Consider the following 115,343-nt stretch of genomic DNA (forward strand, 5'->3'; position numbering starts at 1 on the left):
TTGATGAACCGGTTGGAGAACCATGAAGCCGCTAATGGGCCAGTTTCAGCCTCTCCATCACCAATAACAACAGCGGAGATCAAATCTGGATTATCCAGAATAGCACCTACACCGTGGGATAGAGAATAACCTAATTCGCCACCTTCGTGGATCGATCCAGGTGTTTCAGGGGCAGCATGGGAAGCAACTCCACCTGGGAAAGAGAATTGTTTGAACAATTTCTTCAGACCTGGGATATCTTGTGTAATTTCCGGATAAATTTCAGTATAGCTACCATCGAGATAGGAGTTTGAAACCATGACCTGACCGCCATGACCAGGACCCTCGATATAGAACATATTCAAATCATATTTAGTAATGACCCGATTCAAATGGGCATAAATAAAGTTCTGGCCGGGAATAGTTCCCCAGTGTCCAATTGGCTTAATCTTTACGTCTGCTTCTTTCAGCGGTTCTCTTAACAACGGATTATCTTTCAAATACAGTTGACCTACAGAGATGTAGTTAGTTGCGCGCCAGTATGCATCAAGCTTCTCTAAATAAGTTTTTGATGAGTAATCAACATCCATGGATAATACCATTTCTTCCACTCCCCAAAATTTTTTCTGTGTCTACATTGCCGTAATTTCTTCCACAAGTACATCATACCGCCGCCAAAAATTAATTCAACCTTTTCAACAAATGATACGGTCCAATTTTGTGAAAATATGAACATAGTATGAAAAACGGTGTCAATTGTCTGTAAAAATACGTCAATATTAATATATATGTAAAAATATGGGCTGAAGTTTGCGGGAGATATTTGCTGCTTTTCCTTCATCTATTTTACGCAAAATAAAAAAAATAAGACCGAGAAAAATTCCCCAGTCTTACTTTTAATGAACGGACACAAAGGTATTAAATTTTAAGTATTTATAGTGGAAACGCATATGGGAGAATTCAAAGGGTGTGCCATTATCTAAAAAGAAAATCCCTTCCATAATGCTTACTGGCTCATTCGCCTGCAAATGCAGCAGCTCTTGATCCGTAGCCTCAGAGGGTTCTGCGGATATCGATAAAAAGGATTTGGTTACCGCCAGGTTCCGTGAATCCTCCAAATAATTAAAGATAGATCCTTCAATAATAGTCTGATTTAAGTTCTGCACGATTTTGATTGGGATATAACCCGTTTCAATCATAAAGGGTTCATCATCAAAAAGACGCAAGCGAACGATTTTGTATACAAAATCATGTGGTCCTAAAAACAGATCCCGTTGCAGTTCTTCCGTTGGTGGAATGACCTCGAATTTCAGAACTTTAATCTTTGGCTTCTTCCCATTCATTTGAAAATTGTCGGTGACACCTAAATTAGAGCCTTCGTAGTTAAAAATAGATTCATTTTTTATGTATAAAGGATTTATAAATGTCCCTGAGCCACGCTTTTTAAAAATAATGCCGGCATTTGCCATTTTAGTCAGAGCACTTTTAATAGAACTACGACTCACTTGATAAGTTTCACTAAGCGTTCGTTCATCCGGTAATTTCATATCGGGAAACTGCCCAGCAAAAATTTTCATTTTTAAGTCATCAATAATTTGTTTGTAGACAAACTGTGTCATGAAGTACTCCTTTTCAGGTCGATACAAGTTTTATTTCAATCTTTACTATAACATAATAACCAGACGTTTATAATCTATCCGGCCACCTTATTTACGACGGCGATTTGTCATGCGATTGTACATCACTAAACCGGCAATGACCATGCCCAGCGTCCCCATACTACTAGCTGCTTCAGCCTGCATACCAAACAAAATGCACAGGTTAGTGACCAAGCTTTTTGTAAGTACAGCAACAATAATTAACATCAACGGGCGCCAAATGTTGTATCTTCTCATCCAGGCAACACTCCTAATCCAATTTTCTCAAACTATTGATCGATTTCATCTATTATATCACAAGATAGTAACCGCATTCATTTCCTATAACCGTAAAGGAATCGAAACACACCTGCATTTTTTACTTCCCTCTATCTTTTTCTGTATTCTAGCATAGCGAACATGACGTCTATGCGTCATATTCGGTTTCAATTCCTCCGCTCCTCCTATCCGTCAATTACGCCTTTATTCGACTTTTGGTCTGGACTTATCCTTTTTCACGGATTATAATAACGAATGCACACCAAAAGACGAACATTAAGGCGGAAATTATGAGAAAATATATGCAAATATTCCTAGGCACTTCATTTTCTAGCCTATCCCCAAAAGAAATTCAAATTTTAAAGGACCATCTCTTCTGTATCAACACGGATGGGATGATAGAAATGATTGTTGCACCGAAGCACCCCGACTATCAACCCTTGCTTGATGCTTATCAAGGTCAGGACAATTTTCATGTATTAGCTGAAGGCCAGTATTTTTTGCCCGGCTTTATCGACCTGCATGTTCACGCGCCACAATGGGCTCAATCTGGAACTGCATTAGATATTCCACTCTATGATTGGCTAAATACTTATACCTTCCCACTGGAGTCTAAATTCTCGGACCTGGCTTTTGCAAAAAAAGTCTACGATGACGTGGTTGGCACTTTGCTCGCAAACGGAACAACTACAGCACTTTATTTTGCAACGGTGCATAAAGAGGCCAGTTTATTATTGGCTAAAATATGTGCGGAAAAAGGGCAACGTGGACTCGTTGGAAAAGTGGTTATGGACGATCCGCAGGGAAATCCTGAGAATTACCGCGACTCCGACACCCACACCGCACTAGTGGATACGGAAGAATTTATACTAGCTGTACAAGAACTCGCTAAATCTACTAAACAAGGCGTATATCCGGTAGTGACACCAAGGTTCATTCCAAGCTGCACTAATGAGGCTTTACAAGGCTTGGGAGAACTAGCCGCTAAATATGATACGTATGTTCAATCGCACTGTAGTGAAAGTGATTGGGCGCACGGTTATGTGCAAGAACGGTTCCAGAAGAACGATGCTTTTGCCTTGCATGATTTTGGTCTGCTCAGTGATAAATCTGTAATGGCACATTGTAATTTTTTAGATGAAGATGATGTGAATTTGTTTGCAGAGACAGGAACAGCTATTGCTCATTGTCCGATATCCAACGCGTATTTTGCCAATAGTGTTATTCCGATCGCTGACTTCCATGCCAAAGGCGTGGAGATTGGTTTAGGCTCTGATATTTCCGGAGGTTTTTCACCTAGTCTCTTCGATAACATTAGACAAGCCGTAATGTCTTCAAGAATGCTGGAGGATGGTGTGAATCCTTCCCTGTCTGCACCAAATCGCGGAGTACCCGGATCACGGATTACGATCCATGAATCCTTTTATCTTGCTACCGCTGGCGGCGGGGAAAGCTTAAGCTTACCTATCGGCCGGTTACTAGAAGGTTATACCTGGGATGTTCAAATTATTGATACGAAATTACCGTCGGCGAAATTGCCCATCTTTGATGAGAATGAGGATTTGCAAGATATTTTTCAAAAGATAATGTATCTGGCCCGGCCTGAAAATATCCGTGAAGTCTGGGTACAGGGTGAAAAAGTTCATTCGCGTTAAAGATTAATTAAACTAAAAAACTTAAGGTGGGCATCGGAGTGAAAACACAAGCAAACGTACAAGAGCAAGCACATTTGGAATCACAGCTATTAACTGTCCTACCCGATGAAAAAGTTTCATTTAGTAAATCCGTCATTCTCGGTTTTCAACATGTATTGGCTATGGATGCCTATGTAGTGCCATTCCTTATTGCGATGTTAATCGGCTTACAACCCAATCAGTCCAGCGCGTTAATCCAATCCACCTTTATTGCCGCAGGACTTGCAACGATTGTGCAAACCTATTTCTGTATGAAGCTGCCTATCGCTCAAGGTCCTTCTTATGTTCCGCTTGGTGCGATCGTCAGTATTTATGCGGCTAGTGGTGGCGGGGAGCTCGGTTGGAGCTCCGTGTTGGGTGCCAGCTTAATCGGGGCCATCCTGGTTATTATTTTGGGCTATGCTGGAATTTTTAATAAAATCGTCAAAAACTTTATCCCACCTATCGTAGGAGGCACAATCATTTTCATTGTAGGTCTATCTTTATTGCCTGTTGCGATCAGAGATAATATCTACGGAGCCTCCGGCGCTTCAATTAATCAAAACGTATTATTAGCCCTTATTTCAGGCGCTACACTGCTTATTTTTGTGATTCTCGGTACTTTGTTCCGTAATAAAGGATCTATCTTCCGAATTCTTTCCGTAATGATGGCGTTAGTAGTCGGATGTATTTCCGCTAATATTATGGGCGTTTTAGATTTCTCAGCGATAAGCAACGCTAAATGGTTTAGCATGCCGCGGATCGCTTTTGTTGATTTCGGCTTTTCCTTCAACTTTTCAGCTATTATCACCATGGTTATTATTTATATCGTGCTGCTGGCTGAAACAACAGGCACCTGGTTTGCGGTCAGCAATGTAATCAATAAACCTTTGACAGACAAAAATATTAACCGCGGCGTAATTGGAGAAGGAATTGGCTGTCTTATTGCCTCTGTGCTCGGTTCGACTCCTGTTACAGGTTATTCAACTAATGCAGGGATCATCTCCATTACAGGTGTTGCCAGCCGCCGGGTCTTTCTCGCTGTAGGAGGATGGTTTGTCCTCTTTGGTTGTTCTGGTAAACTCGCCGCTTTGATCTCTTCCATTCCATCCGCTGTAATCGGCGGCGTCTTCGCCATCATCTGCGGCATCATCGCAATTAATGGTGTGCAAGTAATGAAGAATGTAACTATCGGCGAAAAAGAAATGTACATTATTGCCTTACCTATGATCATCACCTTGGCGTTGGTACTCATTCCTGGTGACTACTTGAACTCTTTACCTACATTCGTGCAGTATTTATTAGGCTCACCTATCCTAGCTGCTTCATTGGCAGCGATCTTATTGAATAAATTATTACCTAGTGGAAAATAGAAAATAAAAAGGAGCAGCCCCTAAAGGAATCGATAGATCTCCTTTAGGGGCTGTCTTTTTTAAAGATCATCCCATATTGGCCCCTGTCCACTGCCTATTTCGATCCTTAAAGGCGTTTGACTAGACCAGGCTAAAGTCCCTGAATATATTGTTATTATTTATCCTATTCAAGGGCTTTTATTAAATGGTGGGGGTGATCATTCTGGCTATCCGTTACAGCATCATAATTCCAACCTATAACCGACTTCAGCAGCTGCTACTTACACTCACTTCATTCGAGACACAGACCTATCCGAAGGATCGATTCGAGGTGATCGTCGCAGATGACGGTTCTACAGATGGTACCAAGGAAATGGTCGAAAGCTTTCAAACTTCTTATCCGCTTATTTATGTCGCTCAGCAGGAACAACGCGGCCGTTCTGCCGTGAGAAATCTGGGGCTGAGTCAGGCAAAAGGGAAATACGTCATCTTCTGCGATGCTGATTTTCTAGTATTCCCTGACTTCATTAGGATCGTAAACCAGTATCACCGTAAATATCCTAAGTCCATAATTTCAGGTATTCCACACTCATGGGATGACGCTTATACCCACTACTACCCAGACTTTTCTCCTGAAGAAAAAGAGCATTGCCGCAATACACTTTCGGCTTCTAACTTATGGAATCCCGACTTCGAATCAGCGACTGAAATCATCCCATTAATCACACCCAATGATATCCTTCAGCAGACGGAGACGTTATCAAAAGTCACCTTTCCCTCAAGAGTTCCTCCAAATACTAAAAAGCAATTTGCCAGCACAGATGTAGCCCCTTGGATGTTACTCGTCACACGTTGTGTGTCCATAAGACGCAGCCAATTAACTCGTGCTGGAGGTTTTAATGAACAGTTTATCCTCTATGGACTTGAAGATTGGGATCTTGGGTATCGACTGCATCGATTAAAAATCCCTTTTCACAGCATCAAAGAAGTTGTCGGCGTTCACCAAGAACATCCAACCCACTTCAGAGGAAATCTCATAAATATTGAGAATCTAAAAATCATGTTCAAAAGCTACGGGTTCAATGACTCTTCCCTAAATCTGTTCGCCCTTGTTCCTCCAAACGAAGACTTAGAGAAGTACAAACATACTATACGGGTCTTGCGCAGAGGATACCGAACGAAGTTAACACGTTCATCAGCAATATTAATGAGAAGGACGTTACGGATTGCCGCCAAACAGCTCTATGAACCCAAGGATACCGCCGTATACCAAGAGTCGTTAAGACGGATAAGTGTAAAAGTAAAGAGGAGAAAAAGCCGGGTTGCCCGTGTTTTGCGAGAGATTTTGGTGAAGGCTGAAAAGCTGGGAGAATGATATCTAAAAATACATTAAGCCGGGCATCAAATGATGTCCGGTTTTTACTTATTTTCTCAATTTATTAGGTAGCGGAATATGCCTAATCGACTCAATGGGGTGATAGAGCAGCATCCACGGACCAGAAAAACGCATAACCCCTTTAATTCTTTGGCGATAATCCGGTTTGTAACAATGAACAGGACATTTGGCACAAGCTGTTTTCTCTTCACCAAACTTACAATAGGCTAACCTCTTCAGCGCATACTCGTTTAATTCCTGACATTCCTCACAAAAGCCTTTATGATGATGTTTTTTCTTACAATATATACGAATCATTTTGGTAACAAGCTCTTGTTCTTTTAGAATTTTAGGACCCTCATTTAACTGCCGGTTTACCTTTGTTATCATATATGAACCCCCTTGTAACTTGTACAATAAGATCTCATGTAATTATAAAGGGTAAACCAACTGTGAAACCAGCCTTAACGCTAAACCTCCTTAATTCCCTCACATACCGGGGTTGAAAGCGATTATTTTATAAATCAAATTTATTTAAAAAACCTTGTAACGTTTATAGCTTTTTACGGATATATAACTTGAGGAGGTGAATGGATGCAGGACAACGAGCAATTATACAGGGAATATTCAACCCAAGTATATAAATTCGTATTTAGCTTTTGTCATAATCACTTGCTGGCAGAAGAAATCACCCAAGAAACTTTTTATAGAGCTATAAAATCGATAGATAAATACGATGGGACCTGCAAAGTATACGTTTGGCTTTGTCAAATTGCTAAACATGTGTGGTATCAGGAGCTGGACAAGCAGCGCAAGCGGAAGTCTGAGGAATTAGAAGACGCTCCTTTGGCTAACGCAAATTCAACAGAATCCCAGTTCATTTTTGCTCAGGACAAAATGGATTTATTTAAACAACTTCATTTACTTGATCCAAACACCAAAGAAGTATTATATCTGCGTTTGACCGGAGAATTCAGTTTTCGGGAAATTGGCGAAATTCTTGGCAGAGATGAGACCTGGGCAAGAGTTACCTTTTACCGTGGAAAACAAAAATTAATGAAAGGAAGATCTTCATGAAATGCGAGATCATTCAGGATTTATTACCTTCCTATATTGAAAAGCTAACCTCTGTACATAGTAACGAAGAAATCGAAAAACACCTGCAATCCTGTGAAAGCTGCCTTCAATCCTATAATGAAATGACCGCCACAGCAAATCTAAGTGTGCCTATTATTGATAAAGAGGAAGTTAACAAACTCAATTATTTTAAAAAAGTGAAAAAAAAGAATATAAAAACTCTCATTTTTTCCGTCTTATCGGTACTCATACTGGCTACAGCCCTTATTGGACTTTTTGTTATCGGTTTCCCTGTATCCTCTAAAGATGTAGTCATAGATTATCAGAAGACAAAGGATCGTTTGGAAGTTCATCTAACTTTGGAAAATGGCAAGGACCTCGTGTTCTCAGGAAAAACCAAATTTATCCGCGATGAGAATAATAATGTAATCGGTTCTGAAACTAGGTATACGCCTAGAGGTTTACTTCATAATCCCTTTGATGATGTAGGCAAAAAAGTTATGTTGGGGACGGAGATTCATACCGATCTAGATTTTCCAAACAAGTTTATTCTTGAATTCAAAGATAAAACTATGACGTTTGTTAATGGTGTTTTAGTGGAGTAGACATTGCCGCTAAAATAAATAAAGACACCTTTTTAGGTGTCTTTCGCTTTGCACCCTACTAAAAAAGTTAGCATTTTTGTTCGTTTTTTCGCTAAAATATAGGGTTATCGATTTACTAAAAGTATCTTATAATAAAATTACACATGGATATTTCACCTCTTTGTGAACGCGCGTTTATAGATCGGCCCATTAACCACTTAATAGGAGGAATGGTCATGCAATATGGTTATTTTGATGGAAAAAACAAGGAATACCTCATTACCAAGCCGAATACGCCTGCCCCTTGGGCGAATTACCTCGGCTCGCCGGAATACGGTGCGATCATCTCAGGTAACGCAGGCGGCTATAGCTTTGTAAAGTCTGGCGCAAATGGGCGGCATATCCGCTACCACTTCAACTCTAAGGACGAGCCCGGACGCTATATTTACGTGAGAGATTTGGAGAACGGGGATTATTGGTCCGGCTCTTGGCAGCCAGTGGGTAAAGATCTGGAGCAATATAAGTCGGTATGCCATCATGGAACCGGATACACGAACATCGTCTCGGACTACGATAACATCCATACAGAATCATTATATTATGTACCACTGAACGAAACCTATGAGGTGTGGCGCATGAAGGTGCGCAATGATGACTCCAAAGCACGCAAGCTGGCTCTCTTCGGATTTGTTGAATTAACCAACAATAACAACTATGAGCAGGATACCGTCAACCTTCAGTACACTCTGTTTATTTCACGGACCTACTATAAAAATAATATGATCCTTCAAGTCATCAATGAAAACACCCCCGAAGAACAAACCTGGAGATTCTTCGGGGCTGCAGGTGCAGAAGTTACCGCTTATGACGGTGACCGGGATACGTTCCTAGGCGATTACCGCAGTTATGGCAATCCGGCCTCTGTTGAGAACGGCCAATGCTCCAATTCATTAAACTACAATACTAACTCCTGCGGGGCCCTGCAGATTAACGTAGATTTGCAGCCGGGAGAAGAGAAAGAAATCGTATTTCTACTGGGACAGTATGATGAGAAAGGCGCTTCCGAAATTCTCAGCCATTATAAGGACTTGTCCGTGGTAGATAAAGAACTCGAAGAGTTAAAAGCATTCTGGCACAGCAAACTTAACCGCTTCCAAGTCCAGACACCAAGCGATAACCTGAACAACATGATCAACACTTGGAATGCATATCAATGCTTTATCACTTTCATCTGGTCACGTGCAGCCTCCTTCCAATACTCCGGTCTTCGTAATGGACTGGGCTATCGGGATACGGTGCAGGATATTCAAGGCATCATTCATCTGGATCATGAGATGGCCCTTGAACGTCTTAGACTGATGATATCCGCCCAGGTTTCCAACGGCGGTGGACTTCCGTTGGTGAAATTTGACCACAATCCTGGGCATGAGGGCACACCGGATGATCCGGAATATGTACGGGAAACTGGTCATCCCCATTATCGGGCCGATGACGCTTTATGGCTGTTCCCAACCGTCATTAAATACTTGAATGAAAGTGGCAACTGGGATTTTACAGATGAAATAATCCCTTATTCGGATAAAGGTGAGGGCACTGTGTACGAGCATTTGCGCCAGGCGCTTCAGTTCAGTCTGGATCGTATGGGCGCACACGGCATGCCGGTTGGGCTTCATGCCGACTGGAACGATTGTCTACGGCTTGGAGCGAAGGGCGAGTCGTTGTTCGTCGCATTCCAGCTGTATATGGCATTCAAGGTGTTCATGGAAATTGCACAAAATAAGAACAAGCCTGAAGACATTCAATGGGCGCAGGGCCTGCTTGATGAGCTGGACGATAACATTCAAAAGCACACTTGGGAGAACGATCAATTCGTCCGCGGATTTACAGAAGACAACTATACCATCGGCTCCTGGGAGAATGATGAGGCCAAAATCTGGCTTAATCCGCAAAGCTGGGCCGTATTAAGCGGCGCAGCCCGCCCGGATCAGGCGAAGCTCGCCATGGACAAAGTGTATGAGAATCTGCGGACCGATTACGGCACTATGTTATTCTACCCTCCGTTCCGTGAATACGGTTTGCCAGTAGCGTTGATGGCTCTTTTCAACGCCTCAACTAAGGAAAACGGCGGCATCTTCAGCCAGCCGCAGGGATGGCTCATTCTGGCGGAAACCATGATCGGCAACGGTGGGCGCGCGTTCGAATACTTCCTGAATTGCAGTCCGGCCAGCATGAACGATAAGGCTGAAATCCGTAAACTCGAGCCTTATGTACATGGCCAGTTTGTCGAGTCCAAGGACAGCCCATATCAAGGCCGGGCGCATGTCCACTGGCTGACCGGCACCGCTTCAACCGTGATGGTCTCCTTGGTGGAAGGCATTATGGGGGTTCAACCGCAATTTGATGGCCTTCGCCTCAACCCGTGTGTTCCTTCCGACTGGACAGACTTTTCCATGGTCCGGGAATTCCGTGGGAAGAAGCTGAACATCCAGGTGGAGAACAAGAAGGGTGTACAAAAAGGGGTTACCCATATCGTTATTAACGGTGAAGAAATTCAAGGCAACCTGATCCCGGTGGCCAAAATGGCGCCAGAAAACAACGTGCTCGTTATTATGGGTTAAGGCGTATTTATGAGGAATAGATAGGAGGACGGACCCGATAAGGTGCGTCCTCCTGTTTTTACAATTAGAACGAGGCTATTTCAGAATTTTATTTAACTCCTCAGCTTGTTTCCTGCTATTAATTCTGGCATAGAAATAGAAAGCTATAGTGTGCAGTATAACCGATAACAACAACATTCCAGGCAACCAGGGGCTTATGAAGTTGAACATTTCTTTTGAGAATAACCACACCATTCCCATTCCGCCAAATATACTGAAGGTCGAAGAAATCAGAATATTCCAAAACGGTCTTAACGTGAAATAATTCCACAACACATTGTACATCACTCCGAATATCCCCGCGGAAATAATAGCGATACCTGCAATACGCCATAGATATAACATATCAATAGATTGATCCTTGAAAAACACAGTTAACAGTAGCGTTATCCATAAAGAAGTTAAAGTAAACACCTGAAAAAATGAATTTTTTAATTGATTAACCATGATAGTTCCTCCTGAAATTTTTAATATAATAGCGGCTGACAAAATAACAAGAACCATTCGTCAAAATCACTCTTATTCTTGCATTATCCGTTGCTGAGAACTCTTTTATGTAGCTGGTGTTGATTATGGTCTGATTATTAATTTTTATAAACTGAGGTGAATTCAGAACTTCCTCAACAAATTTCAATCGTGTATTAAGAAGAAACATTTCTCCCGTAACTACACGTACACTGCACATACGGCCTTCCGGCTCTATGACCGCGATTGAGCTGGATACAATCGAGACATTGCGATCATTTTTGGCGTTGATGACCATGATCCGTTTCTCCGATGTTTGAATGGCTACTTCGATATTTTCCCAATGTTCCTTTTCAGCCGGGTGGGCTGTTACTTTCGTAGTACCCCGGTCCATTTCTATGTCCTCTTCAAAAATGATTTCCAAGTTGTGCTTCCTCCTCTCAGGTTTCATATTATTATCAAAAAAGGCCTATGACCACTATCTTACGTTTTCTTGCATTAATTGGTCTGTTTGTTGCAAGATAACTATTTCCGCTTCCTCCACGAACGAAAAAAAGACTGCCGGAACCTTCCCGACAGCCTGAACTCATTCTCATAATTGGCAAACCAAGTTTCTTCGCCTGTAACAATCCTCTACAACCTCGGGTCGATCTCTTTCTCTTTCGTTACCTCGAATAACAAGTTTGCTGCAATTTGCTTGTAGTCCTCGTTGTCAGACGAGATCTCATCCAGCTTCACTTCTAGCATTTGTCTGCCCAGCCGGTGTTCGATTAAGGACGTACGAAGCTTAGGAGCGATATTCTTCTGCTTCATCAGCTTGGCATACTTATGTGGAAACTTGTAGTCGTACCCGTAGATGATCGACAGGTAGCCCGGATTGCGGACCTTCATGTATGGGACTACCCCCTGCTGTTCTTGCTCCGGTTTGATTACAATTCCCTCCATATGTTTCTCTACCGTTATCTTTGCGAAATACTCCTCTGCTCTGATGTAAGCATCAGGCTCTTTCAAGTCCAGAACCAGAAATTCATCCTCGTTTAAGAACCTGTATAATTCGGAGGTTTTGCCGTCAGGTACCCGTTCAGCGCCATTCTCCAGCACTTCCTTCAGGATTGCAAAAGGTTTGTATGTTAATTCCGCATCACCCGCATACAGCTCCAGTTGCTGCTTGTATACTCGGTAGGCTTCGTCACGCTGGTCAAGATCTACATACGATTCTCTTATGTCACGGACATGCTTAAAAGTCTGGTAAACATGAGACCCATAGTTATTGTTAAGCGTCTCTTTCGACATATGGTGCTGGTCTTGTTCAAACCCGCTTACTTCAAAATCCTGTATCAGTTTACCCAGTGACTCCTCAAATCCATATTGTCTTAAGAAATCCAGCTCTGTCTCCAGCGCTTTGCCAATTGGCCGGAACTGACGCTCAATTAACCCATCCCCAAGCGCTTTCCAAGGCAGCAACTCGCCATCCAGTAAAAGCACACGGATCCCCTGCTCAGCCATATAGGTTCCGAATTTATGAAGCAGCTGTTCGTAGATAGGCGTCAGATCGACCGCCTGAACCTTATAGCCGTTCCGGCTAATTGCATAACACTGCTCTAAGTTCCGATAAAGGTACAAACTACAGCGTGATCCCATATATTTAGGCTGCAGAACGACTTCTGAAATACGACGTTCGGCAAAATAATCCAACCCTTTTCGCAGAGACTCAAGCTCACCGGCAGCCACATCCTTATCCGCAGGTGACATCGTCCCGGAGATGAAGTTGACCCGGTTCTGCGAGGAATACTGCAGTCTGCGCACAGACTCGTAATCAAGCTCCAGCAAGGATACGGTTTGCTTTTCCCGGAACAGGATAGGTAGCTCTTCGTGCACCGTAGTCACATGCGATTTTTGACTTTTATAGAAAGGTTTAAACGACATGCGAACAGAAGTTAGTTCATTACCCTGCGCACTCCCTGTGTCAAGGTGGAGTTTGTTTTTGATCCGAAAAGTCTGCTTGGCTGCAATATGTCCGAAGAGATGAAAGGGGTGATTACTCACAGCCTCTTGCTTTAGGAAATCAAGCTGTTCCTCAAAGGAAACCTCACGATCCAGCCGAAAGTTACGCTGATGGCGTAGTGAATTCGTATCCAGCTTACCAATGTACTTATTACGGCAAGGAGCATGGGTAACATAAAAAGAAGGACCTTGCATACCGATATAGCGGTAAAAGGGCTGGGATTGCTCCACTAAATCCGAAAATTTACTAAAAAGCGCGGTATCCTCCTTAAGCACTTGGGTGGAATCAAAGTACGTTCTTAGCAGTTCCGGATCGGTTCCTTGAATCTCCCCCTTTACGTACTTGTATACAAAGTTCTCGTGATTGCCCATAACAAATAGGAAATGCTCGCGGTTATCAAATAAGAACTCAATCGTCTCCCGCGTCTTTTTACCCTTATCAATCCAGTCACCAGCAAGAATGACTCGTGTGTTACTGAGCTTATCTGTTGCACTTAACTTACCTTCGTGCTCCCGGTAGCCGTAATTACGTAATAGTCCCTGAAGCTCTTCGACGCACTCATGAACATCCCCAACCACAATATACTCTTGTGCTTGTAGAAGTACCGTAGATGCGTAAGTATCCCAATCCTGTATAATCACCCGGTAGTCCGGATTAGGTATCCCTTCACCCTCGAGAATAAAATCTTTAGCACGCACTTTATGAATCTTGTTGTAACCTTCCCGTGACAGAACAGGCAAGACTTCTTTTCTGAGCCGGTTTAAATGATTGGAGATCAGCTTCTTCGAGCGCTCTGAGGCGTAGTAATCCTCCCGTTTGCGGTAATCAAACAGAATAACCTCCAGATTGTAATTATTTTGCCCGGCGATCTCACGGACTTTACTACGATAATCTTCGGATAGCCCAATGGTATCCATCACCACAAACTCCGCATTAATCGGAAAAGAAGTGACTAACTTCAATCTCTCAAACAATAATTGAAAGGTATGCGAACTCGCCTCCAGCATAACCTGATCATACTTATCATAGTCATAGCCCAATATCTCCTGACGGATACTATCCGAGGATAAGTACTGCACATTCGTACGTAACCCTTTAGAAGCATCCTCTAGTTTTAACTGCGGGATCAGAACTTCTTTAGCAAAGGTCGATTTCCCACATTCCGTTGCTCCTACAAGCAGAAATATGGTATGTACACGTGTTTGAATTTCCACTGTCTATTCCTCCTTTCTTCGCACAATAGCGCATTGCGTCGTACGGATCTCGCCAACCCGGTCACCAACCATCAAATATTCGACCTCGACTGCTAAACCTTGAATCGTATCCAAAACCCATTGCCCGAACGCTTGCTGTCCCATTTCCCACTTGTGATCCTCATGCCGGAATCCTTCCAGCTCATAATAACGATTGAAATCAGCATTCGGTGTGGTCACAATAAGCTGTTGAAAATTCACATTACCGATTATTTGCTGAATAAGCTCTGCTGCCTCACCCTCACTCATGTGCTCTACAACTTCTGTTAGAATCACATCAACCTGCTCCCCGTTGTACGACTCCAGAAAATGGTCCAGTGAGCCAAAGGTTGCAATGTTATCAATGTCCTTAGCTTTCGCTTTCCGATTCACAACCTCCAGCAGCTCCTCAGCTATATCTACCGCATAATAGGTACTCTCTATTTTCCCGGCAAACGGAATTGCATAGAAACCTTCTCCGCAACCGATGTCCAGAATCGGCTTATTGAATGGAAGCACACTCGAAATAAAAGTACGCCGCTGCATCGCAGTACCGCCATACTCCAGCCCAATAGAATACTGGTCCGTTTGTTCGATGGAGGCTTTATATCGCTTGAACCGTTCCTTTGAGGTAAGGAAATTCCTTGCAAATAGACTTCTTATATAAAAGGGTGCATCAATGACGTTAAGGCTGCGGATATATTTATCCAAAATAGCATCCGAAATATCTATGTACTCATCCCCAAATATGGATAAGAACAAGGACAGCACACCAACAACATGCAAGAGGTGATACAAGCTTTTATGTGTGGTAATCGTCAGTGAATAGCTCTTATGTGCCTGATGCTGCAAGGAGAAGGTATATCCCTTTAAATGCTTTTGGAAAAATTCAATATAGTGTATCCGCTCAACCTGAACCATATTAATGAAAAAAGAATGCTCATATCCTTCCGCATCCCGTTCATCCTGGGCTTTGAAGGGTGTAGAGAAAAACTCATTGACCGCATTAAGCGGAAATAGAGGTGTATTAAACCGGGAGACATTTAAATACTCAAAGCTCTCGCTTCCGTTCTGCTTGTAGGATATATCGTTATCTGCATCCTTAAAATAAACGTTATAAGTTGCCTCATCAGAATACCATCCATAAGCCACTCCCTGACGAACCGGACGAAGCTGCATACCTGTCACTGGATTTTTTTTAATTAAAAAAGTGAATTTTGGATTCGTAGATTTCAGTTGTACAATAGCCACTACCTCTTCCTCCTATCAATCTTTCTATAGAGCCCGTCCCCATACTTCCTGTAAAGCTTCTCGAAATAGAGCATCCAGCTGATGATCTCTGTTGTTCTCCTTAGCATTCAAGGACGCCGCCACCTTATCCAACACTTGGAACTGTTCTTCTAAATAATCGTTAATCACGGTTAGCTGCGGTCCGTAGTCTAGTTCTTCACCGGATTTTTTTCGTGCCAGCAATTGCTGAATCACCTGCCACAGCTCTTCATCCTTCGGAATAAGCCGCTCTACCAGTACATCGAACTCCATCGGCGGCATCTCTCCATATCGGTGAGTCCACTCACAAGCTAGAACGGGACGAAGCACATAAAAGTACTTTTTGATCTTGACCTGTTCGCCTTGCAGATAATCACGGTAGTTCCCTCTTGCCATGTTTAAATAATGGTACATACAAGACTTCGGCGAAAATGTGTACGGGGAGATGCTTCTAAGCTTCTCTGCTATACTGTACTTTTCGGCATATTGAATGGGTGATTGCAGCCACTCCAGCAGCGGTGGATTTGACTTCCGGAATAAATTCAGTGCTTTACGCAAATCCCAGCCATTGATATCAAGCATATTGTTAATAGGACGCTCGATCACATCCCGCTTATCAAAAATAGATAGATACCATTCCGGTTTATGCAGATAAATAAATCTCACATCATAATCACTGTCCTGCGATGGGAATCCCCAGGCCCGGCTGCCTGATTCGCAGGCATACAATATTGTAACTTGCTCCTCATATTCAATCTGTTCCAGCTGCTCACAGATAAGCTTGTTTATAGGATCCATCTTCATCCCTCCAGATCGGTTACTTCCCTATTCTCTACCATTGATACTATTCGAACGCCTCTTCAGAATTGCTTCGGCTTCATGGATCTATCTTCGCTCATCTTCCCTGTAACGAACAGGGCGGAAGTATGGCGGCGGCCAAAAATACTTCCATTTTATTCAACTCTGGTGCTTAATATAATAAGTACTACTATTTCTAATGGATTCGCTACAGGCTGGAGGGATACAAATGGCCCGGGAAAGTTTTGACAAGGAGATTCAATTTCTTCGCATGCTCTCTTTAGCGGGGGGAGCTTACAGCAGACAACAATTCGCCGATCGTCTCGGCATTTCTGTACATACCTATGACAAAACGCTGCGCAACCTGAAGGGCATGGTAACCGTCTTACAACAAGACCTGCCTACAGAACAAGGAACGGAACTCTCTGAGTGGCTCCGCTATAACTATTATGAATCTGCCGACCCGCTGCTCCTGTTCTTGTTCCGGGCGAAGTCGCTTAAGGAAACGGAGAGCATCCGGCTTACTCTACTATTAACTGCGCTTCAGACTCAGGAGCTAACGGCTAAAGATCTACAGGATGTCTGCAGTGAGCAAATGCCAACCGATTGTCCAATGCCCGATGAGAAGACCATCCGTGGAGATCTGAAATATCTTGAGGAAGTTGGCGTTATTCTTCGTGTAAATGAGGGCCGTCCTTATCGATACAAGGCTGCTAACGATCTGATTGATCAATTATCAGGCGATCAGCTTTTGGATCTTTACGACTATGTTGATGTCATCGCCAACACGCAGACTCCGTCGGTGCAAGGTTACCTGCTGCGCGACACCTTAAAAAAGGTCCTGCGGAAGCGGGGTTATAACCCCGAAGCTACGGTAACCCATAGATACAAATATAATTATCATTCACGTATTCTTGACGAGGCACACCTATACACAATTTTTGCAGCGATTCAGCAGCGAAAAAAAATTAAGTTTCTATATCTATCCCCTAAAAAGGGCAAAAACTACGCCTCTCAGAATACCAATCCTCTCTTTGAGCGGGAAACAAGGGGCGTCACAGAAACCGTTCTTCCGCTCCGCGTCATCTATGACCATCAATATGGGCGCTGGTATTTAATCGGACATAATTCACGTATGGGCATCATGAAATTCCGAATGGAGGGCCTTACTCAAATTGAGGAGGGCGACACTGTGGAAGAATCAGAGTTTGCTCAGAAACTCAGCAATCTGGAAGAGCAGATGACAAACAGCTGGGTTATAGATACCACCCGTGCAATTAAAGTGGCTGCGAGATTTTATAACCCCAATCGCTCTGGTGTTAATTTTATTCGGGAGCGGGTTGAAGCGCAGGGACAGTGGGGAGTAATTACGGAAGAGTCCGATTCTACATTCCTTTATGAGATCACAGTGAATGGTATTTATGAAATTAAGCCGTGGTTACGAAGCTTTGGTTCGAGCTGCGAGGTATTAGAACCCCCTTGGCTGCGTAAGCAATTTATCGCGGAGTGGAAGGAGATTCACAGCTATTATGAATCCATTTGAGAAAATATTTAACTTCCAAATCATTTCACGCCTCGACGAAGTGGGTTCATTAGCGCTGACCTCCCAGGAACGTTCCTGGCTGAAAACCATGTTAATGCACCCGGCCTCAGAAGCAGCTTTTACACTGGAAACCTTAAGTAAATTGAACTCCATATTGGAGGCAGAAGCGTCCACAGAAGTGCAGGGAATTATTATGGAGAAAGCTAAAAGCAAAGAGCGGCAGGTCTATCACCCAATGCTTCGTACACTCCGCCGTATAATCATGCAGAATCAAGCGATCCTTATTACTTTCCATATTAAGCATGGAGGCCAACGAACTGACCAAACCGGGTTCCCTCATAAGCTGGAATACAACATGTATAAGCGGGAGTGGTATTTGCAATGGTACAGCACCCGGCAACGTTCTCTTATGTCCACTAAACTAAAAAACATTGTTTCTGTTGAAGTAGCTCCCTTCCCTGCCAAACGGATTGATGACTTAAAAGCAAGAATAACGCGATTATTAGAGGATCAGAAAGAATGTGCATGTATTCAAGTCATTCCCACCTTTAATGCTGAGCTGTCCCGAATTCTGTACGCCTTTTCCTGTTTTGATAAATCCGTGTCCTTTGATGAAAATTCGGGCATCTATCGAATCAAAGTCATCTACATGAGAGACGGCAGCGAATTCCTATTGTCCAAAATCCGTTTTCTTGGCCTGCGCGTAAAAATCGTCGAGGGTGAGCATCTTAAGCGGCGCATGCTGAAGTCGGCAGCTATGGCGATTGACCGGTATGCTGAATAACCGAGAATTAGTATAGGCTGGTCAACTATCCTGAAGCGCTGAAACGTGCTTATATAGTAAAGTAAAAGACACAGTTAAGATGTCTTTTACTTTACTTACAGCAGCTTTCTTAGAAACTGAAAGGTGGACTTACGGAGTACTGTGATTATTAAACATCAGCTTGATTGCATAATAGCATCCAGCAGCTCCCTGATCTTTCTCTCCTCTGAGCTCTCATTAGTTGCGAACCTTTTTAACTTTATTCCATATGTATTAAAAATAGTATCTTTCATTTTATCCCGCTCTTTCTGTTCCGGTTTATTCTCATGAAAAGCAAATCCGTCTACCTCAATGGCAAGCGCCGCTTTCCGATCCAACTTATGATAAATGACAAAATCCACAGAGGCTCTATTACTGATATATCGCCGCTCCTGGTCTTTCAATCTAGTCACATCCTTGAATAGATTCTTGAGAAGAACCTGGTTGCCGAGTGTAAATCCGCTATAAACCGGCTCCTGTAAAAGCCCCTCAAGCAGTGCCTGCATCAGATTTTCCGATTTGAATTTAGATACATTAACTCTCTTAGCCCGTTCTCTAAATGCCCGAAGCTTACCCGAATACTCCTGATACAACAGATCAAATATGGATACTATCTCACTGTCCACCACGTTCTCATCCAGCGTGCTATACTCCATATACCGTGTGAGATCCCCAATTTCATTACCATATTTCCGAAATAGGGCATGATCCGTTATCAGAATAAACTTCTTCTGCGCACGGGATACGGCCACATTAACCTTACAGGGATCATTCACAAATTTCATACCTATTTTGCCAGAGCGTGTCTGATCCAACACTGTAGACATAATCATAATAGACTTCTCCCGGCCTTGATATTTATGTATCGTGTCACTCTCGATATCATCGACAAACTGTCCTGCTGCTTTCTCTACCTGCTTGCGGTAAGGTGTGACGAAGCCAATATCCGATTGACCAGCCGCTACTTCCTCCCAACCCGCAAGGATCTCCCCTTCAATGACATCCAGCTCCCGCTGGTTGAACTTCCCTTTCTTCTCACCAATGGTTACTTCTCGCAAGTGATTACCCGGCGCAGTCCTGTAAATCAGCAGTGGAACTTCTGTATCCTCTTCAGTCGTAAAAGTAATTAAATCGCCATTATAGTACTTTTGATTGCAAAACTGAATGATTTTGGGATGGCACCGATAGTGCTCTTTAAGCATCACTTTGGGAATATCATCTCCATATAGGGCAAGCATGGATGACAGTAGATTGTGTTGGAAATAATTATAAGCTTCGTCGATGTTAGCGGATGCAGCACATCCAACCTTCTTCTCAATCTCCATACTCACAATTTGCGGCAGCTGTTTGGTATCCCCAACAATGATCGCACGTTTGCAACAGGATAGCGCAAGTGCGCCTGTCACCAGATCTACCTGAGAAGACTCGTCAATAATAACGTAGTCAAACAGATCATTGGCCGGCACGCAATTACGCAAAGAATGAGTCGTGCTTAGGACAATCGGATAATATTCGATGAATGACTTAAAGTTTTTGCTCTGCCGATAATCTTTTGCATTACATTTCAACCGAGGGAGATTACGATATTTCTCATACAACTTATGTTGGAAAAGCTGAACGGAACACTGCTGGTGTTCCTTCAGTAAAGGCTGATAGGACGCAGACTGCAGCTCTTGTTCAATCCTTACAATACGACCCGATAGCTCTTCAATCCGCAGAATATAGAACTTCCGCTGAACATTCAGAATCACATCTGCCCCCTGTTCCTTCAAATATTTAAGCTCCGTGAACCCATGTTTGACAAAAAGCTTGAACTTGTACAAAAGACCATTCTCTTTACCTTTTCTCACCGCAAGGTGGCTATCCTTCATGAACTCAAGCATCCGCTCAGGCGTCTCATGATAGAATGACAACTTCTCTAATGGCTCTATATTCTGCTTGGCGTAGTAGTTCTCAAAATGCTTCTGCTCCAGCACATACGCCGACAGCTGTTGCTTCAAACGCGCCTTCTCCATATCCAGTACCATCAGCCGATTAATACGACCATCCAGCTCCTGTATCTTGGATAGTAGCTCCGCCTCAGGCAACTCGCTTTCCCAGCCAGAGACCTCGGCGACAGGCAGATTCGCAAAGAAATTTTCTTTATTCTCATTATTGCCAAGCCCCGCAACCAAAAAGGGATAACCCTCCGCCTCCAGCTTATCGCGCACATTCTGCACCGCCGCATTGTTGCCTGAGACCACAGCCACCTTCTTCTCTTGCATCACAGCCAGGTTGGCCAATATATTGAGAATGGTCTGGGTTTTGCCTGTACCTGGAGGGCCTTCAATGATACTGATCTTACTTCGTAAGGCATGATCCAGGGCCGTCTTTTGGCTAAGGTTATACCTGAATGGGAAGATCGGCTGTAATTCAACAGTGACATCCTCGCTCACCGGAGACCCATTAACATAGTGACTCAATACACTTTCTGGGTGTACAAAACTGAGCTTGGCAAATTCCTTTTTTAAAAAAGCGTCCATCTCCGGCTGATCTTCTCCGCCCTCAATATGCCCTGAAATGGCACGCCAATACTCCATGACCTTCAACGCATCTGAGCTCTTCACTCCGCTGCTCTCGATTCGAACATGCACGGCTTCATACACCCGATTGGTTCCATCCTTAAAAAACACACGAATCCGAGATCCGAAATCCAGCACTCGCATAACATTGCTAAGAGGGTTATCCCGATGAAACACCACTTGCTCTTTGGTGATTGCTGTAATAACGGGCTTGTCTAGAATCATTACATCACTTGCATTGTAATAATAGGGTTTATTAGAACTGCGATAAATCAACCTTATGTTTACGCCTAACTGTTCATATGATGCGATTTCTGAGGTGCGGTCTTTGTTTTTAACAATAATCAGGTATCTTTCTTCGTCCATGGCTATTCCTTCTGTGTTCGCGTATTTAGAATTAATATGTAGGGAATTCGGTAGAATGTAAGGATATTCCTTCATAGGAAGGACATAGTCTTATTGATAGGCTAAAAAGACACCTTGATTGGTGTCTTGAGGGGAAAGCTAATCCAAGAAAGTATTTGAGGAAACTACTTATGAAGAGAAACTATCCTATTATTAATCATCAACTAAGATTTCAATCATCATTGCCGCTCCGGTCTTGAATCCACACACAAATGCAGCAGTCATCTCCATCCCCTGGGCTTGAGAATACAGTTCCAATAAAGACTCCAGCTCATCAAAATCCCCTTCGGACAGCTTCTGCTTCCAAATTTCTAATGATTCAGTGATTTGCCTATTAATCGGACGGTAGCTAGGATCCTTGGAGATGAAATCCACGCTGGGAAATAAGCTGCCGTGGTATAGAGATTCGAGAATGTTGGGCATAGGAGCCTCCATTTTTAGATATTTGAGGAGATTTATTTTCATTATAGTTTGCTTCTAGTGATACGAATTAAATAAAGGCTCATATCCACCACTTATCCTCAACTTCTCATATGAGATACATTTTTTTGGTGAGAATAAAAAATACGCATTCAATACGCATAAGCGTACCAGTTATGGAATTATTATACGTTACGCTTATGCGTATAGTCAAGATGAAAACTCAGAGTTAGTGAGGGGATTAGAAGTGGGAAAGAGAGTTATAGTAAAAATATCAGAATTGACCAAAAAACATAAGATTTCCCTACGAGAATTGTCCAGAATATCCGATGTCCGACATGCTGCATTAAGTGAGTTAGCTAATGGAAAAAGGGAGAATATTAACTTTAGTCATATAAGCAAAATTGCAGAAGCTTTAAATATTGAGGATATTCGTGAGATTATTGATTTGGTTGATGATAAAGATTAATCAAATCAACACAAAATTGATAGTTTTTCAATCGACAATAACTCAAGTAATAAGACCATAAGAAAAAGCAAAGAAAAGCGACCCCTACAGGTCGCTTTTCTGATACTCCATATTAAAGTAGAGGCGGTCAGTTCCCTATTCCAGCTTCATATAATACAGATTCGCCGTACTATCTTTTGTAATGGTATGCGCACCTGCGGCCAGAGAGACAGTGGCAATGCCATTGGTTATAGGGTAACTTGTTCCATCCACTTTGATTTTCGTTCCCTCTGTGTTGAACACTAGGGTTAGCGCTGAAGCTTTAGCAGAAGTGAATTGAATGCTGGTTGCACTCTCAATTTTTAGACATTGGGATAGGGTTAAACCCTGATATGCCACAGTTCCCTTACTTGTTGAGAGATTGCCTTGGATATTGAAGAAGCTGCTTGTTGTTCCATCCGTAGTAAAGTTGTGAACGGTTGCTCCCGCTGTCGGCACTGGCGTTGTCGTCGGTGCTGGAGTCGCCGTTGGTACAGGAGTTGCTGTTGGAGCTGGGGTCGCTGTTGGCACAGGAGTTACTGTTGGCGTAGGTGTTACTGATGGAGTCGGAGTCGGGTTCGTTGGGTTTGAATTCCCCCCTACAGAGACAAGTCCCGTTGTGTAGCCTCTGATTGCAGACATCAGCGCTGTATTCAGCGCATACGAAACGTCATCCACTGAATCATTAAATTCCCATGTGAAGTCTCCGCCATTCAGACGGCCGGCTTTTGCCATAACAATCTGTTCAACATTGCTTACGTTATCAATATTAGATACGTTCACTCCTGTATTTACGCTCGTGTCGAAGTTATTATAGGCTGTTCCGCCTTTTAGTGCTTTGTATGAGCTTGGGACGGTTTCATTTCTGGACGAAGCTAAGTAAGCATCAAATGAGGTAACATTAGCAGGAGCTGTCCCTGTGTTTGAATTCGCATAGATGAGACTTGAAGCCTCAACAATAAGATTGTTATAGGCTTTAATCACACCTCCATTTTCGCCTGAGAACGTGCCCTCCCCTAAAGCATCTGTACCTTGTAAGGAGATCATCATTGGAAATTTAGCATGTCTAAAATAATTAGATTCTACAAAAGCTGAAGCACCTGTAGTTACACCCACACCGTATTTGGAGATACCATCGAAAAAGTTGTTATAGATATGGACGGAAGCCACTCTAATCCGCGGATGACGGGAGTCCGAATGGTCAAACCAGTTGTGGTGGAAGGTAACAAAAAATTCAGCCGGCTCACTCAAACCAACTAGCGAGGATTTTCCGGAATCCCAGTAATGGTTGTAAGAAATTGTAATATAGTTGGATCCATTTTTAAGGTCTGTGGAACCGTCGCCCTTGGCTTGGTCTGCATCGCCTCCAGCAGCTCCATAAAAAATATCATTATTATGCACCCAGACATTCATATTGCCGGAATCCATTGAAATGCCATCGTCAGGGAATAACATTACACCCAGGTTTCTTACTTCCACATTACCTACATATCTTAGAAGCATTCCCCAACCGTACGCGTAAGCATCATTCCCGATACCTTCAATAGTAATATTCATTTCCGAATAATTGTTTTTACCTTTGACTTCAAGATACCCACTGCTGTTAAGCTGTCCACTCAGATCAGCAGCTGTAACTTTTCCGATAATTCGGATCGCAAGTGGAGTTGTATCATAACCTTTTTGTCTCAGTGTCAGAATACCACCCAGGCCAACCCCTGTTTGTACAGCGCCGGAGCTGTTGATTTTCACACCAAGTGTTACGGTTTGCGCATTCTGAGAGGTTATATACAGCACATGAGCACCATTCTTGAGGGTTCCATTCTCATTATAAGCCCCTGATCCTGTACCATATTGCGAACTAGTCGAAAAAGCAAATCCAGAGCGGTCATATGACGTTACGGATAGTGGATTTGAAACCGCACTTACCGTCCCACCCCCTGACAAGGTAGCTTCAACTTTCATCACATAATTACCGGCTGCAAGCCCAACAACATCTGCTCTCCAGTAGGAAGAATATTTGCGGATTAACTCATTATTAATTTGTTGATACCCAGAATCCGCTGCACTTGCCAATTTAACATAAACGTTATACCCTGTCGCATTGCTTACAGGTGACCATTCCACATATGCCGTTTCATTCCAGCCTCCACTGCCTGTTACCGCAAGACCAGCAGCATGTACCACCGTATTTGTCCATCCACCTACTATTAAAGAAAGAGCAAGAGAAAACAACACAACAATACTGGTTACCTTTGCAACTCTTTTTTTCATTTTATTTCCTCCCGATTTTAATTTGTTGCAGATATCATTGTAACCGCTTGCAAAAAATGAAGTTTCTCTTTTCACCTCCTAAATATTTAGAAAGAGATCCTGCATCTAGCCCCTGTATCCCTTCGAAAATAATACAAATTCTGGAACCAGAACACGTTCAACATATCAAAACTAAAAAAGGTTCCGAAACAATCATTTACTCATATCTCCCATATCTAACCGTGTTCTGAGCTAATGATTATAGGACAGCGAATGGATTGTGATCATACAACACGAATAGCCACACAGTAGCCAGCACATAATAAAATTCACAACCATTAGGTAAACAAGGAGGAATTTTCAATTGAGCGCAAATAAACCAGACAAGAATCTGATCAACACTGTAAAAGATTTGGAAGCCACGCCCGTAAACAGCCTGGAAGCCCAACAGCAGCAACAAGCCCGTAATGATCGCCGCAAGCAATCTCAGCATGACAGCGACGGCAAATTCACGGAAAATGAAACCGGGAACTTTCATTAAAGTCGGGAATACTGTTGGAATCTTCTTTTTAAGCTGCAATAACGTAAAAAGACACCCTTCAAGGTGTCTTTTCTTTTACTACCTATGGAGCCGCATCATAATGTATTTCCTTTAATCAATACGTATCAACTGCTCATCCTGTAATCCAAGCAATGATTTTTTCACGGTCTCACGCGCCGTTCCTGTCATATCCGCCAGGTGTTGATGCGTTAATTTCAAATCGATTAGAACACCTTCATCAGAGGGCACTCCGTGCTGTTCTGTTAGACGCAACAACACGCGAGCAATACGCGTACGCACGTCGATAACGGTTAAGTTTGTTATTAATTTATTGGCATCACGCAGACGATCTAATGCTGTTTCCAAAATGCCGATTAGTATTTCCGGATTACTTTTTAGTAAAGTAATGAATCGCGTTTTTTCAAAATACATAAGGTAGACTTCTCAATGGTCCTTGCAGAAGCAGAGCGCGCTCTTTCATTTTGCAACAAAGCCATCTCTCCAAAGAAATCACCTACTCTAAAAATAGAGAGTACTACATCCCTAGAGTGGTTATCTTGATAGATTTGAACAACTCCAGATAGAACCAGATAGAGCTCCTCTCCCTCTTCACCCTCAAAAAGATGGACTCTCCTTTTATATAAGTACGCTCGCCACATACCTTAGTAATTTCAGCTAAATATTCATCATCAAGATGTTCAAAGAACGGAAAATCCTGTAACAGTTGTGGGTTCATCTTCTAGAGGTTCCTCCAGTATAAGTAATAATTTTTTTATGATTGAATCGCGAACCTATCCTATATTGCAATACTTTTAATTCAAGATAAATAGCGACAGCTTCATTAAATTATTATGTGACACAAATTTTCCAAATGCACCATCGTAAAATGGAAGGTTTTGGTTGCTGAGAACAAGAATAAAGTTAAGATTCTAAAATTCAAGAAGTGAGTTGATGAACATGAGTGATAAGATGGTGGCTGTTTTAAGAAGACAGTTTGATCCAACCGTAGAAATGTTGAAGAATCTTATCGAAGTATGTCCTGATCATTTTTGGAAGAATGCCAAGCATAAATACTGGAAGCATATATTCCACGCTACAACCAGCATGAAATTTTGGTTTAGGCAGCAGAAGGATGAAGAATTCAAAATACCTGACTTCGGTAAAGATATAACAGAAGACTTAGATAAGGAGTGCTCTGACTACCCTACTAAGGAGGAAATGACGACGTACCTAGAGGAGATATTGAGTGTGGCTCGTAATTTTTTTGATGAACTTACTGACTGCAGATTATTGGAACCATGTGTACTATACGAAGAAATAACTAAAACTGATGTTATCCTCATGCAGATAAGGCATGTTCAACATCATATAGGTTATTGCAACAGCATATTGAATTCGAATCACCTAGAAACAGCAAAGTGGCTATGATAAAATGAGTGACCGAAATCAGCTTCTTTACCACGAGGAGTGTTATTTAATATGGTTTATGAATTTGATAGTGAGATAAAGCTGCTGGAAGGTAAAATGAAATGGAAAGTAGTCTATTTCCCCTATTCAGTAAGGGAGATATTCAATACTAATGGTAAAGTACCTATTCAAATCTCTGTTGACGGGTACGAATTTGACCATACTTTATTGCCGTCAAAGAATGGGCATTATTTTGTTTATAACGAATTTATTCGAAGAGCATTACAAAAAGAGCTCGGTGATACATTACATATAATACTTAAGAAATGCGAGGAAAATCGTAAACTGATTGTGCCAGATTACATTACTACAAACCTTGAAGAGTACCACATGCTGAATACATTTCTAAACCAGCCTGATTACATTAAACGAGAGCAGATTAATTATATTGAGCTTGCTAAAAAGGAAGATACAAAAAATAGACGAATACTAGCTCTAATTGATAAACTTAAGGATTAATAAAGGGACGACAATAAAGTTGAGGTAAAATGAAGACATCAGAGTTAAGCAACGAATATTGATATTTCGCTAAACCCCAACAATCATTTTTAAATGAGCACCAAACTTTAAAAAATCACAAAAAGGCGATGAGAAACAACCCTCATCGCTTTCACATTACTAAAACCAGACTTGTTACAGCAAACCTCTGCCTAGTAATAGGTGATCGTTTAAGAGTCAGCAACCATCTGCCCCCTTACGTGGTGCTAGCACGTCGATCAGCAAGCGCCATCGCGGCGGCATAGCCGGAGCTCCAGGCCCATTGCAGGTTATAGCCGCCGCAATCTCCATCGACATCCATCACCTCACCTGCCAAATACAGTCCAGGGACTAACTTAGATTCCAACGTTCCTTCGGTTAGCTCCGTCGTATCGATGCCACCAGCTGTTGTTTGTGCATTAGTAAAGCTATTGGTATCGGTCACTTTAAATTCCCAACGCTTCAAGATTTTATAAAATATTTTTTTTGTTTTCCACGAAAGATCCTGACAAAGCAGGTGCAACTGTTGATCAATTCCAGCCTCCTTCAGCAGAACTGGAATCAGTTTCTTGCTGACGATACCTATAAGGGAATCGGCAACCGTCCGGTGTCCGAAGATCCCCCAGTGGATCTCCAGAAAATCAATTAACTCTTCCTCCGTGCGCTCCGGCATTAAATCAACCGACAATGTCACCGATTCTCCTATTCCGAGATTATACGCAGCCTTTCTGCTGAGCTGAAGTATGGGCGGGCCCGAAATACCATAGTCCGTAAAAAGAATCTCACCAGACTCAGTGCGGATGACTTCATTGTTTACGATAACATGGGCCTCTCCCTCAAATTTGATGCCCGATAGTTCCTTCAAATACGGATAATCCAGCTTCAATTGTACAATACCTGGCACCGGGTTGATCAAGGTGTGCCCCAGACGTTGGACAAGCATATAACCGGAGCCGTCCGTTCCCGTTTTGGGAGCGGTAAGGCCGCCTGCACATAGAAAAAGATAGTCGCTGGTATACACAACCTGTTCCTCTGTCTCCGTCTGGCAGGTTATCGCGAACCGCGGATGTCCCGCCGAAACGGTAACATCCAACACTTTATGTTTATAATATACGGGAACATTCCGATCCTCCAGCGCCAGCTTAAATACACCCGGCACCGAAGCCGCCTGCAGCGACATCGGATACATCCGGCCATTCTCCAAGCTTACAAAAGGAAGCCCGAGCGAGGAGAAAAATTCGATCGTTTGGCGGACACCGAATTGCCGCAATACATGTATTGGGAATCCTTCCTGATTACTGTGATACTTGCGTGATAAAGCGGCCGCTTCATCCGTACCGGTGGCGGTGGATTGGTTCGTAATGTTGCAACGCCCGTTACCCGTCGTTATTATTTTCTTCCCCAGCCGGTCATTGCTTTCAATAATTGCTGTATCAATACCTTGATCCCTCGCTGTAACTGCAGCCATTAGACCTGCAGCACCCCCACCGATAATGAACAGCTCGTGGTGCTTAGAAGTCTGATCCTTATACATGTTAATTGATGCATCCCTTTTCCTAATAAATTTATTGAATTGACTTAGCTAGCGCCATGGCGGCCACATATCCGGAACTCCAGGCCCATTGTAGGTTATAGCCGCCGAAGTCTCCGTCCACATCCATCACTTCGCCAGCCAAATAAAGCCCAGGTACTAGCTTGGATTCCAGCGTTCCTTCGATTATTTCCGACGTATCGATGCCGCCAGCTGTCACTTGTGCATTCGTAAAGCCATTGGTATCCGTCACTTTAAATTCCCAGCGCTTCAAGATTCGATAAAATTTCTCCTTAGTTTTCAACGACAGAGCCTGGCAAAGCAGCTGTGGCTGCTGATCTAAGCCGGTCTCCTTGAGTAGGATCGTAACAAGCTTCTTGTTAAAGATGCCAACGAGAGAATCTGCAACCGTCCGGTGTCCAAAAGTCTCCCAGAGCCTTTCTAAAAACTCAACTAACTCTTCCTCCTTGCGGCCAGGCATCAGATCCACCGATAATTTCACCTGTTCTCCTCTTGCAAGATGATACGCAGCCTTCCTGCTTAGCTGGAGAATTGGCGGACCAGTAATACCATAGTCCGTAAAGGCAATTTCGCCCTGTTCACTGCCGATGACTTTACCGTTTACAATAATATGAGCTTGTCCCTGAGATTTGATAGTGGACAGTGCTCTCATATTCGGATATTGCAGCTTCAGTTGCACAATGGCCGGTAAAGGCTCAATCAGGGTGTGTCCCAGACGTTCAGCAAGTGTATACCCAGGAGGTTCTTTTCCCGCATTTGGACCGGCAAGGCCACCCGCAGATAGAAGTAGATAGTCGCTAGTATAAACAACCTCCTCCTCTGTCTCCGTTTGGCATTTTATCTTGAAGCGCGGATGATTCTTCGAAACAGTAACATCCAACACTTTGTTATTGAGGTACACCGGAACATTCCGATCCTCCAGCGCAAGCTGGAAAATATCCAGCACCGCTGCTGCCTGCAGCGACATCGGGTACATCAAGCCATCCTTCAATCTTGTAAGCGGAAGCCCGAGAAAGGAGAAAAAATCAATGGTCTGACGGATGCCAAATTGCTGCAATACCGCAAGTGGAAATCCGGCCTGATTACTGTGATACTTGCGCGATAAAGCGATTGCTTCATCTGTACCCGTTGCAGTGGATTCATTTGTAATGTTGCAGCGCCCATCACCTGTCATTAATATTTTCTTTCCAATCCGGTCGTTACTCTCCAGAATGGCAGTATCGATACCCATATCCCGCGCGGTAACAGCGGCCATTAATCCAGCAGCACCTGCGCCGATAATAAACAGCTTGTGGTGCATAGAAGTCTGATTCTCATACATGGTTGATCAATGCATCCTTTATTCCAATTTTTCTAAAAGCACAGAAGCACTTTATTAAATTATAGCATAAGTGTACTGGTTTTCATTTATCTCCTTATGTACTCATCACATCTTAGGTTAGCCTTTTATCCCTTGACTGCAATTTAGTCCATAAACAAGAAAAAAACCGCTTTATCAGCGGGTTTCAAATAGAGCCTAGGAGTCGAACCCCTATCCAAAGATAACGGCACATAAGCTTCTACGAGTGTAGTTACAGTTTTGATGTTCCCTAGAAGCATTCTAACCACTTTTTGATGAGTCATTCTGATTAAGGAGACTGATCATAGGAATAACTCCTTAGTATAGTGATCCAATTATATAAGTTAATCCTGAATATACCGGTTCTTCACAGTGCTTCTTCAATACGCAGAAAGTACCTTTGGCGCTACAGATGATGGCTGGATCCTTTTAATTTTTAGAAGTTGCTAATTCCCTGCGGAATCAAGATACGCTTCAGCTTCTTCTATCGATTCGTACAAGTTTGCAATATCTTTAAACATACGATTCATTTGCGTTTTGTAGAACGCGGTAGGCGCAACATACACCCATTTATGTTTTGTAGAGATTCCAGCTTTCACAGCATCTTCACCAGTTGGAGCAAGAATTGCCATCACCTCTTGCTTAAATACCAGGCCACCAGTAATTACAGTCATACCTGTAAACCCTCGCTTAGTTTTCTTCAGTACTTTCGGAAATTGTTCTGCGTACGCAAAGGCATCCTCAACTTCCATACCGTCCGATGTTACAATAATTCTGTTTTTATTTTTAACATAATCAATAGTAAAACTCATAATAGTAATTCCTCCGAATGTTTTTGCTTTTGAGTGCTTAATGCCATAATCTAATCTTATATCAGTTCGAGCTCTTATAGATGTAGTTTCGGAAAATGTGCCACTAATTATTAACTTCAAAGTGAATGATCTAATTTTAGACGTAGACAACATGTCTACAAAAATGAATATATTAGTTCCCCATAATTCATTGTCTGCATTCGGTCTACAATTCAATCACTAAACAGCAAAAAACCGCTATCTCAGCGGTTTTTTGCTTATGGAGCCGAGGGAAGTCAAACCCCTGTCCGAAGATAACGGCACATAAGCTTCTACTAATGTAGTGTAGTTACAGTTTTGATGTCACAAAATTCATGACTCCCACCAGAAAATTGTTTACGGTGTAGTTGTAATTCTAAACTCAAAACTGTGCTATAGCGAAAAATCGGTAACACCCTTTTTATAGGAAAATTTAAGACTATATGTTTCTTCTTTTCCATAGGGCATTGTAGCAATTTTTATACGAGTATAATCAAGCCTGCTATCTCTTAACACTCTCTTTATCAAGGCTATACTCCGTTCTTCTTCCGTAATGATACAAAATATATTAAGAGCATATTTTTTCGGGTCGGAAATGCATTTACCCATATCAAAGCCATCAACACAACCTAAGTTAGTATCTACTAGAGATATGTCCAGGTATTCCATGACTTTATCTCTTAACCAGTTATCACGTTGGCTTCCTTTTTCACTTTTTAGAGGATACTGTACTACTAACCAAAATTTCTCACTCATTCATAATCACCAGCCAATGAAGAGATTTATTATAATAATTATAACAAAGAAACTTTGCAAAAGGGTACCGTTAACCATAGTATGGGAACCATCCTCATGCGGATGGTATTCGTGGTGGTAGAGAAATCTTTTGCAGTTTAAAAATATGCATACCAAACATTCCGAGACCTCATAGTAGACATGATAAACCACAAGTACACATGTGAAATTGGCTGAAATCATTAAAAAGCATTGCCTAACTTTAATTATGAGGATACAAAAAAGCGACCCCTAAAGGTCGCTTTTTCTAAAACTCCATATGGAGCCGAGGGGAGTCGAACCCCTGTCCGAAGATAACGGCACATAAGCTTCTACGAGTGTAGTCACAGTTTTGATGTCACCCGAGTATCGCCCCGTAACCGGCTATACGTTGGGTCAGCCTGATTGTCTTCTTCAGCTCACCGCAGGCGGAGATGAGACAGCGTATCCCACTATTTGTTAGCCCCTATCCCTGTCACATGGGCGATGCAGAGTAGAAGCACGCACACAGTTTCTTAGGCTGCGAAAGCGTAGTTGTTTTGTTGTTTGCCGTTTAATAGGCTTTAGCGTTGATGAAGCGGACGCGTCCCCACTACTCGCTACTCATGCTCGAACTACCCCCGTCGAATCCAAGAACGGCCCCTCATTAAAAAGGGCGCTTCGGATCAAGCGGATCTTCCAAGCAAGAGAGATCCAATCTACAGCTTCTTATTCAAGAAAACTGTAACGAAGCAATAACTAACTTACTTACTCAGTATAGCACATTTATCAACACTTTAACACGTGGGTTAAAGGAATTGAAGGTTGAAACTGGAACTCATTTGAATCGTCTAGTTCTCCCAGATTATCTGGCGATCTTTTGCTTATCACGCAGTACACGCTGGATATCACGTTGAGCATCTCGCTTGGCAGCCGAGTCACGTTTGTCATACTCTTTTTTACCTTTACCAAGACCAATCAGCAGCTTCGCATAGCCATTCCGCACATAAATCTTAAGTGGCACAATCGTAAACCCATCTCGCTTGGACAAGCCCAGCAGTTTATGAATTTGCTCCTTATGCATTAACAATTTACGTGTGCGTGTGGGATCGGTAGGATTGGCACGGTTACCTTGTTCAAAAGGACTGATATGCATGTTGTGAATCTGAATCTCGCCATTACGGATCGTAGCAAAAGCATCTCCAATATTAGCGCGGCCATTACGCAGCGACTTGATCTCTGTACCCGTCAGCACCAAGCCAGCTTCATAAGTATCCTCGATAAAATAATCATGGGAAGCTTTCTTGTTCTGGGCAAGTACTTTCCCGTCTGCTTTTTTACCCATGAGAATCACTCCTTGAATCATATTCATAAGTTAAAGTAACCATGTCTGTCTAATCTTAAACGACACAGCCATCGAACGTCTGATCTATATTGTAACAAATGGAATCAAGTGAGCGCAAGGAACCTTCAACCAAATATACTTCACCTAATTTGTCATAGAGTTGTCAGTAACATTACCCAATATCTAGCATTTGTTACAAAAAAGCATTAAGCTGAGTTGATCTGGAGTTTTTCCACTAATCTCCACATATCTATATCCATCTACCCTATTTACTTATTACCTATTTGTTCTCAATTATCCGCTTCCCTCTTCTTGGATATACATCTATTCGACGCCTATTCAAATAGTGCTGCTTTTACCTATACTGTGCAATCCTATACTGTACCTATCCTATCCTCTACCTATTCACTTGCTATCACCTACGTTTTTCTATATAAATGTATTTCGTGCAACTATTTAAGCCTTATCACCGCCAAAAAACTAATTAGTTGCACTTTCTGCAGCTAAAAAAGCGAAATCGGACCAATTATGGGTAACTGATCAGATTTAGATGTACAAAATGCAATTAGCTACCACTTTTACTACATAACCCAAATTTAACTGCACATAATGCAATTAACCATGTTGATGATTAGTTAGTTAAAAAGCACCGCCACAGGAGGGACGGTGCTTAGTATCGTTATAGAGTTATGCAGCGTATAACCGTCATTTATTTCTTTTTACGCTTACGTGGTGCTCCTTCTGGAACGCCGCCATTATTGTCACTTCGTTTAGAAGTGACTTGCTCAGATGTCTCTACATTGCCTGGTGTCACGGACTGGCCGATGAACACCCCGCCCTTGGTTTTCTTTTTGCGGCGGCCTTTGCCTGTAGGAGCGCCGTTACGGCCTTCTCCACCGCCAAAGTTACCCCCGCGATCCTCGCGGCTGCGGAACTTCGTGCTGCCGTCCACGCCCCGCGCTTCGCCGCCGGAGGAGTCGGACGCAGGAGCGCCGTATCCGCCTTTGCCGGAGCCAAAGCCGAAGCTGATGCCGCGTCCACCACCGGCACCGCCGGTGTCTCCGCCGCGGCCTCGCCCGCCGCTGCGCTCACGCGGCGCGCCTGCGTTGCCGCCGGCTTCGCCTCCGCGCTCTGCGCCCGGCGCAGCAACTACCCGGCTCGCATCCTCGCCGACCTCGCGCCCGCGCTTCCGCTTACCGCGTCCGCCCGCTGCGCCAACACCGGCCGCTTCGCGCGGTCCATCACCGGCGCGCACACCTGCACCCGGCTTGCCCTTGCCCACGCCTGCAGCAGCGCCGCCGGGCTTGCCTTTACCGCCGCGTCCCTTGCCCGCGGCGCCTTTGCCCCCGGCCGGCTTAATGAAGCCGCCGCCCGAACGGCCGCCCTTGCCTCCGCGGCCGCCCGCAAAGCCACCACCGCGGTGCTCGCCTGGCGCGCGTGGCTTCATGTCGACCAACTCGAAATCGATCGTGTGGTCATCCATATTTACTTTGGCGACTCGGATCTTCACCTCGTCACCAATGCGGAACACACGCGATGTGCGCTCGCCAATGAGCGCCATATGACCTTCGTCGAAGTGATAATAATCGTCGCTCATTGCACTGAGACGAATAAGACCTTCGACGGTATTATCCAGCTCGATGAACATTCCGAAGCTGGTCACACTGCTGACCATAGCCTCGAATTCCTCGCCTACTTTATCCTGCATGTATTCTGCTTTCTTCAGTTGCTCCGTATCGCGTTCAGCTTCTACCGCCACACGCTCGCGTTCCGAAGACTGCTGAGCAATGTCAGGCATCCGGCTAGACAAATAATCATGCCGCTTCTGGGTCAGTGCCCCTCCATTCTCAATCACTTCACGCATTACGCGGTGAATGACCAGATCGGGGTACCGGCGAATTGGAGAAGTAAAGTGAGAATAATATTCCGCAGCCAGTCCGAAATGGCCCGTGCTCTCTGCATCATACTTTGCCTGCTTCATGGAACGCAGCATCATCGTACTGATGACCGTTTGTTCCTTTGTGCCTTGGATTTGCTCCAACAGATCCTGCAAAGCACGTGGATGAACCGAATTGCCACGGCCCTTCACGTGATATCCGAAGTTGGCCGCAAAAGCCATGAAATTCTGCAGCTTCTCTGGGTCTGGATCTTCGTGAATCCGGTAAAGGAACGGAACCTTCAACCAGTGGAAATGCTCAGCAACTGTTTCATTTGCCGCCAGCATAAACTCCTCGATAATCTGTTCCGCTACAGAACGTTCACGCTTCACGATATCTACAGCCTTGCCGTTCTCATCCACGATGATTTTGCTCTCTTCAAAATCAAAATCAACCGCACCCCGGCGCATCCGCGCATCGCGCAGCTTCATCGCCAATTCCTTCATGAGGCGGAAATCGTCAATCAGTGGACTATAACGTTCCAACAGCTCTGGATCTTCGTCTTCGAGAATTTTACGAACATTGGAGTAAGTCATTCTCTCTTTGGTGCGAATCACGCTCGTAAAGACATCGTGCTTCACAACCTTCATTTGCTCGTTAAATTCCATTTCACAGGACATTGTTAACCGGTCTACCTGAGGATTCAAGCTGCAAATCCCGTTCGATAGGCGGTGCGGCAGCATCGGAATAACCCGGTCTACCAAATACACACTACAACCGCGGTCATAGGCTTCTTTATCCAGCTCAGAGCCTTCACGCACATAATAACCTACGTCTGCTATATGGACGCCCAGCTTGTAATGTCCATTCTCCAAGCGCTGTACGTTTACCGCATCATCCAAATCCTTAGCATCTTCGCCATCAATCGTAACAATGTTCAGTCCGCGCAGGTCGCGTCTTCCTTGCTCCGCAATCTCCTCTTCTGTAATTGAATCAGGAGCGCTATCGGCTTCATCCAGTACTTCAGCTGGAAATGCCTCAGGTAATTGATGTTTGCGGATAATGGAAAGAATATCAACACCCGGATCATCCTTATGTCCGAGAATCTCAATAATTTCACCTTCTGCCGCTGCTCGGCCTTCCGGATAACTCACAATACGCACAACGACCTTTTGACCATCAACAGCACCTTTAAAGGATTGTTTCGGAATAAAAATATCACGATTAATCCGCTTATCATCAGGCAGCACGAAACCATAGGTCTCCAGGTTTTGAAATACACCTACCGTCTGCAACACGCCACGTTTTACAATACGTACTACTTCGCCTTCCATACGTCCGCCGGACGGACTTTTAGAGGTAATACGAATCAGAACGATATCGCCATTCATAGCTCCCTTAAGATCATTTGCATGGATATATACGTCAGGATGATCACGATCATCCGGGATTAGAAAAGCAAAACCCTTCGCATGTGCTTGTAAACGTCCACGCAGCAAATCCATCCGTTCTGGCACGCCATAACGTGCAGTACGGGTTAATACAATTCTTCCATCCTGCTCTAATTCAATCAGCAGTTCCTCGAACTTTTTAAACCCCTCGCTATCCTCTAGAGCAAAATGACTCACCAGCTCTTCATAAGTCATTGGTTTATATGCAGTTTCCCGCATGAAATCGAGTAATATTTCTTGTGTTATCATGTTCGTCACCCCAGCCCTCCGCGGCTTCAAGCCGCTGGCAAATATGTATATCTTGTCCTGCCCTGCAGTAATGCCAAGTAAATTTTACCTTTACTACTTCATACCCTAGTATACACGAAATCAATCCTGCGCATCCCTGTTACTGTCATCCAAAGGTTAACACAGTACAAAATTTCCTTTAAATGCTGAAATACATCCATGCCGACTGCAGGTTTACTTCCTATCGATCCAGCCTTTTTCTTTGCGAATATGAAAAGAAAAGCACCCTTAGGTGCTTTTTAACTCCTTTTAATATAACAAAAAAGCCTCCGCTCTATTCCATTTAGAACAGAGCGAGGGCTTACGGTAGATCTTTTAGTCGATTAGAACTGCAGCTAGAATCGCCATGATAAAGAAACCAGCAGCAAGTCCAACAGTTACACGTTGTAGTACGAGCTCCATACCACGAGCTTTTGTTTTACCAAAGAGATGCTCAGCACCGCCAGAGATGGCACCGGAAAGACCCGCGCTTTTCCCCTTTTGCAGAAGAACGACCGCAATAAGACCGACGGAAAAAATCAGGAGCACAACTTTCAAAAAGATATCCATTCACTTCCACCTCCTACGCCTAAGCATCACTATCTATGGTAATTTAGGTTATCACGATACATAAACAGTATTCTTATTTTATCATAGCGCTGTCGGTAATACAACAGCTTAGACTGTTAAGTCGTAGCTTTTCTTGCAAGATAAGGATAAACCTATTGAAGTCTATCTTCTTCAAATCATAAAAAAGACCCGCCATAACGGCGGGTCTTCGAAGTCTGCTATAAAAGCAGATTATCTTTTGAGGTTGTAGAAGGATTTCAGGCCGTTGTATTGAGCCAATTCACCCAACTCATCTTCGATGCGAAGCAATTGGTTGTATTTAGCAACACGGTCTGTACGGGAAGGAGCACCTGTTTTGATTTGACCAGCATTAGTCGCAACAGCGATGTCAGCGATTGTGCTATCTTCGGATTCACCGGAACGGTGGGAGATAACTGCTGTGTAACCAGCACGTTTAGCCATTTCGATAGCATCAAAAGTTTCAGTCAATGTACCAATTTGGTTAACCTTAACCAAGATGGAGTTACCGATACCTTTTTCGATACCTGTTGCAAGACGCTCAGTGTTAGTTACGAACAAGTCGTCACCAACCAATTGGACTTTGTCGCCCAATTTTTCAGTAAGCAATTTCCAGCCATCCCAGTCGTCTTCGGACATACCGTCTTCGATTGTGATGATAGGATATTTTTCAACCCATGAAGCAAGAAGGTCAACATACTCAGCGGAAGTGTAAGATTTACCTTCGCCAGCAAGGGTGTATTTACCGTCTTTGTAGAACTCAGTGGAAGCAACGTCCATACCCAAGAATACGTCAACACCTGGTTTGTAACCAGCTTTTTCAATAGCTTCGATGATTGTAGTGATTGCTTCTTCATTCGAACCAAGGTTCGGTGCGAAACCACCTTCGTCACCAACAGCTGTGTTCAGGCCTTTGGATTGAAGTACGGATTTCAAGTTGTGGAAGATTTCAGCACCTGTGCGAAGAGCTTCTTTGAAGCTTGGAGCTCCTACAGGAAGAACCATGAACTCTTGAACGTCGATGTTGTTATCCGCATGCTCACCACCATTGATGATGTTCATCATTGGTACTGGAAGAGTTTTAGCGTTGAATCCGCCCAGGTATACGTACAAAGGAATATCCAAAGCTGCTGCAGCTGCACGAGCTACTGCCATGGATACAGCTAGGATTGCGTTAGCGCCCAATTTACCTTTGTTAGGAGTTCCGTCCAAAGTAATCATCAATTTGTCGATGCCCACTTGGTCAAGAGCGTCCATACCGATAACTTCTGGAGCGATGATTTCATTTACGTTCTCAACAGCTTTCAGAACGCCTTTACCCATGTAACGGGATTTGTCGCCATCACGAAGTTCTACAGCTTCGTGAGCACCAGTGGAAGCGCCGGAAGGAACGATAGCGCGGCCTTTAGCACCGGATTCCAGATAAACGTCAACCTCTACTGTAGGGTTACCACGGGAGTCAAGGACTTCGCGAGCATATACATCAGAAATAATAGTCATGTAAGTTAATCTCCTTTTAACATTGTTTTGGTCTTACTTGTATAGCTTAAAATCAAAGGCGTTATACCTTACCTTACTTACGGCTAGCAATCATGGATTGTCCGGTCATTTCCGCAGGTTGAGGAAGTCCCATCAAATCTAGGATTGTTGGTGCTACGTCTGCAAGAATACCGGATTCACGCAATACAACATTCTCAGTAGTCACGATGAACGGAACAGGATTGGTTGTATGAGCTGTGAACGGGCGACCGTTCTCGTCAAATACCATATCTGCATTACCATGGTCAGCGATAATAATTGCAACGCCACCTTTGGCAACAACCGCATCCACTACTTTACCCACACACTCATCCGTCACTTCTACAGCCTTGATTGTTGGTTCCAGCATGCCGGAGTGTCCAACCATATCAGGATTGGCAAAGTTAAGAATGATAGCATCCTGTCTTTCCGCTTCGATTTCCGCTACGCAGGCTGCAGCCACTTCGTATGCGCTCATCTCAGGTTGAAGATCATAGGTTGCCACTTTAGGAGAGTTGATTAAGATCCGGGTTTCACCAGGAAGCTCCTCGTCACGTCCACCGCTGAAGAAGAAGGTTACATGCGGATATTTTTCAGTTTCCGCGATGCGCAGTTGCTTCTTGTTTTGTTGAACAAGCACTTCACCCAATGTGTTATCCAGGTTCTTCGGTGAGTAGGCTACATAACCTTGTACCGTTTCGCTGAAAGTAGTTAGGCATACGAAGTGCAGGTTTTGCGGGAACAAAGGACCACGGTCGAAACCGCGGAAATCTTGATTCGTGAACACTTGTGACAATTGAATAGCACGGTCAGGACGGAAGTTGAGGAACACGACGGAATCGCCGCTCTCTACTGCCGTTACAGGTTTGCCTTCACTGTCTACAATTACACTAGGTTCAACGAATTCATCAAATACCGAGTTTTCATAAGATGAAGTGATGGCTTGCACAGCATCCGTGTATTTAGGACCTTCACCATAAACCATAGCACGGTAGGCTTTCTCTACACGTTCCCAACGTTTATCACGATCCATTGCGTAATAACGTCCGGACACCGTTGCAATTGTACCCACGCCAATCTCTTCGATTTTAGCTACTAGATCTTGGACAAACTTCTTCCCACTATCAGGAGCTACGTCACGGCCGTCCATAAAAGCATGGATATACACTTCATGCATATCTTCTTTTTTAGCCAGGTCAAGCATAGCAAACAGGTGGTTAATATGGCTATGTACCCCTCCGTCGGATACAAGCGCATATAGGTGAAGCTTTTTGCCAGTGTTCTTAGCATTTCTCACTGCACTAACCAGGGTTTCGTTATCGAAGAACTCGCCCTCGCGGATCGATTTATCGATACGAGTCAAATCCTGATAAACGATCCGGCCTGCACCAATATTCAAATGCCCTACTTCGGAGTTGCCCATTTGCCCTTCCGGAAGGCCTACAGCTTCACCGCAAGCAGTGAGTGTAGTGTTAGGATATTGTTTCAGGTAACGGTCATAGTTAGGTTTGTTGGCTTGAGCAACGGCATTACCTTCTGTCGTTCCACGCAAACCAAAACCATCCATGATGATCAAAGCTACGGGTTTTGGAGCTGACATCTTACTTCGCCCCCTCAACCAATTGAACGAAGGAATCCGGTTGTAAGCTGGCACCGCCAACAAGCGCACCATCGATGTCGCTTTGGCCCATGTACTCAGTTACATTCTCAGGCTTCACGCTGCCGCCGTATTGAATACGAACAGCTTCAGCTGTTGCTGCATCATACAGATCTTTTACAAGACTGCGGATGTAAGCAATAACTTCGTTAGCATCTTGGGAAGTGGAAGATTTACCTGTGCCAATAGCCCAGATAGGTTCGTATGCAATAACAACTTTTGCTGCTTGCTCGGCACTAAGACCTTGGAATGCAGCTTCAGTTTGTACTTTACATACTGCTTTAGTTTGATCAGCTTCACGCTCTTCGAGCTTTTCGCCAACACATACGATAGGAGTAATTCCGTGACGGAATGCAGCATGCATTTTCTTATTCACGATTTCATCCGTTTCGCCGAAATAAGCACGGCGCTCAGAGTGGCCAATGATAACATAGTCCACACCAAGATCACTTAGCATTACACCACTGATCTCGCCTGTGTAAGCACCGTTATCCTCAAAGTGTAGGTTTTGTGCACCAATCTTGATGTTAGTACCTTTTGCAGCTGCTACAAGTGCAGGCAGGTTAGTAAATGGAGCGCAGATTACAGTCTCAACGCCTTCGACTTCTGCTTTGCCTTTAATTTCAGCAATAAAGCTTTCTGCTTCAGGAACTGTTTTGAACATTTTCCAGTTACCTGCAATAATAGGTGTTCTCATGACTTATGTTGCCTCCTTCTTAGGTCTTACTTATCGTTCAGTGCTTCTACGCCAGGAAGCGCCTTGCCTTCCATGAACTCAAGGGATGCACCGCCACCAGTGGAGATATGATCCATTTGATCAGCCAGGTGGAATTTCTCTGCTGCTGCTGCGGAATCTCCGCCACCAATAACAGTATAACCTTCAGTAGTTGCACAAGCTTTTGCTACTGCAAGTGTACCTTCAGCGAATTTATCGATTTCGAATACGCCCATAGGTCCATTCCAGACAACCAGCTTGGAGTTCTTGATAATATCGGCATAAAGTTCACGAGTCTTAGGTCCGATATCAAGTCCTTCCCAACCTTCTGGGATTTCATTGTAATCAACGATCTTAGTGTTAGCGTCAGCACCGAATTTATCAGCAACAACAACATCAACAGGAAGCATGAAGTTTTTACCAAGTGCTTTTGCTTTTTCGATGAATCCAAGAGCAACGTCAAGTTTGTCGTTGTCTACTAGTGATTTACCGATTTCAAAGCCTTGTGCTTTAGTGAATGTATAAGACAATCCACCGCCGATCAGGACGTTATCAGCCAAAGACAACAAGTTATCAATAACATCAATCTTGTCTTTAACTTTCGAACCACCGATGATCGCAGTGAAAGGACGTTCTGGGTTAGAAAGAGCTTTACCAAGAACGGACAATTCTTTCTCCATCAAAAGACCGGATACAGCCGGTAGGAAATGAGCGATACCTTCTGTCGATGCATGTGCACGGTGAGCCGCGCCAAACGCATCATTAACAAACAAATCAGCCAGTTCAGCGAATTGTTTAGCCAGTTCAGGATCGTTTTTCTCTTCACCTGGGTAGAAGCGAACATTCTCAAGTACAAGTACGTCGCCTTCGCCTAGCTCAGCGATTTTTGCTTTTACAGCTTCGCCAATTGCTTCGTCAGCTTTAGCTACTGGTTTGCCAAGAAGCTCGGACAGACGTTCAGCAGCAGTAGTCAAACGCATGGAATCTACGAATTCGCCTTTAGGACGACCCATATGACTCGCAAGAATGATCTTTGCACCGTTCTCGATCAAATATTTAATGGTTGGAAGTGTTTCGCGAATACGAGTATCATCAGTAATTTTACCGTCTTCTACAGGTACGTTGAAATCCACGCGTACAAATACGCGCTTACCCTTTACTTCTACATCACGGACGCTTTTTTTGTTCATGATTAATTCCTCCACACCCAAAATTGTTTCTAGCAGGAAACAAGAAATACATTTAGAAAGAGCGGAAACAAGGAATTTCTGTTTCCGCTCTATAGATGTTGCTTATATCAAGTCAATTACTTAGCGATTTTAGCGAATTTCTCCAAAGTACGAACCAATTGTGCAGTGTAGGACATTTCATTGTCATACCAAGCAACAGTTTTAACCAGTTGTTTGTCGCCAACAGTCAATACTTTAGTTTGTGTAGCATCGAACAGGGATCCGAAAGTCATACCTTTGATGTCAGAAGATACGATTTCATCTTCAGTGTAACCATAAGTGTCTGGATCGGAAGCTGCTTTCATTGCTGCGTTGATTTCTTCAACAGTAACGCTCTTATCAAGAACAGTTACAAGCTCAGTCAGGGAACCAGTTGCAACTGGAACACGTTGAGCTGCACCATCCAATTTACCTTTAAGTTCTGGAATAACCAGACCGATTGCTTTAGCAGCACCAGTAGTGTTAGGAATGATGTTCTCAGCTGCTGCACGAGCGCGTCTGAAGTCACCTTTAGCATGTGGAGCATCCAAAGTGTTTTGGTCGCCAGTGTAAGCATGAATTGTAGTCATCAAGCCTTCAACGATACCGAACTTGTCGTTCAGTACTTTTGCCATTGGAGCTAGGCAGTTAGTTGTGCAAGATGCGCCGGAAATAACAGTCTCAGTACCATCAAGAATGTCATCGTTAACGTTGTAAACGACAGTTTTCATGTCGCCAGTAGCTGGAGCGGAGATAACTACTTTCTTAGCTCCACCTTTCAAGTGTTTTTCAGCTGCTTCTTTAGTTGTGAAGAAACCTGTGCACTCAAGTACGATATCAACGCCTAGGTCGCCCCATGGCAATTCTTCAGGGTTGCGGTTAGCAAGAACCTTAACTTCTTTACCATTGACTTTGAAGAAGCCATCATGCACTTCAACATCACCTTGGAATTTACCTTGAGTTGTATCATATTTAAGCAAATGAGCAAGCATCTTAGCGTCAGTCAAATCGTTGATTGCTACCACTTCGATACCTTCTACATTTTGAATACGGCGGAAAGCAAGGCGTCCAATACGTCCAAAACCGTTAATTCCAACTTTTACACTCATTGAATAGTTCCTCCTAGAATTCGTTTTATTTATTCAAAACAGACGGTGAGGTCTGTCATGACAACAATGTTAAGTATGATGCAAGAAGTATGTTATTGCCTGCAATCTAAAAACTACGAAGATAGCTGTAGTTGATTGTCAATTTCCTTGCCTATTTCTACTGCGGCAGCCTCGTCCGTGACGAGAATATTCTCCTGCCCGAAACGCAGCATGGCATGAATGGCTTTGGCCTTGGGTTTGCCTCCTGCAATACCGATGACTTTCTCTGTCCGAATAATATCTTCTAGACGTAGACCCATCGTAAGCATGGTATGGACAACCTGACCCTCTTCATTGAAATAATAGCCAAAAGATTCGGCCACTGCCCCTTCACCCTGGATTTCCGAGACTGTAGCCTCGTCCAGTTTGCGGCGGCGGGTCATTTCAATGGCATCCCCAATCCCATGTACAATAATACGCGAACTGCGGATGGTTTGTACAATCTCTCCAATATTAGAGTCAAGTGCCAGCGATTGGTATGCATCCCCACTAAGCAAATCAGGGACATGCAACAACCGGTAGTTGGCTCCAACCCGCTTTGCCATTGTTGAGGCAATCGTGTTGGCTTGAATCTCCATACTCTCTCCTAATCCTCCACGCGCCGGAACAAACCAAGCGTTCTTATAGGAAAGGGACAACGGTGGTGTCAGTTGATCAGCCATATCGGCAAGCGTCGATCCACCTGTGACGGCAACTGTATCATCTGGGCGAAGTATACTCAGCAGCGCTTTCGCACCCGCCCGGCCAAGCTCTCGTTTGGTGAACGGCGATGACTCACAATCACCCGGTACTACAATAACTTTATCCAGACCATACGTTGCTCGAATTTTCTCTTCCAGCTCATCCAGACCAAATAGGCTCTTAACAACCGGCTCTAGCAAATCAAGCAGTCTACGTCCAGCAGCGCTAATGCGCATGCCAACACTCTCGATCTCAATAAGCCCTTGCGATTTCAGAAGATCCGTCTCGGCACGCAGTACCCGCTCAGTCATATCTAGCGAAGCGGCTAGCGTTCTGCGCCCAATAATATCGGACAGCATGATCTGATGAAGAATCGTGTACCGTCTCTTAAGGGTTTCCATGAGATCAGGCAGAAGCTGCTTTTGGATATCTAATAAATTACGCATACTTTCACTCCTGCAACTTCGTCTTCCTCTATTCCCTTGTTCATGGTCTCAAAACGTCCCGGGTAAACTTTTTAAGTCCCACCCATATTCTAACCAAATATTGCTCGAAGCGCAAGTCTTCCGAGAGTAGAATTCTCAAGCGCTTGTCTTCTTATACATTAATAAGGTCAGAAAAAGATATAGCGCCCGATGCCTGTCCCTAGAGCGCTTGTCCAGTATTAATATTACATTGCAATTGTGTAAAAATTGTATTATAATCATTTTTGTTGCGCCCGTGGTCCAATGGATATGACGTAGGCCTCCGAAGCCTGAGATCCAAGTTCGATTCTTGGCGGGCGCGCCATTAATTTCATTTTTGCACATAATTTAGTAGTGCCTATACTACTACTTAACCAAAGAGCCGCTTGTCGGCTCTTTTTTTTGAATATAAGTTTGACTTTCTTTGACTTTTTGTTTGAATTTGTTTATCATGTGGGTAATACGGCAAGAGTAAAAATGAATACATTTAAAGAACCAATATCAAGGAGGTTTTCCACGTGAGTTATATTCCTATGGTAGTAGAACAGAGCAACCGCGGCGAGCGCGCTTATGACATCTATTCCCGCCTGCTGAAGGACCGCATCATTTTCCTTGGAACGGAGGTTAATGACGTGGTAGCCAATTCTATCATCGCACAAATGCTGTTCTTGGCTGCCGAAGATCCTGACAAGGACATTCACCTTTACGTGAATAGCCCAGGCGGTTCCATTACTGCAGGTATGGCTATTTTTGATACAATGCAGTACATTAAACCAGACGTTTCCACCATCTGTGTGGGTATGGCAGCTTCCATGGGAGCTTTCCTGCTAAACGCTGGCGCCAAAGGCAAACGCTTTGCACTGCCTAACAGCGAGATCATGATCCACCAGCCTCTGGGTGGTGCTCAAGGTCAAGCAACGGACATTGAAATCCGTGCCCGCCGCATCCTCAAATTGCGCGATAAGCTGAACCGTATTCTAGCAGAACGTACGGGTCAACCTCTAGAACGTATTGAGAAGGATACAGATCGCGACTACTTCATGACTGCTGCAGACGCGGCTGAATATGGTATCGTAGATAAAGTAATCGAGAAGACATTGCCTAGCGGTGTGTAAGCTATAAAGTAAAAATATAAAGAGGCTGTGCTCTAACCATAACGGATAGGGCACAGCCTCTTTATATTTTATAGAAGACCTAAATCCAATCAATTCAGCCCGCCATAACCTAGTGCATCCAGCTTCTCGGCAATTACGCGATAACCCCGGCCATTCGGATGCAAATGATCAATGGATAACAGCCCTCTCTCATTTCCTGCGAACTCACTGTAAATCGAAGCAAATCCACAGACTCGGCTGCTGTACTGTGCTGCGTATTGATTAAACTGTCTGACCCACTCTGTCGCACCAACCACCTGAGGATAGGGATTATATAATCCCACAATTCTAATGATAAAAGGTCTACGCGTCCTCGCCTTCAATTGTATAAGGATATTCATAATTGCAGAGAAATTTTGTTTGCATTCCTGAAGCGATCTGCGCAGTTCTGCGGATAAGTTCCCTTGCTGTCTTGCTGCTGATTTGGCCGCGTGAATCAAATCATTACCACCGATAGACACAGTGATGATATCGGCTTCTCGAACGGCCTCACGCATCATGGAATTTCCGCGCAGCCGCTGCTCCAGCTCTGAAGTAGTCATTCCGTTCACGCCTAAATTCGTAGAGGCTACAGTAGTCCGCAGTCTCCCTTCTGCCATTCTACGGTACACCGGAACAAAACCGTTACCTGGCAGAGCACCAAATCCAGTCGTCAAGGAATCGCCAATTGCAGTATATTGGTAGCCCATAGCTCTCCCCCGTTCATAAACTAGTTACTCCCTTTAGCATATGAACTAGAGACAACTCCGGTAAGGGGGAGATGCCTTGTGCTGACATTAGCGGAGACGAGGTATCTCCATTTATTTCATGCCAGCAAACGGGCTGCTGTCATCCGGCAAAAGCTCTTTGAAACTAAAGGTATACTCAGGGAAGCCTGCAGCATACGCTGTGTACTCATATAATTGGAAGAACAGAACAACCTTGTCATCCTTCAGATAGAAATATTTCTCCGTATTCAATCCGTTGAATCCTCCCAAATAACTATCCTCTGCCTTCAGCAGCTTGCTCAGCTTAGCATTCAGCTGTTTTTTGTAGTTTGGATTAGCTCCAAACAGGTCGCCCAACAATAGACGTTTACCATCTTTAAGCGAGAAGGTGAATGCCTCACGGTTAGTCATTCCATGAGCGCCGCCCGTATCGCTATACTGATGCATCACTATGCTGATCACACCATTCTGATTGTAGGTCACTACATAACCTGAATCATAGGTGTATTTGGGCTCTGCTCCATCTCGATCGGAGATATCCTGTTCTGCACCCGCCGCGAATTTCATAACACTTTCCTTCAAAGTATTATTAATAGCTTGTTGCGCACTGGAATTGCCCAATCCACTGATCTTCGGATAATCAAGCTGAATAAAAGCTTCTGCCCGATCTTTAGCATAAGTTTCCGTGGTTACCGTCAGCGCGTTCTGCGGTCTGTTCACCACATTCAGCTTACTGGCGGCCCGACTCCAATCTACCTTATAACCCATATAATCATTTAACAATCCTGATGGAACATAGAGGCGATTATTAATTAACTTCCCTTCATACTCTCGAATGAAATAGTTGTTCACCCACACAGAAGTACCGTAACTGGATAACATCAACTTCGCCTTGGCCGATCCTTTTCCAATCATGTACGCATTTTCCTTCTTATCATACGCAAGCGGTAATCCCAACACATCTCGCATAAAAGTTATGGGAATCCAGGCCTGTCCTTCCTTCAAAATACCTTCCTGTAACGAATTTATCCCGTTTGCCTTTAAAACGATACGCGAATCAATAGCTTTATTCTCCGTTTTACTAGCTGCTGCATAACCCGTTTCGCTGGGCAGCAGACCTCCACCAAACAATAAACCTGCCGACATCAGACCTATGCCCCATTTGCGTACTGTTTCTTTTGAAATAATATTCATCATCTTATTTTTCCTCTCCTTTCCAATTTATTAAACAGAATTGTAGAGAACTTACACAAAAAAAGAGGCGCCCCCCACTATTATTAGTGGAAGATCACCTCTCCTCTCTGCATTCACCTTGTTCTGATACTATTTCAATTCATACATTACGCTTAGCTGAGTTGTAACTTTAACTACTCCGGGTTGCACGGATGTGCTTGCACCAGCATCTGCTGCAGCCATATTCATTTTTAGATTCTGTTCAAAATAAACCGGAGTGATATCGCCATCATTTTGGCTGACCGTGATCACTTGACCCAAGCTGCGTTTAGCTGCCTTAGCAATAGCACCTGCTTTAACATCTGCATTCGCCATCGCTTTTTCAATCACCTGAGCTTCAAATGCAGAAGTATCTTCCACAGAAAAACGTGCATTTCCGATATTATTTGCCCCTGCCGCAGATGCAGCGTCCAGCAATTCACCAACCTTGGTCAGATCTCTATAAGACACTAACAGCGTATGATTGGCGTTGTACCCCTTCACTTGCTGTCCTTCTTTTTCGCTGTAACTATAATTGGGTTGCACATAAAACTGCGTGCTTTGAATATCTTTATCTGCAATTTTCCAAGTATTCTTTAGTAAAGTCATAATCTTCTGAATTTTAGCGGCATTGGTCTTCTGCGCTTCTTGCGCAGTTGTGGCCGTAGTATCCACACCGATGGTCAAGTATACGATATCCGGCTTGAGGGACAATTCGCCTTTACCTACTACACTAACGACATTTTTCTGCACTTCATCTGCGTAAGCCTTTGCAGGACCTTGGAAAACACCACTCATGCTGATCCCTCCAATTAACAAACTCCCTACGATCATCACTGAACCAATTTTCTTCAATAAACCTTTCATATTTGCCAGCCCCTTTCATTTCTTGTGATTTGTTATTATCCTCTAGACGAGTCATTTTGGTAAATGTTGCACGTCTCAATCTATTTTTTGGTATTAAAAAAAGCCCCGAAGGGCTTTTGGTCATGCGATAAATAAAGTCTTCCTAGCAGAAACGATGTTGTCTTCCTATTATTGGTTCTCAAGCTCTTCTTTGCTGACCAGACTTGTCAAAGCGTTTACAGCTTGATCGGCATCCGCACCGTCCGCGCTAATGTAAATCTCCGTGCCGGAACTGATAGCGAGGCTCATAATCCCCATAATACTTTTAGCATTTACTTTTTTATCATCTTTTTCCACGAAAATCTCCGACGAAAACTTGTTAGCTTCTTGCACAAACAATGCTGCCGGTCGGGCATGAAGCCCTGTCTTCAACCGAACAACTACCGGGTGCTTTGTCATGAAACGCTTACCCCCTAATTGAGTTCTCCCCAAAAGTTTCACATTAATTTTATATTATTATATCATTATAACGTAAACCACACTAGAAAAAAAGTAATTAGCCGCCTCGAACCTTGTCCGCCAGCTCATCAATCTTACGAAGCCGATGATTTACTCCCGACTTACTGACTGTACCTTTGAGCATTTCACCAACCTCCTTGAGGTTGATATCTGGATGCGCCATTCGAATTTCTGCTACTTCACGCAGTTTATCCGGCAAATTCTCCAATCCCATTTCTCGCTGCAACAGCTTGATATTCTCAATCTGCCGCACCGCAGCACTTATTGTTTTGTTGAGATTTGCGGTCTCGCAGTTCACGATCCGATTCACGGAATTACGCATATCGCGCATAATTCTTACATCCTCAAATTTGAACAACGCCTGATGCGCTCCAATCAAACTTAAGAATTCAATGATCTTCTCGCCTTCTTTAATATAAAGAATGAATCCTTTTTTACGTTCAATACAGCGTGCATTTAAGTGGAATTCCCCAGCCAGATCCACTAATGCTTTACAATGTTCCTCATACATCGAGGAAATCTCCAAATGGTAGGAGGAGCCTTCCGGATTATTAACCGATCCGCCAGCCAGAAAAGCACCGCGCAAATAAGCACGCTTGCAGCAGTTATTCCCAACAATCTCATCATCAATACCATCGGTAAAAATAAATCCTTCCGACACAATTCTAAGATCCTTTAGGATCTCTTGTACACGGTTTGGAATTCTGACGATATAGACGTTATTTTTCTTCAAACGCATTTTTTTACGCACGAGTAGCTCAATATGGACCTGGTAATATTTCTTAAGTAAAGAATATACCCGCCTTGCAATCGCGGCGTTCTCCGTCGAAATGTCGAGAATAACCTTTTTGCTTGAAAGCTGCACAGATCCATTCATACGGATAAGCGCTGACATTTCCGCCTTCTCGCAGCAGGGTTCACTCTCCACCATCGTCAGCTCTTTTTTGGTAAGGGCCGCAAAAGACAAGGGTCTCACCTCTTTCTTGATAAGTACTTCATTCTCATCTATAAGTTATACCCTAGGGTTTCTGTTTATCCAATCCTGCACAAGCTGATAAATGTGATGGCTAAGCTTATCGGTATCATGTCTCAAATAAGTTCGGAATAAAACCAGTTTATCGGCTATAACCTTGTATCCATTGCCATCCAGCGCTTCTTTATCAAGCTGCACCGGGCGCGCGCCCTTCTCGGCGTACTTCGTCTGGACCTGTTCCGGAATCTCACCGTCATTAACAATAACATAATCGAATAAATCGATCCCGATATGATCATATACAGCTTGAAGATGATCGCTGACGGTATAGTTATCCGTTTCACCCGGCTGAGTCATTACGTTGCAGACGAAAATTTTGATAGCATTCGAAGATACAACCGCTTCTGCCAGTTTCGGAACAAGCAGGTTGGGAAGAATGCTCGTATACAGACTGCCAGGACCCAGCAGGATCGCATCTGCATTCCGAATCGCCTCAAGCGCTTCGGGCAACGGTTCTACATCTGGCGGCTCCAAGGACACTCGTCTGATGATCCCGCCAGCTTCAGGGATTTTGGACTCCCCCGTGATAATCGTGCCGTCCGACATTTCTGCATGCAGGATTACAGCTTCACCGGCCGCAGGCAATACCCGGCCGCGAACAGCGAATAATCTACTGAGCTCCCGAACAGCCGTAACGAAATCGCCAGATATATCCGTGAGCGCAGCAAGAATCAAGTTGCCGAGACTATGACCAGCTAGTCCCTCACCCGTGTTGAAACGGTATCTCATAATCTCTGCCATGAGCGGCTCAACATCAGCCATAGCTGTCAATACGTTGCGGATGTCCCCAGGAGGAGGCATTTGCAGTTCACTGCGTAAAATACCAGAGCTTCCCCCATCATCGGCAACGGTAACAATAGCAGTAATATCTAATGGCTTCTCTTTTAAACCACGAAGCATGACAGACAACCCCGTGCCACCGCCCATAACGACGATACGTGGACGCTGTCTTTGTTCTTCAGCCACTATGACCCCTTCTCTCTAGTGCCGATCACGCTCGGAATCCCTATGACTAACGGTTACGGATTCCGTCTCGCTAACGCCCAGCATTTTACCCAAATACTCGGATATGGCTACGGAACGGTGTTTACCTCCCGTACAGCCAATGCCAATGATAATCTGGGACTTACCTTCCTTACGATATTGCGGAATTAGAAAATGAAGCATATCGAGCAGTTTGGTCAGGAACACCTGTGTTTCAGGCCACTTCATTACATAATCGTAGACTTCACTATCCTGGCCGGTTTTAGGCCGCAGATGGTCCACATAATGTGGGTTAGGCAAGAAGCGGACATCGAAGACAAGATCTGCATCAATAGGGATACCGTACTTAAATCCGAAGGATGTAATATTGACGGAAAGCGTACTTTTTCCTAGATGCGAAAACCGTGAAATGATCTTCTCCTTAAGCTGCACAGGCTTCATACTGCTGGTATCTAAACATAACGTAGCTGAATTTTTCAATTCTTCAAGCATCTTACGTTCTAGCTTGATACCATCAAGCGGCAGCCCCTTAGGTGCTAATGGATGATGACGTCGACTTTCCTTGTAACGCTGAACAAGTACTGAATCTGTAGCATCCAAAAACAAGATCTCACAGCCAATGGTTGACTCATCCTTGATATAGGCAAGAGACTCAGACAAAGCAGTGAAGAATTCTCGACCACGCAGGTCAATTACAAGGGCTACCTTGGCAATCTTACCCTTCGACTGTTCAATTAGCTCTGCGAACTTGGGAATCAGCACCGGTGGTAAATTATCGACACAGAAGAACCCTAGGTCTTCCAGACTCTGTACAGCAATTGTCTTCCCCGCACCTGACATTCCCGTAATAATAATCAGGGTGGCTCCAGCCGTTGGGGTATTGTCCAATTCGGTCATAAAAGCGTCCCCTCCCTAGATTTAGTATATGAATACTTCCCGTCTTTTAAGAACGCAGCAAAAGGCCGGCAGCCCCAACAATACCTGCGTCATTGCCAAGCTCAGCTGGAATAATCGATACACCAGTTTGAAGCGGAGCCGGTGTCAATTTCGCAAACACACGACGAACCTCATCAAATAGAATATCTCCAGCCTTAGACACACCGCCGCCAACGATAAATACTTCAGGGTTAAGCACAGCCGCAACAGAAGCCATGGATTTACCCAGATAGTACGCTGCACGATTCACTATACGGATAGCTACTTCATCGCCAGCCTTAGCCGCATCAAAGACTTCTTTCGCAGCAATCTTCTCTACCATAGAGAGGGAAGTACGATCGCCACGAGCTACTGCATCATTAGCCATGCGGATAATACCTGTAGCGGAGGAAACGGTTTCCAGACAGCCCATGTTGCCACAGCCGCATTGAATAGCTTCCAGATCCGGCACTACTGTGATATGTCCAAGCTCACCAGCTAATCCCGCAAAACCTTGATAAATCTTTCCATTAATAATGATTCCGCCACCGACACCTGTTCCAAGCGTATAGCAGACACAGTTATCAACGCCACGTCCCGCACCACTCCAAGCTTCCCCCAGTGCAGCCACATTCGCATCATTGTCTATTTTGACAGGCTTGTTCCAACGATCTTCCAAAATGGAACGGATCGGCACATCTCTAAATCCTATGTTAGGCGCAAGGATGATGATTCCTTCACGAATATTTGTGAACCCGGCTACACCCGCTCCTACACCTGCAAGCTGATCCCAAGAGTACGGGGAATCCTCCACAATTTGGCGTACATACTTCTCGATATTATCGATAACAGTATCGACACCCTCTGCAGTTCCTGTAGGTCCCTCATAAGTATGTAGCAGGGTACCTTCAGCATTACAGATTCCAACCTTAATTGCAGTTCCACCCAAATCCACGCCAACGTAGATATTCTCAGACATGTAACAAGCCACCTTTTTTTATACTAAAATAGTTAATCCTAAGTACCAACTATAATAGAAGCCCTCTCTGTGGTCAAGGAAAGACAACACACCCGGGAATTCCTTATTTTAAGAGTATACTCTATTATATTCTAAAAAGACCCCCTTACGCCTAAGTAAGAGAGTCTTGTACCTATATTATTATCTGGAAAATAACCCAACGTACCGATTTATTCTGATAAAATGCGCTTTTGTCCCTCTAGTGCTCGGATAGGAGCGATATTCTGTGTGAACTCTAGCGTGCCCATATATTGGCCTGACTCGTCTCGTACAGCGAAGTAACGGATGTAGATAAACTTATCCTTGATGTTGATCCAGAAGTCTTCAGCATCCTTACGACCTGCCTTAAAGTCTTCCAAAAGCTTCTCTACCACATGAACACTTTGCGGGGGATGACAGTTCTGTACTGTACGGCCGATAACCGCTTTAGTTCGAGCAAAGATACGTTCCTTCCCGTGTGAAAAATATCGAACGACATCATTCTCGTCAATGAAGGTTAGATCTACAGGCAGATGGTTGAGTACGGTCTCGAGCTGATGCAGTGACAACAACCCTGTCTCAAAACGGATGAACCCGCCTTGCGGCGTCGCTCCTTCTGTTTCTTCCGGCACTGCGCCTTCCGGATCTGCAGCCCGCTCAGGGATCCACTCCTGCTCCGGTGCGGTTAGGCAGAACCCGATCTCATCGCTCTCCCGGGCGATTTTGACCCATTCATCTTCCGTCAGTTTGTCCAGGGCCATGGGCAGTAGAATATTTTCTTCCTTAAAGATCATTTCATTAACTTCCTTGATGATCTCCTCAAGCTGAACGCCTATTTCTGCTGCATTTCCGCTATAAGTGCTGAGCGCTGCTTTTGCCTCTTTAATCATACGGCGGATATTATCATCCACTCCCCACATTACCTTGGTTGGGCCATAAATGCCGTATTTTTCGAGGTATGGGAACAGCAGATTTTCTTTTCGGCTATAGTGCTTATCAAGATCCAGCAGCAAGCTAAGATCCTCCAACAACTTGAAGATCAATTCCTCACTATCGTTCTTTTGAAACTTTGTTGCGTGCAGATCCATGCGGAAGTTAACAAGTCTTTCGATCTCACGATTCTCCAATTTGAAGGTGTGTACTGGATGGCCTGGCTGCTCCTCGGGCTTAGACGAGCGGTGAATCTGCTCAATAGAGCCTTTAAAGATGGCTGTATGCACCGAACAAAGACGTTGGACCTCGGATACCGGAATTCCTTCTTCGGTCATTAATGAATGCTCCATCGCGGAAATCTCCGCTACGGTAACATCACCCACAGCTTCGGCGAACCGCGCCTTAACCTCTTCTACACTTTTGCCTGCATGCAGCTCTTTAATAATTTCCTTAAGCATAGCCTGGCGACGAGTCTGTTCCGGCACATCAACTTCACGGTTGTTAATTAGTTCGCTCATATTAACACTCCTTTATTAAATAATCTCGAAACCATGACGTTCAAAAGTTAGCTTCACGTGCTCGAGATCCATTTTCTTCAGCTTAATTCCTTTGGATAAGGTCATGAAACGGCCAGCGGTCTGCAGCATGCCAGGCTTGGCAATATCCTTAAAGCCCAGCTCTACCATAATCTCGATGACCTCCGGATGCCGTGATACCATCTCGAATATAGATTCATCCAAACTCAGCACTTTTTCCATTTGACTCTTCTCCTTTATGTGAGAACTATTCTCAATAAAAGATTAGCACAGGCCGTACAGGACCATTGTGATTGCAATCACTAATTTCCAAGAATGCAATTATCGTTCTTTTAAAGACGAATTATGTATGCTTTGAACCTACAAAAAACTGTCCCCTACGCTTAAAAAGCATAAGAGACAGCCTGATCTGTCATTAATTAATTATTTATTATAGCGTTACTCCTGTTTTGAATATGGAGATCTCACGGAAATTATTCTTTTCATTATTAACCCATTCACCGCTGGCCACCGAAATAATATAGTTTATGAAGCTGCGCAGGACCTCATCTGGAGAACCATCTTCCACCAATACACCTGCATTAAAATCGATCCAGTGACGTTTGCCTTCATACAATGGGGTATTGGTAGATACCTTCATCGTTGGCACGAATGTACCAAATGGTGTTCCCCGCCCGGTCGTAAAGATCACCAATTGGCAGCCAGCAGCAGCCAGTGCAGAGGAAGCCACTAGATCATTGCCAGGTGCGTTAAGGAGATTTAAGCCTTTGTTAGTGATAAGCTCTCCATACTTGAGTACATCCATCACTGTAGCGTTCCCGGATTTTTGAGTACAACCCAATGATTTATCCTCAAGCGTAGTAATCCCTCCGGCTTTATTCCCTGGAGAAGGATTTTCATATACCGGCTGTTTATAGTCCATAAAATACTGCTTAAAGTCATTAATGAGATCGACAATTTTGTGGAAAATAGTTTCGTCCGCAGCACGTTCCATTAGAATTTTTTCGGCACCAAACATTTCAGGCACTTCAGTCAGTACAGTGGTCCCGCCTTGAGCAGCCATATAATCAGACAGACGTCCAAGGAGCGGATTCGCAGTAATACCGGATAACCCGTCGGAGCCTCCACATTTCAGACCGATCTTCAGCTCGGAGAGTGATACTTCTTCCCGTTGATCGCCTTGTACATTATTGTAGATTTCCTTCAGCAGCTTCACGCCTTCTTCAATCTCATTCCCAACCTCTTGGGAGACAAGGAAACGCACACGATCCTCATCATAGCTGCCAAGCATATCTTTAAAAATATGCAAATTGTTATTCTCACAGCCCAATCCGAGCACAAGCACGCCGCCCGCATTCGGGTGTTTAACCGCGTTAGCCAGAATCGTTCGCGTATTGTCATGATCATCGCCCAGCTGGGAGCAACCGTAATTATGCTTAAGCACGAGCACGTTATCGAAAGGTGCGATATCCCCAACCTCTGCTTTGAAAATATTGATGATCTGCTCCGCCACTCCATTCACACAACCAACAGTAGGGACGATCCACAGCTCATTGCGGATACCTACGGATCCATCAAAGCGGCGATACCCCTTAAAGGTCAAATTCTCCGCTGTAAAAGGATTCGGCGTCAGCTTCTGCTCAAAGGTATATTCCTCTACCCCTGTTAGGTTTGTCTTAGTGTTATGGGTATGCACCCACTGCCCCGGCGCGATAGACGCTATAGCATGACCAATGGGGTAACCATATTTCAATACGTTTTCACCTTCGCTAATGCTGGATAGTGCAATTTTATGGCCTCTAGCGATATCTTCAGTAATTTTAATCTCTTTTGAACCAATCACAATGGTGTCGCCTGCTTTATAGTCTTTAAGTGCAACAGCGACATTATCAGCCTCATTAATCTGCAATACTTCTTTCATCGTCTTGATCATATCATTGTCACCTCCAGGGTATTAGTTGTGTGCCGGTCTCTTCACGTACGCTTTTAACGCTTGCTTCATGCCATTTTTCTCAATCGCAATCAGTCCTTCTGTCACCTTGTCAGTAAGTCCAGCCACTTCATTCAGATCACAGCCCCAGCGATTGGTTGCGGCAAGTACTTCGACGGCCAGTGCGCGCAGCCCGGTGTCTGTGCCATCCCACCCTCCCCATAAGGAGGCGAACCATTCCAAAATATCCGCATCATCAGCCAGTTGAATGTCTTCTTCCCCTCTGCGTCCTCTATAGAAGGCAATTAATGCGCTCAATGAGAAGACAAGCTTTTCAGGCAATTGTCCTTTGGCCTCTACATATCGCAGTAAAGAAGGCAGATCTCTTGTCTTAAACTTCGATATAGAATTGAGGGAAATGCTCATCAAGTAATGCTGCACATAAGGGTTCAGGAATCTTTCTAATACCGCGTCTGCAAAAGAATTCAATTCCTCTGCCGGCAGATCCAGCGTTGGTATAATCTCATCGTAGATTAAGGACTTCACGTACGCCCCAACCTCTTCGTGCTCAATGGCCTCAGCAACCGTATCAATACCGTACAAATACGCTACTGGTGTCATAGCTGTATGAGCTCCGTTTAAAATCCTCACTTTACGAGTCCGATAAGGGGCCATATCATCCACCACCAACACATTAAGACCTGCTAGTTCAGCCGGGAACTCCTTTTTAATCCACTGTGGTCCTTCAATTACCCAAAGATGGAATTGCTCGCCGACAACGACCAGCTTATCCTCATAACCCAACTCTTCTGTAATCTCGGCAATGCTGTCTCTTGGATAACCGGGAACAATGCGGTCCACCAGACTGCAGCAGAAGGTATTAGCTTCATTCAACCAGTTCACAAAACCTTCTCCAAGATTCCACAGCTCAGCATATTTCAAAATAACCTTTTTGAGCTCATCACCATTCCGGTCAATCAGCTCACATGGAATGATGATAAAACCTTTAGAAGCATCCCCATTAAAAATTTGATAACGTTTGTACAATAAGGCCGTCAGCTTGCCCGGGAAACTACTCTGCGGCGTATCGGTTAACTTGTCGCCGGCTTCAAAAGCAATTCCCGCTTCAGTAGTATTAGACACGATAAAGCGCAGCTCAGGGTTCTCAGCCAGCTTCATATACTCCTCATGCTGTGAATAGGGATTAAGCGTCCGCGTAATACAATTAATTACCTCGTGCTCTTTTACAGCCGCTCCGTCTTTAATGCCTTGCAGATAAAGGGTATACAGCCCATTCTGATCATTTAGCATTTCCGCCAGTCCGTTAGCCAGCGGCTGTACAACAACCACTCCACCATTGAAATCCGTTTTTTGATTCATGGTATGAATCTGCCAATCTACAAAAGCGCGCATGAAATTGCCTTCGCCAAATTGTAGGACCTTCTCAGGATACTGCTTGTAAGCTGTCCAATTATCGCTATTTAATCTTTTCATATAAACGCCTCCTAATAGTAAATGCACACGATAAACTAATTAAACAAACTATATAAAATCATATTTATATTGATAATTAATTAAATATATGCACACGTGAAAATTTTAGATAGCAACCCTTTACGATAGTAAAGGATTAGGCTGCTATACGCAGCCTCTACTTCTGCAACTTCCTGACTGATTCTCTGGCAATAAGCTCTGTCTCGATCGAGATCCGCCCGTCTTTTTCTGAGGGCTCCTTGACCAAGCTTAACAGCTGGCGAGCGCCTTGCTCACTAATCTTCTCAATAGGACGTTTGACCGTGGTGAGTGAAGGATTGGCAAAAAGTGAAAACCCAATGTCGTCAAAACCAACAACAGAGATATCATTTGGCACCTGCAGCCCTCGCTCAAACACACCTTTCATAGCCCCAATCGCCATATCATCATTGGAGCAAAATACAGCAGTTGGTGGTTTCTCGAGATCCAGTAGCTTGCCCATCGCCTCATATCCACTTTGCATATCATAATTACCACTTATCATGTAGTCATTACGAACAGGGATATTATGGTCAATCAAAGCTTTTATAAAGCCATCTCTGCGTTCCTGTGTGGATTTAAAGCCCTCGACACCTTCAATAATTGCAATGTCTTGATGCCCGTTTTCGATCAGGTATTTGCCTGCATTATAAGCACCTTCCCGGTCGTTCGAGATGATGTTGATAATGGAGCGGTCATCAATTTCCCGGTTCAGCACAACGATTGGAATGCCTTGCTGGACAACATGGTAAATGAATTTATTATCTGCTTCACTCTGGCTCATTAGAATAATTCCATCAAAACGTTTGCGATGAATAGAGGAATATTCCGCATAATCGTCGATCCCACGGATGAACAGATTGTACTCTACATCTATGACACTATTTACACCACGAATCGTGTCAGAGAAGAAACCCGAAGTTGTGCCGTTGGCAATACTCGTGAAGAACAGACCAATGGTATAGGATCGCTGCATCACAAGGCTTTTGGCATTGTAATTAGGGACGTAGCCCACTTGCGCAGCGATCTCGGCAATTTTTTTACGTGTGACCTCTTTAATTAGTGGACTATTGTTAAGTGCTCTCGATACAGTTGTATGCGATACATTCGCCAATTTGGCGATATCCTTGATTGTAGGTGCCATGGGTCAACCTTCCTTATCAAACGGGTTTGGCTCTTCCATGTAAGGATATCATAACGATTACCTAGTCACCAATGCCTGTTTCGAGAAATTAAAATAATGATCAGCGTTATTGTAACAGATGTTCTCAATCATACTGCCCAGTAACTCCATATCATCCGGGGCTTCTCCAGCCTCTACCCAAGAGCCTACCAGATCACACAAGATTCTTCTAAAGTACTCATGTCTGGTATACGATAAAAAGCTTCTGGAGTCTGTTAGCATCCCAACAAATTGGCTAAGTACGCCTAGATTAGCAAGTGTCTTCATCTGTTCCAGCATGCCGTCTTTATTGTCGTTGTACCACCATGCGGTTCCGAATTGAATCTTGCCTGGAATACCACCGCCCTGGAAGCTGCCCATTAAACTGGCAATAACATGATTATCATTAGGGTTCAGTGAGTACAAAATGGTCTTAGGCAATGCATTCTCACGATCCAGCGCATCGAGCAGACCCGCCAAAGGCTTAGCAATCACGCCGTCATTGATGGAATCATAACCCGTGTCAGGTCCGAGACGTCCGAACATTACGCTGTTGTTATTCCGAAGCGCATGAATATGGAATTGCATCGCCCAACCCAGCTCGTTATACAATTTGCCGAGGAATACTAGCGTGAATCCTTTATATTTCTTTTCTTCACTCTCACTTACAGTGCCTTCATGAAGTGCTTTAGCAAATATAGCTGTAGCTTCCTCCAAGGTAGTAGGCTCAAACATTACCGCATCCAAAGCATGGTCAGATACACGGCCGCTTCTGGCATGGAAGAATCTAACTCTGCTCTCCAATGCTGCAAGAAACTGTCCGTAATTCTCAACAGCCATTCCCGAAACTTCGCTTAGCTGGGCTACCCACGGCTGGAAGGTAGGACGGTTGATTTCAAGCGCTTTATCTGGCCGGAATCCCGGCACAACGCTAGCATTGAACCCACTCACATTACTGATTTTCTCATGATATTCTAGATTATCTACAGGATCATCGGTAGTACAAACCGTAGTCACCTTCGATTTAATGATCAAATCTCTTGCTCCGAATCCTTCACTTTGTAGCTGTCTATTCACTTCATCCCAAATTTTTGGTGCGTTAGCTTCATTCAGCAACTCATATACACCGAAGAAACGTTGCAGCTCCAGATGCGTCCAATGGTATAGCGGATTCCCGATAATCATCGGAACCGTTCTAGCCCAGGCCATAAATTTATCATAATCACTGGCATCGCCAGTAATGAATTTCTCTTCTATACCGTTAGCGCGCATCACTCTCCATTTATAATGGTCGCCATACAGCCAAGCTTCGGTGATATTGTTGAACGTTTTGTTCTCATAAATTTCTTTTGGACTGAGGTGGCAATGATAATCGATAATGGGCATGTCTTTCGCATGATGATGAAACAGCTTAATTGCGGTCTCGCTCGACAATAGGAAGTTCTCATCCATGAATTTTTTACTCATGAGGTTTGCTGCTCTCCTTTAAGTTCGAATGGGAGTTACACATAGTTTAACGTGAACATTTATTCAATCGGTCGATTTCTTAATAAATATTTTAAACTTAAAATTAATGCTTATAATAGGATATAATATAAATTGTTCACGTTAACATTATATCTTCATTGTAAACGTATTTTTAAAATGCGCAAGTCTTTTTATAAAGACATTGTTACAGTTATTTTAACTTCCGAGCGGTAATAAATAAACAACATATTTAATTTCCGGACACGGCCCCACCATTATAAAAAAAGCAGGCAACCTTTTAGAAAAAGGATAACCTGCTTATATGTCATCGGACTACGATTTCTCGCAAAATTAACTATCCAGTGTTTCGCTCCAGTCATGCACCATCGTGCCCTCTAGGTACTTCTCGGCATCCATTGCTGCCATACAGCCAGATCCCGCTGCAGAAATTGCCTGACGATAACGGGTATCCTGCACGTCGCCACAAGCGAATACGCCCGGGATGTTCGTTTCTGTCGTTCCAGGGTTGACCACAATGTAGCCGTTGGTATCGGTCGTAATTTGTCCCCCTAAAAATCCGGTGTTCGGCGTGTGCCCGATCGCGACAAACACTCCGTCCGCTTCGATGAGTTCATCAATTCCCGTCTCATTGTTGCGAACCGTCAGCCCTTTAACGCCAGACTCGTCGGTTGTAACCTCAAGCGGTGTACGGTTAAGAGCCCACGATACCTTACTGTTATCCCGTGCGCGAGCCTGCATAATCTTCGAAGCTCTAAGCTCATCACGACGGTGAACCAATGTTACATTGGAAGCGAATCGGGTTAAAAAGCTGGCTTCCTCCATCGCTGAATCTCCACCACCGACGACAATAATCTTTTTGCCACGGAAAAAGAATCCGTCACAAGTAGCACAAGTGCTGACCCCACGGCCCACATTCTCCTGCTCCCCGGGGATTCCTAAATATCTGGCAGATGCGCCGGTTGAGATGATCACTGACTCCGCTTCTAATACTCCCAATCCATCTACAGTCACTTTAAATGGACGCTGTGAAAAATCAACTGAATCCACCCAGCCATTCTTAAATTCAGCTCCAAAACGTTCAGCCTGCTTGCGCATGTTGTCCATTAAATCCGGGCCTAGAATTCCTTCAGGAAAGCCTGGGAAGTTCTCGACTTCTGTTGTCGTTGTCAGTTGTCCACCTGGTTGCATACCTTCAATCACAAGTGGGTTTAGGTTGGCACGTGCCAAATAAATTGCAGCAGTAAGCCCGGCTGGGCCTGTTCCGATTACAATCGTTTTGTACATAACAGTGGCCTCCTCACAATAGGGTTTATTTAGAAGAAACGGGCCCTTTTTTGGCAAGCATAGACGCCTTCGGTGTCCCTAGAAGGACATTAACGTTTACGCAAGACATATAAAAAGGGCTCCGTTTCTACGAAATACTACATGATCGATTTAGATATTCTCGGTAAATGGCGGAAGACTGTCGCTCACACTTCCCTCGAAACTACATTCCTCATCTATGCGCCGAGCATAACGACTGACCATAGATACAGAAACATTGTAACGCTGAGCTACTTCACGGTAGGTGACCGGCAGGTTATGCGTTTTAGCAATTAGATATTCTAAGGCAGCACACCAGCCATTCGCATGACGGATAAACGGAATATCCGGATAAAGGCTGCTCAGAAATTGCTTCCAAAGTAATTCAGCATCTTTTTTGTGGATTGCATCATATCTTCGATCCATCATACTAAGGGTCTGATCGATAACTTTCTGCCAATCCTCTCTCCATTCCGGCAGTCCCTTCAGACGCGGGGAAGAGGTTTCTTTGACTTCCTGAAGCACATTCTCTTCAGGAACACTTCCAATCAGCCGCTGCAGACTAAGAAGTGCCGCTTCTTGCAGCTTTTCTTCCTGCAAGGGCTGCTGCTTCAGAAGTCCTTGCAGAATTTCGGACATCTCTTCATCTTCAATCCACCGCAGAGCTTCTGTAACCTGAAGCTTCGTATTGGCATCCCCGTAGCGGAGCGCCCAGAAGAAGGAAGAGCGAAGCAGCGGATTGTTCCGTACCTCTTCGGTAAAGCTGCCCTTGTTGTCCTTCCACAGCTTCAGCTGCTCCTGAAAAGGAAGCTGATAGTTGTAGCTGACCAGCGACAGCGTTTTGCCTTCCCCCTGCGCCTGCTGCAGCTGAGCTAGAAAAAATCTCGGCACAGCCGATTCCGGATCGAGCTTAGCCGCCTTCTGCCAGCAGCGCTGGGCTTCTGTATACAGGCCACTATTGCTGGCAGCAGCCGCACAATAATGATAGAGACTGGCGTCGCCACCGACCTCTTCATCCTTCAACAGACGTCTAAAATGGCCATAGGCGGTTCTATGGCGTCCCAGAATCCCCATGGTGGTGGCCATTTTGAACAGATGCTCCTGATGAAACGGAATAGTGGTCTCCAGAAGGCGTAACAATCCATCCAGTTGTCCGCGGTCACCTTCATACTGAAGGAAGATCGCTAAGTTACAGAGTGCATGCAGATTCCCGGAGTCCTGCTCCAGCACCCGCATAATACATTCCTTAGCTTTGGTAAAACGACCCATGTAAAAATACGCTAGGGCTAGGTTGTTATGTGCCGCCAGGAAGTCAGGCGTATTGCTCACAATCTCTTCAAGCAAAGTGACGGCTTGTGTAAACTTGCCCTCCTCCAACAGTGCTCGGGCTAGCTCATGCTCTATTACACCTTCCCGGCTTCTAATCCGGATAAGTGGAGCAGGACGGTCCAGCTCATATTGCAGCAGCTCCATCAATTCTTCCGATTCGGCCAGAAATTCACCGTTCACATCTTCTTCGAGATAAGTGACGAGTGAGCGTTCTGCCTCCTCATAGCTTTCCATATTGGCGAAGTTGTTAGCCATATAGAAATAACATTCCGTCATTGCCGGATCAATATTCTCCAGTACATGGGTTAAAATGTCGTTGGATGCTTCATAATTACCCATTTCTGATAATACGCCAGCCACGTTGCAATGATTGACCGGATTCTCCGGCTCGTACTCTACAGCTTTGCGAAAATTCTTTAATGCCTTATCATATTGAAAGCGATCCAAGGACCGAACGGCTCTTTCAAAGAAAAAATTGGCATTCAGAGTTACAGGAATCACATTATCATTCCCCAGTTCATACTCTGAAGTTCTCTCAATCATGGAAGCAAGGCACCTCCCTTATAAGAAGCTTCCTTATACTAACGAAAAATAGGAGGGCGGCGCCCTATGGGGTATGCCGGAGCTCCATCCTTAATCGCTATTCCGTTCCCTTATTGGGCGCGGGTATCTCCACACAGTATACCACATGTGACAGCGAGAATCTCAAGTTGAGAAAGACTCTACCACTCTGCTTACAACATCTTTTTTGACAAAAAAATAAAAAAGACGGGGAATTAAATTCCCGCGTCTCTAAATAGCTTATCGATTGAACCACCCTCAAGGATGATGTGCGTAGCCTGGGCAAGCATCGGTGCAACAGATAATACCGTAAACCGACTTGAATGGTCATCAGGCAGTGCAATAGAATCTGTCGTAACCACTTCCTGAATAGAAGGATGGTCAAGCCGCTGTAGCGCGGGCCCTGAGAATAATCCGTGCGTCGCGCAGACAATACTGTCCTTCGCACCTCTCTCCTTCAGACCTTCCACCACATTCACAATGGTCGTCCCAGTATCGATCAGATCCTCAATAATGATTGGTGTCCGTCCCTCGACATCACCAATCACATGAGTGATTACCGATTCATTATGGGCTGGACGCTTCTTGATCATAATGGCAAAAGGTGAATCCAGCTTATTCGCCAGCTTCTCAGCCATAGACGCACGCCCTGCATCCGGGGAAACAATGACCAGATCAGACATTGCCTTGGCTTTCAAATGGCTGCTGATCAAATCGAGTGCAGTCAGATGATCGACCGGAATGTTGAAAAAGCCTTGAATCGCCGCTGCGTGTAAATCGATAGTGATCACGCGGGTTGCTCCAGCGGTCGTCAGCACATCAGCCACCATCTTAGCCGAAATCGGCTCACGAGGTGCGGACTTCCGCTCCTGCCGAGCATATCCATAATACGGCACAATAATGTTCACTGTACGAGCTGAAGCCCGTTTGGCAGCATCTATCATCACCAGCAGCTCCACGAACATCTCATTAATGGGATGCGAAAGGGATTGCACCAAAAATACGTCGCAGTTCCGGATGCTTTCTTCGTAATGCACGTAAATCTCGCCGCTCATGAAGCGGGTCAGCTTTATCTGCCCCAATTCAACACCAAGTCGCTCCGCAATATCAGCCGCTAACTTTGGATTCGACGAACCGGAAAAAATACGTAATTGTTGATGATGCATAATACCCTCCTGCGGATTATAAATTATTATAGTTTGAACTGAACAGTGGTACGGCGGCGTCCCTCAAATACAGCCAGCTCACGAAAACCAGTGTGCCAAAGCATGCTACGCGCCTCTTGCAGCCCGTCCCCCAGCTTGGCAGGATCATGTGCATCGGAGCCTAATGTCAGCGGTATGCCGAGCCTTAGGGCCTCCTGTAGCAGATGCTCTGCCGGGAACATCTCAGCGCAAGGCTTCGTAAGTCCGGAAGCATTCAGCTCCATGGCGATTCCACTATCCGCTATAACCTTTAAGGTCTCTAGCTCCAGCGCCTTCACCTCAGCCTTGCCCTCCGGTGTTTGTGGACCATAACCGAACCGTTTAATAACATCCATATGTCCTATAATATCATATAATCCCGATAACGCCGACTTCTTTACCGCATCGTAATAAAGACGATACACCTCTAGCGCATCTCTGCCTTCCCAACCATGAACCTGGCGGTGATCCGTAATATCCCACTCCCCAAGAAAATGCACAGAACCTATAAGATAATCCCATGGATACGGCGACAAAATCTCGCGGATTTGCTCTTCGTATCCTTCGATATAATCGGCTTCCAGCCCCACCCGCAGGTCTATGACTCCACGGTAACGCTCCTTTAGGGTCAGACATTCCTCCACATAACGAGGCAGCTCAGCCATTGGCATAGCCATTTCAGGATAATAGCTGGCGGGATCTACGTGGATGAGCGGCAAGTGGTCGGACAACCCCAGCTGCTGAAGTCCAAGCTCTATCCCGCGCTGCACATACTCCTCAAGCTTACCCACGGCATGGCCACAGCGTTCATGATGCGTGTGGTAATCAATATGCATCACTCAGTCCCCCTTAGTACTGATCCCGGCGTGGGCGTTCGTGACGGGTACTCAACTCTTCCATAATCTCATCCAGTGGAAGCTTACGTTCTTGCAGCAATACCAACAGATGATAGATCAGATCACTGACTTCAAGGCGCAGCTCGGCGTTATCTTTATTTTTGGCGGCAATAATGGTCTCGGAAGCTTCCTCGCCTACCTTTTTGAGGATCTTATCCACGCCTTTATCAAACAAATAAGTGGTATACGCGCCTTCCGGGCGTTCCACTTCCCGCTCAGCAATCACACGCTCCAGCTCACCAAGAACAGCAAAACGCTCACCATCTGTCAAACTAGACACTGGTTTCGAAGCATCTGTTATTGGGTTATTCAAAGGAATCTCACGGAAAAAGCATGACGCAGCTCCAGTATGGCAAGCTGGTCCTTCAGGCACAACCTTCACGAGTAGTGTGTCGCTATCACAATCATAGGATATGGAGGTAATAGCTTGTGTGTTGCCTGAGGTTCCGCCTTTATGCCAAAGTTCGCTGCGTGAGCGGCTCCAAAACCAAGTCTGACCACTCTCCAGTGAAAGCTGTAATGATTCGGAGTTCATATAAGCAACCATCAGTACCTCTAAACTGCTAGCATCCTGAACAACCGTAGGCACCAGACCGGCTTCATTCCAGCGAATGCCTGCCAGAGCTTCTTTTTGGCTTATTGTTGTATTCTTTTGTGTTTCGCTCATCGGATTTCTACCCCTTTTTGCTTCAAATCTGCCTTTAAATCATTAATTGCAATCTCTTTATAGTGAAAAATGGTCGCCGCAAGTCCCGCATCGGCTTTCCCTTCCGTAAATACATCGTAAAAATGCTCCTTCTTCCCAGCGCCGCCAGAAGCAATCACAGGAATACTGAGCAAATCGCATACTGCCGAGGTTAGCTTCAGATCGAAGCCGTCTTTTGTGCCATCTGCATCCATACTAGTGAGCAAAATCTCGCCTGCGCCCAGCTTTTCAGCTTCTTTAGCCCAAGCCAGAGCACGGATGCCGGTGGGCTTACGCCCGCCATGAGTGTACACTTCCCATTCACCAAAAGCCTCATTATATTTAGCATCTATCGCTACTACAATACACTGGGAGCCAAATCGGCGAGCACCCTCCAAAATTAACTGAGGATTAGTGATGGCTGCCGTATTAATGCCGATTTTGTCTGCGCCTGCACGAAGAATCCTTTTCATATCATCAGTTGTAGAGATCCCTCCACCCACTGTAAAAGGAATGGCAATCTCACCGGCGGTCTGCCGCACAACCTCGATCATCGTTGCTCTACCTTCTACGGAAGCCGATATATCTAGAAACACAAGCTCGTCTGCGCCCTCGCGGTCATACAGTGCCGCTAGCTCTACCGGATCTCCAGCATCACGCAGATTCACAAAGTTAACGCCTTTGACTACCCGTCCATCCTTAACGTCAAGACAAGGGATGATACGTTTTGCTAACATTATGAAATCCCCCTTTCTTTAAAAAGCGTTTCAAACGCCTAAAGTGTGTCGGTCCCCCTAAAGCCCTCTTAGCCCAGGGGGAGCCCAAGGGCCGCTGCCCTTTGGAAACCTTGATTGTTGGCATGGCGGATCATAGCCCACACGGCTGAACCATAGCCCACACGGCTGAACATGTGCTATGATCGCTAACCCCTTCGTGGCCGCTTCCTTGACCCATAACACCTTCAAGTTCCGCGGTTTTGGCCCTTATAGGGTCGGAAGGGCTCACGCCACCTGCAAGCCCACGAGTATTTAGTTGCACAACGTGCAGTTATTTTATCAGCCTTTTTGCAAGCCACTCTTTTAACTGCATTTCGTACAACTAAATCTGGGGATGAGCTTATAAATCAACTCATCTCTGAGTTATAGCTGCACGAAATACAACTAAATTAGCTAATCAGCTCTGAAAAGGAAAAATAGCTGTATAAAGTACACTTAAATCATCATCCGAGGAAAAATACCCTTCCCGCCGCCTAATTACGCCTATTGTAGCAGATTGTGCAGCGGGTTTTAGCCGATAACCAGCTTAGTTCAACATTCTATTGCACTCAGTGCAATAGAATCGAACTCATACCCTCTAGTTGAGCAGTGTGTTGCATTTCGTGCAATAGTTTCCTGTAGAATCCACGAAAAGGAGATTTTTAACCAGTTTTGATTGTACAAAGTGAAACACATTAGCTAGTTGGGTTTGTTGCTTTATTGGCCAGCTGGTTTGTTTTAGCTCTTTTGTTGCTTTGTTGTTTAGCCCTTTTGCTGGTTTACTAGTTTGTTCGTTTAACTTTTGCTAGTTTGCTTCTCTGGGCGTTCATTTAATTATTATTAGTTACTCATTTACTGTTACGTCTATTTCTTTTATCCACTGCTCATTGGATTGCTCATCTATTGTCTTTTTGTTCATTCGCTCGTTTATCGATCAGTTTTTGTGATTTGGTGATATGTGTTCACTACGTTACTGTTAAGTCTATTTCTTTAACCCACTGTTGGTTCTGTCTGTTTCATTGATCCACTATTCCTTGGCTAACCCATGTCGTCTTTTTGTTCATCCGCTCATCAATTAGCGCGTTCGCCCAACGCTACTTCTGCCTAAGCGCTCGCAAAGCTTCAGAAAGATCAATATTGCCCGTGTATAACGCCTTGCCAACAATAGCTCCACCCACACCGCTGCCGTTGTGCACGTTCAGACGCAACAGATCATCAAGACTGGTGACTCCGCCGGAGGCGATCACTGTTTTACCGCTGGCTTGCGCCATGGACAGGATACCGTCCACGTTCGGCCCCTGCATCATCCCGTCACGGGAGATGTCGGTGTAAATGAACGTCTCGGCTCCTTTTGCCGCCAATTCTTTGGCAAGAGCTTCAGCACGAACTTCGGAAGTGTTCAGCCAGCCGTGTGTAGCAACATAACCGTTGCGCGCATCAATGCCAATCGCTACTTTATCGCCGTATTTTGCCAATACCTCTTCGGTAAAAGCATGATCGTTAATCGCAGCAGTACCGATAATGACGCGGCTAACGCCAAGTCCGAGCAATTTCTCTACGTCCGCAAGATTGCGAAGACCGCCGCCCACCTGCACAGGAACGTTAGCATTAGCAGCAATAGCCCCGATGATCGCATCGTTCACAGGATGACCTGCTTTCGCACCATCTAAGTCCACCAAATGAATGAACTTTCCACCTTGCTCTTCCCATGATTTTGCCACCTTTAGTGGACTATCATTGTATATCGTTTCCTGATTGTAATCCCCCTGCTGCAGCCTGACGCATTTTCCATCCCGGATATCAATCGCCGGATATACAATAAAAGAAGACATTTGGCGCTCCCCACTTTCGTTACATTATATTTATAGCGTGGCTTACGCCCGCTCTCTCTTAATCTTCAAGTATAAACGCCTTCGTCGTCCTTATAAGGACCGTAAGCGTTTAAGCGAGAAATATAAGGATAAAGTGTATTGTGAAACTTATACTTTCTTATATTTCAAAAAATTACCCAACAGCTTGATTCCCAGCTCTCCGCTTTTTTCCGGATGGAACTGCATACCGAACACATTATCTTGCCCGACAATAGCCGTGACTGGGTAACCATAATCTGTGACAGCCAGCAGATCACTCTCTTTTGCTACAAGCGCGTGATAAGAGTGGACAAAATACACATGCCCCTCCTCAAGGCCAACAAAAAGCGGATTCTCCGGCTGTCTAAAGCTGAGCTTGTTCCACCCCATATGCGGCACCTTATAGCCATCTCTAGGAGCGAACCGCACCACTGAACCCGAGAGAATATCTAGCCCCTCATGGCTGCCATGCTCTTCACCGGTGCTAAACAACAGCTGCATGCCAAGACAGATCCCAAGCAGCGGCTGCTCTCCAGCGGCTACCTGTTTGACGACAAGATCCAAACCATTCTCCCGCAAATGCCCCATCGCATCGCCAAATGCACCGACACCTGGCAGAATGACACTATCAGCAGCGAGAATTTGCTCGGCATCACCCGTCACTACACACTCATAACCGAGACGTTCTACCGCCTTGCTCACACTGTGCAGGTTGCCCATGCCATAATCGACGATTGCAACAGTCATCCTACAGCACTCCCTTCGTAGAAGGCACACCCTTCACACGTGGATCAATCAAAGTTGCCTCATCCAGCGCCCGTCCAAGCGCTTTGAATACAGCCTCAATCATGTGATGAGTGTTAGAACCGTAGTGTACGATAACATGCAACGTAATCCGTGCTTCGAGCGCGAACTTCCACAGGAACTCCTGAACAAGCTCCGTCGAAAAGCTGCCTACCTGCTGTGAAGGATAGGTTGCACGATATTCAAAGTGCGGGCGATTGCTGATATCGATCACAACCTGCGCCAAAGCCTCATCCATCGGTACAAAAACACTCGCATAACGTTTGATTCCTTTTTTATCACCCAGTGCTTCGTGCAGCGCCTGCCCTAGGCAGATCCCAATGTCTTCAACCGTGTGGTGGTCATCAATCTCGATGTCTCCACGCGCCTGTACAGACAGGTCAAATTGTCCGTGCTTCGTGAACAGATCCAACATATGATTCAGAAAAGGAACATCCGTCTCCAGCTCTGAAACTCCACTTCCATCTACATTAAGAGACAACTTTATATCCGTCTCGTTTGTTTTGCGGCTTAATCCAGCTTGGCGCAAGGCCTGTTCGTTATTGTTCTCCATATCCGTCTCCACCTTTTCCTTCGTTCTTGAGTCGAATCTCAATGGCTCGTGCGTGGCCTTCTAACCCTTCGCGGCGTGCCAGCTCTATAATGGTCTTCCCATCACGCAAGAGTGCTTCCTTACTGTAATAGATCAGACTTGATTTTTTAATAAAATCATCCACATCCACTGGTGACGAGAAACGTGCGGTCCCATTGGTTGGGATAATATGATTTGGCCCGGCAAAATAATCACCCACGGGCTCAGAGCTATACGCTCCCAGGAAGATGGCTCCAGCATTCTCAATGCTGCCTACGAGGCCCATAGGATCTTCGACAACAATCTCCAGATGTTCTGGTGCCAGTCTATTCACTACGGAGATCCCTTCCTCCATAGATTCCACAACAATGATCGCGCCGTAATTCTCTACGGAAGAACGGGCGATCGCCTGACGCGGCAGTTCTTGCAGCTGACGCTCCACTTCGGCCGCCACGTTATCCGCCAGGCTCTGCGATGGCGTGACCAGAATCGCCGAGGCCATCTCGTCATGCTCGGCCTGCGAGAGCAGATCCGCTGCGACATAGGCCGGCTCAGCGGTCTCATCTGCCAGCACGACAATTTCGCTGGGACCCGCGATACTGTCGATATCCACGGCGCCATATACCTCGCGTTTAGCCAGCGCAACGTATATGTTGCCGGGCCCACATATTTTATCTACCGGCGCTATGCTCTCCGTACCAAAAGCCAAAGCAGCTACCGCCTGTGCTCCGCCCACACGGTAGATTTCATTCACACCTGCTTCTGCGGCAGCAACCAGGATATAAGGGTCAATCCCTTCTTTGCCGCCGGTGGATGGCGGAGTCACCATGACGATCTCCGGCACACCCGCGATCTGTGCTGGGATCACGTTCATCAGCACCGAGGAGGGATAAGCTGCTTTGCCACCAGGTACATATACCCCTACCCGCTTCAGCGGACGAATAATCTGCCCCAAGATCGTGCCATCCGGCTGCAAGTCCATCCATGAATTCCGTTTCTGTCTGGCATGGAACGCCCGGATATTGGCTGCAGCCGCTTGAATAGCGGATACGAAAGATTGCTCTACTCGGCCATATGCTGCCTGAAGCTCTTCCGGGGTTACCCGCAGCTGATTCGGCGTAAGTACGACCCGGTCAAATTGCTCCGTATAGCGAAGAAGCGCCGTGTCTCCTTCTTTTTTAATGGCGGCCACAATTTCCTTTACCGCCTGATTTTGCTCTGGCGTACCATACTCCACTTCCCGCTCTAGCTTAAAGTCCTTGCTCGACACAACCTTCATCGCTGGTTCCTCCCTTTACCCCTAACATCTGTTGCCGCCTACCGCAAATTAGGTTGCCCTATAACTGCCTGTAGTCGGTCACACAGTTGCTGTATCTCTTCATTTTTCATCCGATAGCTCACACGATTCGCCACCAGGCGGCTTGTAATTTCGAATATACTCTTCATTTCGATTAATCCGTTGTCCCGCAGCGTTTGCCCGGTCTCTACCATATCCACGATACGATCGGCCAGACCAATCAGTGGTGCAAGCTCGATGGATCCATTCAGCTTCACGACCTCGACCTGTTGGCCCTGCTCCCTAAAATACCTTGAAGCTACATTCGGATATTTCGTCGCTACACGCTGCTGAATCCCCGGCTGCCAGTTCGGCAATCCGATGATAGACATCCGGCAGCGGGCAATGCCAAGATCAAGCAGCTCGTATACATCACGATCTTCCTCCAGCAAAACATCCTTGCCCACGATCCCAATATCCGCCACGCCATATTCTACATATGTAGGTACATCTACTGGTTTCGCCAATATAAACTCCATCCCTGCCTCAGGCAGCGGAATAACAAGCTTGCGTGATGCCTCACCGTCCGGTGGAATCGGAAGACCTGCCTGGCGGAACAGCTCAGCAGCCTTTTCGTAAATCCGGCCTTTTGGCATAGCCACCTTCAATATCTGTGCCATTGTTAAGTTGCCTCCTTTTCCATCTCCATGCAAAATTTATGTTAATCGCTTTTTGTACTAGCGATATCCTCAGCCATGCTCACTTACAAAAGATACGAATGTATAGATTTCACCGTACCGTACACCCTCTGCTTCAACCGTGTCCGTATCCAAACGCTTCACCGTTTCAAGCTCTTCTGGACCTGCAGCAAGTCTAGTAACGACTGCATGACCCTCTGACCGCAGGCGTGTTGCCTCTTCCAAGCCTTCTTTTCTGCGAATCGCATCATATTGGATCAAAATAGGCAGCTCTTCCTCTTCGACCACTCCAGTTACACCATCCAGGATGCGATTCGTTTTTAAGGAAAATCCTGTGGATGGGATCGGACGCCCAAACTGTTGCAGCAGATTGTCGTATCTACCACCGCTGCATACCGGAAATCCTAATTCCGCTGCATAACCTTCAAAAGTCATGCCTGTATAATAGGAAAAGTCCCCGATCATCGTCAGATCAATCAGTACATGCTGTGATACGCCGTAAGAGACCAGCACCTCCCACACCTTGCACAAATGATCAATCGAATGACGGGCGAGCGGATGATTGCTCAGCTCTAGCGCCTGTCCACAAATCTCCTTGCCTCCGCGCAGACGCAGCAGCCCATCCAGTTCGTTCTTCTGCGCTTCTGTAAGATCCAGCCGCCGTAAAGTCTCCCGGAAAGAAACATAGTCACGGCCCAGCAAATGACTTTTCAGCTCCTCTTGAGCCTCGGGTAATTCAGGAAGTGCCTCTTGAAATAACCCATTCAGAAAGCCTACATGCCCCATAGCGATCTTAAAAGACTTCACACCCGCGGCTTGCAGCGAAGAAATAGCAAGCGCCACTACCTCCGCATCGGCCTCTGGTGAATCATCACCTACCAGCTCTACACCTGTCTGGAAGAACTCCGCTTCCCGCCCCGCTTCTTCCTCAATAGCACGGAATACATTCGCGTGATATGACAGACGCAATGGCAGTGGCTCATCCTTCAATAGAGAGGCAACAACACGGGCAACCGGGGCAGTCATTTCTGATCGAAGCACCAAAGCCTGACCACGATTGTTAAGTAATTTATAGAGCTTCTGGTCGGACGTAGAGCTAGCCACGCCAACTGTATCGTAATATTCCAACGTTGGAGTCATCATTTGCTGATATCCCCAGCGACTCATGCAATGCAGTACATCGTTCTCAATTTTGCGCAATTTCGTTACGGCCCGGGGCAGATAGTCCCGAACGCCAGACGGCTTCTCAAATCCCTTTGGTTTGGACATCTTCATTGTTCACCTCGTCAGTTATCATTAGATACTGTTTATGTTTACTTTACTATGGTAAAGTGGTAGCAAATTAAAGTATTTTCAATATCGTATCATGTTCACTGCTTTTTCGTCAATCAAACCCTTAGTCGAGCGTTTGGCATTTTCTTTATTTTTGCCTCCCCGCTTATCGAATACTATAATGAGCTAATACGATTGTACTTCATAATTTTGTAATTGGTGTTCTAAAAATATACTTTCACCTAGAAAGAAGGGCTAACGCTTGACTAAATCCTATATGATTGGCGTTGATATTGGTACTACAAGTACAAAGGCAGTTCTCTTCGAGGAGAATGGAGCCATAGTTGCACAAGCGAATATGGGTTATCCCTTGCATCAACCCTCCCCTTCTATAGCGGAGCAGGACCCAGAGCAAATCCTAGGTGCAGTCTTTCATACCATCTCTAATGTCATGCGGCAAAGCGCCGTAACTCCAGATAAGATCCTATTCGTCTCTTTCAGTTCAGCCATGCACAGTGTCATTGCAATTGATCAGCTAGGTAAACCACTTACTGCCTGCATCACTTGGGCTGACAACCGTAGTGCCGGGTCTGCACTTCGCCTGAAGAACGAGTTTAACGGACATGAGTTGTATTTGCGCACAGGAACACCTATTCATCCTATGTCACCGATTACCAAGCTAATGTGGCTTCGGGATGAGCAGCCTGAGTTGTTCCAACAAGCCTATAAATTCATTTCTATAAAAGAATACATATTCGCTCGGCTGTTCGGCGAATACATCATCGATCATTCCATTGCCTCTTCTACAGGCATGCTCAACCTTAAACTTTTGGAGTGGGATAAAGAGGCCCTGGAGATAGCCCATATTTCACCAGATCAACTCTCACGGCTTGTTCCCACCACAGAGATCATGCAAGGCCTGCTTCCCGGTCTAGCAGAGGAGCTGTTACTGCTCCCGGCCACACCTTTTGTCGTAGGAGCCAGTGATGGCGTCTTGTCCAACCTTGGCGTAGGCGCGATTAAGCCCGGTGTAGTGGCCGCTACGATTGGAACAAGCGGAGCGATTCGTACCGTAGTCGATCACCCGCTTACCGACCCTAAAGGACGGACCTTCTGTTATAACTTAACCCCAAAACATTGGGTGATCGGAGGACCCGTTAATAACGGCGGTATGTTGTTCCGCTGGGTACGGGATGAGTTCGCTGCTTCTGAAGTCGAAACCGCCAAACGTCTTGGCATTGACCCTTACGAGGTTCTAACGCGCATCGCGGAACAAGTTCCGGCAGGTAGCGGTGGTCTTTTGTTCCATCCTTACTTAACTGGTGAACGGGCACCGCTGTGGAATCCTGATGCTCGTGGCTCCTTCTTCGGCCTTTCGATGAATCACCATAAGGAGCATATGATTCGCTCGGTACTAGAAGGCGTAATTTTCAATATGTATATGGTTCTGCTAGCTATGGAAGAGCAAATCGGGCGTCCTAGCAAAATTCTGGCTACAGGGGGCTTTGCCCGCTCCTCAGTATGGCGGCAGATGATGTCTGATATTTTTGATCAAGAGGTCATCATTCCGGAGAGTATCGAAAGCTCCTGCCTCGGAGCAGTAGTGCTTGGACTTTACGCAACGGGCCGCGTGGACTCCTTCGATGTTGTATTCGACATGATCGGCTCAACTTACCAGCATGATCCGATTGATGAACATACCAAAGTGTACAAGCAGCTGCTGCCGATTTATATTTCCGTCTACCGTAGTCTGGAAAGCCAGTATCAAGCTATTGCGGAGTTTCAGCGGGAACAAGCTGGAGAATAGAGCAAAAAATAAAAAGCGCCGGTCAACCCGCACATACGGGAGACCGACGCTTTTATATTACCTAGCAGTAAACTATGCGCTTTGGGAACCTGTTTTAGCTTTCTTTGGTGCGCCTGATCCGAAAATAATCCAAGACGCAGGCACATACCGGAAGACGAGAGCCACTGCCAGCCATGAGACCAGCAGCGCAACAAGCCATCCTCCTGCAATCGCTGCGATGTACGCAAGAGAACCCCCGTGAAACGGTAATTTTCTATAGAAATACAGCAACATAGGGTGTAATAGATAAATCCCGAAGGAGCATGCTCCCACGGATACCAAGAGTCTTGTCAGCAAGCTTCGACCCGCTCCATAGAGCAAGAAGGAGATTTGCAACAGCACCACACAAGAGAGTAGCGCATGTAGATTAGAGAAACCCTCATACCATAAGCTGTTGATGACAGTTTTTTTCGTGTAGTTGTTAAACCATAGCTCAACATGAACAACCCCTGATACAATCCATAACAACCACAACGTAATCCAAACCGGACCTTTACCGGCGCGCCAGCCTTCACGTGAAGGCACTAGCCATTTTTTCAAAGAAGAATAATACACCGCAATCCCAGCACCCAGCAGGAAATACGAGAAATAAGTAATCGCCAGACTCCCCTTGGATAACTGCCAATACCCGTGATTGGTCATGTATTTATTCAGCAGCACAAAACCCCACTGTAGTAATAACCCGATCAGCGGCGCCCAAGCCGCCAGATGACGAACCTTTTGCAAGCACCACAAAATAAGCGGAAATAACACGTAAAACTGAATAATGATAATAATATAATACAGATGCGTATATGCCGTTCCTGTCCATAAATACTTCCATAGCTTAGAAGCCATCTCCCCCGGAGGTAAGCCCCAAGTATTTCCGGCATTCATTTTTAACGCAAAATACAGCAGCGAAAACACTACATAAGGCACAATAATATAAAGCAGCCTTCTAGAGTAGAACTTTCCTAGCGTTTTGCCACCCAGCGGACGGTCAATATAGTTATAGAAGAGCACGAACCCACTCAAAAATATGAATGAAGGTACGGCGAACTGGCTGAATTTATTAATAAATAAGAACGGATGAAACATGTTTGTGCCTAGTGTCTCCGCCAACGTTCGTGAAGTAGCATGAATAGCCAGCACTGCAAAAATAGCAATTGCCCGAAAAATATCCAGCTGCGGAATTCTTTCTTTTTGTCTCATAATCTTTCCTCCTGTTAAGCTCCGCATCGAAGTGATGCCTGTTAATCAAGTATTATTGAAGGCTACCTCCCCACGTTTAAGCGTGTGCGTGTATGAGACCTTCTTTTAACGTTATTTCTCCTGCTGCACGAACCCCTTTGCCCGTTCCTCAGGGATATAACCTGACTTTTCCTGCGGACTGGACTCCAAAGAGCGAGGCACGCTTCCAAAAATAATCCATGAACCCGGAACTCGCCGGAAAGCAAACTGCACAATAAGCCAGCTCCCTCCCAGTGCGACCACAAGCCCTCCGTAGATGAACAAAACATATGTTAGCGACTCTAGGGGAATATGATATCTGAACCTGCGATATACCGCCAGCAATAGCGGATGAATCAAATATATCGCAAAGGAGAGTTCACCCAAACGAGTAAAAAAAGCAACAATCCCGCGAGGAGCCTTACGATAGATCAGAAATGTAGCATACAACAGAACCAATGCAGATAACATCGTATGGACATTCCATAATAGCTCGTACCACAACGAATCCGTCCACACCCCAAAATGGCGGGCCACATACCATAGCTGCACATGGATAAAGGCTGCAATTAACCACCCGCTCACTAACAGGGCAGTCCATCCTTTTTGCTTGGCAGTTAGCTGCCTCCATGGCTTCATCAGCCACGTCTTCACCTTCTCAAAGTGAATCGCGATATAAGCGCCCATCATATAATAAGCCAGATAAGAGATCGCCAAGCTCCCTTTTTCAACAATGTGCAGTTCGTATTTATTCCAGAAAATAAACCCCCACTGAAGTGCCAATCCGAGTGGAATCGCCCATTTTATTAAAAAGCGGGAACTCTGGAGTAGCTTAAGCAGTACTGGAAAAAGCAAATAAAACTGAATGCTGATAAATACAAAATACAAATGCGCATATGCGGAACCTGAGAATAACGCTCTAATAAAGCTGTACAGGTTGCCACCGAGGTTCTGGGTCAATCGTCCGTTCACATATAAGGTTAGTGCGTAATAGCCCATAGAGGCTAGCAGATAAGGCAATAAAATATACTTTAATCGACGACGGTAGAAATTAATAATCAGGCTGCGTGTCACAGGGCGCCCATAATAATTATAAAACAATACAAAGCTGCTCAGAAAAATAAATGAGGGCGTACCGAATTTAAAGAAAATGTTGATCCAGTTCAGCCAGTAATAATAAGGTGAATGCAGTGCCTGCTCTCCAGCGGCAAAAGATGAGGAATGCACATGCAATACGCCTAAGATCGCTAATGCTCTGAAGATATCCAGCTGGGGCAGCCTTTCCTGTCTCGCAGTGTTCATATTATATTCCTCTTCTCTACTATGATGGTTGTTCATAGAGACGCTAAGCGGAATGTGGAAACTGAAAATACCAGGAAGCCTGCACCTGCTGATTTTACATTCTGATATTTGAAGCTGAATGCCTAGCGTGGGATTCGCCTTATCACTAACGCTAATTATATCGAATGTATCTGTTCTAAAAACTTAAGAAGAACTTAAAGTTTCCTTAATAATCTTCTCTAAGACGCAAGAAACCCTGCAGAACCTGCGCTAAAAAAACGCAATATGTAACTGCAGGGTTAAAAAAGCATCGTTTACACTTGTTCCGCATGTTCTTCCGTTGAAGAGGGGCGCAGCTCTCGCAGTGGATTGCCTCCGACAAAAGAGCCAGCCGCCACATTTTTGTGCACCACGGAGCCAGCAGCTATAACTGCCCAATCTCCAATGGTTACACCGGGAAGAATCGTTGTATTCGCGCCGATCAATACATTTTCACCGATCACCACTTCGCCCAGGCGATATTCCTTGATCAGATACTCATGCGCCAGAATCGTCGTGTTATAACCAATAATAGAATTCTCACCTACCGTTATTTTCTCCGGAAAAAACACATCCACCATTGCCATAAGACCAAAAGCCGTGTGTTTACCAACCTTCATCCCCAGCATCCGTCGATAGATCCAATTCTTTAACGGTAGAATCGGACAATAGCGGGCAATCTGAATAAAAATAAAGTTGCGGACACCCTTCCAAGGGCTGACCGTACGGTAAATATACCAAAGTGAGTTATGACCTTCTACTGGATAACGGGTTACGTTTCTCACGATTCATTCGTTCCTCGCTCCATAATTTCTATAATATCCTTCATGTTATGGATGATAAAGTCCGGATCATACTTGCGGAGCGTATCCTCGCCCTTCAAAGACCAAGATACTCCAACAGCGTATACACCGGCAGCTTTGGCTGATTGAATATCAACCGCACTGTCACCTATCATTAAGGTTTTACGAGGATCAACGCCAAGGTTTTTGACCGCTGTCAGAACGGGCTCCGGATGTGGCTTTGGTTCAGTAACATCGTTCACAGTCACAATCGTATCCATGTACTTAAGCAAATCGAACCTTTCCAGAGTCTTGATCGTTGTTGGACGGATCTTAGTAGTTACAATCCCAAGTTTGATCCCACGACTCGAGAGCTCCTCAATGGTCTCCTTTACAAGCGGGAAGGACCGCACTAACTCATCATGATGCTCATTATTATAAGAACGATAGGACTTTTCTAACGTACCATTTACATCCTCTAGTCCAGAGAATACTCTCATCTGTTGCTGAAGGGTTGTTCCCATATGCGGAATTATCTCTTCTCTGGTCAGTGGAGCCAGACCATTGTCCTTCAGCGCGTACATAAATGAACTAATGATTAGCTCATTCGTATCGACAATCGTTCCATCCAGATCAAAAAGAACGCATTCTATCATAAGTTTTACTGCTCCTTCTTATCTCCATCCGCTGGCTGTCCTTGCTCAGGTTGTGTTCCTTGACGAGTTTTCTGCGGTGTATTTACTGCGCTTTCTGGCACTACAGTATCTGCTTGGATCAGTTTAGTACATACGATAGGGTCAGAATAATGTGCTTTAGGCTCTCCGGTTACTCTGCGAATAACGATTAATAATATAGCTGCCACAATAATCAGTAGAGAAAGCAGCTGAGAAATACGAATATTACCATAGGCAGGATCCAGATATCCTTGTTCAAAACCTAACCATTCCATCGGACTCCATAAGCCATTTATAAACGAAGCCAGTCCTGCACTTCCGTTAAAAGCTAAACTGTCAGTACGCACAGCCTCGATGAAGAACCGACCGATGGAATACCATATAAAGTAAGACATGAAGATTTCTCCAGCACGTACAAACTTCTGACGACGGAGAACCATCAATAACGCAATCCCTAGTAAGCTCCAAAGAGATTCATACAGGAAAGTCGGATGATGAAAAGCATCCCCTATGTACATTTGATTAACGATGAAGTCAGGTAAATGCAGTTTATCCCGTAAAAAAGATTCCTCAACTACGCTGCCGTATGCCTCTTGGTTGACAAAGTTTCCCCAGCGGCCAATCATTTGACCCGCCAGTAGTCCAGGTGCGCAAATATCAACAATACGCCAGAAAGGGTAACCCTTATAACGGAAATAAATAATTCCGCAAATAATCGCTCCTATTAATGCGCCGTAAATGGCGATGCCGCCATTCCAGATCTTAAAGACGTCTATCAGATTATGCTTATAATCGTCCCATTTAAAAGCTACAAAATAAATCCGTGCCCCTATAATTGCCGAGGGTACACCCAGTAGCAGCATATCCATAAAGAATTCTTGCGGGATTCCGAACCGTTTGCCCTCGCGGATCGCAAGAAATAATCCCGCGAGTGCACCGACCCCTAGTATTAACCCGTACCAGTGTACAGGCAGTGATCCAATTGAGAATACAATAGGATCTATTGCTAATGGGAACATTGTCTCACACTCCTAATCGAGATCGTCCATATCCTCAGATATGGTCGCAGTTAACTTATTCGTAAACTGCAGGGCTGCATTAAAGCCCATTTGCTTCAGGCGATAGTTCATCGCAGCAACCTCAATAATAACGGCAAGGTTACGTCCTGGACGTACAGGAATGGTTACAAGTGGAACATCGGTATCAATAATCCGCGTCGTTTCCTCATCAAGTCCAAGCCGGTCATACTGCTTGTCTTGCTGCCAAGCCTCTAATCTAACGACAAGTGTAATCCGTTTATGATTACGGATAGCACCCGCACCAAAAAGTGTCATTACGTTAATGATACCTACTCCGCGAATTTCCAACAAGTGACGGATCAACTCAGGGGCTGTACCATGCAGCTGGTTATCTGAAGTCTGGCGGATTTCCACGGCATCATCAGCGATCAGTCTATGTCCACGTTTTACAAGTTCAAGGGCTGTCTCACTCTTACCAATACCACTACTGCCAGTAATCAGCATACCTACACCATATACATCACAGAGTACACCATGAATCGTTGCTGTAGGGGCTAATCTCCCTTCTAAGAAGCTCGTCAAACGGCTGGAGAAAATAGTCGTAGCCATCGAGCTACGAAGCACAGGAAGTCCCTTTTCATTACTTATATCAATTAACTCCTGTGGCACATCCAAACTACGGGTAATTACGATACAAGGTGTATTGTCATTACAGATTCCACGAAGCCTACTTTTACGTTCAGCTTCAGGCAGCATGGAGAAGAATGCGAGTTCTGTCTTACCTAATAGTTGAACACGTTCTTCCGGATAATATTCGAAATAACCAGCAATCTCTAGTCCAGGGCGATTCAGGTCATCGACCGTAATAGGTCGCTTTAGACCTTCCTGGCCGGAAATAACCTCTAATTGAAAATGTTGTACCAATTCAGATACTTTTACTTTCTTAGCCATGTAAATTCGTCCTTTCGTCACCTGCGGTATATGTCCGCTTACTGCGTCCGGTTGACAGCGATCTCATTACAATTCCGGAGGTAATTCTCCTGCTATCTTAATTGATAACGCTTGTGAATGCAATCTTAACGCCTATCCATTACGACCCTAATTAAACAATAAAGCCACCCTTTCGGGTGGCTTTATCAAGAGAGAAAAGATCCTGCGATCTTATCCCAACAGAATGTTAACTTCGGATTCTTTATCGAAGAAGTGAACTTTGTTCATATCGATAGCCAATTTTGGCTTGCTGCCTTCGCGAGTAGTGGAACGTCCATCTACACGAGCGATTACAGTAGATTTACCAAGGCCGCTCAAGTAAAGGAGCATTTCGTGACCAAGGTTTTCAGTTACATCAACCAATGAAGTAAAGATTGTGTTCGGGGAAGCTTCCAAGAATACTGGCTCTTCATGGATATCTTCTGGACGAACGCCCATAATTACTTCTTTGCCAATGTAGCCTTTGCTGCGGATGATTTGAGCTTTTCCGCCTGGTACTTCAACATCAAGGTTCTCAGCACGGAAACGGACAGAACCGTTTGCTTCGGACAAAGTACCATTGATAAAGTTCATTGTAGGGGATCCGATAAATCCAGCTACGAACAGGTTAGTTGGTTCATTGTACAACTCTTCAGGGGAAGCAGCTTGTTGAATGATACCATCATACATAACTACGATACGGTCACCCATTGTCATAGCTTCTGTTTGGTCATGCGTTACGTAGATACAAGTGGTTTCAAGGCGTTTAACCAGTTTAGTGATTTCAGCGCGCATTTGACCACGAAGTTTAGCATCCAAGTTGGAAAGAGGCTCATCCATCAAGAAGACTTGTGGATCACGTACGATAGCGCGTCCCAAAGCTACACGTTGGCGTTGACCACCGGAAAGTGCTTTTGGTTTACGATCTAGCAAATGCTCGATATCGAGAATTCTAGCAGCTTCACGTACTTTCTTGTCGATTTCATCTTTCTTCACTTTACGAAGTTTCAAACCGAAAGCCATGTTTTGGTATACGCTCATATGCGGATACAGGGCGTAGGATTGGAATACCATCGCGATATCGCGGTCTTTAGGTGCAACGTCGTTGACTACACGATCGCCAATGTACATTTTACCTTCGGAGATTTCTTCCAGACCAGCGATCATACGCAAAGTTGTGGATTTACCGCAACCGGATGGTCCAACCAATACTAGAAATTCCTTATCTTTAATATCAAGATTGATATCCATTACTGTTGCTTTATCTGAACCCGGGTATTTTTTGAAAATATGCTCTAAACGTACGCCTGCCATTGTATTTCCCCCTCGAGTTAATTATTGATTAATTGAAAAATTCTTTTTTCCTTGTACATTTATATTACCCTAGACGGGACACGGTGGCTATTTGTAACGTTCACAAAAAACCTATTTCCTTTTCGTCACTTTATACAAAAGCATAGTAAGCTTCACAATAGCAGCGTCCCCAAAGCTACGCACATCCGCGCCAGTCTCCTGTTTGATCTTGTCCAGACGGTATAAAAGCGTGTTGCGATGAATATATAGCTTCTTGGCTGTTTCACTTACATTACAATCCATCTCAAAAAACGTCTCCAGGGTCATCAGCATCTCTTTATCCGATAATACGGAAGAATAGTCGCCAATCTGTCCAAGTAACTGTTTACGCCGTGCATCAGGAATGCTGTTAACCAATCGTTCCAAATGCAGCTCCCAAGGTAAATGAATATACTCACCCACTTGGAAAATACGACCGAGTACAATAGTCTCCCTCAGCAAGGCCACGGATCCCGTCAATCCCTTAACAGGAACTATAGCCGGAGCTACAGCCAAATGGAATACACCTACCCATTCGCTGGCTATCAGTTCGTGTAAGCCCATGCTGGTCTGAGCCAGAATTTCATCTACACTCTCTTCTTCCTCATCCTTATCATCTCCGCCCGTGAGTAGTTCCTTCCGGGCCAATATTAGCCATTCTTTTTCTTGAAGAGGTATAAGCAGAATTTCATTCTCAAAATAGCTGCGCAACAGCTTCATTAAGGAACGATAAGTGATCTGCGGGCTATGTGCATTCTCACTGCTAAGTAGGAATGGAACCATATCTCCGAATAAACGTCCCTTTAGAGCCATCTCATCGGGTATCTCAGAGTCATTTTTCTCTTGCTCCAGTTCGGTGTTCAACCAGGTACCCAGCTGCCGAGCCTCCGCTTCCCCTTCTTCTCTAACCCCAGTAGCTTTTAGTGCAATTGCAAAGTTTCGAACCGCATAATTCACTAATTGTATTTCCAAAGAGTTAAGTCCATCCAATTCCACCCAGACAGCGGTTACACGTCCATCAGTCTCATATAATGGTGCCCAAAGATGACCTTCATGGATTACCGGCTGTTCTTGTGCTTCCAATCCCAGGCTAAAAAGAGAAGCTGAATGTTGCCTCCCTAACTGCTTGATTCCGGTTTTCTTTCCGGTGAGCTGCTCTAACTTTTTTCGCAATGTTTCGCTATCCATAGTCACCATACTCCACCACTTTTGCTCTTTTCGCCTATTTTAGCATATTCTCTAATATTATGTTAATCACTACAGCAGCGCGCTACTATAATACGACATAAAAACACAAAAAAAGCCACCACCCTAAGGTGATGACTTTCTGTTTGGGATGAGCCATGAAGGACTCGAACCTTCGACACCCTGATTAAAAGTCAGGTGCTCTACCAACTGAGCTAATGGCTCATAAATGGTGGGGGATGATGGATTCGAACCACCGAACACGTACGTGAGCAGATTTACAGTCTGATGCGTTTGGCCACTTCGCTAATCCCCCAAAAAAGGTGGCTCGGGACGGAATCGAACCGCCGACACGAGGATTTTCAGTCCTCTGCTCTACCGACTGAGCTACCGAGCCATAAGATTACATGACAATTAAGCGGAAAAGTCTTACACTTCCCACTCATTTTGTGGAAAAAATGGCGGAACCGACGGGATTCGAACCCGCGGTCTCCTGCGTGACAGGCAGGCATGTTAGGCCAACTACACCACGGTTCCGCATTAATTAAAAATGGTGCCGGCGAGAGGACTTGAACCCCCAACCTACTGATTACAAGTCAGTTGCTCTACCAGTTGAGCTACACCGGCACGGTGTAAAAGCAATTCTAAAAAGATGAAAATGGTGGAGGCTGAGGGGATCGAACCCCCGACCCTCTGCTTGTAAGGCAGATGCTCTCCCAGCTGAGCTAAGCCTCCAGGTATTATGGTAGCGGCGAAGGGGATCGAACCCCCGACCTCACGGGTATGAACCGTACGCTCTAGCCAGCTGAGCTACACCGCCACAATAATTAGTATTGCTATGGATTGAAAATGGCGGAGAGAGTGGGATTCGAACCCACGCACCGCTTACGCAGTCTAACCCCTTAGCAGAGGGTCCCCTTATAGCCACTTGGGTATCTCTCCAAACGATATCAGTACCACAGCAATCCAAACAGGAATTTGACTCCCTGAAAACTGAATCCGAAACGAATTTGCATTCTAAGTATAGGATAAGCCCTCGACCGATTAGTATTGGTCAGCTCCATGCATTGCTGCACTTCCACCTCCAACCTATCTACCTCGTCGTCTTCAAGGGGTCTTACTAATTGGGAAATCTCATCTTGAGGGGGGCTTCACGCTTAGATGCTTTCAGCGCTTATCCCGTCCGTACGTAGCTACCCAGCCATGCTCCTGGCGGAACAACTGGTGCACCAGCGGTACGTCCATCCCGGTCCTCTCGTACTAAGGACAGCTCCTCTCAAATTTCCTGCGCCCACGACAGATAGGGACCGAACTGTCTCACGACGTTCTGAACCCAGCTCGCGTACCGCTTTAATGGGCGAACAGCCCAACCCTTGGGACCTACTTCAGCCCCAGGATGCGATGAGCCGACATCGAGGTGCCAAACCTCCCCGTCGATGTGGACTCTTGGGGGAGATAAGCCTGTTATCCCCAGGGTAGCTTTTATCCGTTGAGCGATGGCCCTTCCATGCGGTACCACCGGATCACTAAGTCCGACTTTCGTCCCTGCTCGACTTGTAGGTCTCGCAGTCAAGCTCCCTTATGCCTTTGCACTCTGCGAATGATTTCCAACCATTCTGAGGGAACCTTGGAACGCCTCCGTTACTCTTTAGGAGGCGACCGCCCCAGTCAAACTGCCCGCCTGACACGGTCCCCGTACCCGATAAGGGCACTAGGTTAGAACCTAGATACGATCAGGGTGGTATCCCAACGGCGCCTCCACCGAAGCTTGCGCTCCGATTTCTACGGCTCCCACCTATCCTGTACAGATCGTACCCAAATTCAATATCAAGCTGCAGTAAAGCTCCATGGGGTCTTTCCGTCTTGTCGCGGGTAACCTGCATCTTCACAGGTATTAAAATTTCACCGGATCTCTCGTTGAGACAGCGCCCAAGTCGTTACGCCATTCGTGCGGGTCAGAATTTACCTGACAAGGAATTTCGCTACCTTAGGACCGTTATAGTTACGGCCGCCGTTTACTGGGGCTTCGGTTCATAGCTTCGGGTTACCCCTAACCACTCCCCTTAACCTTCCAGCACCGGGCAGGCGTCAGCCCGTATACTTCGCCTTGCGGCTTCGCACAGACCTGTGTTTTTGCTAAACAGTCGCTTGGGCCTTTTCACTGCGGCCCCCTCGTGCTATTCACACTACCGGGGCACCCCTTCTCCCGAAGTTACGGGGTCATTTTGCCGAGTTCCTTAACGAGAGTTCTTCCGCGCGCCTTAGAATTCTCTTCTCGCCTACCTGTGTCGGTTTGCGGTACGGGCACCTTCTCCTGGCTAGAGGCTTTTCTTGGCAGTGTGAGATCATGACCTTCGCTACTATAATTTTCGCTCCCCATCACAGCCCAGCCTTAACGATGTGCGGATTTGCCTACACATCAGCCTCACTGCTTAGACGGACATCCATCAGTCCGCGTCACTACCCTCCTGCGTCACCCCATCGCTCATAGCGGATTACGGTGGTACAGTAATTTCAAACTGTTGTCCTTCGACTACGCCTTTCGGCCTCGCCTTAGGTCCCGACTTACCCTGAGCGGACGAGCCTTCCTCAGGAAACCTTGGGCTTTCGGCGGATCAGATTCTCACTGATCTTTTCGTTACTCATACCGGCATTCTCACTTGTGTAGTGTCCAGCGCTCTTTTCAGTACACCTTCAACCCCTACACAACGCTCCCCTACCCCAGATACATACGTATCTAGCCATAGCTTCGGTGGTGTGTTTAGCCCCGTTACATTTTCGGCGCAGAGTCACTCGACCAGTGAGCTATTACGCACTCTTTCAATGGTGGCTGCTTCTAAGCCAACATCCTGGTTGTCTGTGCAACTCCACATCCTTTCCCACTTAACACACACTTGGGGACCTTAGCTGATGGTCTGGGCTGTTTCCCTTTTGACAATGGATCTTAGCACTCACTGTCTGACTCCCGGCAATAAGTATATGGCATTCGGAGTTTGACTGAGCTTGGTAATCCTTGCGGACCCCGCACCCAATCAGTGCTCTACCTCCACTACTCTTATACCGAGGCTAGCCCTAAAGCTATTTCGGGGAGAACCAGCTATCTCCGAGTTCGATTGGAATTTCTCCGCTACCCCCACCTCATCCCCGCACTTTTCAACGTACGTGGGTTCGGGCCTCCAGTGCGTGTTACCGCACCTTCACCCTGGACAGGGGTAGATCACACGGTTTCGGGTCTACGTCCACATACTCAATCGCCCTATTCAGACTCGCTTTCGCTGCGGCTCCACCTTCTCGGCTTAACCTTGCATGTTAAACGTAACTCGCCGGTTCATTCTACAAAAGGCACGCCATCACCCATAGATCGGGCTCTGACTTTTTGTAAGCACACGGTTTCAGGTTCTATTTCACTCCCCTTCCGGGGTGCTTTTCACCTTTCCCTCACGGTACTGTTTCACTATCGGTCGCCAGGTAGTATTTAGCCTTAGCAGATGGTCCTGCTGGATTCATACGGGGTTTCACGTGCCCCGCACTACTCGGGATCCGTCTCGGAGAGAACACAGTTTAGGTTACAGGGCTTTTACCTCTATCGCGGGCCTTTCCAGACCTCTTCACCTACCATATTCCTTTGTAACTCCATGTGAGACGTCCCACAACCCCTAAGAGCAAGCTCTTAGGTTTAGGCTGTTCCGCGTTCGCTCGCCGCTACTGACGGAATCACTATTGTTTTCTCTTCCTCAGGGTACTTAGATGTTTCAGTTCCCCTGGTCTGCCTCTACACACCCTATGTATTCAGGTATGAGTAACTGCGAATTACCACAGCTGGGTTTCCCCATTCGGACACCCCCGGATCAAAGCTTGCTTACAGCTCCCCGAGGCAGTTTCGTTGTTCGCCACGTCCTTCGTCGGCTCCTGGCGCCTAGGCATCCTCCGTGTGCTCTTATTAGCTTAACCTTGATTTTTCCGTAGGAAAATATCGAACGATATCTTCTTTGAAAAATCTCACTAATAACATTTACTTGTTTGCACAAGTTGCTAAAAGATGTTCTAAAACGCAAATTCGTTTCGGTATCCAGTTTTCAAGGATCAAGTTAAAAAAGTTATTCATTTAAAAATTTATGGTGGAGCCAAGCGGGATCGAACCGCTGACCTCCTGCTTGCAAGGCAGGCGCTCTCCCAGCTGAGCTATGGCCCCATAAAATTACTCTATAATGTTATATGGTGGGCCTTGGTGGACTCGAACCACCGACCTCACCCTTATCAGAGGTGCGCTCTAACCAACTGAGCTAAAAGCCCATATAACATATATAACATTGTGAATCAACCAATGAATTGGTTGTCCGCTTGGCAACGTCCTACTCTCCCAGGACCCTTCGGTCCAAGTACCATCGGCGCTGGAGGGCTTAACGGTCGTGTTCGGGATGGGTACGTGTGGAACCCCTCCGCTATCGCCACCAAACGCATGCGAAAGAGACTTGCTCTTTCAAAACTGAACACGAGTGAGTGTTCGAACCCGAAGGTTCTATTATGGAAGTTAAACTTCCGATTTGAATGTCCTCATTGCAGAGAACGATTCTCCATAGAAAGGAGGTGATCCAGCCGCACCTTCCGATACGGCTACCTTGTTACGACTTCACCCCAATCATCTACCCCACCTTCGGCGGCTGGCTCCCTTGCGGGTTACCCCACCGACTTCGGGTGTTGTAAACTCTCGTGGTGTGACGGGCGGTGTGTACAAGACCCGGGAACGTATTCACCGCGGCATGCTGATCCGCGATTACTAGCAATTCCGACTTCATGCAGGCGAGTTGCAGCCTGCAATCCGAACTGAGACCGGCTTTGATGGGATTGGCTCCACCTCGCGGCTTCGCTTCCCGTTGTACCGGCCATTGTAGTACGTGTGTAGCCCAGGTCATAAGGGGCATGATGATTTGACGTCATCCCCACCTTCCTCCGGTTTGTCACCGGCAGTCACTCTAGAGTGCCCAGCTTAACCTGCTGGCAACTAAAGTTAAGGGTTGCGCTCGTTGCGGGACTTAACCCAACATCTCACGACACGAGCTGACGACAACCATGCACCACCTGTCTCCTCTGTCCCGAAGGCCGCTGCTATCTCTAGCAGATTCAGAGGGATGTCAAGACCTGGTAAGGTTCTTCGCGTTGCTTCGAATTAAACCACATACTCCACTGCTTGTGCGGGTCCCCGTCAATTCCTTTGAGTTTCAGTCTTGCGACCGTACTCCCCAGGCGGAGTGCTTACTGTGTTAACTTCGGCACCAAGGGTATCGAAACCCCTAACACCTAGCACTCATCGTTTACGGCGTGGACTACCAGGGTATCTAATCCTGTTTGCTCCCCACGCTTTCGCGCCTCAGCGTCAGTTACAGCCCAGAAAGTCGCCTTCGCCACTGGTGTTCCTCCACATATCTACGCATTTCACCGCTACACGTGGAATTCCACTTTCCTCTTCTGTACTCAAGCCACCCAGTTTCCAGTGCGACCTCAGGTTGAGCCCAAGGTTTAAACACCAGACTTAAATAGCCGCCTGCGCGCGCTTTACGCCCAATAATTCCGGACAACGCTTGCCCCCTACGTATTACCGCGGCTGCTGGCACGTAGTTAGCCGGGGCTTTCTTCTCAGGTACCGTCACTCCGATAGCAGTTACTCTACCGGACGTTCTTCCCTGGCAACAGAGCTTTACGATCCGAAAACCTTCATCACTCACGCGGCGTTGCTCCGTCAGGCTTTCGCCCATTGCGGAAGATTCCCTACTGCTGCCTCCCGTAGGAGTCTGGGCCGTGTCTCAGTCCCAGTGTGGCCGTTCACCCTCTCAGGTCGGCTACGCATCGTCGCCTTGGTGGGCCGTTACCCCACCAACTAGCTAATGCGCCGCAGGCCCATCCCTCAGTGACAGATTGCTCCGTCTTTCATTCTTCTCTCAGGAGAAAAAAGAAATTATCCGGTATTAGCTACCGTTTCCGGTAGTTATCCCAGTCTGAAGGGCAGGTTGCCTACGTGTTACTCACCCGTCCGCCGCTAAGTTATTTTGAAAGCAAGCTTTCAAAATAACTCCGCTCGACTTGCATGTATTAGGCACGCCGCCAGCGTTCGTCCTGAGCCAGGATCAAACTCTCCAATTAGTATTGAAAAGAGCGATATGCTCATTTTGAAACATCTGACGAGAAAATTAATTCTCTAATTTTGGATTTCACTTACGTGATTTCCCACTCACTCGTTGTTCAGTTTTCAAAGATCAATGTCTCATCTTTCGTCGTCGTTGCTTGTCAGCAGCGACCTTTATAATATATCACAGCGCCTTTGTTTTCGTCAAGCATTTTTTTAATTTCTTTTTTTGCTTGACCATTTCAGCAAGTTGTTAATCAACAGCTTGTCCAAACGGGCGAGACTTAATGTATCATATTTTTCAAAGCCACGTCAAGCATTAAAATAAAATTATTCTTAATCCGAGTAACATAGCCACGCCAGGAAGCCCAAGAACCGTTACTGCGCCTATAGTTGCAGGGTTCAAAGGGATATACACCTGCGTGAGCAAACCCGAGAAGTTCACTACATATATCCCGAGTGCAGCCAATACCAAATGAACCCCAAATAAGCTTAGCCACCCAAAACCCAGCTTTTTTCTAAATACAACTAAACCTAATAAGATAACGGATAATATCAATACGCCCATAGCTATCATTCTAAGCATGTAGATCCCCCTTATACATTTATTTATAAGCCCTTATATTTGACTACTGTTCAACCCCAAGCTTTTTGCATGTTTGAGATGTATCTGATATTTACGTTCTGCAGCCTCCAGAATATATATCGCGTAATCTATCTGATCCTGTCCCAATGCCTCGTCGAACATTAGATACGCCCTCTCCCACTCTGAATGCGCCTTACGGACCTCTAAGAGGGTTTCCCATCCCTCACTTTCCTTTTTACCTTGTTCCTTATCCACTCCCCGCCACAGCTCTCTCCACCATCCCATTTCAATTCCTCCTCAGAATAATTTTGATGCAAAATACACATCTCGTTATTCTCATTCATATCGGGATAGGGACAAACTTAGAACAAAAAAAGGAAACCCGAGGGCTTCCTTTTTGAAAAATACCACTATAGAGCTGCTAGAATAGCTCGCGACGGCCTTCCAACGCTTTGGACAAGGTAACTTCATCAGCGTATTCAAGATCGCCACCTACAGGCAAGCCATGAGCTATCCTGGTGATTTTAATCTCAAACGGCCGAACAAGACGAGAAATGTACATCGCCGTTGCTTCTCCCTCGATGTTGGGGTTGGTCGCCATAATAAGCTCGCTTACTCTTTCATCACTCAGACGGGTCAATAATTCTTTCAAGCGAATATCATCAGGGCCGATACCTTCCATAGGTGAAATTGCGCCCTGAAGAACATGGTAATATCCATTAAACTCCTTGGTTCGTTCTATAGCCACCAAATCCTTAGAGTCTTGTATCACACATATCACTGAAGGATCTCTAGTTTTGTCCTGACATATCTTACATGGGTCCGTATCCGTAATATTACAGCAGACCGAGCAATAGTGAAGATTGCGTTTGACGCTTACTAGCGCTTTTGCAAAATCAATGACTTCATCCTCTTTCATGTTAAGCACATGAAAAGCTAACCGGGCGGCTGTCTTCGGTCCAATCCCGGGCAAACGCGTAAAAGCATCGATCAGCTTAGCTAGCGGTTCGGGATAATACAAATTAATAATTCTCCTTTAGACTGAAGTGGAGTGGGCTATTAGAACAAGCCTGGGATCTTCATTCCACCAGTGAATTTACCCATGTCATTGTTAGCAAGCTCTTCAGCTTGAGTCAATGCATCATTTACAGCAGTGATTACAAGATCTTGCAACATTTCAACATCTTCCGGATCAACGGCTTCCGGTTTAATTTGAATAGACAGCAATTTTTTGTGGCCGTTTACTTGAACAGTAACTACGCCGCCACCTGATGAACCCTCAATAACCTTGCCTCCGAGTTCCTCTTGAGCTTTGAGCATTTGCTCCTGCATTTTCTTAACTTGCTTCATCATTTGGTTCATATTATTCATACTTCGTCTCTCCTTTGGAATGCGCAATTAGCGCTAGTATGTTTATATTACTCTTTTATGACAACAAGGTCTTCTCCAAAAAGCTGGATAGCCTCATCAATCCAAGGTTCAGGTTTAGCTTCTGCAGTATCGTGTTCATGCTCCAGCTGCAGTTCTTCTTTGCCAGTCTGTCCCACAGACTTCTGGGCAGCTTCATTCCAGTCACGAAGCATCATGGTTACAAGTCTATAAGGTTTGCCTAGACGCGCTGCAAGCACACTCTCAATAACCTGTCTGTTTGCCGGCTTCTCAGTAGTATCGCGGTGAATCGTGTTCTTGAATGCAACAAGCACCGCATCCTCCATAATCGATACTGGCTCACCGTCTACAAACCATGCATGAACCGTTACCTTTTCCTCTTTTACTCCCTGCAGGACAAGGCTCCACTGTTTATAGATTGCTGCAAAATCGGGACTATCTTTACCAGCAATAAACTTATCTACGTTAGGAGGCATTTTTGAGGCTGAAGAAACCCGCGGTGTTGGAACCGCATGCGATTTCGGTGCAGAAGCACCATCACGCCCTCCTCCGGAAATACCACCGGATTGCATAGCCTGTTCCAGCTTCTTCTCCAGTGCTGCGATCTGTCTTTTGAGAAGATCCAGTTCACCAGAGTCAACACTCGAATTATTCGCGCCTACTCCGGCATTTGTTTCACCTAACGGAGCAAATGCGGCGCTCTGACTTACCTCTTGCTGCAAGCTGCAAAGCTTCATCAGCGCCACTTCAAACAGTGTCTGAGGATGTGTTGCGTATTTCATTTCACCTAGGTATTTATTGATTGTATCTACAATCTGAAATAGACGCTCCCGAGAAAATGCGGTGGCCATATCTTTAAATTCAGCAGGATTCAGCACCCGCTCTGTTAATTGATCGGCCTCGGGTACCATCTTAATCATCAATAAATCTCGGAAATAATACATGAGATTCTCTAGGCATTTATCTGCACTTTTACCTTCATGCATAAGCTGCTCAACGAGCTCCAGAAGAAGACCCATATCACCTTCCAATATGGCAGTGGCAAGACGTGCAAATTGCTCGGAGGGAATTCCTCCTGTCATTCCTAACACTTGTTCGTACGTAACATTACCATCTGTAAAGGATGAAATCTGATCCAGCAAGCTCAATGCATCACGCATACCGCCATCAGATAGACGGGCAATATACTGCAATGCGTTGTTATCCGCTGTAATCCCTTCCTTCTCACAAATAGCAGTCAGATGGGCGGTCTGTTCTTCTAACGCCACTCTACGGAAGTCAAAACGCTGACAACGGGAAATTATTGTCGCTGGCAATTTGTGAGGTTCCGTTGTCGCAAGAATAAACATCGCATGTGACGGAGGTTCCTCCAACGTCTTTAATAGAGCATTAAAAGCTTCTGTAGTCAGCATATGCACTTCATCAATGATATACACTTTACGGCGTACCTCGGTAGGTGCATACTTCACCTTTTCACGCAGATCACGGATCTCCTCTACGCCCCGGTTTGATGCCGCATCTATTTCCTGCACATCCATTACATTACCCGCAGCGATTCGCAGGCAGGATGGACATTCGTTACAAGGTTCCGGACCTGGCCCACGTTCACAGTTAACCGCTTTAGCTAAGACTTTAGCAGCACTTGTCTTACCAGTTCCCCGCGGACCGCTGAACAGATAGGCATGCGAAACCCGCTGTTCACGAATTGCGTTCTGCAGCGTTTGGATAATGTGCTGTTGTCCAACCATGTCTTGAAACGACTGCGGCCGCCAAGCACGGTACAGCGCGATATGTTCCACTATGCATTACCCTCTCTTAAGCTGCCGCTTTCCCGGCATTTGTCGCAAATTTATTATACTATATTCATCGGCTATTGACCAAAAACAAAAAGCATCTTTGCTTGTGGCAAAGATGCTATGATAAACAGAATTATAAACCGTGCACCTGTTATTGATGGCTACGATCCAAGCGGCAACCCTACATGACTGCTCGAGTTAGGCCACCCTCCGGCACAAGAGTAATCTTACTTATGGCTGCTTCCTTCCGGACCTGACCAGGTTCATAAGCACTCATTGCGGAGGACCCAACTGTCAACACAGCCCATAGGAACCAAGGCCTCACATCGATAGCACCTCTAACAGGAATTCAACCTCGCTACAGCGGATTGCGAGTTACAGGGCACCGCTACCTCCCCGTCTAGCACGGCGAAGATAAGTATAGCTCACGCTCGGACAAAAATCAACTCCAAGACATAAAATGAGCCCCTCAGCTATACAGCTGGGGGCTCAATCTAACCGTTAAGCCGCAAAGCGACTGTTCAAATTAGATACCATATTTCTTCTTAAATTTATCTACGCGACCGCCGGCATCCAGGAACTTCTGCTTGCCAGTGAAGAACGGATGGCAGTTGGAGCAAATTTCGACACGAAGCTCTTGTTTAACAGAGCCAGCTTCGAAAGTGTTGCCACATGCGCAGGTTACCTTAGTTACATTATACTTTGGTTGAATTGCTTCTTGCATTTTGAATTTCACCTCTCATGCCCTAAGCCTCATGCGGACCCAGAGTTATATGATTACACTGTGGTATTTTAGCACGAAATATCGAATTGGGCAATATGTTTCATTTTTACATTTTAGCCGCTTAAATATTGATTCCCCGCCGCTTAGCCCGCGCCATATCTGCTGGTGGCACATGTGTATAAGAGCCTATAACTACATCCGGCAGTTCATCGCGGAAAATATCAAGCATCGTCTTCATCCCAAGGATTTCACCCTGGGCAGGAGGAATCAACTCTAAATAGCTCTCCGGGTCAATGTTTAGATTACGCATCTGAATAAGCTTCAGATCAGTACGTCTTACAAACTCCAGCATCGCTTCAATCTCTTCTTCGCGATCAGTCACTCCAGGGAAGATCAGATAATTGATCGATGTGTAAACCCCCTGCGAAGCAGCGTATTTCAAAGATTTTTCTACATTGGCCAATGTATAACCGCGTGGTTTGTAATAAGCATTATAATGGTCATCAAGGGCACTGATTGTGCTGACACGCATCAAATCGAGTCCAGCATCAACGATTCCTCGCATATGATCGCTTAATCCCGCATTGGTGTTGATATTGATATAGCCCATATCAGTAATCGAGCGCACTTCACGAATAGCTTCTATAATAAGTTTTGCCTGCGTGGAAGGTTCCCCTTCACAGCCTTGTCCAAAGCTGATAATCGATTCAGGCGTCTTTAAATGCTCCAACATAACTTGTGAAATTTCGTTGACCGTAGGCCGGAAATTCATCCGAGTCTGCGGAGATACAAAGCCGCTATCATCAGGTTGCTCAGAAATACAGCCAAAACATCCAGCATTACATGAATAAGAGACGGGTACACCGCCCTCCCAACGCCCTAAAAAGGTATTGGAGGAAGTCAGGCATTCATAGCCAAGCGCACAGTTAGAAAGATGCTCATAGAGACGGTTATCAGGATATTTGGCTGTCATCTCACCAACGCTGACTTCAAGATCTTCTTTGTCACAATTAAGTGGATTCCATTTCTCTGGATTATCGGTAGGGTCTGCCGCAACATAGAACCCGCCATCCTTCCACACTACAGCCGAATACCCAAACAGAGGAAGCTTATAAGACTTATCTGTCTTCACATAACCAGGAAGACATAGACGAGTATAGCCTTGCGGCAGCAGCGCTCCGACAGCCTGCGAGCCTTCCGGCAAAGACATCATTTCACCCGTCTCAGGATTCATACCCACAGCACGTGTACTAGGCAAGCCCACGAGCGTAGCACCTTCTGGTAATGGAATTAATTCTTCCTCCAGCATTTCAACAATCATATCCCCGCTACGAGCTAGCCCGTACAGTTCGGGATGATCATATACGTTTCCTTGCCCGTCGGCATATACCAAATACATGTTAGTCTCCTCTTATTATCAATTCTCAAGTTGTAGGTACTGAAGGTGTCTTCGCCCGCGTGGTACGACGAGCAGCTGTACCACTGTTGGAAGTGCCCCCGTTACTTGCAGTCCCGTTTGGTGTTGTTTTTGCCCCAGCAACGTCAAAGGATGCCAAGAACTCAGCATTAGTCTTCGTATCACGCAGCTTTTTGATGAATCCCTCCACAAAATCGTAGGATTCGTTCATATTTTTGCGAATCGCCCAAATCGTATCCAGTTCTTCTTTGCTCAAGAGCACTTCTTCGCGACGTGTACCTGAACGACGAATATCGATAGCTGGGAATATCCGGCGTTCCGCCAATTTGCGGTCCAAATGAAGCTCCATATTACCGGTACCCTTAAATTCTTCATATATAATATCATCCATACGCGAGCCAGTATCTATTAATGCTGTTGCCAAAATAGTTAATGAGCCGCCTTCTTCCACATTCCGTGCAGAACCAAAAAACCGCTTCGGCCGGTGAAAAGCCGCCGGGTCAATCCCCCCGCTTAGTGTACGTCCAGATGGTGGAACCACCAGATTATAAGCACGCGCCAGACGCGTAATGCTATCCAAAAGAATAACTACATCCTTCTTGTGCTCAACTAAACGAAGTGCCCTTTGCAACACAAGCTCAGCCACTTTAATATGATTCTCTGGAAGCTCATCAAACGTCGATGCAACCACTTCGCCTTTTACAGAACGCTGCATATCGGTTACTTCTTCAGGACGTTCATCAATCAGCAATACAAAGAGCTCAATCTCAGGATTATTAGTGGAAATACTATTGGCAATTTCTTTTAAGAGGAGCGTTTTTCCTGCTTTTGGAGGTGCTACAATCAAACCCCGCTGCCCCAAACCTACAGGAGCGAGCAAATCCATTATTCGGGTAGACAAATGAGTAGGGGATGTTTCAAGCGGTAGCTTGTCTTGCGGATAAAGTGGTGTTAATGCTGGAAAATGAAGACGCTCCGCTGCACTAGCAGGGTTCTCGCCATTAACGGCATTGACTTGAAGCAGGCCAAAATATCGTTCATTTTCTTTTGGTGTCCGACATTTACCAGACACAAGATCTCCGCTTCTGAGATCAAACTTACGAATTTGTGAAGCTGAGATGTAAATATCTTCAGCGCTGGGCAAATAGTTAATCGGCCTAAGAAATCCATAGCCCTCAGGCAAAATTTCTAGTACGCCTTCCATAAACATGAGACCGCTCTGCTCTGCCTGTGCCCGAAGGATCGCAAAGATCAGTTCCCGTTTCTTCAGCTGTCCGTAATAAGGAATCTGGTATTTCTTGGCCAGCTTATATAACTCGGTCAGCTTCATTTCTTCCAGATCGGAAATTTGAAGATCCATGTAATAACCACCTATTCAATTTTTAAATGAGTTCTTCCTAGTCTATCTACTAGGCAAAAATATGATTCTATTAAAATGCTCATTAGGTTAGTATTACCCCAAATGGAAGGAAATATGCGGTTTGGCCGCAAATTAATACTCCTTCCAAGCGGGATATCCTAATATTATTCATTCTCACGCCAAACATGAGCACCAAGTTGCCGAAGGTTGCTCACTAAATTATCATAACCACGATCAATATACTCTACGCCGGTCACTTCAGTAATACCATCCTCTACTGTTAACCCGGCAATGACAAGGGCTGCACCCGCACGCAGATCAGCTGCCTTTACTTTTGCAGCATTAAGTTTACTGCCCTCAATAATTGCAGATCGGCCCTCAACACGAATCTTTGCGCCCATTCTTACCAACTCTGGCACATGCTTGAAGCGGTTGCTGTAAACGAAATCGCTAAGCACACTAACCCCTTCTGCCTGTGTCAGCATACTTGTCATAGGAGATTGTAAATCTGTAGGAAATCCAGGATAGGTCAGTGCTTTAACATCTGCATGTTCATAATTAGCTCTACCTATAACTCGGATACTTTCATCAAGCTCTTCAATATCCACGCCCATCTCTAAAAGCTTGGCTGTTAAGGCTTCCAAGTGCTTAGGAATAACATTATCTATCAACACATTACCACGCGTAGCCGCAGCGGCAATCATATAAGTTCCTGCTTGAATCCGATCGGGAATAATGGAATGACGGCAACCGTGCATTTCCGAGACCCCTTCGATCCGGATGGTTTCTGTACCAGCGCCTTTAATAACAGCGCCCATAGAGTTCAATAGGGTAGCTACATCTATAATCTCAGGCTCTTTAGCCGCATTTTCAATAATTGTAGAGCCTTTGGCTCGTGAAGCCGCCAGCATGATGTTTATAGTGGCACCTACGCTTGATACGTCCAGATAAATCTTCGCACCGCGTAGCTCTTTTGCATATAAATGGATAGAACCATGTTCGTTGGTAACTGTTGCTCCTAAAGCCTCGAAACCCTTGATATGTTGATCAATTGGACGAGGTTCAAAATTACAGCCACCAGGAAGACCTATTGTCGCTTCTTTGAATCTTCCAAGCAGAGCTCCCATCATATAATACGAAGCTCTAAGTTTCTTAACCGGCCCATTGGGCATTGGAATAGATACAATACGTGAAGGGTCAATTCTCATCTGATTGCCTGACCAGGATACATTAGCGCCAAGCTCTTGCAAGATTTCGGAGTAAACGGCTACATCACTAAGGGACGGTAAATTATCCAGAACAACTTCAGATTCGGCCAAAATTGCCGCAGGAATAAGCGCAATGGCACTATTCTTTGCTCCACTGATGGTTACAACGCCCTCTAGCGGACGTCCACCGCCAATCATTAATTTTTCCATAGATTTATCAATTTCCCCCTACGTGTATTGCAGCTGGGTGGGCAATACGTGCTGTGGACTTTTAGTGATGAAAATGGAAAGACACCGGCTAAGCGGTGTGCTTTCCTCATCAAACTATTCAACTGGACAGAGTAATAGCCCTATCCTTTAACAAATTGCTTGTCCACCTGAGGCGGAAGCTACAATGATTAGGCTTTGTTGTTGGATCCAAATTCGCGAATTTTACCAATAACGGTTTCTTTGATTGCATCGCGACCTGGTGCGATGAATGTACGTGGATCGTAAGCATCAGGTTTAGCAGCTAGAACTTCGCGAACCACTTTTGCGAACACGATTTGGTTCTCAGTGTTCACATTGATTTTGGAAGTACCCAGGGAGATGGCTTTCTTGATGTCATGTTCAGGAATACCTGTACCACCATGAAGAACCATTGGGATGTTAGTAGCGTCACGGATTTCTTCCATTTCTTTGAATCCGAGGTTAGGCTCGCCATGGTAAGGTCCATGAACGGAACCAAGTGCAGGAGCCAGGGTGTCGATACCTGTTTCTTTCACAATACGTACGCACTCATCAAGCTTAGCATACATGATGCCGCCGATAACGTCGTCTTCTTGTCCACCAACAGTACCTACTTCAGCTTCTACAGAAACGCCTTTAGCGTGAGCATATTCAACGACTTTTTTAGTCATATCGATGTTCTCATCGATTGGGTGATGGGAACCGTCGATCATTACGGATGTAAATCCAGCATCAATTGCTGCTTTACATTTATCAAAGCTAGATCCATGGTCAAGGTGGATAGCTACAGGAACAGTGATATTCATGTCAATAATTAGACCTTCAACCATTTTAACAACAGTAGTGAAGCCGCCCATGTGGCGTGCTGCGCCTTCAGATACACCAAGGATTACTGGTGATTTTTCTTGTTCAGCGGCACCAAGAATAGCTTGAGTCCACTCCAAGTTGTTAATGTTGTACTGACCTACTGCATATTTTCCTTCAAGTGCTTTGTTCAACATGTCTGTCATAGATACTAATGGCATGGTTTCATCCTCCTAAGAATGTTGGTTGGCTATGTTTTTAAACCGACATCACATACAGGCTTATTATAGCACATCCTGTGTCAAATACTAAATAGGGTAAACAAAAAAATGTCCCGGTGGGACGATTTTTATCCAGCCCATATAGCAATTAGACTCATCCTCTTCGGAGTCACCACGCGAAATAGGACCGATACAGAAATCACCGTTCTAACTGCATTGATCCACAGACTTGTTATGAAGATGCATGTTTACCGCTACGCGCATTTCGTCTATGTCGAACGGCTTTGTAAAATGCATTAACGCCCCTAGCTTGGTCGCCTCCTTAATCATGTCCAGTTCACCATATGCCGTCATCATAATGACCTTAATGGACGGATTGATCTCCTTTAGATGCTTCAGGATCTCGAGTCCATCCATTCCCGGTATTTTCATATCGAGTAAGACCAAATCGGGTGACTCGCTGCGAACAATGTCTAATGCCAATTTTCCGTTAGCCGCTTGAAATGTTGTATATCCCTCACTATTGAACACTTCCATAAGAAGAATCCGGATCCCGTTCTGATCATCGACAATTAATACTTTCTTCTTTTCCATACGATACCCTCCCAGAAATTAAGGCAGATTGACTATACCGCGCTCTCCACAGCGACCGGCCCCTTTAGAAACTACTCCATACGAAACCTATTATTCGTGCTTTACTGTCCAAATCCTGCTAATTGGATAAAATGGGTAAATAAAGAGTCTAAAATGAAATAAATGTCAGTTACAATATTTCTATTAAAGGGTAATACAAAAAGAGAGCCTTCGGATGAAGGCTCTCTTAGACTATTTAAGAACCGATGGGTTCTTTCTGTCTGTGTATAAATTACTGCTGCTCGGAATGCGTCAAAGAGGCTTTGACAAATTCACGGAATAGCGGTTGCGGACGGTTCGGACGTGAAGTGAATTCCGGGTGGAATTGAACCGAGAGGAACCACGGATGCTCTGGAAGCTCTACGATCTCAACTAGACGGCCATCCGGAGAAGTTCCGGAGATAACCAGTCCCGCTTTTTCAATTTCATCACGGTAAGTATTGTTGAACTCATACCGGTGACGATGACGCTCATATACCAGTTCATCATCATAGCAAGACATTGCCAGAGAGTCCGGAATAATCTTACAAGGATACAACCCAAGACGCATAGTGCCACCCATATCTTCAATATCTTTTTGCTCAGGAAGCAAATCAATCAATGGATATTGTGTATTTGGATCGATTTCGGAGCTGTTTGCACCTTGTAGTCCAAGAACAGAACGGCCATATTCAATTACAGAAACCTGCATTCCAAGGCAAATACCAAAGAAAGGTATCAATTGCTCACGGGCATAACGAATAGCGGAGATTTTACCTTCGATTCCCCGATCACCGAAACCACCAGGAACAAGAATACCGCCAATGCCACGCAGCATTTCGTCCACGTTCTCATCCGTAATTTCCTCTGCGTTCACCCAGCGGATCTTAACCTCTGCATTCGCAGCAAAACCTGCGTGTGAAAGTGATTCAACAACGCTCAAATAAGCGTCATGCAGTGCTACGTACTTACCTACAATTGCTATTTCTACTGTCTTCTCTAATTTCTGAATCCGGCTAAGCATACTTTCCCATTCGCGCATATCTGGCGCAGGTGTTGTAAGCTTCAAATGATTAACAACAATCTCGTCCAATCCTTCATCACGAAGGTTCAATGGAACTTCATATAACGTCGAAGCATCGCGGCATTCCACAACAGCATTAGCATCAATATCGCAAAAGAGTGCGATTTTGGCTTTCATATCTGCGGAAAGCTCATATTCCGTACGGCACACGATGACATTCGGTTGAATACCGATACTGCGCAGCTCTTTAACGCTATGCTGTGTCGGCTTCGTCTTCACTTCTCCAGCAGCCTTGATATAAGGAATCAAGGTTACGTGGATATACATCACATTTTCCCGGCCAATATCACTCTTGATTTGACGAATCGCTTCCAGGAACGGAAGACTTTCAATATCCCCTACAGTACCGCCGATCTCTGTGATAACAACATCAGAGTTAGTCTCGCGGCCCGCGCGGAACACGCGTTCTTTGATCTCATTCGTAATATGCGGGATAACTTGTACAGTTCCACCCAAGTACTCTCCACGACGTTCCTTGCTGATTACGGATGAATAGATCTTACCTGTCGTCACATTGCTGTTCTTCGACAGATTGATATCAATAAACCGTTCATAGTGCCCAAGGTCAAGGTCAGTCTCTGCACCGTCATCCGTTACGAAGACTTCTCCGTGCTGGTAAGGGCTCATTGTTCCAGGGTCTACGTTAAGATACGGATCAAATTTCTGAATCGTTACCTTTAGACCTCTGTTCTTGAGCAGCCTGCCCAGCGAAGCGGCGGTAATGCCTTTACCCAGGGAAGACACAACGCCACCCGTTACAAAAATATACTTTGTCACTGTAAAACCCTCCTAAATAAAGTCCAAACATAAAAGCGGCACATGGTGTTTATCGTAACCCGTTTTACTATCATCAAAACAGGGGAAATCAAAAGTTTAATTCACCGGGGAAAACATAAAACGTCATCCCGCAAATTCCATTAATCTACAGCTACTTTGCATCTAAAAAAACAAAAAAGTGACACCCGTAGAACCGGGGCACTTTTTATTTTAGAAAACACGTTTATTAACTTACATGATAAGCCCATGCAATAGTTTACTCTGACGATCCCCCACTGTCAAGGGAGGAATTATGCCACAGACAAGACTCTTCTGATTATTGATCTTACTTGTCATCCTCGGAATCTTCATCGTCGCTATCTTCTGCATCGTCTTCGTCCGTATCGTCTTCGTCTATGTCATCTTCATCGATCACGACATCTTCGTCGACTTCTTCTTCGCTGTCGTCGTCAGAATAGAGGTCGTCGCGATCTTCATCGATAGCGTCGAAATCCTCTTCTTCAGCTGTGTAGTTTTCTTCTTCATCAGCAAAATCGTCATCTTCCAAATCATCGTCTTCATCGTTGATGATGCGCACCCGTTTAGTGTTACCAACCGGATCATCGGAGCGCTCTAGAGGATACCAGCGTTTCAGTCCCCAAAGGTTGGTTCCGACACAGGCAAAACGCCCGTCAATGTTAATCTCGGTATATAACTGGGCAATAGTATCTTGGCTTTCTTGATCGGTCATACCGCGTAACTTGGCTACCTCGACCATCAGATCACGGTAATAATACGGTGTATTGGCTGCTTTAAGCACCAGAAAGGCAAGATCCACCATTGGCATTTCTTTAACTTTCTCAGGGTCTAGCTTTAAATTGAGTGGCGTACTCACTAAAGGACACTTCCTCTCACGCATTGTTCACATTACGGTTTATTTCAATAATATCCATTAACAAAACTAAGTAAAACCTATTTAACAACAAAATGCAAGTCAAATGCAAGAACCGCCCAACAGAAAAAGCCTCCTGCTTATTATCCATACAGGAAACCTGTCTTCATCAAGAAGAGTTGATATGTAATTGTAGCAAGGGCCGCCGCACCCAAAGTTTTTAGAAATGGGATTTAAAAAGGCGGAGGAAGACCTCCGCGCATGACTGTATCCACGCCAAGGATCGGCTCCTTACGGGATGTTACAAAGAGAGTTTTAATCTCTTCTGTTTATTTTATGTAAAGCGCCGTCTTTTGACACGCTGGGCAGCCCATTTCCTTAAAAAAGGGCAAGTTCCCATTCGGCCCCCTCCCTCCGCTCATACAATATGGCAGCAGGGCACCGAGGGGGGACAGCGAAACCTATGGACTATTACAAATTTTGGAACATGCTTCTTGAAGAAATATCGGTTGCCCCAAAAAATGGTGAGCGGCGTATTCTTACCTTCAACGATCCCCGCCAGTATGCCGGAGCTTTCTCCCAATGGAAGGCTCTAAAAGCAAAGCAGCCCGAGCTGCGTCAAGTACAGGTATCTCCGCTGATTCGGGCCTTCTTCGTGCCCGCTGCCGCCGGAAAGCTGATGAACCGATTTGCAGACCTTCTAAACGTCGAAGACGATCTGCAGATTCAAATTCATTCTATAGCTAACGAAAAGAGCGGAATCGCCGCCCTCCCTTGGGGGGTGAAAGCGATTCATGCTCCTCAGGCATGGTCTAAATCAACCGGAGTTCACGTCAAAATCGGCGTCATTGACACCGGCGCGGATTACCGTCATCCCGATCTGAAGCATTCATTAGCCTCTGGAGTCAACCTACTACACCGCGGGATGCTGCCGCTGGATGATAACGGGCACGGAACTCATATCGCCGGAACCTTAGCGGCAGCAGGGGGAAATCGCGGAATGATGGGAGTGGCGCCGCGAGCGCTGCTATATCCAGTCAAGGCCTTTGATCATAGTGGATCAGCCTATGTGTCCGATATTGTGCTAGGTATTGATTGGTGTGTGCAGAACCGAATCGACGTCATTAATATGAGCTTTGGAATGAAGACTAGAAGCAAGGCGCTCCACAATGTGGTTATAAAAGCATATCGGGCCGGAATCGCCGTCATTGCCTCCTCTGGGAATGACGGCAAACGTGGCGGGGACTATCCCGCACGTTATCCCGAGACGATAGCCGTGGGCGCCATCGATAAAAGACACCGGGTTGCCGGCTTCAGCAATCGCGGTTCATATATCGATGTATACGCGCCCGGCGAAGGCGTGCCCTCCTGCTGGCTGAAGGAGGGCTACAAAGAAATGAGCGGCACCTCCATGGCGACCTCGCATGTCACGGGAGCCGCCGCATTGCTGCTCGCACTGCGACCGGGCCTCACGCCAAGGGAGCTGAAGCTGCTCTTGCGCCGCACCGCGTCCCCGGTGCGGCTACGCAAGGGGCAACGCCGCGCATCCCTAGGCGGCGGCTCTGCCGATGCCCTGCGACTGCTGAGAGCAGGAGTAAGGGCGAAGCGTTCGGTCTCCGCGAACGTGTAGACCCCGCCCGGGCACCGGGTGGGTCACTCTGACGTGAGCGCAGCTGATGCCGGTGCGAAGAACGGCAGCAAAGAAAAATCCGCCCCCCGGAAACCGGAAGGCGGATTTTTTGTCGTTTGCTGTTGATTTACATGCGATCCGGTGCAGAAACTCCGACAAGACGCAGTACATTGGCAATAGTAGTACGCGTTGCGCCAAGCAATGTAAGACGCGCCACGGTTTGAGCAGCATCCTCAGTAATTACACGTTCAGCTTTGTAATAACTGTGGAACATCGCAGCCAGCTCATATACATAACGGATGAGGCGATGTGGAGCATAACCTTCAGCCGCAACAGCGATTTCTGCCGGGAGCTCACCAATTTTGCGCAGCAGGTCATATTCATGCACTGCTGTCAGCTTGGAGAAGTCAATTTCAGCGTAATCAGGGATAGAAATCCCTTGCTCCTCTGCCTGACGGAAAATACTGCAAATACGGGCATGCGCATATTGAACATAGAATACAGGATTTTCATTAGAAGTAGAGATCGCCAAATCCATATCGAAATCAAGATGAGAATCCATGCTGCGCATGGTGAAGAAATAACGAATCGCATCGATTCCTACTTCCTCCATCAAATCTTCCATCGTAACCGCTTTGCCGGTACGTTTGGACATTTTGACCTTTTCACCATTCTGGAACAGGCTGACCATCTGAGCAATCAGAACCACTAGCTTCTCAGGATCATTGCCAAGGGCTGACATTGCCGCCTTCATCCGCGGAATATAACCATGGTGATCAGCGCCCCAAATGTTAATCATTTTATCGTAACCGCGGCCATACTTATCGCTGTGATAAGCAATATCCGGGGTAAGGTAGGTATATGTGCCATCATTTTTGATCAAGACTCGGTCTTTATCATCGCCGTATTTTGTCGTTTGCAGCCAGGTTGCCCCATCTTGCTCGTACACTTCTCCACGATCACGGAGCTCGTCCAGCGAGCGCAGTACTTCTCCGTTCTCATACAGCGAGGTTTCACTGAACCAGATATCGAAGTTTACACGGAAAAGACCTAGATCACGTTTGATTTTATCCAACTCTTTATTAAGTCCATAGGTCCGGAAAAAAGCAGCGCGCTCACTAGGGCTCATCTCGAGCAAGGTATCGCCCTTTTCTGCCACAAGCTCCTTCGCAAAACCCTTAATATCCTCACCATGGTAACCATCTTCCGGCATTTCTGCCTCTTGACCCAGCTCCTGCAGGTATCTGGTTTCAATGGATTTACAAAGATTAGCCACTTGGTTACCGGCATCATTAATATAATATTCCCGGGTCACCTCATAACCTGCATAATCAAGCACATTACACAGCGCATCACCGACAGCAGCACCACGGGCATGCCCTAAATGTAGGCTACCTGTTGGATTGGCACTGACGAACTCCATTTCAACCTTCTGACCTTGACCCAGATTAATACGGCCATAGTCATCCCCCTGCTCAGCAACAAGGCTGATGATTGGGTACAAGTAGTTCTTAGACAGGGTAAAGTTAATAAAGCCTGGTCCTGCAATTTCCGCTTTCTCAATAGAAGCTCTGCTCGTATCCAAATGCTCAATAATAGCTTCAGCAATCTGGCGTGGATTACGTTTAGCAATTTTGGTCAGCTGCATAGCAGCGTTCGTAGCCAAATCACCGTGCGCCTTATCTCTTGGTACTTCTAGTACAATATCCGGAACCTCTTCCGGTGCAACCAGCCCAGCATTCACAATCGCATCGGCGATGGCTTCTTTTACCCGTTCATTTACAAGCTCTAACGGATTCTTACTATGTGTCATAATTTCGGTTCCTCCTGTATATGCAAACTAATAGCGAACTTTCCTGTCAATTCCTCGTAAACGTACAAATCATATTCCCAGGCAACCGTTAAAGAGCGCCCTTCGCGCACAACTTCCAGCTTGTTCGTTTCCGTAGAAAGATTGAACTGCGTATATGGCGAGCGGTAGAATCCTGGCAGACGCCGTCCAGCTTCAAAGCTCTGCTCTGACTGAATCCCGCCATGGCGGATTAGCTTCAGTTGATTACCTGCAATCTTTATCGTTGTACGAACAGAAACTTCCTCCCCGCGAGGACCCTGCTCTAATTCTTCATATTGAATATATAGATGCGGTCCTTTGGATGTTACTTCTCCATTCGCTTCCATAACATTTCGCTGACCATCTTGAAGGCTCACGAGCGTAATAGAGACATCATATTTGTCAGACTGTATTTCAGGCATCACACGTTCCTCCATTCTGCAAGCCTCTGCATTCTGCATAAGAAAAACGTCTAATGGCAAAGCTTAAACATTTTTATATTAATCAAAGGCCTATTTCGCTTTCCCATTGTACACTATAATCCAGTTCAAAGAAGCATTTCAATACAGAATCAAGCATATCTTCATAAGCACATAAAATATTACCATATTGATGATTAAAAGCACACTTTGAACGTCCATTCTCTATGTATATCATTTACTTCGATAATATTTGCACTTACCAAGCACCTATCGGACATAAATGACCCTATACGCAGTATGATTCCATATTTGGTGCGATAACGGACTTCATAGTCGCTATTAGCCTAAAAAACAACCCATGTGAACCTCTTTCTAGAGAATAGTGTTACTGGAGTCCGAAACTCTATCCCAAAGGCCGAAAATTTGCAAATAACGTCATCTGGGTCCGTAACCCTCCGAGGATGAGGGATCTGATTAGGGCACTGATAAGGGTACTATTGAAGCAAGCAAAGATACCAACGACAAAAATACAGAGCAGCGATTCTCCAAGTATCCGGAGAATCGCTGCTCTGCTGTCTATTTGCGATTTTCACAATACATCGGAACTTATATTCTTGCACTGTAAAGAATTATTGGGTCATCACTTTCAAAGAAAACCTGCGTTCCCATGAAGCTCCGCCGTCTTTGGTCACATACAAGGAAGAGTAATCAAGCTCACGGATGGCGAGCCAGCCCTCTTTATTACTAGTGAAGGAGATTACCCCCTCATAACCAGCGAGCGCCGGAAGATTAGTCCATTGCTTACCGCCGTTATAAGAGCGTCCAACCGCCACTTTCTCTGCTGCTGGGGAAAACCCCACTAAAAAGGAGGTGCTGTTTCCCACAAGCTGCAGGTTCCCAGGTTTGCCAGCAGCTGGCCCTTTATTGAATTCAGCCTTGCCACTTCCTGGCGCAGGTCCGCCGCCCGCAGTTTCCTGAGCGATCACACGATTCCAACTTTTCCCCCTGTTCGCACTTTCATACAGCGAGTAGGAGGTCTGACTCATCCCCGTACCGCCATAGAGCACTACAGCGACCTGATCTCCCTTAGCGGAGATTTGTCCAAACTCGGGCTCGGCAAAAGCCGCCTTAAGTGAAAGGCTCCAAGTTGCCCCTCCATCTGTGGTCTTCATTACCCGATACCCGCTTCCCGGCACGATTACAACCGCCCAGCCGGTATTCCGGTCACTAAAATAAGCACCTCTTGTATTGGGTGGGGTGGAAATCTTACTCCAGCTCAGCCCCCCGTCTTTGGTGTGATACGTTGCGGCTCTCTCATAAGCAAAACCTTTCTTACTATCGATAAAATTTATTCTTTCAAAGCTGACGGCTTTGTTCGAAAGTCTCTTCCACTCCGAGCCACCGTTAGAGGTACCGATTAAATATTGAGCCTGCCCCTCCTCTACAGAAGCAAGAGCAAAGCCATGTACATTATCGGGAAAATCGAATTGTTTGAAGCTCCATTGGCCTTGATAGATCTCTTGAAAATGGCAGCCTCCGTCAGAGGTACCAATCATAAATCCATTACCTGCTGCCCGTCCGGTATTCCCTTTCAAAAACTGAACATCAGAAAAGCTAAGCGGTGTGGATATATCACCTGAGTGCTTGTTTTGCAGGGCCTGTAGCAAGCCGTGATCTCCTGTGCCGCAAGTCGCTGGTGCTGGTGCAGCCGCAGCATGTACAGAAGTTACTGGTGCACTCCAGCCTGATACCATAATAAGCGTCGCCGAGAGGGAGGTTATTGTCGTCTTATGAATCTTTTTCGTCCATTTCATGATGACACCTCCTAATATGTATATACCCTTACTTACAATCCCTACTCTGTTATACCGCCAGAGATGATGGCCTATCTACCTTAAATAATCACAAAATAGAAACAATTTGTTACCCTCCATATCCCTAATGAATATCCTTCCAGATCCTTCCCCATAATATGAGAGAAAGGAGTCTGGTGCCATGACACGCGAATCAACGAATCCACCGAAACGAAAAAGCCGCTTCCGGCGTTTATTTCGGCTGCTGGCAGCCTTGATCATATTATTTGTATTAACCACCGGAGCTCTGCTCGGTTATCTATATCAAAAAGATCTTCCACCGATTAGCGATGATGTGCGCTCCAAGCTGTTTGACTCCCGGGGCAATGTTCTTGCCACCTTTACCTCAGACGGCCGCAGCCGCGAACCCGTCAAATTAAGTCAAATTTCTCCCCTGCTCATTGAAGCTACACTAGCAGTCGAGGATCGTAAATTTTATGAACATTCCGGATTTGATCTGAAGGGGATGGCGCGAGCTGTTCTAGTCAATCTGGAAGAGGGAAACCGGTCGCAGGGTGCTAGTACGCTAACTCAGCAGCTCGCACGTAACCTCTACCTATCCCATGAAAAAACATGGACGCGCAAGGCTAAAGAAGCTGTCTATACGATGCAGCTGGAGATGAAATACAGCAAAGATGAAATCCTGAACATGTATTTAAATAATATCTACTATGGCCACGGTGCTTACGGCATTGAAGCAGCCTCACGGATGTATTTTGGTAAATCTGCAGCGGATTTAGACCTGGCAGAGAGTACCATGCTGGCTGGAATTCCAAAGGGACCTACCTATTATTCACCTTACAACCACATGGACAATGCTAAAAAGCGCCAGAGAATCATCCTGACCGTCATGGCCAATTTAGGCAATATCACTCAGGAAGAAGCGGGACAAGCCGTCCAGGAGAACTTAAACTTCAAGCCGCAAGGACAAAAGGATACGCTTGTAGCTGCGCCTTATTTCCGGGATTATATCCGCAATTTGGCCATAGAGTCTCTCCACATCAGTAATGATGAGCTGGAGCAAGGCGGATTAAATGTCTATACCACCCTTGACCCTGACATGCAGCATGCCGCAGAAAATGCCGTTGACAAAGAGATGGATCAAACTAGTGATCTGGAGACTGCACTTGTATCCATCGATCCTCGCACCGGTTACATCAAAGCAATGGTCGGCGGAAAAAATTATCGTACCAACCAGTACAATCATGCTTTGGCCACCACACGCCAGCCGGGTTCTTCCTTTAAGCCGATTATGTATTTGGCCGCACTCTCATCCAAAGAGATGACAGGACTTTCGGTCTTTAATAGTCAGCCAACGATGTTTCGTTATGATAACAACCGCAAAACGTATCAGCCCCGAAACTTTGGGGATAAGTATCTGGGTGAAATTAATATGCGGCAAGCTATCGCAGCATCCGACAATATCTATGCTGTTAATACAATTATGAAGATCGGCGCGGATAAAGTAAGCGAAATGGCTGCGAAGATGGGCATTGACAGTCCACTTCAAAGCGTACCATCACTGGCCCTAGGCACTTCACCGATCAGTCCGCTTGAAATGGCTGCAGCTTTCGCTGTAATTGGAAACGGCGGTCAGAAAATGCCGATCACAGCCATTCTAAAAATAACCGATTCAAATGGCATGGTCCTGTATGAAGCACCTCAACCCAAAGGAGTAACCGTCGTAGAACCTTCAGCTGCCTATGTACTGACTCGTTTAATGGAGGGAGTATTCGAGACTGGGGGGACGGGTAATCGTGTGGCTTCCATAATTAAACGTCCGGTAGCCGGCAAGACCGGCACCACGGATACAGATGGCTGGATGGTAGGTTTCACCCCGGAGCTATCAACTGCAGTCTGGGTTGGTTACGACAAGGGGCGCGACATCGCAACTACCGACGGACGGCGTGCAGCCCCCATTTTCGCCCAATTTACTGAAAAAGCGCTGGAAAATGTCCCTCCAAAAATTTTCCCTATTCCAGATGGAATAGTCAGCGTATACGTCAATCCGCAATCCGGCAAACTTGCTACAGCAGCATGTCCCGACAAAGAACTGGAAACTTTTATTAGTGGAACTGAGCCCACCGAATACTGCGAACTGCATGGAACTGGCTCCGCTCCTGCTGTCGATGACACACAAAGCAAGGTAGATCCTGCTGAAGAGAATCGTTCCCTGTGGAAGAACATTAAACGCTGGTGGTTGAATTAGCTCCTTCATTTATATTGAAGGGGTTTTTCTTTTTTTATAAGTTATATATTGTAGTAACAACAGGATTTCCAAATTCAAATATCACTTATCACATAAGGGATGTAACCGTTTTATTTATTATGCTTACCCCATTCTCTTAACTCTCAATTACTGCTATAATAGTTATTAGAAACCAAAATATAATGATGTAAATGAGGGACATGGGATGAAGGATACAGGCATGATCCGGAGTTTAGACAGTCTTGGGAGAATTGTGGTTCCCGCAGAAATCCGTATGACGCGTAATATCGACATTGGTGATCCTATCGAATTTTTTGTTTTAGACGAAAAAATCATCGTCCTTAGGAAGTACACCTCGACAGAGTGTACATTTTGCAGAAGCCACGACCATGTCACCTACTATAAAGAGCAGTTTATTTGTAGCAACTGTCTAAAAGAAATTGTCGATCCTGAACGCATGTCTCAATTGCCAGAGTCACGTGAAGATTTTGTTGTTGAGGCATCGGAGCAAAACACCAGTATCCGAAAGTCAAAGACAGAGGAAATGTGCCAACGTCTGGAACAAGCTATTGAAGATCATCCCTATGCCAACCAAAAAGAACTTGCAGAAATCCTCGGGATTAGCCAAGCCAGAGTGAGTCAGCTCAAACGCAAGCTTAGCAGCACAAGCAAATCATAAATTAAAAAGCTTCGACGCTCCTATTTCCGGAGGTCGAAGCTTTTTCTATATCGGATAACCCTTCTGGAGGCTCCTATACTATTCAGTCAGTGCAGCTTTAAGCTCATCTGAGGATGCATTCCACCATGCTTCATTATGAGAGATCAGAAGGGATTTGAGAGCCGACTTCTCAATGGCTCCAAGCCCTGCCACATCGATCTTGCGTTTAAGAGCTGCATCCAGCTTATTGACATGCTCGGCAAGAATTTTCCATCCGCGGCGCGCTTCTGTATCAATCCACATTTCACAGGCTGTGATTCCACCATAAAATTGAGCTTCCAATGTACGGTCTACCGCTACCCATACCACCCAAACCTGTCTTCCATTCGGTACATCTTCACGATTCATGGAAAATTTAATTCCTTTTTCCACTTTGCTCTTGGCATGCATGGCACCGATATCAATAACCGCCACATCACCATCAATAATGACAGGTGAAACGTTGTTGAGATCTATAGAGCCTGCTCCAAAGCCTTTATGTTTACTTTTAGCGTTCACAATATTTAAGGCAATCTGTTTCTTGCCCTCCGGTTGTATGTTGTCCACGAGTGCACACCCTTCCTCTTACGAATAATTTAATTTTAGCTAATAATGCGGCGATTGCAAACATATACATCCCGTAGATGCTTGTCACGGGAGGAATCACACTATGAAGTCACTGTCATTAAAGTACATCATCTTTGCGACCCTGGCCATCCTCGCGCTGCTGGGAGGAGGAATATGGGCCTTTTCAGGGGATAGCTCTACAGCTTCTGTTACTAGCTTTGCTTCAAAAGAGGCCAAGTCCTCCAGCGGCACAGCGCCTGCAGCCGTACCACAGCAGGTATTGCCTGAGAGCGCGCCCGTCCCGGCAGAGGAGGCTTTAAGCCAGCGGGTAGTCGAGTATCACATTGATGTCCAGCTTGTTCCTGACACAGAAACCTTAAAAGCTTCTGAGACAGTAACCTGGACACACCCCGGAGTAAAGCCAGTAAGTGATTTATATTTTCACATGTATCCAAATGCATTTGCCTCATCAGATACCACCTTTATGAAGGAATCCGGGGGGACGCTCAGAGGCGACAGCATGCCTGAGAACGGCTTCGGAAATATGACGCTGACCGATCTGCGCACGACAGAAGGAACTTCGCTAATGCAAAGAGTGCAATATGTCCAACCTGATGACGGCAATATCAACGATAGGACGCTCCTAAAGGTACATCTTCCTCAGCCTGTTAATGGTGGGGAAAGTGTAACACTTAAGCTTCAGTATGAAGTCCAGCTGCCCAAAATCTTTGCACGCATGGGTGCTTCAGGCAACTTCGTTATGGCTGGGCAATGGTTCCCTAAGCTTAGTGTATACGAGCCGAGGGGCACACGCGGAGTTAAAGAAGAAGGCTGGGACCTGCATCAGTATCACGGGACCTCTGAGTTTTACAGTGATTTTGGCATTTTTAATGTAACGATTGCCGTCCCTTCCAACTATACGGTGGCTGCGACCGGATTTCCTGTAAAAAATGCCAAGCTCAAACAAGATCAGAAAATATATCAGTTCTACGCCGATGATGTCCACGATTTCGCTTGGGCCGCTTCCCCTGATTTTACAGTAGCTGAGGAAGCCTTCTCTACGCCGGAGGTGCCTGGAGTACGAATTAAGGTGTATCTCGACCCACTACACAAAGATTTAAAAGAGCGTTACCTTCAGGCTGCCAAGGCTGCCCTGACCTACTTCAGCAAATGGTATGGTCCTTATCCCTACTCTACGCTGTCTATTGTCGTCCCACCTAAGGAGGGCAACGGTGCTGGAGGAATGGAATACCCTACCCTTATTACAGCCTTTGGGGCCGCGGATTCTTCTCCAGATACCTCACTTGAAAGAACCGTCATTCATGAAATCGGCCATCAATACTTCTACGGTATGGTAGCCAGTAATGAATTCGAGGAGGCCTGGCTGGATGAAAGCTTCACTTCCTATGCCGAAGACAGACTTATGGAGCAAGAATACGGTATCAAGTCTAATTTGCCTTTACAGGCCAGCCTGGTGACTATACCTGAGCCGTTAAATCTGGAAACGTGGAAATATGCAGGGGCGGATTCCTATAGCCGAAATGTTTATATCCGCGGCAAGCTTGTACTTAAAGATATCGAACGCCAGGTAGGTACCAAAGCAATGAACAACATCATGTCCTCCTACGCTCGTAAGTTCCGTTTCCAGCATCCTGCTACGTCAGATTTTCAGAAAGTCGTTGAGAAGGTAACCAAAAAATCATGGCAGGCCTATTTCGATGATTACATTTATGGTGATGGAGCGCCTGACTTCTCAGTAGATACGATTACTTTTAAAAAAAATAACAGCGGCGATGCTCCAAGCTACGAATCATTAGTGAAGATTTCAAACAAAGGGAGCCATTACGTTGATGTTCCCGTGAAATTTACATTCGCCGACAGCTCTTCGGTGCAGCGGGTCTGGAACGGTGAAGGAGTAGAGACTACGTTTCAATTGTTAAGCGATAAGCCTCTTCTCTCTGCTGAGATTGACCCTGAACATTCCATCTTATTGGAGAGCAAACATCTAAACAACTTTAGGCTGGCGGAAATAGAGCCCAAGACGCTCTCTCGCTGGACATTAAGTGTAACTAAACTACTTGAAACCGTGCTCGGAACTCTTGTCTGGTGAGGTGAATGATTGTGAGAACATCGATAACCCGCGGCTGGCAAAGCATGAAGGAGCAATTTTATATTTTAATTCTGCTCTTCATCTACCGACTGCTCTGGGGCTACTTTATGTATGGTTTCATCCGATCTGCTATTATTCCAATTCTACTGCGCTATCCGGATAAAGACGCCGGAGGCAGCGGTATGGGCAGACTGTTGTATTATATCGAGGGACAGTTCAGCTTGAATACGGACCCTGCGATACGCACTTGGTTATGGATGCTTCTGGCGCTTGTTGTCTTGCGACTTCTGCTTTCCCCTTTCATAAGGGCAGGATTGCTGCATGAGCTCCACCAGGAGCGAAAGGGCGAGCGTGGACTGTTCTTTTTCCCTGGCATGAAGATCTATGGACTACCTGTCTTAGTCTTTAGCCTAATCGAATGGGTGCTGACCCTGCTGCCGCTGTACTGGCTTGCTCCAAAAATGTACGGGCTGTTCTTATCCTCTTTGTTTAACTACGCTTTGTTACTTCATTTAGTACCATACGTATTGGCATGGCTTATATATATTTTTATCGTGCGCCTGTTTCTTCTATATATGCAGTTTGGTTACACCGGCGGTACAGGAATGTTCTCCTCCCTGTTCATCTGCTTGCGGTCACTGATTCCTGCTA

97 protein-coding genes, 11 tRNA genes, 3 rRNA genes and 2 other RNA genes (2 of these 113 only partly in view) are annotated in these 115,343 nt (G+C 45.4%); 20 read left to right on the forward strand and 93 right to left on the reverse strand.

Translation table 11 applies throughout. The features are described 5' to 3' along the window. The 3 genes from NST45_RS26000 to NST45_RS26010 form a co-directional block, all read right to left on the reverse strand. Window positions 1-581: the start of a phosphoketolase family protein gene (locus NST45_RS26000; protein ID WP_170914216.1), read on the reverse strand. Its footprint begins 1,801 nt before the window's first position; the window shows 581 of its 2,382 coding nt (coding positions 1-581); its start codon is at window positions 579-581; its stop codon lies beyond the left edge, outside the window. Between the two features lie 294 nt (window positions 582-875). Continuing rightward, window positions 876-1,598, reverse strand: coding sequence for a GntR family transcriptional regulator (locus NST45_RS26005; RefSeq protein WP_036687196.1), 723 nt, complete (start codon window positions 1,596-1,598; stop codon window positions 876-878). Window positions 1,599-1,685: 87 nt separating this feature from the next. Beyond that, on the reverse strand, window positions 1,686-1,874 hold the full coding sequence (locus tag NST45_RS26010; RefSeq protein ID WP_076101096.1) for a hypothetical protein: 189 nt from the start codon (window positions 1,872-1,874) through the stop codon (window positions 1,686-1,688). Window positions 1,875-2,185: 311 nt separating this feature from the next. On the opposite strand from NST45_RS26010, the gene guaD reads away from it, so the two are divergent. From guaD to NST45_RS26025, 3 genes are all read left to right on the forward strand, one after another. Beyond that, entirely contained in the window at window positions 2,186-3,550 is a 1,365-nt protein-coding gene (gene guaD, locus NST45_RS26015) for a guanine deaminase (RefSeq protein WP_038568158.1), read from the forward strand. Window positions 3,551-3,588: 38 nt separating this feature from the next. Then, window positions 3,589-4,941, forward strand: coding sequence for a solute carrier family 23 protein (locus tag NST45_RS26020; protein WP_076141437.1), 1,353 nt, complete (start codon window positions 3,589-3,591; stop codon window positions 4,939-4,941). Between the two features lie 202 nt (window positions 4,942-5,143). Then, complete coding sequence (locus NST45_RS26025; RefSeq protein WP_036687347.1) at window positions 5,144-6,295, forward strand: glycosyltransferase; 1,152 nt, start codon at window positions 5,144-5,146, stop codon at window positions 6,293-6,295. Between the two features lie 48 nt (window positions 6,296-6,343). Here the strand turns inward: NST45_RS26025 and NST45_RS26030 are convergent, their stop codons facing one another. After that, window positions 6,344-6,685, reverse strand: a complete 342-nt coding sequence (locus NST45_RS26030; protein ID WP_076126918.1) for a nitrous oxide-stimulated promoter family protein — start codon at window positions 6,683-6,685, stop codon at window positions 6,344-6,346. 204 nt (window positions 6,686-6,889) lie between these two features. Between NST45_RS26030 and NST45_RS26035 the strand changes: the two genes are divergently transcribed. The 3 genes from NST45_RS26035 (at window position 6,890) to NST45_RS26045 (ending at window position 10,574) form a co-directional block, all read left to right on the forward strand. Next, window positions 6,890-7,372 (forward strand): sigma-70 family RNA polymerase sigma factor, encoded by a 483-nt coding sequence (locus NST45_RS26035; protein ID WP_036687188.1) that lies wholly within the window; start codon window positions 6,890-6,892, stop codon window positions 7,370-7,372. Next, a complete protein-coding gene (locus NST45_RS26040) occupies window positions 7,369-7,977 on the forward strand; it encodes a zf-HC2 domain-containing protein (RefSeq protein WP_076126916.1) in 609 nt (202 codons plus the stop codon). Before NST45_RS26035 ends, NST45_RS26040 begins: the two co-directional genes overlap by 4 nt. Window positions 7,978-8,192: 215 nt before the next feature. Next, window positions 8,193-10,574, forward strand: coding sequence for a N,N'-diacetylchitobiose phosphorylase (locus NST45_RS26045; RefSeq protein WP_339824198.1), 2,382 nt, complete (start codon window positions 8,193-8,195; stop codon window positions 10,572-10,574). A gap of 75 nt (window positions 10,575-10,649) precedes the next feature. On the opposite strand, the gene NST45_RS26050 is transcribed toward NST45_RS26045, so the two are convergent. The 5 genes from NST45_RS26050 to NST45_RS26070 form a co-directional block, all read right to left on the reverse strand. After that, window positions 10,650-11,060: a hypothetical protein gene (locus NST45_RS26050; protein WP_326046967.1), complete on the reverse strand. Its 411-nt coding sequence runs from the start codon at window positions 11,058-11,060 to the stop codon at window positions 10,650-10,652. Further along, complete coding sequence (locus NST45_RS26055) at window positions 11,053-11,502, reverse strand: LytTR family DNA-binding domain-containing protein (RefSeq protein ID WP_326046968.1); 450 nt, start codon at window positions 11,500-11,502, stop codon at window positions 11,053-11,055. The genes NST45_RS26050 and NST45_RS26055 overlap by 8 nt, the downstream gene beginning before the upstream one ends. 209 nt (window positions 11,503-11,711) lie before the next feature. Continuing rightward, the gene (locus tag NST45_RS26060) at window positions 11,712-14,297 is read right to left on the reverse strand and encodes a metallophosphoesterase (protein ID WP_339824200.1); all 2,586 of its coding nucleotides are present in this window, start codon (window positions 14,295-14,297) and stop codon (window positions 11,712-11,714) included. Window positions 14,298-14,300: 3 nt separating this feature from the next. Continuing rightward, entirely contained in the window at window positions 14,301-15,566 is a 1,266-nt protein-coding gene (locus tag NST45_RS26065) for a class I SAM-dependent methyltransferase (protein WP_036687179.1), read from the reverse strand. Window positions 15,567-15,590: 24 nt separating this feature from the next. Further along, a complete protein-coding gene (locus NST45_RS26070; protein WP_076141442.1) occupies window positions 15,591-16,382 on the reverse strand; it encodes a nucleotidyltransferase domain-containing protein in 792 nt (263 codons plus the stop codon). Between the two features lie 229 nt (window positions 16,383-16,611). Here NST45_RS26070 and NST45_RS26075 point away from each other — a divergent pair, with 229 nt between their 5' ends. Together NST45_RS26075 and NST45_RS26080 are read left to right on the forward strand one after the other, a co-directional pair. After that, the gene (locus NST45_RS26075; protein ID WP_339824203.1) at window positions 16,612-17,925 is read left to right on the forward strand and encodes a WYL domain-containing protein; all 1,314 of its coding nucleotides are present in this window, start codon (window positions 16,612-16,614) and stop codon (window positions 17,923-17,925) included. Then, window positions 17,912-18,709: a WYL domain-containing protein gene (locus NST45_RS26080; RefSeq protein WP_339824205.1), complete on the forward strand. Its 798-nt coding sequence runs from the start codon at window positions 17,912-17,914 to the stop codon at window positions 18,707-18,709. The genes NST45_RS26075 and NST45_RS26080 overlap by 14 nt, the downstream gene beginning before the upstream one ends. Window positions 18,710-18,864: 155 nt before the next feature. Here NST45_RS26080 and NST45_RS26085 read toward each other — a convergent pair whose 3' ends face one another. Both NST45_RS26085 and NST45_RS26090 read right to left on the reverse strand, forming a co-directional pair. Continuing rightward, complete coding sequence (locus NST45_RS26085; protein WP_339824207.1) at window positions 18,865-21,654, reverse strand: AAA domain-containing protein; 2,790 nt, start codon at window positions 21,652-21,654, stop codon at window positions 18,865-18,867. Window positions 21,655-21,846: 192 nt separating this feature from the next. Continuing rightward, window positions 21,847-22,116: a DUF6809 family protein gene (locus NST45_RS26090; protein ID WP_076274177.1), complete on the reverse strand. Its 270-nt coding sequence runs from the start codon at window positions 22,114-22,116 to the stop codon at window positions 21,847-21,849. Between the two features lie 244 nt (window positions 22,117-22,360). Here NST45_RS26090 and NST45_RS26095 point away from each other — a divergent pair, with 244 nt between their 5' ends. After that, entirely contained in the window at window positions 22,361-22,582 is a 222-nt protein-coding gene (locus tag NST45_RS26095; RefSeq protein WP_036687168.1) for a helix-turn-helix transcriptional regulator, read from the forward strand. Window positions 22,583-22,717: 135 nt separating this feature from the next. Here NST45_RS26095 and NST45_RS26100 read toward each other — a convergent pair whose 3' ends face one another. Then, window positions 22,718-24,871 carry a pectate lyase gene (locus tag NST45_RS26100; RefSeq protein WP_326046973.1) on the reverse strand — a complete coding sequence of 718 codons (2,154 nt, stop codon included), beginning with the start codon at window positions 24,869-24,871 and terminating at the stop codon, window positions 22,718-22,720. Window positions 24,872-25,214: 343 nt separating this feature from the next. Here NST45_RS26100 and NST45_RS26105 point away from each other — a divergent pair, with 343 nt between their 5' ends. Continuing rightward, the gene (locus NST45_RS26105; protein WP_169744731.1) at window positions 25,215-25,391 is read left to right on the forward strand and encodes a hypothetical protein; all 177 of its coding nucleotides are present in this window, start codon (window positions 25,215-25,217) and stop codon (window positions 25,389-25,391) included. Window positions 25,392-25,502: 111 nt separating this feature from the next. Here the strand turns inward: NST45_RS26105 and NST45_RS26110 are convergent, their stop codons facing one another. Together NST45_RS26110 and NST45_RS26115 are read right to left on the reverse strand one after the other, a co-directional pair. Then, a complete protein-coding gene (locus NST45_RS26110; RefSeq protein ID WP_080742373.1) occupies window positions 25,503-25,823 on the reverse strand; it encodes a Crp/Fnr family transcriptional regulator in 321 nt (106 codons plus the stop codon). A 103-nt stretch (window positions 25,824-25,926) separates the two neighbouring features. After that, entirely contained in the window at window positions 25,927-26,127 is a 201-nt protein-coding gene (locus tag NST45_RS26115) for a hypothetical protein (RefSeq protein WP_244886414.1), read from the reverse strand. A gap of 221 nt (window positions 26,128-26,348) precedes the next feature. Here NST45_RS26115 and NST45_RS26120 point away from each other — a divergent pair, with 221 nt between their 5' ends. Together NST45_RS26120 and NST45_RS26125 are read left to right on the forward strand one after the other, a co-directional pair. Further along, window positions 26,349-26,819 carry a DinB family protein gene (locus tag NST45_RS26120; RefSeq protein ID WP_162164288.1) on the forward strand — a complete coding sequence of 157 codons (471 nt, stop codon included), beginning with the start codon at window positions 26,349-26,351 and terminating at the stop codon, window positions 26,817-26,819. Between the two features lie 51 nt (window positions 26,820-26,870). Further along, on the forward strand, window positions 26,871-27,317 hold the full coding sequence (locus NST45_RS26125) for a YdeI/OmpD-associated family protein (RefSeq protein ID WP_036687161.1): 447 nt from the start codon (window positions 26,871-26,873) through the stop codon (window positions 27,315-27,317). 235 nt (window positions 27,318-27,552) lie between these two features. On the opposite strand, the gene NST45_RS26130 is transcribed toward NST45_RS26125, so the two are convergent. The 14 genes from NST45_RS26130 to NST45_RS26195 form a co-directional block, all read right to left on the reverse strand. Further along, window positions 27,553-28,869, reverse strand: coding sequence for an NAD(P)/FAD-dependent oxidoreductase (locus NST45_RS26130; protein ID WP_076141445.1), 1,317 nt, complete (start codon window positions 28,867-28,869; stop codon window positions 27,553-27,555). 31 nt (window positions 28,870-28,900) lie between these two features. Next, window positions 28,901-30,208, reverse strand: coding sequence for an aminoacetone oxidase family FAD-binding enzyme (locus NST45_RS26135; RefSeq protein WP_170914217.1), 1,308 nt, complete (start codon window positions 30,206-30,208; stop codon window positions 28,901-28,903). 464 nt (window positions 30,209-30,672) lie between these two features. Continuing rightward, complete coding sequence (locus tag NST45_RS26140; protein WP_036687158.1) at window positions 30,673-31,038, reverse strand: hypothetical protein; 366 nt, start codon at window positions 31,036-31,038, stop codon at window positions 30,673-30,675. A gap of 411 nt (window positions 31,039-31,449) precedes the next feature. Then, a complete protein-coding gene (locus NST45_RS26145; protein WP_036687156.1) occupies window positions 31,450-31,812 on the reverse strand; it encodes a hypothetical protein in 363 nt (120 codons plus the stop codon). Between the two features lie 296 nt (window positions 31,813-32,108). Beyond that, window positions 32,109-32,473: a transfer-messenger RNA gene (ssrA, locus tag NST45_RS26150) on the reverse strand. Between the two features lie 201 nt (window positions 32,474-32,674). Beyond that, on the reverse strand, window positions 32,675-33,154 hold the full coding sequence (gene smpB, locus NST45_RS26155) for an SsrA-binding protein SmpB (RefSeq protein ID WP_036687155.1): 480 nt from the start codon (window positions 33,152-33,154) through the stop codon (window positions 32,675-32,677). 709 nt (window positions 33,155-33,863) lie between these two features. Beyond that, the gene (gene rnr, locus NST45_RS26160; RefSeq protein WP_339826251.1) at window positions 33,864-36,731 is read right to left on the reverse strand and encodes a ribonuclease R; all 2,868 of its coding nucleotides are present in this window, start codon (window positions 36,729-36,731) and stop codon (window positions 33,864-33,866) included. A gap of 354 nt (window positions 36,732-37,085) precedes the next feature. Next, on the reverse strand, window positions 37,086-37,319 hold the full coding sequence (secG, locus tag NST45_RS26165; RefSeq protein WP_036687153.1) for a preprotein translocase subunit SecG: 234 nt from the start codon (window positions 37,317-37,319) through the stop codon (window positions 37,086-37,088). A gap of 231 nt (window positions 37,320-37,550) precedes the next feature. Continuing rightward, window positions 37,551-38,837: a phosphopyruvate hydratase gene (gene eno / locus NST45_RS26170; RefSeq protein WP_036687130.1), complete on the reverse strand. Its 1,287-nt coding sequence runs from the start codon at window positions 38,835-38,837 to the stop codon at window positions 37,551-37,553. A gap of 73 nt (window positions 38,838-38,910) precedes the next feature. Then, window positions 38,911-40,455, reverse strand: coding sequence for a 2,3-bisphosphoglycerate-independent phosphoglycerate mutase (gene gpmI, locus NST45_RS26175; protein WP_076101073.1), 1,545 nt, complete (start codon window positions 40,453-40,455; stop codon window positions 38,911-38,913). Window position 40,456: 1 nt separating this feature from the next. After that, on the reverse strand, window positions 40,457-41,209 hold the full coding sequence (gene tpiA, locus NST45_RS26180; RefSeq protein ID WP_036687124.1) for a triose-phosphate isomerase: 753 nt from the start codon (window positions 41,207-41,209) through the stop codon (window positions 40,457-40,459). Between the two features lie 26 nt (window positions 41,210-41,235). Continuing rightward, window positions 41,236-42,417, reverse strand: coding sequence for a phosphoglycerate kinase (locus tag NST45_RS26185; protein WP_036687122.1), 1,182 nt, complete (start codon window positions 42,415-42,417; stop codon window positions 41,236-41,238). Window positions 42,418-42,533: 116 nt separating this feature from the next. After that, window positions 42,534-43,544 (reverse strand): type I glyceraldehyde-3-phosphate dehydrogenase, encoded by a 1,011-nt coding sequence (gene gap, locus NST45_RS26190; protein WP_036687120.1) that lies wholly within the window; start codon window positions 43,542-43,544, stop codon window positions 42,534-42,536. 113 nt (window positions 43,545-43,657) lie between these two features. After that, a complete protein-coding gene (locus NST45_RS26195; RefSeq protein ID WP_339824209.1) occupies window positions 43,658-44,710 on the reverse strand; it encodes a sugar-binding domain-containing protein in 1,053 nt (350 codons plus the stop codon). A gap of 268 nt (window positions 44,711-44,978) precedes the next feature. On the opposite strand from NST45_RS26195, the gene NST45_RS26200 reads away from it, so the two are divergent. Beyond that, window positions 44,979-45,053, forward strand: a tRNA-Arg gene (locus NST45_RS26200). A gap of 193 nt (window positions 45,054-45,246) precedes the next feature. Beyond that, complete coding sequence (clpP, locus tag NST45_RS26205; protein WP_036687113.1) at window positions 45,247-45,843, forward strand: ATP-dependent Clp endopeptidase proteolytic subunit ClpP; 597 nt, start codon at window positions 45,247-45,249, stop codon at window positions 45,841-45,843. An 89-nt stretch (window positions 45,844-45,932) separates the two neighbouring features. Here clpP and NST45_RS26210 read toward each other — a convergent pair whose 3' ends face one another. The 26 genes from NST45_RS26210 to NST45_RS26335 all read right to left on the reverse strand — a co-directional run bounded on the left by NST45_RS26210 (window position 45,933) and on the right by NST45_RS26335 (window position 73,836). Continuing rightward, on the reverse strand, window positions 45,933-46,571 hold the full coding sequence (locus NST45_RS26210) for a GDSL-type esterase/lipase family protein (protein WP_036687110.1): 639 nt from the start codon (window positions 46,569-46,571) through the stop codon (window positions 45,933-45,935). 111 nt (window positions 46,572-46,682) lie between these two features. Continuing rightward, window positions 46,683-47,786 carry a DUF4163 domain-containing protein gene (locus tag NST45_RS26215; protein WP_339824211.1) on the reverse strand — a complete coding sequence of 368 codons (1,104 nt, stop codon included), beginning with the start codon at window positions 47,784-47,786 and terminating at the stop codon, window positions 46,683-46,685. 126 nt (window positions 47,787-47,912) lie between these two features. Continuing rightward, window positions 47,913-48,668 carry an SIMPL domain-containing protein gene (locus NST45_RS26220; protein WP_076101069.1) on the reverse strand — a complete coding sequence of 252 codons (756 nt, stop codon included), beginning with the start codon at window positions 48,666-48,668 and terminating at the stop codon, window positions 47,913-47,915. Window positions 48,669-48,836: 168 nt separating this feature from the next. Beyond that, window positions 48,837-49,106, reverse strand: a complete 270-nt coding sequence (locus NST45_RS26225) for an HPr family phosphocarrier protein (protein ID WP_036687106.1) — start codon at window positions 49,104-49,106, stop codon at window positions 48,837-48,839. Between the two features lie 97 nt (window positions 49,107-49,203). Continuing rightward, entirely contained in the window at window positions 49,204-50,133 is a 930-nt protein-coding gene (whiA, locus tag NST45_RS26230) for a DNA-binding protein WhiA (protein ID WP_036687104.1), read from the reverse strand. 45 nt (window positions 50,134-50,178) lie between these two features. Further along, the gene (locus tag NST45_RS26235; protein WP_169744815.1) at window positions 50,179-51,126 is read right to left on the reverse strand and encodes a YvcK family protein; all 948 of its coding nucleotides are present in this window, start codon (window positions 51,124-51,126) and stop codon (window positions 50,179-50,181) included. Window positions 51,127-51,180: 54 nt separating this feature from the next. Next, the gene (gene rapZ, locus NST45_RS26240; RefSeq protein WP_036687099.1) at window positions 51,181-52,080 is read right to left on the reverse strand and encodes an RNase adapter RapZ; all 900 of its coding nucleotides are present in this window, start codon (window positions 52,078-52,080) and stop codon (window positions 51,181-51,183) included. A gap of 46 nt (window positions 52,081-52,126) precedes the next feature. Continuing rightward, window positions 52,127-53,077, reverse strand: a complete 951-nt coding sequence (locus tag NST45_RS26245; protein WP_036687097.1) for an ROK family glucokinase — start codon at window positions 53,075-53,077, stop codon at window positions 52,127-52,129. Between the two features lie 209 nt (window positions 53,078-53,286). Then, a complete protein-coding gene (locus tag NST45_RS26250; RefSeq protein ID WP_339824214.1) occupies window positions 53,287-54,546 on the reverse strand; it encodes a DUF438 domain-containing protein in 1,260 nt (419 codons plus the stop codon). Window positions 54,547-54,561: 15 nt separating this feature from the next. Further along, window positions 54,562-54,786, reverse strand: a complete 225-nt coding sequence (locus tag NST45_RS26255) for a DUF1858 domain-containing protein (protein ID WP_036687092.1) — start codon at window positions 54,784-54,786, stop codon at window positions 54,562-54,564. A 208-nt stretch (window positions 54,787-54,994) separates the two neighbouring features. Next, complete coding sequence (locus NST45_RS26260) at window positions 54,995-56,485, reverse strand: altronate dehydratase family protein (protein ID WP_038573987.1); 1,491 nt, start codon at window positions 56,483-56,485, stop codon at window positions 54,995-54,997. Between the two features lie 33 nt (window positions 56,486-56,518). Further along, the gene (locus NST45_RS26265; RefSeq protein WP_038568116.1) at window positions 56,519-57,988 is read right to left on the reverse strand and encodes a tagaturonate reductase; all 1,470 of its coding nucleotides are present in this window, start codon (window positions 57,986-57,988) and stop codon (window positions 56,519-56,521) included. A gap of 157 nt (window positions 57,989-58,145) precedes the next feature. Continuing rightward, complete coding sequence (locus NST45_RS26270) at window positions 58,146-59,150, reverse strand: LacI family DNA-binding transcriptional regulator (protein WP_038568114.1); 1,005 nt, start codon at window positions 59,148-59,150, stop codon at window positions 58,146-58,148. A gap of 57 nt (window positions 59,151-59,207) precedes the next feature. Then, window positions 59,208-60,635, reverse strand: a complete 1,428-nt coding sequence (uxaC, locus tag NST45_RS26275; protein ID WP_339824218.1) for a glucuronate isomerase — start codon at window positions 60,633-60,635, stop codon at window positions 59,208-59,210. A 351-nt stretch (window positions 60,636-60,986) separates the two neighbouring features. Further along, entirely contained in the window at window positions 60,987-61,940 is a 954-nt protein-coding gene (trxB, locus tag NST45_RS26280; RefSeq protein WP_036687084.1) for a thioredoxin-disulfide reductase, read from the reverse strand. A gap of 150 nt (window positions 61,941-62,090) precedes the next feature. Further along, window positions 62,091-63,830, reverse strand: a complete 1,740-nt coding sequence (locus NST45_RS26285; protein ID WP_339824220.1) for a tetratricopeptide repeat protein — start codon at window positions 63,828-63,830, stop codon at window positions 62,091-62,093. Between the two features lie 233 nt (window positions 63,831-64,063). Next, window positions 64,064-65,014: a ribose-phosphate pyrophosphokinase gene (locus NST45_RS26290; RefSeq protein ID WP_036687083.1), complete on the reverse strand. Its 951-nt coding sequence runs from the start codon at window positions 65,012-65,014 to the stop codon at window positions 64,064-64,066. Between the two features lie 26 nt (window positions 65,015-65,040). Further along, window positions 65,041-65,868, reverse strand: coding sequence for a histidinol-phosphatase HisJ (gene hisJ / locus NST45_RS26295; RefSeq protein ID WP_076101063.1), 828 nt, complete (start codon window positions 65,866-65,868; stop codon window positions 65,041-65,043). A gap of 13 nt (window positions 65,869-65,881) precedes the next feature. Beyond that, the gene (gene hisIE, locus NST45_RS26300) at window positions 65,882-66,595 is read right to left on the reverse strand and encodes a bifunctional phosphoribosyl-AMP cyclohydrolase/phosphoribosyl-ATP diphosphatase HisIE (RefSeq protein WP_339211086.1); all 714 of its coding nucleotides are present in this window, start codon (window positions 66,593-66,595) and stop codon (window positions 65,882-65,884) included. Next, complete coding sequence (gene hisF, locus NST45_RS26305; RefSeq protein WP_076101059.1) at window positions 66,592-67,350, reverse strand: imidazole glycerol phosphate synthase subunit HisF; 759 nt, start codon at window positions 67,348-67,350, stop codon at window positions 66,592-66,594. Before hisF ends, hisIE begins: the two co-directional genes overlap by 4 nt. Before the next feature lie 1,112 nt (window positions 67,351-68,462). Beyond that, window positions 68,463-69,200, reverse strand: a complete 738-nt coding sequence (hisA, locus tag NST45_RS26310; RefSeq protein ID WP_038568106.1) for a 1-(5-phosphoribosyl)-5-[(5-phosphoribosylamino)methylideneamino]imidazole-4-carboxamide isomerase — start codon at window positions 69,198-69,200, stop codon at window positions 68,463-68,465. A gap of 147 nt (window positions 69,201-69,347) precedes the next feature. After that, on the reverse strand, window positions 69,348-69,965 hold the full coding sequence (gene hisH / locus NST45_RS26315) for an imidazole glycerol phosphate synthase subunit HisH (RefSeq protein ID WP_038568103.1): 618 nt from the start codon (window positions 69,963-69,965) through the stop codon (window positions 69,348-69,350). A gap of 1 nt (window position 69,966) precedes the next feature. Continuing rightward, window positions 69,967-70,575: an imidazoleglycerol-phosphate dehydratase HisB gene (gene hisB, locus NST45_RS26320; RefSeq protein ID WP_036687073.1), complete on the reverse strand. Its 609-nt coding sequence runs from the start codon at window positions 70,573-70,575 to the stop codon at window positions 69,967-69,969. Then, complete coding sequence (gene hisD / locus NST45_RS26325) at window positions 70,562-71,872, reverse strand: histidinol dehydrogenase (RefSeq protein ID WP_339824222.1); 1,311 nt, start codon at window positions 71,870-71,872, stop codon at window positions 70,562-70,564. The genes hisB and hisD overlap by 14 nt, the downstream gene beginning before the upstream one ends. Before the next feature lie 38 nt (window positions 71,873-71,910). Further along, entirely contained in the window at window positions 71,911-72,549 is a 639-nt protein-coding gene (hisG, locus tag NST45_RS26330; protein ID WP_036687062.1) for an ATP phosphoribosyltransferase, read from the reverse strand. A 69-nt stretch (window positions 72,550-72,618) separates the two neighbouring features. Next, window positions 72,619-73,836, reverse strand: a complete 1,218-nt coding sequence (locus NST45_RS26335) for an ATP phosphoribosyltransferase regulatory subunit (RefSeq protein ID WP_036687060.1) — start codon at window positions 73,834-73,836, stop codon at window positions 72,619-72,621. 280 nt (window positions 73,837-74,116) lie between these two features. On the opposite strand from NST45_RS26335, the gene gntK reads away from it, so the two are divergent. Next, window positions 74,117-75,646 (forward strand): gluconokinase, encoded by a 1,530-nt coding sequence (gntK, locus tag NST45_RS26340; protein ID WP_038573985.1) that lies wholly within the window; start codon window positions 74,117-74,119, stop codon window positions 75,644-75,646. A gap of 72 nt (window positions 75,647-75,718) precedes the next feature. Here the strand turns inward: gntK and NST45_RS26345 are convergent, their stop codons facing one another. The 35 genes from NST45_RS26345 to rpoE form a co-directional block, all read right to left on the reverse strand. Next, a complete protein-coding gene (locus NST45_RS26345; protein ID WP_038568098.1) occupies window positions 75,719-76,876 on the reverse strand; it encodes an acyltransferase in 1,158 nt (385 codons plus the stop codon). Window positions 76,877-76,987: 111 nt separating this feature from the next. After that, on the reverse strand, window positions 76,988-78,196 hold the full coding sequence (locus tag NST45_RS26350; RefSeq protein ID WP_038568095.1) for an acyltransferase: 1,209 nt from the start codon (window positions 78,194-78,196) through the stop codon (window positions 76,988-76,990). Window positions 78,197-78,489: 293 nt separating this feature from the next. Next, entirely contained in the window at window positions 78,490-78,999 is a 510-nt protein-coding gene (locus NST45_RS26355; RefSeq protein ID WP_170914218.1) for an acyltransferase, read from the reverse strand. Then, the gene (gene ppaX, locus NST45_RS26360; protein WP_038568092.1) at window positions 78,996-79,652 is read right to left on the reverse strand and encodes a pyrophosphatase PpaX; all 657 of its coding nucleotides are present in this window, start codon (window positions 79,650-79,652) and stop codon (window positions 78,996-78,998) included. Before ppaX ends, NST45_RS26355 begins: the two co-directional genes overlap by 4 nt. Window positions 79,653-79,657: 5 nt before the next feature. Further along, window positions 79,658-80,689, reverse strand: a complete 1,032-nt coding sequence (lgt, locus tag NST45_RS26365; protein ID WP_038568089.1) for a prolipoprotein diacylglyceryl transferase — start codon at window positions 80,687-80,689, stop codon at window positions 79,658-79,660. 12 nt (window positions 80,690-80,701) lie between these two features. After that, complete coding sequence (hprK, locus tag NST45_RS26370; RefSeq protein WP_036687047.1) at window positions 80,702-81,640, reverse strand: HPr(Ser) kinase/phosphatase; 939 nt, start codon at window positions 81,638-81,640, stop codon at window positions 80,702-80,704. A gap of 210 nt (window positions 81,641-81,850) precedes the next feature. Continuing rightward, window positions 81,851-82,972, reverse strand: coding sequence for a sn-glycerol-3-phosphate ABC transporter ATP-binding protein UgpC (ugpC, locus tag NST45_RS26375; RefSeq protein ID WP_036687044.1), 1,122 nt, complete (start codon window positions 82,970-82,972; stop codon window positions 81,851-81,853). Window positions 82,973-83,083: 111 nt separating this feature from the next. After that, a complete protein-coding gene (locus NST45_RS26380) occupies window positions 83,084-84,178 on the reverse strand; it encodes a helix-turn-helix domain-containing protein (RefSeq protein ID WP_036687042.1) in 1,095 nt (364 codons plus the stop codon). Window positions 84,179-84,327: 149 nt separating this feature from the next. Beyond that, a tRNA-Lys gene (locus NST45_RS26385) sits at window positions 84,328-84,400 on the reverse strand. A 5-nt stretch (window positions 84,401-84,405) separates the two neighbouring features. Then, window positions 84,406-84,491, reverse strand: a tRNA-Tyr gene (locus NST45_RS26390). 8 nt (window positions 84,492-84,499) lie between these two features. Continuing rightward, a tRNA-Phe gene (locus NST45_RS26395) sits at window positions 84,500-84,572 on the reverse strand. A gap of 62 nt (window positions 84,573-84,634) precedes the next feature. Next, window positions 84,635-84,712 (reverse strand) — tRNA-Asp (locus tag NST45_RS26400). 14 nt (window positions 84,713-84,726) lie between these two features. Beyond that, window positions 84,727-84,802 (reverse strand) — tRNA-Thr (locus tag NST45_RS26405). A gap of 32 nt (window positions 84,803-84,834) precedes the next feature. Beyond that, window positions 84,835-84,910 (reverse strand) — tRNA-Val (locus tag NST45_RS26410). Between the two features lie 8 nt (window positions 84,911-84,918). Beyond that, window positions 84,919-84,995 (reverse strand) — tRNA-Met (locus NST45_RS26415). 30 nt (window positions 84,996-85,025) lie between these two features. Continuing rightward, window positions 85,026-85,117 (reverse strand) — tRNA-Ser (locus NST45_RS26420). 82 nt (window positions 85,118-85,199) lie between these two features. Continuing rightward, window positions 85,200-88,126: ribosomal RNA gene (locus NST45_RS26425) — 23S ribosomal RNA — on the reverse strand. Between the two features lie 165 nt (window positions 88,127-88,291). After that, window positions 88,292-88,367 (reverse strand) — tRNA-Ala (locus NST45_RS26430). Window positions 88,368-88,391: 24 nt separating this feature from the next. After that, a tRNA-Ile gene (locus NST45_RS26435) sits at window positions 88,392-88,468 on the reverse strand. Between the two features lie 46 nt (window positions 88,469-88,514). Then, a 5S ribosomal RNA gene (gene rrf, locus NST45_RS26440) occupies window positions 88,515-88,631 on the reverse strand. A gap of 124 nt (window positions 88,632-88,755) precedes the next feature. Beyond that, window positions 88,756-90,313, reverse strand: a 16S ribosomal RNA gene (locus NST45_RS26445). The 16S, 23S and 5S rRNA genes sit together here with 10 tRNA genes alongside, the layout of an rRNA operon. Window positions 90,314-90,615: 302 nt before the next feature. Next, entirely contained in the window at window positions 90,616-90,882 is a 267-nt protein-coding gene (locus tag NST45_RS26450; protein WP_326047968.1) for a pro-sigmaK processing inhibitor BofA family protein, read from the reverse strand. 33 nt (window positions 90,883-90,915) lie between these two features. Further along, window positions 90,916-91,167 carry a DUF2508 family protein gene (locus tag NST45_RS26455; protein WP_036679920.1) on the reverse strand — a complete coding sequence of 84 codons (252 nt, stop codon included), beginning with the start codon at window positions 91,165-91,167 and terminating at the stop codon, window positions 90,916-90,918. 136 nt (window positions 91,168-91,303) lie between these two features. Continuing rightward, entirely contained in the window at window positions 91,304-91,903 is a 600-nt protein-coding gene (recR, locus tag NST45_RS26460; RefSeq protein ID WP_036679922.1) for a recombination mediator RecR, read from the reverse strand. A gap of 38 nt (window positions 91,904-91,941) precedes the next feature. Beyond that, window positions 91,942-92,253, reverse strand: coding sequence for a YbaB/EbfC family nucleoid-associated protein (locus NST45_RS26465; protein ID WP_036679924.1), 312 nt, complete (start codon window positions 92,251-92,253; stop codon window positions 91,942-91,944). Between the two features lie 47 nt (window positions 92,254-92,300). After that, window positions 92,301-94,070 (reverse strand): DNA polymerase III subunit gamma/tau, encoded by a 1,770-nt coding sequence (dnaX, locus tag NST45_RS26470; RefSeq protein ID WP_076148013.1) that lies wholly within the window; start codon window positions 94,068-94,070, stop codon window positions 92,301-92,303. A gap of 137 nt (window positions 94,071-94,207) precedes the next feature. Further along, an RNA gene (ffs, locus tag NST45_RS26475) (signal recognition particle sRNA large type) lies at window positions 94,208-94,476 on the reverse strand. 117 nt (window positions 94,477-94,593) lie between these two features. Further along, window positions 94,594-94,791, reverse strand: coding sequence for a 50S ribosomal protein L31 (gene rpmE, locus NST45_RS26480; RefSeq protein ID WP_036679927.1), 198 nt, complete (start codon window positions 94,789-94,791; stop codon window positions 94,594-94,596). A 121-nt stretch (window positions 94,792-94,912) separates the two neighbouring features. Continuing rightward, the gene (locus tag NST45_RS26485; protein WP_038568079.1) at window positions 94,913-96,190 is read right to left on the reverse strand and encodes a radical SAM protein; all 1,278 of its coding nucleotides are present in this window, start codon (window positions 96,188-96,190) and stop codon (window positions 94,913-94,915) included. A 25-nt stretch (window positions 96,191-96,215) separates the two neighbouring features. Further along, entirely contained in the window at window positions 96,216-97,568 is a 1,353-nt protein-coding gene (gene rho, locus NST45_RS26490; RefSeq protein ID WP_036679930.1) for a transcription termination factor Rho, read from the reverse strand. A gap of 164 nt (window positions 97,569-97,732) precedes the next feature. Further along, a complete protein-coding gene (locus NST45_RS26495) occupies window positions 97,733-98,986 on the reverse strand; it encodes a UDP-N-acetylglucosamine 1-carboxyvinyltransferase (protein ID WP_036679932.1) in 1,254 nt (417 codons plus the stop codon). Window positions 98,987-99,174: 188 nt separating this feature from the next. After that, on the reverse strand, window positions 99,175-100,029 hold the full coding sequence (gene fba / locus NST45_RS26500) for a class II fructose-1,6-bisphosphate aldolase (RefSeq protein ID WP_036679934.1): 855 nt from the start codon (window positions 100,027-100,029) through the stop codon (window positions 99,175-99,177). Window positions 100,030-100,236: 207 nt separating this feature from the next. After that, window positions 100,237-100,623, reverse strand: a complete 387-nt coding sequence (locus tag NST45_RS26505; protein ID WP_036679935.1) for a response regulator — start codon at window positions 100,621-100,623, stop codon at window positions 100,237-100,239. Window positions 100,624-100,894: 271 nt separating this feature from the next. Continuing rightward, on the reverse strand, window positions 100,895-102,502 hold the full coding sequence (locus tag NST45_RS26510; RefSeq protein WP_036679937.1) for a CTP synthase: 1,608 nt from the start codon (window positions 102,500-102,502) through the stop codon (window positions 100,895-100,897). Window positions 102,503-102,827: 325 nt separating this feature from the next. Beyond that, window positions 102,828-103,376, reverse strand: coding sequence for a DNA-directed RNA polymerase subunit delta (rpoE, locus tag NST45_RS26515; protein WP_038568074.1), 549 nt, complete (start codon window positions 103,374-103,376; stop codon window positions 102,828-102,830). 460 nt (window positions 103,377-103,836) lie between these two features. Here rpoE and NST45_RS26520 point away from each other — a divergent pair, with 460 nt between their 5' ends. After that, the gene (locus NST45_RS26520; protein ID WP_038568071.1) at window positions 103,837-105,003 is read left to right on the forward strand and encodes a S8 family peptidase; all 1,167 of its coding nucleotides are present in this window, start codon (window positions 103,837-103,839) and stop codon (window positions 105,001-105,003) included. A gap of 127 nt (window positions 105,004-105,130) precedes the next feature. Here the strand turns inward: NST45_RS26520 and argS are convergent, their stop codons facing one another. From argS to NST45_RS26535, 3 genes are all read right to left on the reverse strand, one after another. Next, window positions 105,131-106,816, reverse strand: coding sequence for an arginine--tRNA ligase (gene argS / locus NST45_RS26525; RefSeq protein ID WP_076148015.1), 1,686 nt, complete (start codon window positions 106,814-106,816; stop codon window positions 105,131-105,133). Next, a complete protein-coding gene (locus NST45_RS26530; RefSeq protein ID WP_036679946.1) occupies window positions 106,813-107,256 on the reverse strand; it encodes a DUF1934 domain-containing protein in 444 nt (147 codons plus the stop codon). The genes argS and NST45_RS26530 overlap by 4 nt, the downstream gene beginning before the upstream one ends. Window positions 107,257-107,885: 629 nt before the next feature. Next, window positions 107,886-109,070 carry a hypothetical protein gene (locus tag NST45_RS26535; protein ID WP_339824226.1) on the reverse strand — a complete coding sequence of 395 codons (1,185 nt, stop codon included), beginning with the start codon at window positions 109,068-109,070 and terminating at the stop codon, window positions 107,886-107,888. Window positions 109,071-109,251: 181 nt separating this feature from the next. On the opposite strand from NST45_RS26535, the gene NST45_RS26540 reads away from it, so the two are divergent. Next, window positions 109,252-111,318: a PBP1A family penicillin-binding protein gene (locus NST45_RS26540; protein WP_339824228.1), complete on the forward strand. Its 2,067-nt coding sequence runs from the start codon at window positions 109,252-109,254 to the stop codon at window positions 111,316-111,318. Between the two features lie 205 nt (window positions 111,319-111,523). Then, on the forward strand, window positions 111,524-111,997 hold the full coding sequence (locus NST45_RS26545) for an AbrB/MazE/SpoVT family DNA-binding domain-containing protein (protein ID WP_076100082.1): 474 nt from the start codon (window positions 111,524-111,526) through the stop codon (window positions 111,995-111,997). A gap of 78 nt (window positions 111,998-112,075) precedes the next feature. Here NST45_RS26545 and NST45_RS26550 read toward each other — a convergent pair whose 3' ends face one another. Continuing rightward, entirely contained in the window at window positions 112,076-112,582 is a 507-nt protein-coding gene (locus NST45_RS26550; protein WP_036679953.1) for a YwhD family protein, read from the reverse strand. A 103-nt stretch (window positions 112,583-112,685) separates the two neighbouring features. Here NST45_RS26550 and NST45_RS26555 point away from each other — a divergent pair, with 103 nt between their 5' ends. Together NST45_RS26555 and NST45_RS26560 are read left to right on the forward strand one after the other, a co-directional pair. Then, entirely contained in the window at window positions 112,686-114,692 is a 2,007-nt protein-coding gene (locus NST45_RS26555) for a M1 family metallopeptidase (protein WP_076100083.1), read from the forward strand. An 11-nt stretch (window positions 114,693-114,703) separates the two neighbouring features. Further along, window positions 114,704-115,343 carry the 5' portion of a hypothetical protein gene (locus tag NST45_RS26560; RefSeq protein WP_076100089.1) on the forward strand. 191 nt of this gene lie beyond the right edge of the window, so the window shows 640 of its 831 coding nt (coding positions 1-640); it begins with the start codon at window positions 114,704-114,706; its stop codon lies off the right edge, out of view.

Source organism: Paenibacillus sp. FSL R7-0163 (assembly GCF_037969975.1).
In the GTDB taxonomy this organism is placed as follows: Bacteria; Bacillota; Bacilli; order Paenibacillales; family Paenibacillaceae; genus Paenibacillus_AQ; species Paenibacillus_AQ odorifer.

Bases quoted from the DNA above. Each gene is read 5' to 3' on its own strand.
- hisA (WP_038568106.1), bottom strand. From the start codon at position 69,200: ATGTCTTCTTTTATTGTATATCCGGCGATTGATATCCGGGATGGAAAA.
- rnr (WP_339826251.1), bottom strand. From the start codon at position 36,731: ATGATAACACAAGAAATATTACTCGATTTCATGCGGGAAACTGCATAT.
- gap (WP_036687120.1), bottom strand. From the start codon at position 43,544: ATGAGTGTAAAAGTTGGAATTAACGGTTTTGGACGTATTGGACGCCTT.
- NST45_RS26035 (WP_036687188.1), top strand. From the start codon at position 6,890: ATGCAGGACAACGAGCAATTATACAGGGAATATTCAACCCAAGTATAT.
- guaD (WP_038568158.1), top strand. From the start codon at position 2,186: ATGAGAAAATATATGCAAATATTCCTAGGCACTTCATTTTCTAGCCTA.
- NST45_RS26235 (WP_169744815.1), bottom strand. From the start codon at position 51,126: ATGGGCGGTGGCACGGGGTTGTCTGTCATGCTTCGTGGTTTAAAAGAG.
- NST45_RS26450 (WP_326047968.1), bottom strand. From the start codon at position 90,882: ATGCTTAGAATGATAGCTATGGGCGTATTGATATTATCCGTTATCTTA.
- NST45_RS26215 (WP_339824211.1), bottom strand. From the start codon at position 47,786: ATGATGAATATTATTTCAAAAGAAACAGTACGCAAATGGGGCATAGGT.
- rpmE (WP_036679927.1), bottom strand. From the start codon at position 94,791: ATGCAAGAAGCAATTCAACCAAAGTATAATGTAACTAAGGTAACCTGC.
- argS (WP_076148015.1), bottom strand. From the start codon at position 106,816: ATGACACATAGTAAGAATCCGTTAGAGCTTGTAAATGAACGGGTAAAA.
- NST45_RS26350 (WP_038568095.1), bottom strand. From the start codon at position 78,196: ATGAACACTGCGAGACAGGAAAGGCTGCCCCAGCTGGATATCTTCAGA.
- ugpC (WP_036687044.1), bottom strand. From the start codon at position 82,972: ATGGCAGGCGTACGTTTAGAGCATATTTTCAAAAAATACCCGGGTTCA.
- gntK (WP_038573985.1), top strand. From the start codon at position 74,117: ATGATTGGCGTTGATATTGGTACTACAAGTACAAAGGCAGTTCTCTTC.
- NST45_RS26540 (WP_339824228.1), top strand. From the start codon at position 109,252: ATGACACGCGAATCAACGAATCCACCGAAACGAAAAAGCCGCTTCCGG.
- NST45_RS26075 (WP_339824203.1), top strand. From the start codon at position 16,612: ATGGCCCGGGAAAGTTTTGACAAGGAGATTCAATTTCTTCGCATGCTC.
- fba (WP_036679934.1), bottom strand. From the start codon at position 100,029: ATGCCATTAGTATCTATGACAGACATGTTGAACAAAGCACTTGAAGGA.
- NST45_RS26245 (WP_036687097.1), bottom strand. From the start codon at position 53,077: ATGTCTGAGAATATCTACGTTGGCGTGGATTTGGGTGGAACTGCAATT.
- NST45_RS26085 (WP_339824207.1), bottom strand. From the start codon at position 21,654: ATGGACGAAGAAAGATACCTGATTATTGTTAAAAACAAAGACCGCACC.
- NST45_RS26260 (WP_038573987.1), bottom strand. From the start codon at position 56,485: ATGAAAGAAGTATTGCAGATTAATGAGGCTGATAATGTCGCTGTTGCA.
- hisH (WP_038568103.1), bottom strand. From the start codon at position 69,965: ATGACTGTTGCAATCGTCGATTATGGCATGGGCAACCTGCACAGTGTG.
- ppaX (WP_038568092.1), bottom strand. From the start codon at position 79,652: ATGATAGAATGCGTTCTTTTTGATCTGGATGGAACGATTGTCGATACG.
- NST45_RS26285 (WP_339824220.1), bottom strand. From the start codon at position 63,830: ATGATTGAGAGAACTTCAGAGTATGAACTGGGGAATGATAATGTGATT.
- NST45_RS26255 (WP_036687092.1), bottom strand. From the start codon at position 54,786: ATGGAAAAAGTGCTGAGTTTGGATGAATCTATATTCGAGATGGTATCA.
- NST45_RS26110 (WP_080742373.1), bottom strand. From the start codon at position 25,823: ATGTATTTTGAAAAAACGCGATTCATTACTTTACTAAAAAGTAATCCG.
- NST45_RS26290 (WP_036687083.1), bottom strand. From the start codon at position 65,014: ATGCATCATCAACAATTACGTATTTTTTCCGGTTCGTCGAATCCAAAG.
- NST45_RS26555 (WP_076100083.1), top strand. From the start codon at position 112,686: ATGAAGTCACTGTCATTAAAGTACATCATCTTTGCGACCCTGGCCATC.
- NST45_RS26100 (WP_326046973.1), bottom strand. From the start codon at position 24,871: ATGAAAAAAAGAGTTGCAAAGGTAACCAGTATTGTTGTGTTGTTTTCT.
- NST45_RS26335 (WP_036687060.1), bottom strand. From the start codon at position 73,836: ATGTCCAAACCAAAGGGATTTGAGAAGCCGTCTGGCGTTCGGGACTAT.
- NST45_RS26535 (WP_339824226.1), bottom strand. From the start codon at position 109,070: ATGAAATGGACGAAAAAGATTCATAAGACGACAATAACCTCCCTCTCG.
- NST45_RS26530 (WP_036679946.1), bottom strand. From the start codon at position 107,256: ATGCCTGAAATACAGTCTGACAAATATGATGTCTCTATTACGCTCGTG.
- uxaC (WP_339824218.1), bottom strand. From the start codon at position 60,635: ATGAGTAAAAAATTCATGGATGAGAACTTCCTATTGTCGAGCGAGACC.
- NST45_RS26270 (WP_038568114.1), bottom strand. From the start codon at position 59,150: ATGGCACCTACAATCAAGGATATCGCCAAATTGGCGAATGTATCGCAT.
- NST45_RS26050 (WP_326046967.1), bottom strand. From the start codon at position 11,060: ATGGTTAATCAATTAAAAAATTCATTTTTTCAGGTGTTTACTTTAACT.
- NST45_RS26345 (WP_038568098.1), bottom strand. From the start codon at position 76,876: ATGAGACAAAAAGAAAGAATTCCGCAGCTGGATATTTTTCGGGCAATT.
- NST45_RS26505 (WP_036679935.1), bottom strand. From the start codon at position 100,623: ATGGAAAAGAAGAAAGTATTAATTGTCGATGATCAGAACGGGATCCGG.
- tpiA (WP_036687124.1), bottom strand. From the start codon at position 41,209: ATGAGAACACCTATTATTGCAGGTAACTGGAAAATGTTCAAAACAGTT.
- NST45_RS26495 (WP_036679932.1), bottom strand. From the start codon at position 98,986: ATGGAAAAATTAATGATTGGCGGTGGACGTCCGCTAGAGGGCGTTGTA.
- lgt (WP_038568089.1), bottom strand. From the start codon at position 80,689: ATGTTCCCATTAGCAATAGATCCTATTGTATTCTCAATTGGATCACTG.
- NST45_RS26045 (WP_339824198.1), top strand. From the start codon at position 8,193: ATGCAATATGGTTATTTTGATGGAAAAAACAAGGAATACCTCATTACC.
- trxB (WP_036687084.1), bottom strand. From the start codon at position 61,940: ATGTACAAAACGATTGTAATCGGAACAGGCCCAGCCGGGCTTACTGCT.
- NST45_RS26520 (WP_038568071.1), top strand. From the start codon at position 103,837: ATGGACTATTACAAATTTTGGAACATGCTTCTTGAAGAAATATCGGTT.
- NST45_RS26265 (WP_038568116.1), bottom strand. From the start codon at position 57,988: ATGAAAAGATTAAATAGCGATAATTGGACAGCTTACAAGCAGTATCCT.
- NST45_RS26090 (WP_076274177.1), bottom strand. From the start codon at position 22,116: ATGCCCAACATTCTCGAATCTCTATACCACGGCAGCTTATTTCCCAGC.
- NST45_RS26185 (WP_036687122.1), bottom strand. From the start codon at position 42,417: ATGAACAAAAAAAGCGTCCGTGATGTAGAAGTAAAGGGTAAGCGCGTA.
- hprK (WP_036687047.1), bottom strand. From the start codon at position 81,640: ATGGCTAAGAAAGTAAAAGTATCTGAATTGGTACAACATTTTCAATTA.
- NST45_RS26030 (WP_076126918.1), bottom strand. From the start codon at position 6,685: ATGATAACAAAGGTAAACCGGCAGTTAAATGAGGGTCCTAAAATTCTA.
- NST45_RS26465 (WP_036679924.1), bottom strand. From the start codon at position 92,253: ATGAATAATATGAACCAAATGATGAAGCAAGTTAAGAAAATGCAGGAG.
- NST45_RS26135 (WP_170914217.1), bottom strand. From the start codon at position 30,208: ATGTATGAGAATCAGACTTCTATGCACCACAAGCTGTTTATTATCGGC.
- NST45_RS26210 (WP_036687110.1), bottom strand. From the start codon at position 46,571: ATGGGCTACCAATATACTGCAATTGGCGATTCCTTGACGACTGGATTT.
- NST45_RS26130 (WP_076141445.1), bottom strand. From the start codon at position 28,869: ATGTATAAGGATCAGACTTCTAAGCACCACGAGCTGTTCATTATCGGT.
- hisF (WP_076101059.1), bottom strand. From the start codon at position 67,350: ATGTTAGCAAAACGTATCATCCCTTGTCTTGACGTTAAGGATGGACGG.
- NST45_RS26070 (WP_076141442.1), bottom strand. From the start codon at position 16,382: ATGGATCCTATAAACAAGCTTATCTGTGAGCAGCTGGAACAGATTGAA.
- gpmI (WP_076101073.1), bottom strand. From the start codon at position 40,455: ATGTCAGCTCCAAAACCCGTAGCTTTGATCATCATGGATGGTTTTGGT.
- NST45_RS26125 (WP_036687161.1), top strand. From the start codon at position 26,871: ATGGTTTATGAATTTGATAGTGAGATAAAGCTGCTGGAAGGTAAAATG.
- NST45_RS26115 (WP_244886414.1), bottom strand. From the start codon at position 26,127: ATGAACCCACAACTGTTACAGGATTTTCCGTTCTTTGAACATCTTGAT.
- NST45_RS26250 (WP_339824214.1), bottom strand. From the start codon at position 54,546: ATGAGCGAACTAATTAACAACCGTGAAGTTGATGTGCCGGAACAGACT.
- NST45_RS26195 (WP_339824209.1), bottom strand. From the start codon at position 44,710: ATGCGTAATTTATTAGATATCCAAAAGCAGCTTCTGCCTGATCTCATG.
- smpB (WP_036687155.1), bottom strand. From the start codon at position 33,154: ATGGGTAAAAAAGCAGACGGGAAAGTACTTGCCCAGAACAAGAAAGCT.
- NST45_RS26080 (WP_339824205.1), top strand. From the start codon at position 17,912: ATGAATCCATTTGAGAAAATATTTAACTTCCAAATCATTTCACGCCTC.
- NST45_RS26140 (WP_036687158.1), bottom strand. From the start codon at position 31,038: ATGAGTTTTACTATTGATTATGTTAAAAATAAAAACAGAATTATTGTA.
- NST45_RS26485 (WP_038568079.1), bottom strand. From the start codon at position 96,190: ATGTATTTGGTATATGCCGACGGGCAAGGAAACGTATATGATCATCCC.
- NST45_RS26455 (WP_036679920.1), bottom strand. From the start codon at position 91,167: ATGGGATGGTGGAGAGAGCTGTGGCGGGGAGTGGATAAGGAACAAGGT.
- rho (WP_036679930.1), bottom strand. From the start codon at position 97,568: ATGGATCTTCAAATTTCCGATCTGGAAGAAATGAAGCTGACCGAGTTA.
- hisJ (WP_076101063.1), bottom strand. From the start codon at position 65,868: ATGCATATTGATTACCACACGCATCATGAACGCTGTGGCCATGCCGTG.
- NST45_RS26010 (WP_076101096.1), bottom strand. From the start codon at position 1,874: ATGAGAAGATACAACATTTGGCGCCCGTTGATGTTAATTATTGTTGCT.
- NST45_RS26545 (WP_076100082.1), top strand. From the start codon at position 111,524: ATGAAGGATACAGGCATGATCCGGAGTTTAGACAGTCTTGGGAGAATT.
- hisD (WP_339824222.1), bottom strand. From the start codon at position 71,872: ATGAAGGTTGTGTCGAGCAAGGACTTTAAGCTAGAGCGGGAAGTGGAG.
- hisIE (WP_339211086.1), bottom strand. From the start codon at position 66,595: ATGAGCGAAACACAAAAGAATACAACAATAAGCCAAAAAGAAGCTCTG.
- NST45_RS26145 (WP_036687156.1), bottom strand. From the start codon at position 31,812: ATGAGTGAGAAATTTTGGTTAGTAGTACAGTATCCTCTAAAAAGTGAA.
- NST45_RS26225 (WP_036687106.1), bottom strand. From the start codon at position 49,106: ATGACAAAGCACCCGGTAGTTGTTCGGTTGAAGACAGGGCTTCATGCC.
- hisG (WP_036687062.1), bottom strand. From the start codon at position 72,549: ATGGCACAGATATTGAAGGTGGCTATGCCAAAAGGCCGGATTTACGAA.
- NST45_RS26120 (WP_162164288.1), top strand. From the start codon at position 26,349: ATGAGTGATAAGATGGTGGCTGTTTTAAGAAGACAGTTTGATCCAACC.
- NST45_RS26005 (WP_036687196.1), bottom strand. From the start codon at position 1,598: ATGACACAGTTTGTCTACAAACAAATTATTGATGACTTAAAAATGAAA.
- eno (WP_036687130.1), bottom strand. From the start codon at position 38,837: ATGACTATTATTTCTGATGTATATGCTCGCGAAGTCCTTGACTCCCGT.
- NST45_RS26220 (WP_076101069.1), bottom strand. From the start codon at position 48,668: ATGAAAGGTTTATTGAAGAAAATTGGTTCAGTGATGATCGTAGGGAGT.
- rapZ (WP_036687099.1), bottom strand. From the start codon at position 52,080: ATGACCGAATTGGACAATACCCCAACGGCTGGAGCCACCCTGATTATT.
- NST45_RS26040 (WP_076126916.1), top strand. From the start codon at position 7,369: ATGAAATGCGAGATCATTCAGGATTTATTACCTTCCTATATTGAAAAG.
- hisB (WP_036687073.1), bottom strand. From the start codon at position 70,575: ATGGAGAACAATAACGAACAGGCCTTGCGCCAAGCTGGATTAAGCCGC.
- NST45_RS26380 (WP_036687042.1), bottom strand. From the start codon at position 84,178: ATGGATAGCGAAACATTGCGAAAAAAGTTAGAGCAGCTCACCGGAAAG.
- secG (WP_036687153.1), bottom strand. From the start codon at position 37,319: ATGGATATCTTTTTGAAAGTTGTGCTCCTGATTTTTTCCGTCGGTCTT.